General features: G+C 65.7%; 111 protein-coding genes and 3 tRNA genes (2 of these 114 running past the window's edge). 58 read left to right on the plus strand and 56 right to left on the minus strand.

Annotation, left to right across the window (positions count from 1 at the left end):
• Both SH584_RS06215 and SH584_RS06220 read left to right on the plus strand, forming a co-directional pair.
• On the plus strand, positions 1–289 hold the 3' end of the coding sequence (locus SH584_RS06215) for a M1 family metallopeptidase (RefSeq protein WP_324805599.1). 1,643 nt of this gene lie to the left of the window's left edge; 289 of the gene's 1,932 nt are visible here — the last part of the coding sequence; its start codon lies beyond the left edge, outside the window; its stop codon occupies positions 287–289.
• Between the two features lie 126 nt (positions 290–415).
• Positions 416–2,683: a putative bifunctional diguanylate cyclase/phosphodiesterase gene (locus SH584_RS06220; RefSeq protein WP_324805601.1), complete on the plus strand. Its 2,268-nt coding sequence runs from the start codon at positions 416–418 to the stop codon at positions 2,681–2,683.
• Here SH584_RS06220 and SH584_RS06225 read toward each other — a convergent pair.
• The 8 genes from SH584_RS06225 to SH584_RS06260 all read right to left on the minus strand — a co-directional run bounded on the left by SH584_RS06225 (position 2,680) and on the right by SH584_RS06260 (position 10,426).
• Positions 2,680–5,058, minus strand: a complete 2,379-nt coding sequence (locus SH584_RS06225) for a PAS domain-containing protein (protein WP_324805603.1) — start codon at positions 5,056–5,058, stop codon at positions 2,680–2,682. The genes SH584_RS06220 and SH584_RS06225 overlap by 4 nt on opposite strands.
• A gap of 66 nt (positions 5,059–5,124) precedes the next feature.
• A complete protein-coding gene (locus SH584_RS06230; RefSeq protein WP_324805604.1) occupies positions 5,125–5,640 on the minus strand; it encodes a flavin reductase family protein in 516 nt (171 codons plus the stop codon).
• A 98-nt stretch (positions 5,641–5,738) separates the two neighbouring features.
• A complete protein-coding gene (locus SH584_RS06235) occupies positions 5,739–6,140 on the minus strand; it encodes a UrcA family protein (RefSeq protein ID WP_324805605.1) in 402 nt (133 codons plus the stop codon).
• Between the two features lie 55 nt (positions 6,141–6,195).
• Positions 6,196–6,909, minus strand: a complete 714-nt coding sequence (locus tag SH584_RS06240) for a LytR/AlgR family response regulator transcription factor (protein WP_322842043.1) — start codon at positions 6,907–6,909, stop codon at positions 6,196–6,198.
• Positions 6,910–6,997: 88 nt separating this feature from the next.
• Positions 6,998–7,384 (minus strand): UrcA family protein, encoded by a 387-nt coding sequence (locus SH584_RS06245; RefSeq protein WP_324805607.1) that lies wholly within the window; start codon positions 7,382–7,384, stop codon positions 6,998–7,000.
• Between the two features lie 163 nt (positions 7,385–7,547).
• Complete coding sequence (fahA, locus tag SH584_RS06250; protein WP_324805609.1) at positions 7,548–8,846, minus strand: fumarylacetoacetase; 1,299 nt, start codon at positions 8,844–8,846, stop codon at positions 7,548–7,550.
• Positions 8,843–10,129, minus strand: coding sequence for a homogentisate 1,2-dioxygenase (gene hmgA / locus SH584_RS06255; protein ID WP_324805611.1), 1,287 nt, complete (start codon positions 10,127–10,129; stop codon positions 8,843–8,845). Before hmgA ends, fahA begins: the two co-directional genes overlap by 4 nt.
• Before the next feature lie 78 nt (positions 10,130–10,207).
• Positions 10,208–10,426: a hypothetical protein gene (locus SH584_RS06260; protein WP_322842039.1), complete on the minus strand. Its 219-nt coding sequence runs from the start codon at positions 10,424–10,426 to the stop codon at positions 10,208–10,210.
• Between the two features lie 150 nt (positions 10,427–10,576).
• On the opposite strand from SH584_RS06260, the gene SH584_RS06265 reads away from it, so the two are divergent.
• The 3 genes from SH584_RS06265 to ppk2 are packed head-to-tail and all read left to right on the plus strand — an operon-like array spanning position 10,577 to position 12,183.
• The gene (locus SH584_RS06265) at positions 10,577–10,828 is read left to right on the plus strand and encodes a DUF2171 domain-containing protein (RefSeq protein ID WP_324805614.1); all 252 of its coding nucleotides are present in this window, start codon (positions 10,577–10,579) and stop codon (positions 10,826–10,828) included.
• A gap of 60 nt (positions 10,829–10,888) precedes the next feature.
• A complete protein-coding gene (locus SH584_RS06270) occupies positions 10,889–11,416 on the plus strand; it encodes a thermonuclease family protein (RefSeq protein WP_324805616.1) in 528 nt (175 codons plus the stop codon).
• Positions 11,413–12,183 carry a polyphosphate kinase 2 gene (gene ppk2, locus SH584_RS06275; protein WP_324805618.1) on the plus strand — a complete coding sequence of 257 codons (771 nt, stop codon included), beginning with the start codon at positions 11,413–11,415 and terminating at the stop codon, positions 12,181–12,183. Before SH584_RS06270 ends, ppk2 begins: the two co-directional genes overlap by 4 nt.
• Before the next feature lie 201 nt (positions 12,184–12,384).
• Here the strand turns inward: ppk2 and SH584_RS06280 are convergent, their stop codons facing one another.
• The 3 genes from SH584_RS06280 to SH584_RS06290 form a co-directional block, all read right to left on the minus strand.
• Positions 12,385–13,329 (minus strand): DMT family transporter, encoded by a 945-nt coding sequence (locus SH584_RS06280; protein ID WP_324805620.1) that lies wholly within the window; start codon positions 13,327–13,329, stop codon positions 12,385–12,387.
• Positions 13,326–14,345 carry a threonine aldolase family protein gene (locus SH584_RS06285; protein WP_324805622.1) on the minus strand — a complete coding sequence of 340 codons (1,020 nt, stop codon included), beginning with the start codon at positions 14,343–14,345 and terminating at the stop codon, positions 13,326–13,328. Before SH584_RS06285 ends, SH584_RS06280 begins: the two co-directional genes overlap by 4 nt.
• 117 nt (positions 14,346–14,462) lie before the next feature.
• Positions 14,463–14,537 (minus strand) — tRNA-Thr (locus tag SH584_RS06290).
• A gap of 91 nt (positions 14,538–14,628) precedes the next feature.
• Here SH584_RS06290 and SH584_RS06295 point away from each other — a divergent pair.
• Complete coding sequence (locus SH584_RS06295; protein WP_324805624.1) at positions 14,629–14,760, plus strand: hypothetical protein; 132 nt, start codon at positions 14,629–14,631, stop codon at positions 14,758–14,760.
• On the opposite strand, the gene SH584_RS06300 is transcribed toward SH584_RS06295, so the two are convergent.
• Positions 14,724–14,876 carry a hypothetical protein gene (locus tag SH584_RS06300; protein ID WP_324805625.1) on the minus strand — a complete coding sequence of 51 codons (153 nt, stop codon included), beginning with the start codon at positions 14,874–14,876 and terminating at the stop codon, positions 14,724–14,726. The genes SH584_RS06295 and SH584_RS06300 overlap by 37 nt on opposite strands.
• The gene (locus SH584_RS06305; protein ID WP_324805627.1) at positions 14,855–16,654 is read right to left on the minus strand and encodes an aminopeptidase P family protein; all 1,800 of its coding nucleotides are present in this window, start codon (positions 16,652–16,654) and stop codon (positions 14,855–14,857) included. The genes SH584_RS06300 and SH584_RS06305 overlap by 22 nt, the downstream gene beginning before the upstream one ends.
• 171 nt (positions 16,655–16,825) lie before the next feature.
• On the opposite strand from SH584_RS06305, the gene SH584_RS06310 reads away from it, so the two are divergent.
• The 6 genes from SH584_RS06310 to SH584_RS06335 are packed head-to-tail and all read left to right on the plus strand — an operon-like array spanning position 16,826 to position 21,745.
• Positions 16,826–18,892 (plus strand): S9 family peptidase, encoded by a 2,067-nt coding sequence (locus SH584_RS06310; RefSeq protein ID WP_324809500.1) that lies wholly within the window; start codon positions 16,826–16,828, stop codon positions 18,890–18,892.
• A complete protein-coding gene (locus SH584_RS06315; protein WP_324805629.1) occupies positions 18,889–19,299 on the plus strand; it encodes an acyl-CoA thioesterase in 411 nt (136 codons plus the stop codon). Before SH584_RS06310 ends, SH584_RS06315 begins: the two co-directional genes overlap by 4 nt.
• A 10-nt stretch (positions 19,300–19,309) precedes the next feature.
• The gene (gene maiA, locus SH584_RS06320; RefSeq protein ID WP_324805631.1) at positions 19,310–19,960 is read left to right on the plus strand and encodes a maleylacetoacetate isomerase; all 651 of its coding nucleotides are present in this window, start codon (positions 19,310–19,312) and stop codon (positions 19,958–19,960) included.
• Positions 19,961–20,004: 44 nt separating this feature from the next.
• Positions 20,005–20,772 carry a class II aldolase/adducin family protein gene (locus tag SH584_RS06325; protein WP_324809501.1) on the plus strand — a complete coding sequence of 256 codons (768 nt, stop codon included), beginning with the start codon at positions 20,005–20,007 and terminating at the stop codon, positions 20,770–20,772.
• Positions 20,772–21,293 carry a hypothetical protein gene (locus SH584_RS06330; protein ID WP_324805633.1) on the plus strand — a complete coding sequence of 174 codons (522 nt, stop codon included), beginning with the start codon at positions 20,772–20,774 and terminating at the stop codon, positions 21,291–21,293. Before SH584_RS06325 ends, SH584_RS06330 begins: the two co-directional genes overlap by 1 nt.
• The gene (locus SH584_RS06335; RefSeq protein ID WP_324805635.1) at positions 21,293–21,745 is read left to right on the plus strand and encodes a DUF421 domain-containing protein; all 453 of its coding nucleotides are present in this window, start codon (positions 21,293–21,295) and stop codon (positions 21,743–21,745) included. The genes SH584_RS06330 and SH584_RS06335 overlap by 1 nt, the downstream gene beginning before the upstream one ends.
• Positions 21,746–21,777: 32 nt before the next feature.
• On the opposite strand, the gene SH584_RS06340 is transcribed toward SH584_RS06335, so the two are convergent.
• The 3 genes from SH584_RS06340 to SH584_RS06350 form a co-directional block, all read right to left on the minus strand.
• Positions 21,778–21,854, minus strand: a tRNA-Pro gene (locus tag SH584_RS06340).
• 115 nt (positions 21,855–21,969) lie between these two features.
• Positions 21,970–23,277, minus strand: a complete 1,308-nt coding sequence (locus tag SH584_RS06345) for an FAD-dependent oxidoreductase (protein ID WP_324809503.1) — start codon at positions 23,275–23,277, stop codon at positions 21,970–21,972.
• A 66-nt stretch (positions 23,278–23,343) separates the two neighbouring features.
• The gene (locus SH584_RS06350; RefSeq protein ID WP_322842027.1) at positions 23,344–23,667 is read right to left on the minus strand and encodes a polyhydroxyalkanoic acid system family protein; all 324 of its coding nucleotides are present in this window, start codon (positions 23,665–23,667) and stop codon (positions 23,344–23,346) included.
• A gap of 60 nt (positions 23,668–23,727) precedes the next feature.
• Here SH584_RS06350 and SH584_RS06355 point away from each other — a divergent pair, with 60 nt between their 5' ends.
• Positions 23,728–24,486 carry a hypothetical protein gene (locus tag SH584_RS06355; RefSeq protein WP_324805638.1) on the plus strand — a complete coding sequence of 253 codons (759 nt, stop codon included), beginning with the start codon at positions 23,728–23,730 and terminating at the stop codon, positions 24,484–24,486.
• Positions 24,487–24,543: 57 nt separating this feature from the next.
• Positions 24,544–27,123 (plus strand): ATP-dependent chaperone ClpB, encoded by a 2,580-nt coding sequence (gene clpB, locus SH584_RS06360; protein ID WP_324805640.1) that lies wholly within the window; start codon positions 24,544–24,546, stop codon positions 27,121–27,123.
• On the opposite strand, the gene SH584_RS06365 is transcribed toward clpB, so the two are convergent.
• The 8 genes from SH584_RS06365 to SH584_RS06400 form a co-directional block, all read right to left on the minus strand.
• The gene (locus tag SH584_RS06365; protein ID WP_324805642.1) at positions 27,120–27,782 is read right to left on the minus strand and encodes a Fe2+-dependent dioxygenase; all 663 of its coding nucleotides are present in this window, start codon (positions 27,780–27,782) and stop codon (positions 27,120–27,122) included. The two genes, clpB and SH584_RS06365, sit on opposite strands and share 4 nt — an antisense overlap.
• Entirely contained in the window at positions 27,782–28,792 is a 1,011-nt protein-coding gene (locus SH584_RS06370; RefSeq protein WP_324805644.1) for a hypothetical protein, read from the minus strand. The genes SH584_RS06365 and SH584_RS06370 overlap by 1 nt, the downstream gene beginning before the upstream one ends.
• 38 nt (positions 28,793–28,830) lie before the next feature.
• The gene (locus SH584_RS06375) at positions 28,831–29,091 is read right to left on the minus strand and encodes a hypothetical protein (protein ID WP_324805646.1); all 261 of its coding nucleotides are present in this window, start codon (positions 29,089–29,091) and stop codon (positions 28,831–28,833) included.
• 34 nt (positions 29,092–29,125) lie between these two features.
• Complete coding sequence (locus SH584_RS06380) at positions 29,126–29,386, minus strand: hypothetical protein (protein WP_324805648.1); 261 nt, start codon at positions 29,384–29,386, stop codon at positions 29,126–29,128.
• An 85-nt stretch (positions 29,387–29,471) separates the two neighbouring features.
• The gene (locus SH584_RS06385; RefSeq protein WP_324805650.1) at positions 29,472–31,097 is read right to left on the minus strand and encodes a tetratricopeptide repeat-containing sulfotransferase family protein; all 1,626 of its coding nucleotides are present in this window, start codon (positions 31,095–31,097) and stop codon (positions 29,472–29,474) included.
• Positions 31,094–32,578 (minus strand): 2OG-Fe(II) oxygenase family protein, encoded by a 1,485-nt coding sequence (locus tag SH584_RS06390; protein WP_324805652.1) that lies wholly within the window; start codon positions 32,576–32,578, stop codon positions 31,094–31,096. Before SH584_RS06390 ends, SH584_RS06385 begins: the two co-directional genes overlap by 4 nt.
• The gene (locus SH584_RS06395) at positions 32,575–33,726 is read right to left on the minus strand and encodes an aspartyl/asparaginyl beta-hydroxylase domain-containing protein (protein WP_324805654.1); all 1,152 of its coding nucleotides are present in this window, start codon (positions 33,724–33,726) and stop codon (positions 32,575–32,577) included. Before SH584_RS06395 ends, SH584_RS06390 begins: the two co-directional genes overlap by 4 nt.
• Positions 33,727–33,815: 89 nt before the next feature.
• A complete protein-coding gene (locus SH584_RS06400) occupies positions 33,816–36,980 on the minus strand; it encodes a TonB-dependent receptor plug domain-containing protein (protein ID WP_324805655.1) in 3,165 nt (1,054 codons plus the stop codon).
• Between the two features lie 225 nt (positions 36,981–37,205).
• On the opposite strand from SH584_RS06400, the gene SH584_RS06405 reads away from it, so the two are divergent.
• The gene (locus tag SH584_RS06405) at positions 37,206–37,724 is read left to right on the plus strand and encodes a hypothetical protein (protein ID WP_324805656.1); all 519 of its coding nucleotides are present in this window, start codon (positions 37,206–37,208) and stop codon (positions 37,722–37,724) included.
• Here the strand turns inward: SH584_RS06405 and SH584_RS06410 are convergent.
• Positions 37,721–37,933, minus strand: coding sequence for a DUF2093 domain-containing protein (locus SH584_RS06410; protein ID WP_322842351.1), 213 nt, complete (start codon positions 37,931–37,933; stop codon positions 37,721–37,723). The genes SH584_RS06405 and SH584_RS06410 overlap by 4 nt on opposite strands.
• 2 nt (positions 37,934–37,935) lie before the next feature.
• Complete coding sequence (gene xseA, locus SH584_RS06415; protein WP_324805657.1) at positions 37,936–39,342, minus strand: exodeoxyribonuclease VII large subunit; 1,407 nt, start codon at positions 39,340–39,342, stop codon at positions 37,936–37,938.
• On the opposite strand from xseA, the gene purD reads away from it, so the two are divergent.
• The 3 genes from purD (at position 39,341) to SH584_RS06430 (ending at position 41,535) form a co-directional block, all read left to right on the plus strand.
• A complete protein-coding gene (gene purD, locus SH584_RS06420) occupies positions 39,341–40,591 on the plus strand; it encodes a phosphoribosylamine--glycine ligase (RefSeq protein WP_324805659.1) in 1,251 nt (416 codons plus the stop codon). The genes xseA and purD overlap by 2 nt on opposite strands.
• A complete protein-coding gene (locus SH584_RS06425; RefSeq protein ID WP_322842013.1) occupies positions 40,588–40,908 on the plus strand; it encodes a hypothetical protein in 321 nt (106 codons plus the stop codon). The genes purD and SH584_RS06425 overlap by 4 nt, the downstream gene beginning before the upstream one ends.
• 120 nt (positions 40,909–41,028) lie before the next feature.
• Complete coding sequence (locus tag SH584_RS06430) at positions 41,029–41,535, plus strand: hypothetical protein (protein ID WP_322842012.1); 507 nt, start codon at positions 41,029–41,031, stop codon at positions 41,533–41,535.
• Here SH584_RS06430 and SH584_RS06435 read toward each other — a convergent pair.
• Positions 41,532–42,878, minus strand: coding sequence for a hemolysin family protein (locus SH584_RS06435; protein WP_322842011.1), 1,347 nt, complete (start codon positions 42,876–42,878; stop codon positions 41,532–41,534). The two genes, SH584_RS06430 and SH584_RS06435, sit on opposite strands and share 4 nt — an antisense overlap.
• Positions 42,879–43,011: 133 nt before the next feature.
• Here SH584_RS06435 and SH584_RS06440 point away from each other — a divergent pair, with 133 nt between their 5' ends.
• On the plus strand, positions 43,012–43,683 hold the full coding sequence (locus tag SH584_RS06440) for a YiaD family glycine zipper/OmpA-like lipoprotein (RefSeq protein WP_324805663.1): 672 nt from the start codon (positions 43,012–43,014) through the stop codon (positions 43,681–43,683).
• A gap of 45 nt (positions 43,684–43,728) precedes the next feature.
• On the opposite strand, the gene SH584_RS06445 is transcribed toward SH584_RS06440, so the two are convergent.
• Together SH584_RS06445 and SH584_RS06450 are read right to left on the minus strand one after the other, a co-directional pair.
• Entirely contained in the window at positions 43,729–44,223 is a 495-nt protein-coding gene (locus tag SH584_RS06445; RefSeq protein ID WP_324805665.1) for a nucleoside deaminase, read from the minus strand.
• Positions 44,224–44,235: 12 nt separating this feature from the next.
• Positions 44,236–44,550, minus strand: coding sequence for a hypothetical protein (locus SH584_RS06450; protein ID WP_324805667.1), 315 nt, complete (start codon positions 44,548–44,550; stop codon positions 44,236–44,238).
• Positions 44,551–44,731: 181 nt separating this feature from the next.
• Here SH584_RS06450 and rpmB point away from each other — a divergent pair, with 181 nt between their 5' ends.
• On the plus strand, positions 44,732–45,022 hold the full coding sequence (rpmB, locus tag SH584_RS06455; RefSeq protein ID WP_322842007.1) for a 50S ribosomal protein L28: 291 nt from the start codon (positions 44,732–44,734) through the stop codon (positions 45,020–45,022).
• 31 nt (positions 45,023–45,053) lie between these two features.
• Here rpmB and SH584_RS06460 read toward each other — a convergent pair whose 3' ends face one another.
• The 4 genes from SH584_RS06460 to SH584_RS06475 form a co-directional block, all read right to left on the minus strand.
• Positions 45,054–45,995, minus strand: coding sequence for an esterase-like activity of phytase family protein (locus SH584_RS06460; RefSeq protein ID WP_324805670.1), 942 nt, complete (start codon positions 45,993–45,995; stop codon positions 45,054–45,056).
• 155 nt (positions 45,996–46,150) lie between these two features.
• Positions 46,151–47,983: a cobaltochelatase subunit CobT gene (gene cobT, locus SH584_RS06465; RefSeq protein ID WP_324805672.1), complete on the minus strand. Its 1,833-nt coding sequence runs from the start codon at positions 47,981–47,983 to the stop codon at positions 46,151–46,153.
• 10 nt (positions 47,984–47,993) lie between these two features.
• Entirely contained in the window at positions 47,994–48,998 is a 1,005-nt protein-coding gene (gene cobS / locus SH584_RS06470) for a cobaltochelatase subunit CobS (protein WP_324805674.1), read from the minus strand.
• A 9-nt stretch (positions 48,999–49,007) separates the two neighbouring features.
• The gene (locus SH584_RS06475) at positions 49,008–49,715 is read right to left on the minus strand and encodes a winged helix-turn-helix transcriptional regulator (protein WP_324805676.1); all 708 of its coding nucleotides are present in this window, start codon (positions 49,713–49,715) and stop codon (positions 49,008–49,010) included.
• A gap of 69 nt (positions 49,716–49,784) precedes the next feature.
• On the opposite strand from SH584_RS06475, the gene SH584_RS06480 reads away from it, so the two are divergent.
• Genes SH584_RS06480 through SH584_RS06515 form a run of 7 tightly spaced genes read left to right on the plus strand, consistent with a single transcriptional unit; the run spans position 49,785 to position 54,363 of the window.
• Complete coding sequence (locus SH584_RS06480) at positions 49,785–50,222, plus strand: VOC family protein (protein ID WP_324805678.1); 438 nt, start codon at positions 49,785–49,787, stop codon at positions 50,220–50,222.
• A gap of 3 nt (positions 50,223–50,225) precedes the next feature.
• Positions 50,226–50,942, plus strand: coding sequence for a glutathione S-transferase family protein (locus SH584_RS06485; protein ID WP_324805680.1), 717 nt, complete (start codon positions 50,226–50,228; stop codon positions 50,940–50,942).
• Positions 50,939–51,658: a DUF1428 domain-containing protein gene (locus SH584_RS12705; RefSeq protein ID WP_473964671.1), complete on the plus strand. Its 720-nt coding sequence runs from the start codon at positions 50,939–50,941 to the stop codon at positions 51,656–51,658. Before SH584_RS06485 ends, SH584_RS12705 begins: the two co-directional genes overlap by 4 nt.
• A gap of 27 nt (positions 51,659–51,685) precedes the next feature.
• Complete coding sequence (locus SH584_RS06500) at positions 51,686–52,498, plus strand: VOC family protein (protein WP_324805682.1); 813 nt, start codon at positions 51,686–51,688, stop codon at positions 52,496–52,498.
• On the plus strand, positions 52,495–52,992 hold the full coding sequence (locus tag SH584_RS06505) for a VOC family protein (protein WP_324805684.1): 498 nt from the start codon (positions 52,495–52,497) through the stop codon (positions 52,990–52,992). The genes SH584_RS06500 and SH584_RS06505 overlap by 4 nt, the downstream gene beginning before the upstream one ends.
• Positions 52,985–53,707: a dihydrofolate reductase family protein gene (locus SH584_RS06510; RefSeq protein ID WP_324805686.1), complete on the plus strand. Its 723-nt coding sequence runs from the start codon at positions 52,985–52,987 to the stop codon at positions 53,705–53,707. Before SH584_RS06505 ends, SH584_RS06510 begins: the two co-directional genes overlap by 8 nt.
• Positions 53,704–54,363: a glutathione S-transferase family protein gene (locus tag SH584_RS06515; protein WP_324805688.1), complete on the plus strand. Its 660-nt coding sequence runs from the start codon at positions 53,704–53,706 to the stop codon at positions 54,361–54,363. Before SH584_RS06510 ends, SH584_RS06515 begins: the two co-directional genes overlap by 4 nt.
• Here the strand turns inward: SH584_RS06515 and SH584_RS06520 are convergent.
• Both SH584_RS06520 and SH584_RS06525 read right to left on the minus strand, forming a co-directional pair.
• Positions 54,360–54,926 (minus strand): J domain-containing protein, encoded by a 567-nt coding sequence (locus tag SH584_RS06520; RefSeq protein WP_324805690.1) that lies wholly within the window; start codon positions 54,924–54,926, stop codon positions 54,360–54,362. The two genes, SH584_RS06515 and SH584_RS06520, sit on opposite strands and share 4 nt — an antisense overlap.
• On the minus strand, positions 54,923–55,432 hold the full coding sequence (locus SH584_RS06525; RefSeq protein ID WP_324805691.1) for a hypothetical protein: 510 nt from the start codon (positions 55,430–55,432) through the stop codon (positions 54,923–54,925). The genes SH584_RS06520 and SH584_RS06525 overlap by 4 nt, the downstream gene beginning before the upstream one ends.
• A gap of 37 nt (positions 55,433–55,469) precedes the next feature.
• Between SH584_RS06525 and SH584_RS06530 the strand changes: the two genes are divergently transcribed.
• From SH584_RS06530 to nusB, 6 genes are all read left to right on the plus strand, one after another.
• Positions 55,470–55,754 (plus strand): BolA family protein, encoded by a 285-nt coding sequence (locus tag SH584_RS06530; RefSeq protein ID WP_324805692.1) that lies wholly within the window; start codon positions 55,470–55,472, stop codon positions 55,752–55,754.
• A 5-nt stretch (positions 55,755–55,759) separates the two neighbouring features.
• On the plus strand, positions 55,760–56,647 hold the full coding sequence (locus SH584_RS06535) for a hypothetical protein (RefSeq protein WP_324805694.1): 888 nt from the start codon (positions 55,760–55,762) through the stop codon (positions 56,645–56,647).
• Entirely contained in the window at positions 56,644–57,168 is a 525-nt protein-coding gene (locus SH584_RS06540; RefSeq protein WP_324805696.1) for a GNAT family N-acetyltransferase, read from the plus strand. Before SH584_RS06535 ends, SH584_RS06540 begins: the two co-directional genes overlap by 4 nt.
• A 72-nt stretch (positions 57,169–57,240) precedes the next feature.
• Positions 57,241–58,122, plus strand: coding sequence for a pirin family protein (locus SH584_RS06545; protein WP_324805698.1), 882 nt, complete (start codon positions 57,241–57,243; stop codon positions 58,120–58,122).
• Complete coding sequence (locus SH584_RS06550) at positions 58,119–59,009, plus strand: alpha/beta fold hydrolase (protein WP_324805700.1); 891 nt, start codon at positions 58,119–58,121, stop codon at positions 59,007–59,009. Before SH584_RS06545 ends, SH584_RS06550 begins: the two co-directional genes overlap by 4 nt.
• An 18-nt stretch (positions 59,010–59,027) precedes the next feature.
• Entirely contained in the window at positions 59,028–59,471 is a 444-nt protein-coding gene (gene nusB / locus SH584_RS06555) for a transcription antitermination factor NusB (RefSeq protein WP_322841989.1), read from the plus strand.
• Here nusB and SH584_RS06560 read toward each other — a convergent pair.
• The gene (locus SH584_RS06560; protein ID WP_324805702.1) at positions 59,468–60,427 is read right to left on the minus strand and encodes an alpha/beta hydrolase; all 960 of its coding nucleotides are present in this window, start codon (positions 60,425–60,427) and stop codon (positions 59,468–59,470) included. The two genes, nusB and SH584_RS06560, sit on opposite strands and share 4 nt — an antisense overlap.
• Positions 60,428–60,484: 57 nt before the next feature.
• Between SH584_RS06560 and thiL the strand changes: the two genes are divergently transcribed.
• From thiL to SH584_RS06595, 7 genes are all read left to right on the plus strand, one after another.
• On the plus strand, positions 60,485–61,423 hold the full coding sequence (gene thiL / locus SH584_RS06565; RefSeq protein WP_324805703.1) for a thiamine-phosphate kinase: 939 nt from the start codon (positions 60,485–60,487) through the stop codon (positions 61,421–61,423).
• Between the two features lie 199 nt (positions 61,424–61,622).
• Positions 61,623–63,728 carry a sodium-translocating pyrophosphatase gene (locus SH584_RS06570; RefSeq protein ID WP_324805705.1) on the plus strand — a complete coding sequence of 702 codons (2,106 nt, stop codon included), beginning with the start codon at positions 61,623–61,625 and terminating at the stop codon, positions 63,726–63,728.
• A 116-nt stretch (positions 63,729–63,844) separates the two neighbouring features.
• The gene (infA, locus tag SH584_RS06575) at positions 63,845–64,093 is read left to right on the plus strand and encodes a translation initiation factor IF-1 (protein WP_322841985.1); all 249 of its coding nucleotides are present in this window, start codon (positions 63,845–63,847) and stop codon (positions 64,091–64,093) included.
• Entirely contained in the window at positions 64,093–64,665 is a 573-nt protein-coding gene (locus SH584_RS06580) for a Maf family protein (RefSeq protein WP_324805707.1), read from the plus strand. The genes infA and SH584_RS06580 overlap by 1 nt, the downstream gene beginning before the upstream one ends.
• A complete protein-coding gene (locus SH584_RS06585; protein ID WP_324805709.1) occupies positions 64,658–65,593 on the plus strand; it encodes a ribonuclease in 936 nt (311 codons plus the stop codon). Before SH584_RS06580 ends, SH584_RS06585 begins: the two co-directional genes overlap by 8 nt.
• Positions 65,577–65,756, plus strand: a complete 180-nt coding sequence (locus SH584_RS06590; protein WP_324805710.1) for a DNA gyrase inhibitor YacG — start codon at positions 65,577–65,579, stop codon at positions 65,754–65,756. The genes SH584_RS06585 and SH584_RS06590 overlap by 17 nt, the downstream gene beginning before the upstream one ends.
• 41 nt (positions 65,757–65,797) lie before the next feature.
• Positions 65,798–65,873: transfer RNA gene (locus tag SH584_RS06595), tRNA-Phe, on the plus strand.
• Between the two features lie 5 nt (positions 65,874–65,878).
• On the opposite strand, the gene SH584_RS06600 is transcribed toward SH584_RS06595, so the two are convergent.
• From SH584_RS06600 to SH584_RS06615, 4 genes are all read right to left on the minus strand, one after another.
• On the minus strand, positions 65,879–66,430 hold the full coding sequence (locus SH584_RS06600) for a hypothetical protein (protein WP_324805712.1): 552 nt from the start codon (positions 66,428–66,430) through the stop codon (positions 65,879–65,881).
• Between the two features lie 87 nt (positions 66,431–66,517).
• The gene (locus tag SH584_RS06605; RefSeq protein WP_324805713.1) at positions 66,518–67,879 is read right to left on the minus strand and encodes an HlyD family type I secretion periplasmic adaptor subunit; all 1,362 of its coding nucleotides are present in this window, start codon (positions 67,877–67,879) and stop codon (positions 66,518–66,520) included.
• A complete protein-coding gene (locus tag SH584_RS06610) occupies positions 67,876–69,606 on the minus strand; it encodes a type I secretion system permease/ATPase (protein WP_324805715.1) in 1,731 nt (576 codons plus the stop codon). Before SH584_RS06610 ends, SH584_RS06605 begins: the two co-directional genes overlap by 4 nt.
• A 69-nt stretch (positions 69,607–69,675) precedes the next feature.
• Entirely contained in the window at positions 69,676–70,620 is a 945-nt protein-coding gene (locus SH584_RS06615; protein WP_324805717.1) for a calcium-binding protein, read from the minus strand.
• 205 nt (positions 70,621–70,825) lie between these two features.
• On the opposite strand from SH584_RS06615, the gene nhaA reads away from it, so the two are divergent.
• Entirely contained in the window at positions 70,826–72,034 is a 1,209-nt protein-coding gene (gene nhaA / locus SH584_RS06620) for a Na+/H+ antiporter NhaA (RefSeq protein WP_324805719.1), read from the plus strand.
• Between the two features lie 6 nt (positions 72,035–72,040).
• Positions 72,041–73,303: a diaminopimelate decarboxylase gene (gene lysA / locus SH584_RS06625; protein ID WP_324805721.1), complete on the plus strand. Its 1,263-nt coding sequence runs from the start codon at positions 72,041–72,043 to the stop codon at positions 73,301–73,303.
• Here lysA and SH584_RS06630 read toward each other — a convergent pair.
• Genes SH584_RS06630 through sucC form a run of 3 tightly spaced genes read right to left on the minus strand, consistent with a single transcriptional unit; the run spans position 73,300 to position 76,205 of the window.
• Positions 73,300–74,229: an electron transfer flavoprotein subunit alpha/FixB family protein gene (locus SH584_RS06630; protein WP_324805723.1), complete on the minus strand. Its 930-nt coding sequence runs from the start codon at positions 74,227–74,229 to the stop codon at positions 73,300–73,302. The genes lysA and SH584_RS06630 overlap by 4 nt on opposite strands.
• Positions 74,226–74,975, minus strand: coding sequence for an electron transfer flavoprotein subunit beta/FixA family protein (locus tag SH584_RS06635; RefSeq protein WP_324805725.1), 750 nt, complete (start codon positions 74,973–74,975; stop codon positions 74,226–74,228). The genes SH584_RS06630 and SH584_RS06635 overlap by 4 nt, the downstream gene beginning before the upstream one ends.
• A gap of 30 nt (positions 74,976–75,005) precedes the next feature.
• On the minus strand, positions 75,006–76,205 hold the full coding sequence (gene sucC, locus SH584_RS06640; protein WP_324805727.1) for an ADP-forming succinate--CoA ligase subunit beta: 1,200 nt from the start codon (positions 76,203–76,205) through the stop codon (positions 75,006–75,008).
• 112 nt (positions 76,206–76,317) lie between these two features.
• Here sucC and dinB point away from each other — a divergent pair, with 112 nt between their 5' ends.
• The 4 genes from dinB to SH584_RS06660 all read left to right on the plus strand — a co-directional run bounded on the left by dinB (position 76,318) and on the right by SH584_RS06660 (position 79,664).
• The gene (gene dinB, locus SH584_RS06645; protein WP_416385171.1) at positions 76,318–77,355 is read left to right on the plus strand and encodes a DNA polymerase IV; all 1,038 of its coding nucleotides are present in this window, start codon (positions 76,318–76,320) and stop codon (positions 77,353–77,355) included.
• A 170-nt stretch (positions 77,356–77,525) separates the two neighbouring features.
• Positions 77,526–78,059 (plus strand): CarD family transcriptional regulator, encoded by a 534-nt coding sequence (locus tag SH584_RS06650; RefSeq protein ID WP_324805731.1) that lies wholly within the window; start codon positions 77,526–77,528, stop codon positions 78,057–78,059.
• A 122-nt stretch (positions 78,060–78,181) separates the two neighbouring features.
• A complete protein-coding gene (locus SH584_RS06655) occupies positions 78,182–78,904 on the plus strand; it encodes a head GIN domain-containing protein (protein WP_324805733.1) in 723 nt (240 codons plus the stop codon).
• Positions 78,905–78,950: 46 nt separating this feature from the next.
• Positions 78,951–79,664: a GIN domain-containing protein gene (locus SH584_RS06660; RefSeq protein WP_322841969.1), complete on the plus strand. Its 714-nt coding sequence runs from the start codon at positions 78,951–78,953 to the stop codon at positions 79,662–79,664.
• On the opposite strand, the gene SH584_RS06665 is transcribed toward SH584_RS06660, so the two are convergent.
• Both SH584_RS06665 and mgtE read right to left on the minus strand, forming a co-directional pair.
• Positions 79,661–80,059, minus strand: a complete 399-nt coding sequence (locus tag SH584_RS06665) for a DUF1489 family protein (RefSeq protein WP_324805735.1) — start codon at positions 80,057–80,059, stop codon at positions 79,661–79,663. The genes SH584_RS06660 and SH584_RS06665 overlap by 4 nt on opposite strands.
• Positions 80,060–80,098: 39 nt before the next feature.
• Entirely contained in the window at positions 80,099–81,520 is a 1,422-nt protein-coding gene (gene mgtE / locus SH584_RS06670; RefSeq protein ID WP_324805737.1) for a magnesium transporter, read from the minus strand.
• Between the two features lie 147 nt (positions 81,521–81,667).
• On the opposite strand from mgtE, the gene SH584_RS06675 reads away from it, so the two are divergent.
• From SH584_RS06675 to SH584_RS06685, 3 genes are all read left to right on the plus strand, one after another.
• The gene (locus tag SH584_RS06675) at positions 81,668–82,123 is read left to right on the plus strand and encodes a peptidylprolyl isomerase (RefSeq protein ID WP_324805738.1); all 456 of its coding nucleotides are present in this window, start codon (positions 81,668–81,670) and stop codon (positions 82,121–82,123) included.
• Between the two features lies 1 nt (position 82,124).
• Positions 82,125–82,901 (plus strand): SDR family NAD(P)-dependent oxidoreductase, encoded by a 777-nt coding sequence (locus SH584_RS06680; protein ID WP_324805739.1) that lies wholly within the window; start codon positions 82,125–82,127, stop codon positions 82,899–82,901.
• A gap of 226 nt (positions 82,902–83,127) precedes the next feature.
• Positions 83,128–85,428: a CDC48 family AAA ATPase gene (locus SH584_RS06685; RefSeq protein ID WP_324805741.1), complete on the plus strand. Its 2,301-nt coding sequence runs from the start codon at positions 83,128–83,130 to the stop codon at positions 85,426–85,428.
• On the opposite strand, the gene SH584_RS06690 is transcribed toward SH584_RS06685, so the two are convergent.
• On the minus strand, positions 85,425–86,747 hold the full coding sequence (locus tag SH584_RS06690; protein WP_324805743.1) for an MFS transporter: 1,323 nt from the start codon (positions 86,745–86,747) through the stop codon (positions 85,425–85,427). The two genes, SH584_RS06685 and SH584_RS06690, sit on opposite strands and share 4 nt — an antisense overlap.
• Positions 86,748–86,855: 108 nt before the next feature.
• On the opposite strand from SH584_RS06690, the gene SH584_RS06695 reads away from it, so the two are divergent.
• A complete protein-coding gene (locus SH584_RS06695) occupies positions 86,856–87,491 on the plus strand; it encodes a class I SAM-dependent methyltransferase (protein ID WP_324805745.1) in 636 nt (211 codons plus the stop codon).
• Here SH584_RS06695 and SH584_RS06700 read toward each other — a convergent pair.
• Entirely contained in the window at positions 87,488–88,651 is a 1,164-nt protein-coding gene (locus tag SH584_RS06700; RefSeq protein ID WP_324805747.1) for a phospholipase D-like domain-containing protein, read from the minus strand. The two genes, SH584_RS06695 and SH584_RS06700, sit on opposite strands and share 4 nt — an antisense overlap.
• Positions 88,652–88,785: 134 nt before the next feature.
• Between SH584_RS06700 and rpoZ the strand changes: the two genes are divergently transcribed.
• Positions 88,786–89,127, plus strand: coding sequence for a DNA-directed RNA polymerase subunit omega (gene rpoZ, locus SH584_RS06705; protein WP_322841961.1), 342 nt, complete (start codon positions 88,786–88,788; stop codon positions 89,125–89,127).
• A gap of 79 nt (positions 89,128–89,206) precedes the next feature.
• On the opposite strand, the gene SH584_RS06710 is transcribed toward rpoZ, so the two are convergent.
• Positions 89,207–89,701: a winged helix-turn-helix transcriptional regulator gene (locus tag SH584_RS06710; protein ID WP_416385115.1), complete on the minus strand. Its 495-nt coding sequence runs from the start codon at positions 89,699–89,701 to the stop codon at positions 89,207–89,209.
• A 114-nt stretch (positions 89,702–89,815) separates the two neighbouring features.
• Here SH584_RS06710 and SH584_RS06715 point away from each other — a divergent pair, with 114 nt between their 5' ends.
• Positions 89,816–90,139 (plus strand): CC_3452 family protein, encoded by a 324-nt coding sequence (locus SH584_RS06715; RefSeq protein WP_416385116.1) that lies wholly within the window; start codon positions 89,816–89,818, stop codon positions 90,137–90,139.
• Positions 90,140–90,263: 124 nt separating this feature from the next.
• The gene (locus SH584_RS06720) at positions 90,264–92,354 is read left to right on the plus strand and encodes a RelA/SpoT family protein (RefSeq protein ID WP_324805750.1); all 2,091 of its coding nucleotides are present in this window, start codon (positions 90,264–90,266) and stop codon (positions 92,352–92,354) included.
• On the opposite strand, the gene SH584_RS06725 is transcribed toward SH584_RS06720, so the two are convergent.
• Positions 92,351–94,645 (minus strand): NADP-dependent malic enzyme, encoded by a 2,295-nt coding sequence (locus SH584_RS06725; RefSeq protein WP_324805751.1) that lies wholly within the window; start codon positions 94,643–94,645, stop codon positions 92,351–92,353. The two genes, SH584_RS06720 and SH584_RS06725, sit on opposite strands and share 4 nt — an antisense overlap.
• 101 nt (positions 94,646–94,746) lie before the next feature.
• On the opposite strand from SH584_RS06725, the gene mutS reads away from it, so the two are divergent.
• Both mutS and SH584_RS06735 read left to right on the plus strand, forming a co-directional pair.
• Positions 94,747–97,353 (plus strand): DNA mismatch repair protein MutS, encoded by a 2,607-nt coding sequence (gene mutS, locus SH584_RS06730; protein ID WP_324805752.1) that lies wholly within the window; start codon positions 94,747–94,749, stop codon positions 97,351–97,353.
• Entirely contained in the window at positions 97,350–100,085 is a 2,736-nt protein-coding gene (locus tag SH584_RS06735) for a [protein-PII] uridylyltransferase (RefSeq protein ID WP_324805754.1), read from the plus strand. Before mutS ends, SH584_RS06735 begins: the two co-directional genes overlap by 4 nt.
• A gap of 60 nt (positions 100,086–100,145) precedes the next feature.
• On the opposite strand, the gene SH584_RS06740 is transcribed toward SH584_RS06735, so the two are convergent.
• The 6 genes from SH584_RS06740 to thrS all read right to left on the minus strand — a co-directional run bounded on the left by SH584_RS06740 (position 100,146) and on the right by thrS (position 108,575).
• On the minus strand, positions 100,146–103,088 hold the full coding sequence (locus SH584_RS06740; protein WP_324805756.1) for a TonB-dependent receptor: 2,943 nt from the start codon (positions 103,086–103,088) through the stop codon (positions 100,146–100,148).
• A 199-nt stretch (positions 103,089–103,287) separates the two neighbouring features.
• Positions 103,288–103,806, minus strand: coding sequence for a translation initiation factor IF-3 (infC, locus tag SH584_RS06745; RefSeq protein ID WP_322841954.1), 519 nt, complete (start codon positions 103,804–103,806; stop codon positions 103,288–103,290).
• Positions 103,807–103,944: 138 nt separating this feature from the next.
• A complete protein-coding gene (locus SH584_RS06750; protein ID WP_416385172.1) occupies positions 103,945–104,115 on the minus strand; it encodes a DUF2474 domain-containing protein in 171 nt (56 codons plus the stop codon).
• A complete protein-coding gene (gene cydB, locus SH584_RS06755; protein ID WP_322841953.1) occupies positions 104,060–105,064 on the minus strand; it encodes a cytochrome d ubiquinol oxidase subunit II in 1,005 nt (334 codons plus the stop codon). The genes SH584_RS06750 and cydB overlap by 56 nt, the downstream gene beginning before the upstream one ends.
• Positions 105,061–106,524 (minus strand): cytochrome ubiquinol oxidase subunit I, encoded by a 1,464-nt coding sequence (locus tag SH584_RS06760; RefSeq protein ID WP_324805759.1) that lies wholly within the window; start codon positions 106,522–106,524, stop codon positions 105,061–105,063. The genes cydB and SH584_RS06760 overlap by 4 nt, the downstream gene beginning before the upstream one ends.
• A 17-nt stretch (positions 106,525–106,541) precedes the next feature.
• Entirely contained in the window at positions 106,542–108,575 is a 2,034-nt protein-coding gene (thrS, locus tag SH584_RS06765; RefSeq protein ID WP_324805761.1) for a threonine--tRNA ligase, read from the minus strand.
• 86 nt (positions 108,576–108,661) lie between these two features.
• On the opposite strand from thrS, the gene SH584_RS06770 reads away from it, so the two are divergent.
• A complete protein-coding gene (locus SH584_RS06770) occupies positions 108,662–109,567 on the plus strand; it encodes a glycosyltransferase family 2 protein (RefSeq protein WP_324805763.1) in 906 nt (301 codons plus the stop codon).
• Positions 109,568–109,569: 2 nt separating this feature from the next.
• Here SH584_RS06770 and SH584_RS06775 read toward each other — a convergent pair whose 3' ends face one another.
• Positions 109,570–110,589 carry a glycosyltransferase gene (locus tag SH584_RS06775; RefSeq protein ID WP_324805765.1) on the minus strand — a complete coding sequence of 340 codons (1,020 nt, stop codon included), beginning with the start codon at positions 110,587–110,589 and terminating at the stop codon, positions 109,570–109,572.
• 152 nt (positions 110,590–110,741) lie between these two features.
• Between SH584_RS06775 and SH584_RS06780 the strand changes: the two genes are divergently transcribed.
• Entirely contained in the window at positions 110,742–111,827 is a 1,086-nt protein-coding gene (locus tag SH584_RS06780; RefSeq protein WP_324805767.1) for a YjgN family protein, read from the plus strand.
• Between the two features lie 4 nt (positions 111,828–111,831).
• Positions 111,832–112,430 carry the 5' portion of a M48 family metallopeptidase gene (locus SH584_RS06785; RefSeq protein WP_324805770.1) on the plus strand. The gene runs 463 nt beyond the window's last position, so only the first 599 of its 1,062 coding nucleotides appear in the window; its start codon is at positions 111,832–111,834; its stop codon lies off the right edge, out of view.

The following is a 112,430-nucleotide window of genomic DNA, read 5'->3' on the forward strand; positions in this document are numbered from 1 at the left end:
GTTCGGCCTGTCGCGGTCGGGCAATATGGAGCTTCGCTTCGCCTTCCTCGATCTGGCGGTTCGCAATCGATTCGATCCGGCGGTGCCGGCGCTCGAGGAATTCCTGACGGTACAGGGACGGCGGAAATTTGTTCGTCCGCTGATCACCGCATTGGCCGAGGATGCGACGTGGGGCCGGCGGATCGCGGCGCGGATTTACGCCAAAACCCGGCCGCTTTATCACCCGGTGACGACCCGCGATCTCGACAAGCTGGGGCTTGGAAGCCCGGAGGCGTCGCCGAATATTTAACCGCGAAGTAACGGTCTTGAGCCTACATCCGCCGTTCTACAAGGAACGGATGACCGGATGTACGAGGCACCAGACCGTTATAAGCGTATGATTTCCGCCCGTCTTCCGGATGGCGCGTCCCTGGGCGTGTCGGCGCCGGAGGAAGGTGAAGGCAGCAACCCCCTGCGCGACGTTCAGTTGATCGCACGCGGTCAGTTCGCCCCCTTCTTCGCCGCCGCCAACGGCGTCGCTGCCGTCCTGATGGCGACGATCCTGCTGGGCCGGGTCGACGTTCCCTACCTCGCGGGCTGGGCGATCGGCGTCATCGTCCTCAACGTCCTGTCGATGCAGTTGGCGCGGACGCAGGCGGTCACGCATGTCGGTCGGTCGGGCCACAAGGTGCCGCAATGGCTGATGATCGGCGACGTGATCCTGCGCGCGGTGGTGTGGCTGTCGCTCCCCGTCCTCGCCTTCCCCTCGCTCCCGCCCGAAAGCCAGGTGATCGCCTCGACGCTGATGGCGGGCCTCGGCATCGCCTCGCTTGGCCTGGTCGTGATCCCGGTGTGCGTTACCGCATGGATGGCAATTTTCACGGCAGGGCTCAGCTACGCGCTCCTCGTCGGGCGCGACACCGTACCGGTGACCAACATGCTGGCGATCCTGTTCACGCTCGGCGTCGCGATCTTCGGCGTGCTGACCGTCGCGCGCTGGGCATTCGGACAACTCAAAACCAACGCAGACTTCGGGTCGCAGTCGGAGAGCGCGAGCCTGCTGCTTCAGGAATATGAACAGCGCGGCGTGGGCTGGCTGTGGCAGATCGATTCGGAGAATCGCGTCACGTATATCTCCAGCCGCATGACCTCGTTGCTCGGTCGTCCCGCCAGCCAGCTGCTTGGCCATTCAATGCCGTCGCTGCTCGGCGGCCATGCCGAGCTTGGCCGGATTCTGCTCCAGAAGCAGCCGTTCAACTCGCTCGAGATGGAATTGAAGACGGCGCGAGGCACGCGCTGGATTTCAATCGCGGGCGATCCGATCGTCGATACCGCTGGCCGCTTCGAAGGCTTCCGCGGCGTCGGCAGCGACATCACCGATGTCCGCCAGACGCAGGAGCGGCTGACCCACCTTGCCAACATGGACGTGCTGTCGGGCCTGCCCAACCGCGGCCGTGTCCGCCAGCTGCTCGGTGAAGCGCTGCGCGGCGCGACCAGCGGCAATGTGCCCTGCGCGATCATGTTCCTCGACCTCGACGGGTTCAAACCGGTCAACGACACCTTCGGTCATCCCAAGGGCGACGCGGTCCTTCAGGCCGTCGCCAAGCGACTTTGCGACAATGTCGGCAGCGACGGACACGTCGGGCGCATGGGTGGCGACGAGTTCGCGATCGTCATCACAGACGCGCAATCGCGCCACCGGGTCGAACAGCTTGCCGATGCGATCATCGCGTCGATCGCCGAGCCGTACATGATCGACCAGACCGAAATCCGCATCGGCGTGTCGATCGGTTGCGCATTCGGCCCGATCGACGGCGCGACCGTCGACGACCTGATCCTGAAAGCCGACCTTGCCTTGTACGAGGCGAAGGGCGCGGGTCGCGGCGTCGCCAAATATTTCTCGTCGGAGCTTCAGACCGAGCAGGACGACCGGATCCGCCTGGAAACCGACCTGCGCGGGGCCATCGCCGCACGGCAGTTTCACCTCGTCTACCAGCCGCTCGTTAACGCCAAGACGCAGAAGCTGATCGGGTTCGAAGCGCTGCTTCGCTGGAACCACCCGCAGCGCGGCTTCATTCCGCCCAACGTCTTCATCCCGGTCGCTGAGGAAAGCGGCCTGATGCCCGCGATCGGCGAGTGGGTCATCGAGGAAGCGTGCCGGGCGGCGGGCACCTGGCCCGAACCGATCACGGTGGCGCTGAACATCAGCCCGAAGCAGATCGTCCTGCCGTCACTGCCCAACACGGTCAGCCAGGCGATCGGCCGTCACAAGATCCAGGCCAACCGCCTCGAACTCGAAGTCACGGAAGGCGTCTTCCTAGGCGACAATGGCACGACCCTCGACGTGCTTCGCCGCCTGCGCACCCTTGGCGTCGGCATCGCACTCGACGACTTCGGCACCGGCTATTCGTCGATCGGCTATTTGAACAAGGCCGTCTTCCACAAGCTGAAGATCGACGGCAGCTTCGTTCGCGAGGCCGGATCGCGTCCCGAGAATGTCGCGATCATCAAGTCGATCGTGCAGCTCGCCAAGTCGTTCCGCATGTCGATCACCGCCGAGGGTGTCGAGACCGCCGAGGATTTCGAGCGGATGCGCGACCTCGGATGCGATACCATCCAAGGCTATTTGTTCGGGCGGCCGCTGTCGTACGAGCGCGCCAACCAGATGGTGCTGGGCCTCGGCGCGAAGCGGATGGCGGGCTAGGCCGACGCCAGCACGTCGTTCATCGCCGCTTCCAACGCGGCGGGACGAAACGGCTTGGCAAGAATGAGCGCGGACGGCGCAGCCGCGCGGATCGCGTCAGTCTCGCTGAAGCCCGAGACGAACAGGATCGGCTGACCGGGCCGGCGCGACAGCAGTTCGCTCGCCACCTCCGCGCCAGACATTCCCGGCATGACGAAGTCCAGGACGACCAAGTCGGGCTTGAAGCGGTCGAACAGCTCGAGCCCCGCCGCGCCATCCGCCGCCGACGCAACGGTGTGGCCGAGTTCCTCCAAGGCCTCGACCACGAAGCCGCGCACGTCGTCGTCGTCGTCGATGACCAGCACCGACTTGGCGGCCTGCTCGCGTCGCAGCGCGTCGCCGGTGCGCCCGCCGCTCGCGGGGACGACGCCGTCCTGCTCCGCACGGCGGAACAGCAGGCGCACGGTGGTCCCAAGCCCAGGTTCACTGTCGATCCGCGCTGTCCCGCCCGACTGACGCGCCATGCCATAGACCATCGCCAGGCCGAGCCCGGTACCCTTGCCGACGTCCTTGGTGGTGAAGAAGGGCTCGAACGCACGCGCGACGACCTCGGGCGGCATTCCTTCGCCCGTGTCCGAAATCGACAGTTGGACATATTCGCCGTCCGCCAGTTCGGGATCGTCGGCGATATTCACCTTTTCGGTCGCGAAGGTCAGCGTGCCGCCGGCGGGCATCGCGTCGCGGGCGTTGATCGCGACGTTGAGCACCGCGACCTCCAACTGAGTGGGGTCGGCCATGACCGGCAGATAGTTTTTTTCGAGCTTGAATTTCTTGGCGATGCCCGGCCCAAGCACGTTGCGAAGCAGCGGCCGCATTTCCTCGATCAAGGGGCCGACATAGGTCGGCCTCACCTCCAGCCGCTGGACCCGGCTGAAGGTCAGCAGCTGCGCGGTCAGGCGCGCCCCGCGCTCGGCCGCCGCCAGCGCGTTGTTCGCGTACCGTTGCAGGCGCTCGCCCTCGACCTGCTTGGCGATCATGTCGAGCCCGCCGACGACGACGGTCAGCAGATTGTTGAAATCGTGCGCGATGCCGCCGGTCAGCTGGCCGAGCGCCTCCATTTTCTGGCTCTGGCGAAGCTGGTCCTGCGCGGCCTTTAGCTCGGTGATGTCGCGCGCCTCGAACAACAGATACTCGATCGTGCCCGCGGAATTGCGAACCGGACGAAGTGACACGTCGAGATAGGCGGTGGTCATCCCCTCCTTCTCAAGCTTCACCTCGCGCTCGAAGTCCTCTCCCGCCGCGGCGGCGGCCACGGCGTCCCGCATCAGTTGCTGGTGATGCGGAAACGCCTTCAGCGTCGGAGCGTCCCAGATCTTGTCGCCGATCGCCTTGGTCGGTTCGGGATCGCGCCACTCGGCATTGGTGCGGTTCATCTGCAGCACCGTCCCGTCCGGCGCCGTCAGCACCACGACCTCGCGCACCGTGTCGAAAATCGAACGCAGCCGACCTTCGCTTGCCGTCAGTTCGACAGTGCGCGCGTCGACCAGGCGGCGCAGCTCCAGTTCGGCTTCCTTGGTGACGGTGATGTCAGTCGCGACGCCGATGTAGCCGATCAGCTTGCCTTCTCCGTCGCGGCGCGGCTGCGACGTCGCCTGCATCCAGCGATATTCGCCCGACGGCACCCGGAAGCGAGCCTCCAGCGTGTAGGTCTTGCCCGTCGCTTCGCCGGCGAGCGTTTCGCGAATCATGCGCGCATGATCGTCGGGATGGATTCGCTCCGACCACTCGATCGTGCGCGCTTCCTTGGGCGTCGTCCCCATCAGTTCGACGTAGGCCGCGTTGACGAAATCCCGAGTGCGGTCGAGCCGGGTCACCCACATCGGCACCGGCGCCGAATCGGCGATGCGGCGGAAGCGCGCTTCGCTTTCCTTGAGCGCGGTCACTGCCTCGCGTTGCTCGGTGACATCCTCGACCAGCATCACCACGCCGCCGACGATGCCGTCAGGCGACAGTTGCGGAATGTAGCTGGTTTGCGCCGTCAGTCGGCCGCGGCTCGGATGCTCAAACTCGCGGCTGAATTTCTGCGGCTCGCCCGCAAAGGCCGCATCGATCATCGGCTTGCGGGCGCGATAGGCGTCGCTGCCGAGCACGTCTTCCACCGACTTGCCTAGGATGACGCTGCGCGGCTGCTCGAGCCAGTCGGCGAGCGCGCGATTGACGAAGCGGTAGCGTTCTTGCCGGTCGATATAGGCGATCATCACCGGGATCGCGTCGGCGATGCTCAGGATCGCGGAAAAATCGAAGGCCGCATCGGGAAGGGTGCGCACGCCGCCGGCCCCGACCGAAGGCGGGTTACGCTTGCGCGATCGCGACTCGTGATCCCCCCGATCCGCCATGCGGGAAACGCTGCCTCTTCCGGCGTGAAGAGTCACGCACTGTTGTGGATAAGTCCGGCGCTCGACTCAGTCGAAGTGGAGTCGGCGGTAGCGCCCGCGGAAATACAGCAGGGGGTCTAGCCCGGGCTCGAACGTGGCCTTCACCACTTCGCCGATCAGGATGAAATGGTCCCCGCCGTCATGCACTGCGTGGCGCCGGCATTCAAAGACGGAAAGCGAGTCGAGCAGCACCGGCGCGCCATGCTCGCCGAGCGTCCAGTCGGTCTGGCCAAAGCGATCTTCGACCCGCGTCGAAAAGGTGATTGAGGCCGGCTGCTGGCCGGTCTGAAGAACATTGACGGCAAAATCTTCGGCAGCTTCGAGCGGACCCGCGCTTGCCGCGCCCTTGGCCACGCAGACCAGGAGCAATGGCGGGTCGAGGCTGAGCGAGGTGAAGCTGTTGGCGGTCAGGCCGATCGGCTGCGATCGTGAATCGAAGCATGTGACGACGGTGACCCCGGTCGCAAAGCAGCCGAGTGCGTCGCGCAGCGTGCGCGGATCCGATCCGCTTCGGTATTCGTGGCTGCTGCGTTCGCCCGTCATGCGCCCGCCTATAAAGGCTCGGCGCGCGAAGGCCATGCTTGGATGACAGGAGGGCGACGGACGCGTGCCCCCGGGAGCACGCGTCCGTTGGACCGGGATCAGCGGAAGCTGATCGTGATCGCCGCGGCCGCGATCGTCGAGTTGCCGGTGAGCGCAATTTCCTGCGCGCGGCGCACGGCGGTGCGGATCTGCGGACGGGCCCCCGCCCATGCGTCGGACGAGCAGGACATATGCTCTTCGCTGGCGTTGCTGACGCCGTCGTTGAGGCGATAGCAGATGCGGTGCACCGCGCTGCCGACGCGGCGGAAGAGCTTCTTTTCGTCGGCCTTGATGGCAAGATTGAGGTCGCGATAGCTGACCCGCTCGGTCATTTGGTCGCCCGACGGTGCGGTGACGGTGGCCGAACGATTCTGGGCAGCCGCTCCAGCGGCCAGGGTGACACAGACAAGGGCCAGCGTGGCCGTTCCGGCAAGCGTGCGGAGGGACGAATTTGCAGGCATTTCCAGTCTCCTATGAAGCCCCTCCCGACGGGAAGGCAGGGCCAGAAATGCGCGATCAGTCTACAATCTGCATTTCGTTTTCGGTCGACGGCGCCGCGCCGTCGCCGACCGCGTATCTCGTCGCCGAAACAGGCATTTCCGTCGCCGGTTCGTCCCGCAACATGCGCACGACTTCGGCGACGTGGCTCTTGGCGATTCGCACCTTTTCGCCGCTCGTTAGAATGGCGTTCCACACCCGCCCGCGGTGGAGCAGTCGGTTGACCGCGCGGCGGTTGACGACGGTCGAGCGATGTACGCGCAGAAATTCACCCGGATCGAGTTGTCCGGACAGGCTGCAGAGGCTTGTCCCCAGCAGCCACGACCGATCGCCGCACTGCACGCGGACATAGTCCCCTTCCGCGCGGATCAGATCGATCGTGTCGCACTCTATCCGCTGCAAGCCATCGGCGGTCGGCGCCCACAGATGGTCGCGATATTGCTGGTCCCGCCGGACGTATCGGCAGCACACGAAGCTGGTTTCGAGGTGAGTGACGACCTTGTCGAAATGCTCGGCATGATCGGCGGTCCAGCGATGATAGGTCGGCACGTCGGGCGTCGCCACTTCGATCATGAAGTCGAAGCTGCCGGCGACCTCGACCGAATGTCGAGTGCGGTGGTCGTCCACAAGCAACTGTTTCAGGCGCTCAACCTCGGCCGGTAGACGCGGATCGAAACGGAAGCAGACAATGACCCGTAATCCGTCCGAGGGTGCGCCGCCATCAAGCGACATGGATGCACCCCCTACGAACAGGCGATTCGTTTACCACGAATTTAATAGGATGTCGCGCGACCCCTTCCCGACGCGAAACCGAATGCCTCTAATTTCTGACGATCGTAATAGTCGACGCCGCCGCCAGCGTGGCGGAGCCGGTTGCCGCCATTTGCTGGGCACGAGCCACTGCACTGGCGATCTGCGGACGTGCCTGCGCCCGCGCGTTGGCTGCGCAGGTCGTAAAGTGACGCTCCGGCGACGCGGAATAGGTGTTGTTGGCGGCGCAGACCTTACGAATGGCCTTTCCAACCCTTTTCTCCAAAGTTGCCGCGCCTTCCGTGGAGGCGAGATTTAGGTCGGTGTATGACACCTTTGCAGTCGGCACCTCGCTTGGCTTGGCTTGGACGACCACAGGTCGCTGGGCGACGGCTGCTGCCGATGACAGGATCAACGACGCAGCGATTGCGCCACTGCACGAAAATCGAGCAAGCATTTCATCATCTCCTGTTCGGTTCGCCGGGTGGCGAACTAAATCGGAGATGCGCTTCGCGGGGGCGCCACACACCTGTGTTTCGACCTGCAATGTCGAGCCGTCGGCGAAACGTTCCGCGGAGCGCCAAACGGGCGCTGAGGGTCGCCCAATCGACAAACGACAATCAGTTCGCGGGGCGAACCCGGCCGGTGCAGGTGCCGAAGCCGATTGTCGCCGCGCCCTCGCCGACACATCGCGCCGCGAGCGTGAGCTCGTCGCCATCTTCGAGGAAGCTTCGTTGCTCCCCGCCCGGCAAGGTGAGTGGCGCCTTGCCGCCCTGGCTAATCTCCAGCAGCGAGCCGAGCCCCGAGGAATCCTCCACCGACAGGGTGCCGGTGCCGATCAGGTCGCCCGGCTGAAGGTTGCAGCCGTTCGACGCGTGGTGGGTGACGATCTGCGCCGCCGACCAGTACATCGCGGCCGCGGCCTCGCCCCTGCTCAAGACGTGCGGCTTGGTCCCGGCCTCGCGCATCGCGGCCGTCAGGAGCGTAACTTCCAGCTCGATGCCCAGCGCGCCGCCCTGTCGGTCGTCGGCATGGTCGAGGTACGGCAGCGGCGAGGGGTCGCCTTCGGGGCGCGCGCCCATTGCCCGACGGAAGGGAGCCAGCGCCTGCGGCGTGACCACCCAAGGCGAGATGCTGGTCTGGAAATTCTTGGCGAGGAACGGCCCGAGCGGCTGATATTCCCACGCCTGCAAGTCACGCGCCGACCAGTCATTGAGCAGGCAATAGCCGGCGATATGCTCGCCCGCCTCACCTATCGAAATGGTCTCGCCCAGCTCGTTGCCACGCCCGATGAAGATGCCAAGCTCCAGCTCATAGTCTAGCCGCCGCGACGGGCCGTAATCGGGCACGTCGGCAGTCGGCGGCTTGCGCTGTCCCTTGGGCCGAACCACCGGCGTTCCCGAAAGCCGCACCGACGACGCCCGGCCGTGATAGCCGATCGGCACATATTTGTAGTTGGGCAGCAGCGGCTGATCGGGGCGGAACTGCTTGCCGACGTTGGTCGCGTGATGAATGCCGACGTAGAAGTCGGTGTAGTCGCCAATGGTGCACGGCAGGTGCATCTCGGCCGCCGATTGCGACACCAGCATCGGCTCCAGCGCGGCGCGATGCTTATCGTCCGACAGCAGGTCCGACAGGCGATGGCGGAGCGCCTGCCCATCGCGATGTCCATGTGCGAACCAGGCATTGAGGTGCGGCAACGTGAGCGCCAGCCGCATGTGGTCGTCGAGCAGGTCGCCTGTTGCCAGCATGCGGCAATCGAGGATGCGGTCGCCGATCGCAACTCCGATGCGCGGCTCTTCCCCGCGGCGTGAGAAGACGCCGAGCGGCAAGTTCTGGATCGGGAAATCGGGATGGCCGTTGGCGCTGTCGACCCAGCTGGTCAGCGCGGGATCGTGGGTGTGGTCAACTTGAATCATCGGGGCAAAATCGCTTTTGGAAAATCGGCCCAGGCCGCGTCGTAATCGGGTTGCGCACGATCGAGCGCGAAGCGGGTCGGTCGATAGGCCCAACAGCTTTCGACCATGAACGCCATCGTTCCGTCGATCTTGACCGGGCCGAGCGTAGCTTCGCTGGCCTTCTGCCAGCTGTCGAGGTCGGGACCGTGGCCGCTCATCAGATTGTGGAGTGACAGTCCGCCCGGGCGAAAGCCCTCGGCCTTGGCGTCATAATCGCCGTGGATCAGGCCCATTGCCTCGCTCATCACGTTGCGATGGAACCATGGCGGCCGGAACGTGTCCTCGGCGACCGCCCAGCGCGGCGGAAAGATGACGAAGTCGGCATTGGCGCGGCCGGGAACGTCGCTCGGCGAGGTCAGCAGGGTAAAGATCGAGGGATCGGGATGGTCGAAGCTGACCGTTCCGATCGCATTGAACCGCGCCAGTTCGTAGCGGCACGGGACGAGATTGCCGTGCCACGCGACCACGTCGAGCGGGCTGTGGTCGAGCGTCGTGGCCCACAGGCTGCCCAGATATTTCTGGACGACCTCATGCTCGCCGTCGACATCCTCGAACGCCGCGACCGGGGTTTCAAAGTCGCGCGACGCGGCGAGACCGTTGGCGCCGATCGGGCCGAGGTCTGGAAGGCGGAACATCGCGCCATGATTTTCGGCGACATAGCCGCGCGCTTCGCCATCGATGTCGACCCGGAAGCGAATGCCGCGCGGGATCAGCGCGATCCAGCCGGGCGCGACCTCCATCCGCCCAAGCTCGGTAAAGATTCTCAGCGTCCCCGACTGCGGGATGATCAGCAGTTCGCCGTCGGCGTTGACGAAAATGCGCCGCTCCATCGACTTCGTCGCGCGATAGAGATGGAGCGCGACTCCCTCGAGGTCGGCCGGATCGCGGTTGGCGAGCATCGTCGCCAGCCCGTCGATGAAGTCGCCATCGCCCGGAAGGTCGGCAAGTGGATCCCAGCGCAGGCGATTGGGGGCGAGCGGCTCGCTGACCGTTCCAGGCGCGAAGAGGCTGGCGCCGTCATATTTCACGAACGGGCGGTGATCGGCGGTCGGCCGCATCCGGTAAAGCCAACTGCGGCGGTTCTCGTGACGCGCGGCGGTAAAGGCGCTTCCCGACAATTGTTCGGCGTAAAGGCCGAAGGCGGGACGCTGCGGGCTGTTGCGCCCCTTCGGCAGGGCGCCGTCGACCGCTTCGCTTTCGAAATGGCCGCCGAAGCCCGTCTGATAATGTACTGTCTCGGTCACGCGCGCAAAAACCCCCTCGTTTCCGGTCTGGGAAGCGAGGGGGTGGTTACGCGCGCGGGGCGCGACAATCAAATGGGGTTAGTTGACGTTGACGTCGATCGAATCGGGAATCGTGATTTCCGTCTTGTCGCCGCCGAAGCCGAGCTCGTCGCGGAACAGGAACAGAAGGACCACGACGACGATCACCAGCAGCACCACTGCCAGCACGCCGCCACCGCCGCCACGATCACCGGTTTCGATGATCGTCGTGCGTTCGACCGTATCGCGGCCATCGACCGTTTCGCGTTCTTCAACCATGTTTTTCACTCCCTGTTGTTCTGCTTTCGTTGGCGAAACAAACGAGCGCTATGTCCGGCGGTTCCCTTTCGTCCTCGATTGGAACGGGCCGACGCATCCTAGCGGCCCATCGTTCGTTGCACGCGCACAAGATCAACCAGGAGAAAGTCCATGAGCGGTTTCGAAGACATCAAGGAACATATGGAAGTGATCGGCGCCGACGGCGTCCATGTCGGCACCGTCGATCGCGTCGTCGACGACCGCATCAAGCTGACCAAGGCCGACAGCGGCGAAGGCAGCCATGAAGGCCATCATCACTTCATCTCGCGCGGCCTCGTCGCGTCGGTCGAAGACGACCAGGTTCGCCTGTCGGCCAACGGCGACGTCGCCGTGACGTTCGAGGAAGAAGAAGGCGACCGCTAGGTTGGTCTTCGACTTTCCGCCGGTCGGTGCGCATGCGCCGACCGGCGAAAGTGCGTCCCGATGAGCCGATTTCGCCGGCGCCGCCGCGAGAGCGGACCGCGCAATAGAACGCGGCAGCGGATCATCCGCGCGCTCATTTTCGTGCCCTTGCTCATTCTCGCCGGCGCCTTGCTTGACCCGGCACTCATTCCGCCGATGGGTCCGACGGCCAGCGGTCCCGAACGGATCGACACCAATTTTACCATCTGCGGCCGCGGGCGAAGCCATGCCTGTGTCGTCGACGGAGACACGTTTCGTCTTGGGCCGCGCCGCGTGCGTATCGTTGGGATCGACGCGCCTGAGCTTCGCGACTTCAAATGCGCGCGCGAACAGCAACTCGCCGAGCGCGCGACGGTCCGTCTGCAGCAGCTCCTCAATCAAGGTCCGTTCGACATGATTGCGCACCGAATGATGAGGCAAGATCGCAATGGACGCGACCTGATGGCGATTGAACGCGGCGGCAAGTCGATCGGCGACCAACTAATCGCCGAGGGCCTCGCCCATCGCTACGTCAACGCCAAGCTCGATTGGTGTGGGGGAACGACATGAAACGCAAGAAATACGAGAAGTTGATCGAGCCGATGCAGGCCGAGCTGGTGACGATGGCGCGCTGGGTCGCGGCGACGGGGCAACGGCTGTGCATCCTGTTCGAAGGCCGCGATACCGCCGGCAAGGGCGGTGCGATCCAGGCGATCGCCGACAAGCTCAACCCGCGCCAATGCCGCGTCGTCGCACTGCCCAAGCCGACCGAGACCGAGCAGAAGCAATGGTATTTCCAGCGTTTCGTCTCGCACCTGCCTGCACGAGGAGAAATCGTGCTGTTCGACCGTAGTTGGTACAATCGCGCCGGCGTCGAACGCGTCATGGGCTTCGCGACCGAGGAGCAGGTCGACGACTTCCTGCGCGCCGCTCCCGCGTTCGAGCGGTTGCTGGTCGACGATGGGATGCTGCTGTTCAAATATTGGCTCGGCTGCGACCAGGAGATGCAGGAGGAGCGGTTTGCAGAACGGCTCGCCGATCCGCTCAAGCGATGGAAATTGTCACCGATCGACCAGCAGGCGAGGGCCAAATATGCCGACTATACCCGGGCGCGCGAGGCGATGCTGAAGGCGACCCATTCCGCCGCGACGCCATGGACGCTGGTCGACTTCAATGACCAGAAGCGCGGGCGACTGACGCTTGTACGCGATCTGCTCGATCGATTGCCCGACATGACCTGCCCGGAGCCGGCGATCGACTGGCCGCCGCTCGGCCATCCGCCGATCAAGGAGAAGTATGGCGTGCTGAAGCCGATCGCCGACTTCAGGGCCGACTAGCGCGCGGCGGCCGAGTGCCGGACTTGGCGGCTCACGGCGCGTGCCAAGGGGCAGCGACGGAGCGCAATCACAATGCCGCCCCCCAACAGTGCCACGATTGCCAATCCCGTCATCATCTTGCCCCTGCCGGTCGATTGCGACGGGATAGAGATTGCAAGCGGCGGGACGGTTGCATCGCGATGACGATGCGATGAAATCTCGTCAGGGCGCCGCGGTCGGGGACTTCGACGTCGGAGTGGAACGCCGCCGACCGGCCAGCGCAAGCAGCATCCCGCCCAGGGCGAGGACCCCGCCGACGACTGCGTAAACGCTCCACTGGTATCCTTCGAACACGGTCGACAGGCTCATTGCGATGACCGGGACGAGCACGCTCGAATAGGCCGCGCGGCCGGGTCCTATCTTGCGGACGACCGGGATATAGAGGCTGAACGCGAGCACCGTCGCGGCGAGCGCGAGGTAGATCAGCCCGAACCAGTAACCGGGGCGCGGGTCGGTCGTCGGCGGACCCGCGACGATCAGCGCGATGACTGCATCGAGCACGGCCCCGATCGCCATCGACCAGGCGAGCAGCGAAAGCAGCGGATAATCCTTTGCAGTTGGGCCTGCCTGGTAGACGTTCGATGCGGACGCGCCGAGCAGCCCGACGATGGTCAGGCCAAGTCCGATCGCGATTTCCGTCCCACCGGCGGGATTGCGGGCGAATTCGTTCCAGAACAGGATGCCGATGCCGGTGACCGCGACCAGTCCCGCCGCGAAGAAGCGTGCCGTCGGCTTCTGTCCCAGGAAGCCCCACGCGAGGAGGCTGTTCGGGATCAGCAGCAGGGCGAACACCGTCGCGACGAGGCCCGAGGCAATATAATGTTCGGCAAGGTAGACGCCGTTGAAGTTGATGCAGAACTGGCACGCACCGATGATCGTCGCCGCAACCAGTCCGCGCCGATCGATCGCAAGGCTCTGCCCCTTCCAGTGCGCCACCGCCGCCATCGCCACCGCCGCGATCGCGAAGCGGTAGGTCACCGACCATTGCGGCGCGACCGTGCCGAGCTGGTCGCGAATGACGATCCACGTCGATCCCCACACCAGCGTGAAGATGATGAAGGGAATGATGATCGACGCGTCGATGCGCGCCTGGCCGTCCTGGCTCATCCGGTCGGCGAATCGAGCGCGGCAATTGCCCTGGCTAGCCGATCGACTGCGGCCATGTCCTGATCCCAGCTCGTGACCAGCCGCACTTCGCCCGGCGCCCAGTCGTAAAAGTCGAAACCCTGCGCGCGGATCGCGGCTGCTTCATCGCCGGTCATGCGCAAGAACAATTCATTGGCCTCGACCGGATAGACCAGCCGCGCGCTGCCCGCCGCTTCGGCAAGTCGCGCCGCGGCCTCGTTCGCCGCGCGTGCATTCGTCAGCCACACGTCACCGTCGAGCATCGCCAGCAATTGCGCGGCGAGGAAGCGCCCCTTCGAGAGTAGGTGACCCGAGCGCTTGCGCTGGCGCGGGACCGCGTCGGCCTTGCTCGGGTCGAAGAAGACCAGCGCTTCCGCACTCATCCCGCCATTCTTGACGAAGCCGAAGCTGAGGACGTCGACCCCCGCGCGCCACGTCACGTCGGCGGGATCGGCACTGGTGAAGGCGACGGCATTGGCGAAGCGCGCCCCGTCCATATGAAAGCCGAGTCCGCGCCGCCTGGCGACGTCGCCCAGTGCGGCGACTTCGTCGGCACGGTAGCTCAAGCCATATTCGGTTGCGTTGGTGATCGACAGCGCCGCCGGCTGAACCTGATGCACGTCATAGCGAACCCGCGAACAGGCCTCCTCGACCGCGTCGGGCGACAGCTTCGCGCCTTCACCCTGGAGCAGAGTCAGCTTCGCGCCATGAGTGAAAAATCCCGGCGCGCCCGCCTCGTCCTGCTCGATATGAGCGAATTCGTGGCACAGGATCGATCCCGTCGGCGGGCACAACGCGGCGAGGCCGAGGCAGTTCGCCGCCGTGCCGGTGGTGACCCACAGCGCGCGCACCGGCGTCCCGAACACATCGGAGAAGGCGCCATCGAGCTTCGCCGACCATTGGTCGCCGTCGTAGGCGGTATCGAGCCGGTTGGCGTCGCCGAGCGCGGCGAGCACTGGCGGGCAAACCGCGGCGGCATTGTCGGAGAAGAAGCGCATTGCCGGGCTGTGGCGATGCGAGGCCAAGAGGTCAATTGTCGTGGAAGGCGCTGTGCCGATCGTCCCGAGGGGATCATTCGAACAGGCTCGTCCGCGTGGACGGGCCTGTTCGAATGATGGTGCTGCCGGAGAGGATCGAACTCTCGACCTCAGCCTTACCAAGGATGCGCTCTACCACTGAGCTACGGCAGCATGTCTGGAGGACGGGCGGGCCTATGGCCGAGCCTGCCCACCCCGTCAAGGCGCTTGCCGATGCGCGCGCGCAACATTAGCGATCGAGGCGATGGCAAAGGACGATCCCGCCAAGGCCGAACGGTTGGCCGCTGCGCTTCGCGCCAACCTGCGCCGCCGCAAGGAGCAGGCGCGCGCGGCGGGCGATCAGCCGAAGCTGCCGACCCACGACGCGAGCGAATAGCCCGCGTCGAGCCCGCGATTGAGCGCAACGCGCGGTCCCAATATGTACATCGCCGCCAGCACCCAGCCGAGCGCGATGAATGCCAGCGGCTGCGCTACCGAGCGAGCGGAGCGCATTCCTTTTCGAGCCATGTCCTGTCTTCCCCCTCCAGTTGCGGGCCGAGCTTTGCGAGCACCGCGGTATGATAATCGTCGACCCACTGCCGCTCGCCATCGCTGAGCATGGCAACGTCGATCAGGCGTCGGTCGATCGGCACGAAGGTCAGCGTCTCGAACCCCAGCATGTCCTTGTCGGCGCCGGGAATCTCGCGTGGCACGACCAGCACCAGATTCTCGATCCGGATGCCATAGTCGCCGACCTTGTAATAGCCGGGTTCGTTCGACAGCATCATGCCCGCGACCAGCGGCTCGTCGCCACCCGACTGCGAACTTCCGACCGGCGAGATCCGCTGCGGTCCTTCATGCACCGACAGGAAGGCGCCGACCCCGTGGCCGGTGCCGTGGGCATAATCGAGCCCGGCCCGCCACAACGGCGCGCGCGCGAAACTGTCGAGCTGCGAGCCGCGCGTGCCCTTGGGGAAGACGGCGGTGGCGATACCGATATGACCCTGCAGCACGCGGGTAAAGCGGTCGCGCATCTCCGCGGTCGGCTCGCCAATCGGAACGGTGCGGGTGATGTCGGTGGTCCCGTCGCGATACTGCGCGCCCGAATCGACGAGGTAGAGCGAGCCCGGCGTCAGCGGCACGTTCGATTCCTCGGTGCCCTTGTAATGCGGCAGGGCGCCGTTGGCGCCGAATGCGCTGATCGTGTCGAACGACAAGTCGACGACCTCGCCATGCTCGCGGCGAAGGTCGAGCAGCTTGTCGGCGGCGATCATCTCGTCGACCCCGCCGGCGGGCGCGGTCTCGTCGATCCAGCGAAGGAAGCGCGCCACCGCCGCCCCATCGCGCGCCTGCGCGGCGTGGTGACCGGCGATCTCGGCGTCATTCTTGATCGCCTTGGGCAGCACCGCGGGATCGCGCGCGCTCAAAATCGTCGCGCCGCCTTCTTCCAACGCACGGGCGATCGCCGACACCGAGCGTTCGGGATCGACCGCGACCGTCTTGCCCGCCAGCCCGCGCAGATAAGGCTCAAAGTCGGCGCGGTCTTGCAGCCGGACGCCATTGCCGAGGTGCTGCGCGATCTCGTCGCCGACCTTTTCACGGGCCGTGAACAAATCGGCGGTGCCGTCGGCATGGACGACGGCAAACGCCAGCGCGACCGGCGTATGGCTGACGTCCTGCCCGCGAATGTTGAACGTCCAGGCGATCGAATCGAGCGCGGCGAGCACCGCCGCGTCGGCGCCCTTGTCGCCAAGCCAGTCGGCAATGGCGTGGCGCTTGTCGGCGGAATTGCGGCCCGCGAGGTCGTCAGGCTGAACGACAAGCTTTGCGACCGACGGCTGGGGCCGGTCGGCCCACACCGCGTCGATCGGATTGCGCTCGACGGCGACCAGTTGGGCGCCGACCGACTTCAGCCCGTCGCTCGCCCCACGAACCCAGTCGCGGCTGTGGAGCCACGGGTCGTAGCCGATGCGGGCGCCCTTGGCCGCGTGCGCCTTCAGCCATCCGGCCGGGCTGGTTTCGGGCACCGATTCATAACTGAAGTCGTTGCCGTCGACTTGGCTGCGGACCTGCACGGTGTAGCGCCCATCGGTGAAGATCGCGGCCTTGTCGGCCAGCACCACCGCCGCACCCGCCGATCCCTTGAAGCCGGTCAGCCACTCCAGCCGTCCGGCGTAGCTACCGACATATTCGCTCATATGCTCGTCGGTCAGCGGCACGACGAATCCGTCGAGGCCGTCGGCGGAAAGCTGGGCACGAAGGGCGGCGAGACGGTCGGCGGAAAGGGTCATCAGACAAGCACCATGTCGTTGATCGAAGGGTCGTGCGGGCCTTAGCGCCGTTTTGCGCTGGACGCGACGCCCGCCGCTTGCTTCACTCTTGCCATGACCCAGCGCATCCTTGCCATGGCGCTTGCCGCCACCATCTTGGCCCCTTCCCCCGCCCTTGCCCAGAAAGCGACCATGACCGCGACGACCAGCCTGCCTGCGCCCCCGCGTGCCGAAGCCCGCCCCTATAGTTACGAGCGGCACGGCATCCGCGTTGAGGACTCCTACGCATGGCTGCGCGACAAGGGATATCCCAAGGTCGATGACAAGGACGTGCTCGATTATCTGAAGGCCGAGAACGCCTATTTCGAAACCGCGATGAAGCCGCACGCCGCGCTGACCGAAACGATGTTCCAGGAAATGAAGGGCCGCGTGAAGGAGGACGACAGCTCGGTCCCCTTGAAGGATGGCGACTGGCTCTACTGGTCCGCGTTCAAGCCCGGCACGCAGTATCGCGACTGGTATCGCAAGCCCGTCGCGGGCGGCGCCGAGACGCTGATCTACAGCGAAAACAAGGAAGCCGAGGGCAAGGAATATTACCGCCTCGGCGCCTTCTCGGTCAGCCCCGACGGCAAGCGGCTCGCGACCCTGGTCGACGATGACGGGTCGGAGCGGTTCAAGCTGGTCGTTCGCGACCTCGTCAGTGGCAAGGTGCTGGAAACCGTGACCGAAGTCGGCATTGGCGAGCCGGTGTGGACCAGCGATTCCAAGGGCCTCGTCTTCACCGAGGTCAACGACCAGTGGCGCAGCTATCGCGCGCGTTATCATGTCGTCGGTCGCCCGGTCGCCGAGACCAAGACGCTGTTCGAAGAAAAGGACGACATCGCCTTTTCGGTCGGGGTCGGCCGCACCACCGACAACAGCCTGATCGTGATATCGACCGGCAACAATTCGTCGAACGAAATCCGGCTGGTCCCCGCCAACAGGCCCGACGCGCCGCAGAAGCTGGTCCGCCCACGCAAGGCCGACGTCCAGTATGAGATCGATGCCGCCCACGGGAAGCTGTGGATCCTCAGCAACGACGAGCACGTCAATTTCCGCGTTGCCTCCGCCGATCCCGCCAAGCCCGAGGCGTGGACGACGGTCATTCCCGGCAGCGACCGCACCTATCTTCGCGGCGTCACCTCGCACCGCGATCACCTGCTGGTCAGCAGTCGCGTCGACGGCCTCGATCAGCTCGTGCTGCGCGATTACGCCAGCGGCAAGGAAGAGCGCGTGCCGTTCGCCGAGGCCAGCTACACCGCGAGTTTCGCGGGAAACCCCGACTATGCGCCCGCCGCCTACCGGCTGAGCTACTCGTCGATGGTAACCCCCGGGACGGTCTACGACTATGACCCGAAGACGAAGAAACTCGCCACGCTGAAGGTTCAGGAAATCCCGTCGGGATACGACGCGTCGGCCTATGTCACCGAACGGCTGATGATCCCGTCGCGCGACGGCAAGCAGATCCCGGTTTCGGTGGTTCGCCGCAAGGACATGAAGAAGGACGGATCGGGCAAGCTGTTTGTCTACGGCTACGGCGCCTACGGCTATGCCATCCCGCCCAGCTTCTCGACCAGCCGCCTCAGCCTCGTCGATCGCGGCTTCGCCTTTGCTATCGCGCACATCCGCGGCGGCGACGACTTGGGCTACCAGTGGTTCCTCGACGGGAAGCTAAAGGCGCGCACCAACACTTTCAACGATTTCGTCGACGTCACTCGTGGCCTGATTGCGCAAGGCTACGCCAAGCCCGGCCGCGTCGCCGCGCAGGGCGGATCGGCCGGCGGCGAGTTGATGGGCGCGGTCGTCAACCAGGCCCCCGAACTGTTTGGCGCGGTCGTCGCCGACGTACCGTTCGTAGACGTGCTCAACACGATGCTCGACGACACGCTGCCGCTCACCCCGGGCGAGTGGACCGAATGGGGCAACCCGATCAAGGACAAGGCGGCGTTTGAGCTTCTGCGCAGCTACAGCCCCTACGACAACGTCACCGCCAAAGCCTATCCGCCGATGCTGATCACGGGCGGCCTCAACGATCCGCGCGTGACCTATTGGGAACCGGCCAAGTGGGCTGCGAAACTGCGCGCCACCAAGACCGACAACAATCTGCTGCTGCTCAAGATCAACATGGGCGCGGGCCACGGCGGCAAGTCGGGCCGCTGGAACGCGCTCCACGAGGTGGCGGAAGCCTACACCTTCGTCGCCACGCAGATCGGCGAGTGAGCGAGCAGCGCCCGGTCTTCACCCATGCCGTGACGGCGCGGCCCGAGCACATCGATGAGCTTGGGCACGTCAACAATGCGGTGTGGGTGCAGTGGATCCAGGAAGTGGCGTTGGCGCACTGGTATTCGGTCGCCGACCCCGCGCACCAGGACGGTTACATCTGGGTCGTGGTGCGGCACGAGATCGACTATCTGCGCGCCGCCTTCGACGGGGAGACGCTAACCGGACGAACGTGGGTTGGCGAGGCGCCGAAGGGTGCGCGGTTCGAACGGCACATGGAGTTCGTCGGCGAGGACGGAAAGGTCCGCGTTCGCGCGACCACGGTATGGGCGATCATCGACAAGGCCGCGGGTCGCCCGATTCGCGTCCCGCCTGAGGTGGTGGCGCCGTTCATGGCCCAAGGCTAAAAGGCCTTCCATGACCCTGCCGATCCTCCACGATTACTGGCGCTCGTCCGCCGCCTACCGAGTCCGTGTCGCGCTCGCGCTCAAGGGCATCGACTATGAACGGCGCACGGTCGACCTTGCCAAGGACGAGCAGAAAAGTGACGCCTATCGCGCGATTAATCCGCAGGGCTTTGTGCCGATGCTGGAGATCGACGGGCACCGCCTGATCCAGAGCTTGGCGATCATCGTCTACCTCGACCAGACCCGCCCCCAGACGCCGCTGATGCCCGCCGACCCGGTCGATGGCGCGCACGTGCGCGGGATGGCGATGGTGATTGCCTGCGACACGCACCCGCTCAACAACCTTCGTGTGCTTCGCTACCTCGACAATGAACTGCGCGTCGGCGAGCCGCGCAAGAACGCCTGGTACGCCCACTGGATTACGGAGGGCTTCCGCGCGCTGGAGGATCTGGCGCGGCCGCGTGCCGGCGACTTCCTGTTCGGCGACCAGCCAAGCATCGCGGACGTCTGCCTCGTCCCACAAATGTACAACGCCCGCCGCTTCGGCGTCCCGGTCGAGGAATTCGATCTGCTCCGCGCGATCGACGAGCGGGCCAATGCCCTGCCCGCCTTTGCCAACGCTCATCCCGAAGCCATCGCCCGCCAGGAGGCCCAGTCATGAACCGCGTCGATTCGATGAACAAGGGGTTCGACCGCGCCTCGCCAATGGCCAGCGTCGACATCCCCAGCCTCGAGGGAAAGGTCAGCGACGAGGAATGGGCGATCCGCGTCGACCTTGCCGCCGCCTATCGGCTTGTCGCGCATTACGGCTGGGACGACCTCATTTTCACCCACCTGTCGGCGCGCATTCCGGGGCCGGAGCATCATTTCCTGCTCAACCCTTATCAATTGATGTTCGAGGAAGTGACCGCGTCCTCGCTGGTCAAGGTCGACGTGCACGGCAATCCGGTCGATCCCACCCCCTTCATCACCAACCCCGCCGGGTTCACCATCCATTCGGCGATCCACATGGCGCGCGACGATGCACAGGCGGTGATGCACCTCCATACGCCCGCCGGGCAGGCGGTGACTGCGCATGAGGACGGGCTGCTGCCGCTGACGCAGACCGCGATGCTGATCCGCGCCGACCTTGCCTTCCACGATTACGAGGGCGTCGCGGTCGACCTCGACGAGCGCGGACGGATCGTCGCTGACCTCGGCAACAAGGGCGGGATGCTGCTTCGCAACCACGGCACGCTCGCGGTCGGCGGCAACGTCGGCGAATGCTTCGTGAAGCTCTATTTCATCGAGCGTGCGTGCGAGGCGCAGATCATGGCGCTGTCCGCGGGCGACAAGGTCAGCATGCCGCCGCAAGGCGCCGCCGAACTCGCCGCCGGACAGGGCGGAACGGGCCTCAAGATGGCAGCCAATTTGCTCGCCTGGCCCGCGCTGAAGCGCAAGGCGTATCGCCTCGATCCGTCGTTCGCGACCTAATGACCGCCCCGGCGCATCCCGACGGGATTGACGAGGTCTCGCGCGAAAGGGGCGGCGTTGCCTGGGTCAGTTGGTTCCGCCTAGCCGCGATCGGCGCGCTCCCGGTCATCGGCTTGCTCGGCTATCTCGGCGGCGCGCCTTCTCCGACGGCAAAGGGCGCCAGCGCTGCGGCGACGATCGAGGTTCATAGTCCCCGCCGCCTCCGCAACGGCATCTTCTTCGAATATCGAATCGCCGTCACGGCGCGACAGCCCGTTGCCGACGCGGTCGTCGCGATCCCGTCGGCACTGTGGCGCGATTTCACCATCAACACGATGATCCCTGCCGCGACCGAGGAGGAATATGTCGATGGCGAATATCGCTTCCACTTCGGTCCGCTCGGCGCCGGAAAGTCGCTCCGTTTCAAGATCGACGGCCAGATCAACCCGCCCCACGTCGGCACCACGCACGCCAGGATCCGATTGCTCGACGGCGAGCGCGAAGTGACCGGCGTCGGGATCAGCCAGACGGTCTTGCCCTGATGGACATCGTCCTTCGTGCCACGGTCATCTTCTTCATCCTGTTCGTGCTGCTTCGCGTGCTCGGCAAGCGGCAGCTTGGGCAGATGACCCCGTTCGAGTTCGTCGCGCTGGTGGTGCTTGGCGATTTCGTGCAGCAGGCGGTGACCCACAACGACTTTTCGATCACCGCCGCGACGCTGGCGGTCGCGACCTTTTCCTTCTGGTCATTGGTGCTGGGCTGGATCAGCTATCGATCGAAAAAGATGCGCCGGGTGCTTGAAGGCGAGCCGCGAGTCCTGATCCGCCAGGGCGAGTTCATCGAAAAAGTGCTCGAACGCGACAAGATCACCCGCGACGAGGTGCTGAGCGAAATGCGCCTCGCCGGAATCGCCCACCTCGCCGAGGTCGAGTGGGGCATCCTGGAGCCCAGCGGCAAGATCAGCTTCCTCAAGCGCGACGGCGATCAGGACTGACCGGCGCCGCGGGAAAGCAGTAAAAATGAAAATGGTCGGGGAGAGAGGATTCGAACCTCCGGCCCCTGCCTCCCGAAGACAGTGCTCTACCAGGCTGAGCTACTCCCCGACCGGGACCGGATGGCGGACCATCCGGTGCAGGAGCGAGGGCCTGTTAGCGGGGGCGTTCCCAAACCGCAAGCATGTCCTGAACTTGTCGAAGGACGACGCGGCCGCCCTCCGCTTCAATGACCTAAAAGACCGAGCCATTCGTCATGCCGCACGATCTTTTCGCGCGGGCTGCCTTCTCGCGCGGCGGCGGCTTCGGCGGCTTCGATCGCACGCCACTCGTCGTAGCTGGTCGACCGATGCCCGCGATCGGCCAGCAATCGGTCGAGCCCCCCGCCACCGGCTTTGCCATCGGCACCCTCGGCAGGGAATAGCGCCGCGATCTGCTCGGCGACTTCATAGCCGTCAGGACGATTGGTGCCGATCGTCCCCGACGGTCCGCGCCGCGCCCAGCCCACAGCATAGAGGCCGTCTGAGATCCGGCCACCTTCGTTGGCAAACTTCCCGCCGCGATCGTCATAGGCCACGCCGTCGATTGGCGGGGTGCGATAGCCGATGCAGCTGACCACCAGCGAGGCCGGGATCGCATAGGTCTCACCGGTGCCGACGCTCTGCCCGGTCTCGTCGAGCGCGGTTCGTTCGACGATGAGTCGCTCCGCCCGCGTGGCACCTTCGATCGCCACGGGACGCGCGAAGAAGTCGAAGTGGATATGCTTGGGCTTGCCCTCGTCGTCATGCGCCGCGAACTCGCGGAGGTGCGCGACCGACTTTCGAGCGCCGGGGTCGAGCGACCCGTCGGCGTCGGGCGGCGGCAGGTCGGCGGCCTCGACCTCGGCCTCGGCGGCGGCGAGATGGCCGAGTTCGCCCAGTTCCTTTGGGGTCATTGCGATCTGGTGCGGGCCGCGCCGGCCGACGATGGTGATGGTGCGGATCGCCGAACCTTCGAGCGCGTCGAGCGCATGCGCCACGATGTCCGAGCCGGCGAACTCCTCGCGAGTCTTCGACAGGATCCGCGCCACGTCGAGCGCGACATTGCCGTTGCCGATCACCGCCGCGGCGTCGCCGTCGAGCGGCGGGTCGAGGTCTGCGAAGTCGGGATGGCCGTTGTACCATCCGACGAACGCCGCCGACCCGATGACGCCAGGCAGTTCTTCACCGGGAATGCCAAGCGATCGGTCGAGCGGCGCACCGGTGGCAAGGATCACCGCGTCGTAGAGTTCGCGAAGTTCGGGGATGGAAACGGTGTCGCCGATCGCGACATTGCCGACGAACCGCACCTGCCCTTCGTCGACGACCTTGTCATAGCGCTTGGCCACCGCCTTGATCGACTGGTGGTCGGGCGCGACGCCGAAGCGGATCAGGCCGTAGGGGACAGGCAGCTTGTCGATGATGTCGATGCGCGCGGAGTCGCCATAGGCCTTGCCCAGCGCCTCGGCGGTGTAGAAGCCCGCCGGTCCCGATCCCACCACCGCGAAATGCCGCATGCCGTGCTCCCGTTCGTGTCCGGCGGCGATGCTAGGCTTGGCGGCCACGGGCGCAAGCCCATCGGTTCAGTCTTTTCGCTTGTCCTCGAGCAGGATGGTGCTGCCTTTCGACTTCAGCATCGCCTCGATCGGCCCCGCGAAAAAGCCGAGCATGCCCGGAAGCACGATGTGGCAGCGGACCTTCGTCTCTTCGACTTCGATGCGCGCATCGACCGACTGGCCCATCGCCTCGACCTTCAGGTTGAGCGTGTCCCCGGTCCATGACGAAGCGACATGGCTTGCCCCGCCGGGGATGTGATCCTTCAGCTTGTGGATGTTGTCGCCCAGCCGGCGCTTGGCTTCGGCCTGGCCGAGATTGTGAGGAAGGTCGACGTCGATGGGGCGCTGCATGGACCCACAGATGCGACCGGCGGCGTTGCTTTTCAATGCCGGGAGGCGTTTGATGGCGTGATGATCCGCCGTTTCTTCTCGTTGTTGACCCTGCTGACGGTCGCCGTCCCGGCGGCCGCTCAGCAGCAGCAATGGTTCAACCCGGCGGCCGAATATATCACGCCGGGACAGGACGAGCCCGGCTATCGTCGCTGGGCCGCGTCGGCGGCGTGGCGACCGGTCTACGTCAAGGCGTTCAACGACTATCTCGTCGCCAACGGCGTCGGCGGAGTCGCACCGACGTGGCAATTGCTGCGCACCGCGACCGACTGGCAGAAATGCGGCGCAGAGCCGTTCGAGGTGCCGCCGAGCTATGCGTGGCCGAACATCGTCGCGGCGCTGCGCTACATCGGCGCCTACATCGTTCCGGCGATGGGACCGGTCGAGCCCGTTTCCGTTTACCGCAATCCTGCGCTCAACGTCTGCGCCGGGGGTGCCGCGACCAGCACGCACAAGGACATGGGCGCGGTCGACATGGTGCCGCTCCGCCCGGTGCATCGCGAGACGCTGATGAGCGGTCTTTGCGCCATCTATTCGACAACGGCGGAACCGAACCACATCGGCCTCGGCTTTTACAAGGGGCTGCGGTTTCACATCGATGCCCGCAAATATCGCGAGTGGGGCACGCAGGGCCGACGCGGAGGGTACGGCTGCACCGCAGTGCTGGCCGAAGGGGCGGCGAGCTTCAATCCATTACCGACGGCCGCTGCGGCGCCGAGCCCCGCCGGGTCGCCGCGAGTGGTGCGGATGCCGGTCGATCCGCTCGCGCCGCAGCGCTAGACCCCTTGTGTTGCCGGGGTAACACACCACATCGCCACCATCGACGAGGGGTAAACGATGGATCTTGAGAAACTGACCGACCGCGCGCGCGGGTTCCTCCAGGCGGCACAAACGATCGCCGGACGCGAGCATCACCAGCGGATCACGCCGGGCCATTACGTCAAGGCGCTGCTCGACGACGAGCAGGGGATGGCGGTCGGCCTGATCAATGCGGCGGGGGCCGACGGACAGGCCGCGCGGCGCGAAGTCGATGCGCTGGTCGCGCGCCAGCCGGCGGTGACCGGCACCGGCGCCACGTCCGCGCCAGCAATCGACGGCGACCTCATCCGCCTGCTCGACCAGGCGCAGGCGATCGCGACCAAGGCAGGCGACACCTACGTCACCGTCGAGCGAATCCTGCTTGCCGCCGCGCTGTCGAAGGGCAGCGAGGTCGCGGAGGCGCTTGGCCGATCGGGCCTGACTCCGCAAAATCTCAACGCCGCGATCGAAAAGCTTCGCCAGGGCCGCTCGGCCGACACGCAGGGCGCCGAGGACCGCTACGATGCGCTCAAGAAATATGCCCGCGACCTGACGCAGGCGGCGGAGGACGGCAAGCTCGACCCGGTCATCGGCCGCGACGAGGAAATACGCCGCACCATCCAGGTGCTCGCGCGCCGGACGAAGAACAATCCGGTGCTGATCGGGGAGCCCGGCGTCGGCAAGACCGCGATCGCCGAGGGTCTCGCGCTGCGCATCGCCAATGGCGACGTTCCCGACGGCCTCAAGGACCGCAAGCTGCTGTCGCTCGACATGGGCGCTCTTATCGCCGGCGCGAAATATCGCGGCGAGTTCGAGGAACGGCTGAAAGGCGTGATCGACGAGGTTCGCCAATCGGCGGGACAAATCATCCTGTTCATCGACGAGATGCACATGATCGTCGGCGCCGGAAAGACCGAAGGGTCGATGGATGCCGGCAATTTGCTCAAGCCGGCATTGTCGCGCGGCGAGTTGCACGTCATCGGCGCGACCACGCTCGACGAATATCGCAAGCATGTTGAAAAGGATGCCGCGCTCGAACGTCGATTCCAGCCGGTGTTTGTCGGTGAGCCGACCGTTCCGGACACCATCTCGATCCTTCGCGGGCTGAAGGAAAAGTATGAGCTTCACCACGGCGTGCGCATCACCGACGCGGCGCTGGTCGCAGCGGCGACGCTGAGCAATCGCTACATTTCCGATCGCTTCCTGCCCGACAAGGCGATCGACCTCATGGACGAGGCCGCGTCGCGCCTGCGGATGGAAGTCGAATCGAAGCCCGAGGAGATCGAGAATCTCGATCGCCGCATCATCCAGCTGAAGATCGAGCGCGAAGCGCTCAAGAAGGAGAGCGACGCCGCCTCGAAGGATCGACTCGGCACGCTCGAAGGCGAACTTGCCAACCTCGAACAACAGTCAACTGAACTGACCACGCGCTGGCAGGCCGAAAAGGAAAAGATCGGCGCCGAGGCCGAGCTGAAAGGCCAGTTGGACGCCGCCCGGATCGAACTGGAGCAGGCGCAGCGCGCCGGGGATCTCGCCAAGGCCGGCGAGCTTCAATATGGGCGCATTCCCGAGCTTGAGAAAAAGCTGGCCGACGCCGCAGCCGCGTCCAAGGGCGCCATGCTTCGCGAGGAAGTCACTGACCAGGACATCGCCTCCGTCGTCAGCCGTTGGACCGGCGTTCCCGTCGAACGGATGATGGAAGGCGAGCGCGAGAAGCTGCTGAGCATGGAGCAGGCGATCGGCGCGCGCGTCATCGGGCAGGATCAGGCGGTCAAGGCCGTCAGCGCCGCGGTCCGCCGCGCCCGCGCCGGTCTTCAGGATTCCAACCGCCCGCTCGGCTCCTTCTTGTTCCTCGGACCGACAGGCGTCGGCAAGACCGAGCTGACCAAGGCGCTCGCCCAATTCCTGTTCGACGATTCGACCGCGATGGTCCGCATCGACATGTCCGAATTCATGGAAAAGCATGCCGTGTCTCGGCTGATCGGCGCGCCGCCGGGCTATGTTGGTTATGAGGAAGGCGGCGTGCTGACCGAGGCGGTCCGGCGGCGCCCCTATCAGGTCGTGCTGTTCGACGAGGTCGAAAAGGCGCACGGCGATGTCTTTAACATCCTGTTGCAGGTGCTCGACGACGGCCGCCTGACCGACGGCCAAGGCCGCACGGTCGACTTCACCAACACCATCATCATCCTGACCTCAAACCTCGGCAGCCAGTATCTCGCTTCACTCGGCGAGGACGAGAATGCATCGAACGTCGAAGCGCAAGTGATGGAGGTCGTGCGCGGTCATTTCCGCCCCGAATTCCTCAATCGCCTCGACGAGATCATCCTGTTCCACCGGCTGTCGGCAAGCCACATGGGCCCGATCGTCGACATCCAGATTCAGCGGCTGCAGTCGCTGCTGCAGGATCGCAAGATTGGGTTGGAATTGACCGACGCGGCGCGCGCGTGGCTCGGACGGGTGGGCTACGATCCCGTTTATGGAGCACGGCCGCTCAAGCGTGCGGTGCAGAAGTATCTCCAAGACCCGCTCGCCGACGAGATTCTCGCCGGCCGCGTGCACGATGGATCGACGGTGAAGGTGGACGAGGGCGACGGCGGACTGGTGCTGACCGCCGCCTAGGGCCGCTCCGCCCAGTGGCGCAGCAGCCGCTGCTGGACCAGTTGCAGCCGCGAGTAATTCTCCGGCTGCATCGACAGGCCCTCAAGCGCGGCGACCTCGTTCAGGTCGAATAGCAGGTTGCGGCGGAACGGATCGGCGATCTGGCTTTCGATGAAGCTGATCGCCACCAACCGCTCGCCGCGCGTGACAGGCTCAACCTCGTGGAAGGTGTCCGACGGGTAGATGATCGCTTCGCCCGGCTGCAGCCGAAAGCGCAGGCTGGCATCGCCGAGCATCACGTGCAGCGCGCCACCGTCGTAGTCGGACGGGTCGCTCAGAAAGACCGTGCAGCTGAGGTCGCTCCGCACCACCGTCTGCCCGACATTGAGGAAGGCAGCATCCGCATGCAGGCCGTAATGCATGCCCGGCTGGTACCGCGTCAGCATTGGCGGCGCGATCCGCAGCGGAAAGGCGAACTCGCGAAACTCCTCGCTTCGCGCAAACGCACGCAGCAGCAGTTGCGAACTCGCCTGCCCCGCCTCCGCATCATGAAGCTGCTGGTTGTTCTTGGCCTTGTTGTGCGGGTTGGACGCGCGACCGTCGATGAATTGGGTGCGCGCGGCAATCCGGCGGCATTTGGCGATTTCGCCGGCGTCGAGGAGGGAAAGGATCCGGTACATCAGGCGCCTTGTGTGCGGCCAAGTGCGCGCTTCAGCAAGGGTGCGTTGAGGGCAGTCTCCTCAAGCATCGCCAGCGCCGCATCGATGTCCCTCGCATGGGCGCGCCCGGCTTCGGCAAGAAGGTCGGCGCGGAGCGCAGGAGTGTAATCATACTCCATCGCCTTGGAGTAGCGGCGCATCACCGGTCCAGCGAGCGCGTCATCGATTTCCACGTCGGTCAAAGCCAGCTTCAAATGCTTGACCGCGTTCGCCAGCTCTTCCTTTGGCGCCTCCAGAAAGCGGTCGAAGTCGAGCCACTGCACGCGCTCGCGCCCGATCGCGTCCTCGGAAGCCTCCAGCCCGGTCATCTCGCACGCCCAGGCGATCGCCGCGAGCTGTGCATCCGATGTCCGGTCAGGCGCACAATGGATGCCGCGTGTCGACAGTCGCCGCCGCCGATCGGCATCGAGCGTTCGCAATTCCTGCACCGAGTTCGGCCCGGCGAGGATCGTGCATATGTAGGATCGCGCCGACGCCAGCATGAAGAGCGCGGGCATGTCCGGGCCGACCAGGAGAGGCGCCGCCTCGCTGACGAAGCTGGTCGCCTTGACGACCGTCGCCTGCTCTGGCGCGAAACTACGTCCGGCCAACCTTGAAAGGCTGTCGGCAAGAGCTCGCCGCTCACTCTCCGGCGAGGCCAGCAGGTCGCGCAAGGCGCGCGGCTCTCGGACCGATAGGACTTCTCCCCCTTCGCCAAGCAGGCGAGCGACCAAGGTCGAGCCGACATGTCCAATGTGGAAAATCCAGCGCGCATTCGATGGGAACAGCGCCCCCGCGTCGACGACCTCTCCTAACGCGACGAGACGCGCCTCGGTCGTGGGCGACAGCATCCGGTCGTCGAGAAAGCTCGCCTGCCGATATCCCTCGACATCGAGCCGAACCAGCCGAGCCAAGCCTGCCGAAGGATCGATTGCCTGAACCAGCCACGAGGCATCGGCGGCGAAATTTTCAGGCAGGGGAAGCGGAGTCATGCCGCCGTCCTACCGGGCCGCGACACGACTGCAACCGCCTATTGCTGGTTGATGATCCCGACGTTCTTCTGAGCCCGCTCGACATCGTTCCGATGATCGGTTTTCTGCGCGGCCCATTCCGCCGACGTCATGCAAACGCGCTTCGACGCGAGGCGCGATCCGGTCTCCGTGATCCGCTCGCAAATCTTTTCGTTCGGATCCTTGGACACGCGCGGCCGCGACGTTTCAATCGAACTCACCTGCGCCAACGCCGGAACGGTAATCGCCACGGCGGCGACAAATGTAACTGCCTTGAACATGCGTAAGTCCCTTCGATGCGCGGAGAGCCTTGGCTCAGCCGCCGTTCTTGATACCGACGTTCTGCTGCGCACGCTCGATGTCGGTGCGGTGGCTGTTGCGCTGCGCTTCCCACTGGGCCGCGGTCATGCAGACCTTCTTGGACGACAGGCGCGAACCGGTCTCGGCGATGCGCTCGCAAATCTGTGCGTTGGGATCCTTGGCGGGCTTGGCAGGCTTCGCGTCGGCCGGCGCGACCTGCGCCAGTGCCGGGACAGCAAACGCCGCACCGGCGAGGAGAGTAAGCGATTTCAACATGTTCTTGAATCCCGCAGAAACAAAACAGGCTTCCGGTTAACAGATTGAAGCCAGCAACTCGACTCTGTTTTCGATGAATGGCGGACTAAAGGGTATAGCCGAAGTGCCGCACCCACGGTTCGAGCGTCGGGAGCACCGACCTCATTTCTTCGCGATAGTGGCGCCAGCGGCCGTTCGACCGCGAATAGAGCGGTTCGACGACCTGCGCATGGCTTGCGGTTGCGATCATTCCCCGCTTCGCGGCGATCGTGCGATGGTCGAGCATGGCCGGATCGAACGCGGTCCCGGCAAATTCGGCGATCGATCGCAATACTGGCTCAGGATGATCGATGAGGTCTTCGTACCGCACGTCGAGGACGTTGAGGCCCAGGACCGTGCGGGCCTCGGTCCACAAGGTCATGACGGCATCGTAGCAGGCGGCCGCGTCGTTCAGGGTCAGGAACGTTGCCATCGCCCAGTTCAGCTTGAACCGGGTTGCGAAGCAGCTCCACACCACGTCGCACGGATGTCGCAAGGCGAAGAGATATTTCGCGTCCGGAAACATGGCTTGGATCAAGGGCGCCCGAGATCCGCCAAGCGGCTGCTTGTCGACCTGAAGTCGGCCGGGATATCGCGCCTCTGCGCCCAGCGCCCGCCAGTAGGCGGCCCGGCGATCCTCAATATTCCCGCCCGCCTGTTCGGCAGCATCGAGAAAACCGCGCTCCTCGTGAACCTCAAGCTCGGACGATCCCATCAAGAAGGTGTCGAGCAGCGTTGTCCCGGAGCGCGGGAAGCCCAGCAGGAAAAGCGGCGAAGCGCGGCTATCGTCGGGCGCCACCTCGGGACGGTCCGACGATAATTTCCGTCGGCGGTCGGCAAGGTCGGTGAGGTAACGATGAGCTCCCGCCTCGGCATCGGGCTCATTGCGCCGGTCGGCGTCGTTCATCGCAGCAAAGGCATCCGCGGCGCGTCGATAGTCGCCAACCCGCTCGGCCAACTCGCCGATCAATTGATGATAGGTTCCCTCCGGCAACGCGGACCGCGCCCGCTCCGCCGCTTCGAGCGCGGCCGCGAAGTCTTTCTTCTCACGCATCGCAAGAGCGTCGCCAAGCGCAATAAGGTCGTCCGAAGCGCCTGCGGAACGCGCATCGGCCATGACCTGGTCAAGCATACTCTCGCGATTGAGCGCCATCGCGAGCCCGGCAATCCCCAGCAGCGCGTCGCGGTCGGCGGGGTGAGTGGTCAGGACCTCGCAATAGCGCTGCTCCGCCGCCTCAAGGCGCTCGGCCTCCGCCAATGCGCGAGCGGCCGCGACGCCTGTGCGTGCGTCGCCCGGATGACGATCGGCCAGCTGGTCGAGCCGGTCGGCGGCACCGGCCAAATCCCCGATGGCGTGCCGGGCGGCCGCGCCAAGATGGAGCCATTCGTCGCCCATCGGCCCGTCCACCGCCCGTCGGTCGATCGCCGCGAGCACATTCGCCTCGCCGCGCTGCATCAGGATCCGCGCGAGGCTGATCCAGGCGGGCTCATAATCGGGCGCGGCCCGCGTGGCCCGTTCGAAGCAACGCGTGGCCTCGTCGACCTGCCCCGCCTTCGCTTCGATCATTCCGAGCATGTGCAGCATCGTCGCGTCATCAGTTTGCGCGGCAATCGCGTCGCGGAGGATCGCCCGGGCCTTGGCAACATCCCCGGCGCGATGCGCCTCCATGGCGCGATCGAGTGCCGCGCTCATTCCAGAACGGCGACGTCGAATGCGACCGTCAGTCGCTCACCATCCGCAAACGGGCGCGTTCCGTGCCACATGGTGGACGGGAAGAGGGCAAGCCGACCCGGCTTCGGCTCGATCATTGCATAAGGTTCGCCCGTGAACCCGAGCTTCGGCTGCGGTCCGCCCAGCGTCAGATATCCCGCGCGGTCCTCGCCGAGATCGTCGGGAAGCGCGATGTAGAGCGCGGAACTGATCCACCCCATCGGGTGGACATGGTCGCTATGCCGACCGCCCGAGGTCAGCCGAACCGACCAGGCGCCCGAAAATTCGATCGGCGACCGCTTCGGTCCCAGCAACGGATGGCGCTCGTCGTGCTTGGGCAAGCCCGCGACATGCTCGGCGACCACGCTGCGGATCGCCTCGCGCATCGCGACGATGTCGGGATCGATGTGATGAAACAGGTTGCCGTCGGTCTGGGTCCCGCCGCGCACCGATTGTTCGAGCGGCTGCCCCAGCGTCGTATGAAGCGCGCGCAGTTTCTGCGCGAGACGGTCGAGCGAGGGCAGCCGATCGGCGATATCGTACACCCCCGTGAACCGCGCATCTCCTTCGAGCCACTTCCATCGCTCGTCGCCGAGCGTTCGCCATGCCAGCGACGCATAGGGCCAGAAGTGCCGCGCATCGGCGTGGGTCAGCCACGGCTCGATCCGACGAGCCGCCGCGTCGGTCTTCCCCGTCCGAAGTAGGTGACGAATGTAGCGGATCGCGACGCTGCTGTCCTCGATCTCGCCCAGCGCTTCGAACATCGCCCCGGCCCGACCGTCCTCCCCCATTTCGTCGAGCGCGATCGCCTCGTTCACATCAAACAGACGGTGCTTTCCGATCGCGCGACGACCCTCCGCGATCACTGCGATCAGGCGCGGCCAGTGCTCGGCGTGGAGGAGGGATAGGATCTGGTCCCGGCGCAGGGCGAAGTCGGTCGGATGCGCCGCCAGCGCGGCATCGAAATTGTCGGTGAAGCCTTCGCGCTCACCATTGGCCCATCGCAGGTCGCTCAGCAGTTTCTGCCCAATCACCCATTGCGGGGATCGGGCGACAATCTGGCGAAGGCCGGCGATCGCCGATTCGCCTTGTCCCGCCGCCAGAAAGGCGGCCGCCATGCCGATGATGATCTCCCCGTCCCCGGGCGCGATCTGCAGCGCGCGGGCATAGGCATCGACGCTGGGCAGACCGGCTTCGAACAGCGTGCGCGCAAGACCGTGGGCGATTCGGGCATTGGTCGGCGCCAGTTGCAGCGCGCGTTCCAGCGAAGGGATGGCAAGCTCGCGCCGGTCATACTGGCGCTGTATCAACCCGTGGAGATGCCAGGGCCTGAAATCGGCCGGCGACGCCCGCATCGCGCGTTGGAGCGGTTCGATCATCGACGCAGCGCGCGGAGTGTCGAGCGCGGCGAGCGCTTCGCGAACGATCGTGTCGCTATCACTGCCCATCATCACTGCCGTCACAGACCGGCAAACCCGACGCCTGCGCGCGCGATGATCCGCGCCACCGCGGCCCGTTCCGCGGAACCAAGCGCCGGCGGCCACAGGTCCAGGATCATCACCACGCGCAACTCGTCGCTGTCATTCCACGCCTCGTGCTCGATCGTGTCGTCGAACACGAACGCCTCGCCCGGGCGCCATTCGCGCGTCGTCGCACCGACGCGAAAACCGCAGTGCGGCGGAACGATCAGCGGCAGATGGCACACCAGTCGCGTGTTCGCGACGCCGGTGTGCGCGGGAATGCGCGTGCGCGGCGCGAGCATCGAGAACATGGCGTTGGGCGAGGCGCCAAGAACATCGGGCTGCGGAAGCGCCGCCAGCAAAGCCATCGTCGCTGGGCAATGACGCGCATTGCGATCGATCGTCCGGCCGTTCTGGATAAGGTGCAGCGCACTCCAGTCGCGGTTGTGGTTGAGCGCCTCCCATTGGCGAAGCGGCACCCGGTCGGGATATTGGATGTAGGGCACCATCGCCGCCGCCTCGGCCTCCAGCAGCGTCTGGAATTCGTCGCGAATGGTCGCGGTGGCAGCCTCGAGCTTGTCCAGGAACGGAAAGTCCGCGCGGTCGTGAAATTCCCGCTCCGGCAGGCCCGGAAAGTGGAAGTGGCTCGGCTCCTGGTGGAAGACCTGCGTGGTGCGAGCATGGTTGGTGACGAAGCGCGTCAAGCGTTCTCGCTGCTCGGGCGATGCGGCCTCGCCGATCTCGGCCATCAAACCGACGGTCAACGCGTCGGCGTGGCTCGCGGCCCGATCCTTCGCGCGCTGGAAAACCGGACGCATCGCCGGCGGCATTTCCGACTCTTCAGGCGCCTGTGCGACGGCATGACCGAACGCCTCGCCAGCGCGCGCATCGCCCAGCCGGTCGAGCAGCATCGCCCTTGCCAGCAAAAGAGAAAAGTCGAGCGGCTGAAGCGCAAGCCCGCGATCCGTCGCGGCCAGTGCGCCGGGGAGGTCGCCGGACGCCCGACGCATCGCCGATAATTTGGTCCACAGCATGAACTGGCCGGGATCGCTCTCCGTCGCCTGCTCCAACAGGCGTGCCGCCCCGGCGACGTCGCCCATGGAAGCTGCCCGGTCGGCGTCCTGCTCGATGCTGGAAACGGCGTTGCTCATCGCGGCTCACCATGCCGCGCCTTTGCACAAAAGAAAACGGCGGACCTCCGAGGAGGCCCGCCGCAATCTTTTGGTCGAGTGCCGAAGACTTAGAAGTCGACGGTGAACCCGGCGAACAAGTACCGGCCCAGCGAGTCATAGACCTGCGGGAAGGTGTTGCCGTTGCCGAAGCCGGCCGGGATGACCTGGCCACCACCGAGCGGCGGACGGCGATCAAGGATGTTGTTCGCACCGACGCGCAGGTTGAGCTGGTCGCGGATACGAGCCGAGAGCGCGAGATCGAAGTAGTTCTGCGCCTTCAGTTCCTTGTTGCCCTCGAGCACGGTGCCCGACAGATCTTCGTCGTTGCTGGCCGCATCGTTCTTCACGCGGCTGAAGTGACGCCACTGACCCGAAATCCCAATCCCCGACGGGAAGGTGAAGCCGAGACGGAACTTGTGGCGCCACTTCGGGTTCGGGGTGCCGCACTGGTTACCGAAGTAGCCGGCGCAGTCGTAGGTGATGTCGCCAAGCGGGTTGACTTCGAGCTTGTCGAGGTAGGTGCCGACGAGGCTGGCGTTGAAGTTGCCCCACGTTCCGATTTCACGGGCGTAGGACGCGTTCAGATCGACGCCGCGGGTCTTGATGCCACCCACGTTGGTGTTGATATCGGTCACGAAGCCGTTCGGTGTCAGATAGAGCGAGCCGAACTGGTCGCGGTTGATCCGATCGCAGAAGAAGGGATCAGCCGTATCCACGCACTGCGACACGATCGTGTCGAAACCGATCGTTCCGATGGCGTCCTTTACGCGGATGTCAAACCCGTCGACCGTGATCGCCAGACCCGGAATGAACCGCGGCTGGAGTACGAGACCAAGCGTATACGAGTCAGCCGTCTCCGGAGTCAGATCAGGGTTGCCACCAATGAAGCCGTTGTACTGATCGGCCACGTTGGCGCGGATCGAGCCATACTGAGCAGCGGTGACACCGGTCAGCTGGCACTGTGCCAGCGTCGCGTCCGGCTCTGCACCGGCGCACGGATCGGCAGAACCAGTCAAGCCGACCGACTGTGCCGAGAAGAGCTCGACGACGTTCGGCGCGCGGACTGCACGGTTGTAGCTGCCGCGGAGGCGAATGTCGCGAACCGGGGCAATTTCAGCTTCGATCTTGTAGGTGTCGGTCGAGAAGCTGTTGCCGGCAACCGAGTAGTCCGAATAGCGGTAACCGCCGCGCAGCGTGAATTCGTGGATGAACGAATTGCTGACGATCGGCACTTCGATTTCGCCGAACAGTTCCTTGACGTCGAACTTGCCGCTGACGCCGATGGTCGGGCCGCCCTGGCCGGCGAGGTCGCCGGTCGAGAAGGCCTGGTCGGTCTTCAGCGTCAGTGCTTCCTTACGATACTCGCCACCGATGTTGAGGCCGATGCCGCGATCCGCCCACGGGCTCTGGATGCCATATTCGCCCAGTTCCGCGGTGATGTTGAGGTTGGCAACGGTTTCCTGCGTGTCGCCGCGCTGGAAGCCCGGGGTCTGCAGGTAGTTCAACGCGGCCGGCGTGACGCCACCCGGTGCGAAGATGTCGTAGGGGACGCAGTTCGGGTCGGTACCGTCGAGGACCGAGATACAAACCGGCGCGCCGGAGACCGGATCCGCAACGACCTGCTGAGCACGGCCGAGACGCGTGACCGAGAAGTCGTTGAGATAGGTTTCAGCGAGGATCGTCTTCCCGAATTGGTAGGACGCATCGTACGACAGGCCACGACCCAGATCGCCGCGCATGCCGGCAACAATACGGTAGGCGGTGTGCTGGAGGTCGTCCTGGCGGCCACCACCTTCAACGTTACGACGAAGGGGGATCAGGATCGCCGAGTTGAACGGACCCGTTGGGCCGTTGAACGTGGTCGGAGCGTTGAAACCAAGCAGCGGGGCCTGAAGCGGACCATCGCCGTCGGGATCGACACCGAAGATCGGGGTCTGACCCACGAGGTTGCCGAAGTTGCTGTTGAACTCGCCGTCGAACACGGCTGCGTCCGTAGGATCGTACGCCGCCGTAACGCAGATTGCGTCACGCTGTTGCGTCGAGAGCAGCGGGTTGTTGCAGTTCAGCGAGGTCGTGTTGCCGAAGTTACCCGACGGAGCGATCTGCGCGATAGACTGATCGTCCATGAACATCGCTTCGAGGTAGGGCTTGGCATAATCGCTGATCTCGAACTCGGCGAAGGCACCGGCCGTGTAACGCTCGTTCGGGCGCTGGTAGTAGTTGTACGGCGCGAAGTTGAACGGCGTCGAACCCGGAATGAAGTTCCGGCCGGTACCAACCTGGAACGTTCCGACGTTCGTGAAGAAGGTGCCGTTGGCCGACGTGCCCGAACCACCGCAGCTGTAGCGGCGACCGGTCGTTGCGATCTGAGCGGCGTTGAGGCCGGTCAGCGAACAGGCCGAATAGTCGCGGCGATCCTGGGTGATCGCGTCCTGCTTGCGGTACGTGGCATAGGCCATGATGTGACCGCGGTTATCGGCGAAGCCGGTTCCGAAGGCGACCGAGATGTCCTGCGCGCCACCGTCGGTGACCATGCCGCCGGGCCGCGGGAAGCCACGCGCGTCGATCGCGTCGGCAACGTCGTTGCTCAGACGGTTGTTGTGGTTGAACACGCTCGCCTGGCCGTCAATGCGAAGGCCGGTGAAGGTGGTGTCCATGATGAAGTTGACAACGCCCGCGACGGCGTCGGCGCCGTACACCGACGAAGCACCGCCGGTCAGGACGTCGACGCGCTTGATCAGCGACGACGGGACGAAGTTGATGTCGGCGACCGGCGAGCGCGGGTCACCCGGCATCAGGCGGCGGCCGTTGATCAGGACGAGCGTGCGTGCCGAGCCGAGACCACGAAGGTTGACGGTGGCGGTGCCGGTCGAACCGTTCGAGACGTTCGAACCCTGCGCCGCGAACGACTGCGGCAGCGAGTTGATGAGATCTTCGGTGCGGGTCGTGCCCTGAAGCTTGACTTCCTGAGCGCTGATGACGGTGACCGGGCTGGCCGAGGTCAGGTTCGGCTGCGGAATGCGCGAGCCGGTGACGACGACGTCCTGGGCTTCCTGGATTTCCTCACCAGTGGCCGAGGTCGACGGCGGCGTCGTACCTTCCAAGGGAGCAGTGGTTTCCGGCGGATTCTGGTCGGCCGGCGGAACTTCCTGCGCGAAGGCAGGATTGGCGACCATGCTAGCACCGACCAGGAGGGTCGTGGCGAGCAGGCGCTGGCGGAAATCGAGCTTCATAAAATATCTTCCCCTTGCTTGCCGCGGTCGTAGCGCGACAGACGGTTCCGCAATGTTTCCATCGCTTCACAGAGTGTCTGTTACGTGACACGGCGAGGTGCTGGCAACGACCTGACCCTGTTCCGCCACTCTTCTGCGGACCCGTGTCGTAAAATTGCAACAGCGGCGCCTTGTGCCTGAAGGGTGCGACGCCATAGGCTGCTGGTAGCAAGGGGAGACCGAATCATGTCCCGCATTTTGATTGTCGCGAGTGTCGCGCTGCTGGCCCAGCCGGCGATCGCCCAGAAGCGCGCCCGCGCAGATTCGGCGCAAGTGCATCGCCTGCTGGGCTGCCGGGCCGAGGCCGATCCGGCCAAGCGGCTCGCCTGCTTCGACCGCGAAACCTCGTCGATCGAAACGGCCATCGCCCGCAAGGACCTGGTCTTCGTCGATCGCGAGCGAGCCACTGCGGCGCGCAAGGATCTGTTCGGATTCTCGGTACCCAGCTTCGGCGGCCTGTTCGGCGGCGGCGACGAGGATGACATCAAGCAGATCGAGAGCACCGTCGTCGCGACGAGCCGCAATGCCGACGGGGGCTGGGTCATCACGCTGGCCGACAAGTCAGTGTGGAGCCAGACCGACGACACGCCGCTCGGGCTGTCGCCGAAGCGCGGCAACAAGGTCGTCGTCCGCCGGGCCACGCTCGGCGCCTTCCGCCTCAGCGTGAACGGGCAGCCGGGACTGAAAGTGAAGCGGGTAGGTTAGAGGGCGCCGGCCTTCTGCTCGGCCTTCAGGCTGGTCGCGGCGTCGATGTAGGCTTCCTGCCGCGCCACCGACCAGTAGCGCAGTTCCTCCAGCGGGATCGCGGTGCCGGTGACCGCACAGCGGACATGATCGCCCGTCGCCAGCATCCGGAACGTGCCCTCTAGATAATGGATCTTCGCCTCGCGCGATCCGCCGCCACTCATCAACATCGTCAGCCCTCGTCGAACAGTCCGGGCTGCGGATAGGGGCTGGCGCGCTTTCGCTCAACCCGCTTGGCCTTTTGGAAGCTGACCGGCCCCGACCCGTCGCCGACCTGCGCTGCCACTACGCCATCGGCGAAATGAAGGTCGATCGCGCCGACATCGCGCGCCGCGGCGGCATGGACCAGCGTCTTGCCGCCTCGATCGGTCACCCGCACGAAGCCGCGCGATAGCGGTCGCTCGGGATGTGCCAGTTCCGCAAGGCGCCACAGCCCGGCGAGTCGTTCCCCCGCCCGCTCGACCCGATCGGTCAGCAACCGGGCCTGCAGCCTCGGCGCGATTTCCGCCAGGTCGGCGCGCGCGTGCGCGGTCCGCTGGGTCAGCCCGCGCGGCAGGCGATCGGCCACCTCGTCGAGCCGTTGCGCGAACGGCGAGAAGATCGCTTCGGGCGCGGGCCATCGCACGACGCTCTGGTCGAGCCGCTCCGCGGCACGGCCGGCGGCACGAGTCGCACAAGCGCTCTGGCGGTGACTTAATTCCCCTAACAGGCCGAGCAGTTCCGCGCGCACCGGAACTGCCATCTCCGCCGCGGCGGTTGGGGTCGGCGCCCGGCGATCGGAAGCGAAGTCGATCAGCGTCGTGTCGGTCTCGTGTCCGACGGCAGAAATCAGCGGGATCGGCGATTCGGCCGCGGCGCGTACCACCTCCTCCTCGTTGAAGGCCCACAGATCCTCGATCGAGCCGCCGCCGCGCGCCACGATCAGCAGGTCGGGGCGAGGCACCGGCCCGCCCTCGGCCAGCGCGCCGAACCCACGGATCGCCTCGGCGATTTTCGCCGCCGATCCCTCGCCCTGCACTGGCACCGGCCAGACGATCACCCGTGTCGGGCATCGATCTTCAAGGCGGTGAAGGATGTCGCGGATGACCGCGCCGGTCGGCGACGTGACCACGCCGATCACCTTGGGAAGGAAGGGCAGAGCCCGCTTGCGCTCTTCGCCGAACAGCCCTTCGGCGGCCAGTGCGCGGCGGCGGCGGTCGAGCAGCGCCATCAGCGCACCCTCGCCCGCCAGTTCCATCCGGTTGACCACGATCTGATATTTCGACCGTCCGGCGTAGGTCGTCAGCTTGCCGGTCGCGATGACTTCGGCGCCATCTTCGGGTCGGAAGGCGAGGCTTCCCGCCTGACCCTTCCAGATCACCGCGTCGATGCACGCCCCCTCGTCCTTCAGCGTGAAGTAGCAGTGGCCCGACGCGTGCCGCTTCCAGCCACTGATCTCGCCGCGCACACGGACATGGCCGAACGCCGATTCGACCGTGCGCTTGAGTGCGCCCGACAGTTCGCTGACGCTTTGTGCGGGCGAATTGTCGCCGTCCTTCGCCTCGGCTAGGAGACCGGACGTTTCGTCGGGGAATGCCATGAAAATCCTGTTGCTTGGTTCGGGTGGGCGCGAAGATGCGCTGGCGTGGCGCCTGACGCAATCGCCAAGCTGCACGTCGCTGGTTGCCGCGCCCGGCAATCCGGGCATCGCGCGCTGGGCCCAATGCGTGTCGATCGACCCGGCCGATCCACAAGCCGTCGTCGCGCTGGCGAAAGAACGGGCCATCGACCTCGTCGTCGTCGGTCCCGAAGCTCCGCTCGTCGCGGGGGTGGCCGACGCCTGCCGCGCCGCCGGAATTGCCGCCTTCGGGCCCAGCGCCGCCGCGGCGCAGCTCGAAGGCTCGAAGGGGTTCACCAAGGACCTTTGCGCCAACGCCTCGATTCCCACCGCCGCCTATGTCCGCGTCGAGACCGAGGCGGCCGCCCTCGCCGCGCTCGATCGCTTCTCGATCCCGGTCGTCGTTAAGGCCGACGGCCTCGCCGCGGGCAAGGGCGTTACCGTGGCGATGACCCGCGCGGAGGCCGAGGCCGCGATCCGCGCGGCAGGCGACGGCGCGATGGTGATCGAGGAATTCCTGACCGGCGAGGAAGCCAGCCTGTTCGCACTGGTCGACGGGACACGCTGCGTCGTGCTGGCCTCGGCGCAGGACCACAAGCGCGTCGGCGAAGGCGATACCGGCCCGAACACCGGCGGCATGGGCGCCTATTCGCCCGCCCCGGTGCTCACCCCCGCACTCGAAACACGCGCCATGCGCGAGATCGTCGAACCGACCGCCCGCGCGATGGTCGAGGCCGGGACGCCTTTCTCTGGCGTACTCTACGCCGGCCTGATGCTCACCGCCGACGGGCCGAGCCTGATCGAATATAATGTCCGTTTCGGCGATCCCGAGTGCGAGGCGATCATGCCGCGGATCGAGGGCGACTTTGCCCAATTGCTCCACGATGTCGCCACCGGCGCCCCGTTCGACGCACCCAAGTTGTCGTCGGACACGACGATGACGGTCATCCTTGCCGCGAGGGGTTACCCGGGTACGCCCGCGAAGGGCGGCTCAATTGGCGGGATCGAATCCGCCGAGGAGGTCGACGGCGTGACGGTCTTCCACGCCGGCACTTCGCGCCACGACGGTAGGCTCGTCGCCAGCGGTGGCCGCGTGCTCGCGGTCACGGCGCGCGGTGCCAATCTTGGCGAAGCCGCCACGCGGGCTTATCGAGCAGTGGATGCAATCGCCTTCGACGACGGTTTCCACCGGCGCGATATCGGCTGGCGAGAGCTGGAAAGGACCGCATGACCCGGTTTCGAATTTTGATGCTCGGCATCGCCGCCAGCCTCGCCTTCACCGCGCTGTGGCACGGGCCGCTTGGTGCTGGCGACCGAATGGCGACGCGCGCCGAAGTCATCGCGCGGCGCACGCTCGACTATTACGAACTGCCGATGATTCAGGCGCGGATGGAGCGGCAGCCCATGTCGCGCCGCATCGTCCTGTCCGGTCCGGCCGACAATTTTCAACGTGGCGAGCTGGTCCGGATCATGGACCAGATCCCGGGCATTCTCGAAGCCACCTGGGACCCCGCCTCGCTCCCGCAGGAACGGAGGGTCGTCCCATGATTCCGCTAGCCATCGAAGCGCAGATGCTCGGCCTGCTCGGCTTCGCGATCGGAATGATCGGCGCCTATGTCGGCGAGCTTCGGCGTCGCGCAAACTATTGGAAAAAGAGGATCTGACCGAATGGAATTCATGACCATCTACTGGCCCGTCCTGCTAATCGGCATCGTCATCGGTGCGATCGTCGGCTATTTCTACTTCCGCCCGCGCCAGAGCGTCCGCCTCAGTGACGACACGCCGGTTCGGCCTCACATGGCGGTCGCCGCGCAGCCGGTCGAGGCGCCGCACGAAGGCCGTGGCATTTCCGACGAAGCCGCCGCGGCGACCAGCGACGTCGCCGGCCAGTTCCTCGGCACCGATGTCCATGACGAACTTCCCGGAGCGGACGGCGCGCCGGACAATCTGCAGCAGTTGAAGGGCGTCGGCCCCAAGCTTGCTGGGATCCTCAACGAGCGCGGGATCACTCGCTTCGACCAGATCGCGAGCCTGTCGGCAGGTCAGGTCGAAACGCTCGACGCCCAGCTCGGCGCCTTCCGCGGCCGCTTCGAGCGTGACCGGATCGTCGAGCAGGCATCCTATCTCGCGCGCGGGGACACCGACGGCTACCGCGCCCGCTTCGGCAACCTCTAACTGGTCTTGGCCGCCGCCTCGTCCTCGGACCGGCGGCGGCGAGGACGGCTGACGAGCAGCTTGTCGATCTTGCGGCCGTCCATGTCGATCACCTCGAACCGGAAGCCGTCGAACTTGAACGTTTCGCCGGTCACCGGGATCTTCTTCAGCACCGACAGCGCGAAGCCCGCCGCGGTCGAATAGTCGCGCTCGCTCGGCATCGACACGCCCAGCCGGTCGCCGAGCAGGTCGGCGCTCGCCGAACCGGACACCAGCCAGCTGCCGTCCTCGCGCTCGACGCACGGCGGGTCCTCGCCCTCGTCCAGGTCATTGGCGAACGCCCCGGCCAGCGCCGCCAGGATCGACCCCGGCGTGACGATACCGTCGAGGTGGCCATATTCGTCATGGACCAGCGCCAACGGAACGTCGGCCGATCGAAGCACCGCCAGCGCGTCCATCGCATCCATCAGATCGGGAATGACCGGCGCCGCCTTGGTCAGCGAGCGGACGTCGAGCGTCTCACCCGCCAGTAGCGCGGTCAGCATGTCGCGCGTCGACACCACGCCGACGATATTGTCGACCGACCCGTCCGCGACCGGGATGCGGCTGTGCGGTGTTTCGGCCAGCGCCTTGCGGACATCTTCCTGACTGCAGGCGATGTCGATCCAGTCGATGTCCATGCGCGGGGTCATCACTTCGCGCACCGGACGGTCGGCCAGCCGAACGATGCCCGAGATGATCGCTCGCTCATTCTCCTCGAGCACGCCTGCGGTCTGCGCCTCGGCGACGACCAGGTGCAATTCCTCGGCGGTCACGACATTCTTGTTTTCGCGCGTGAGTCCTAGCGCCTTGAAGATCATCGCGCTGGTGCGATCGAGCAGCCACACGAACGGCGCGGTGACCTTGCTCAGCCAGAACATCGGGCGCGACATGATGACCGCGATCGCCTCCGGATTGCGAAGTGCGAATTGCTTGGGGACCAGTTCGCCGATGACCAGGCTGGCAAACGTCGTCACCGCGATGACGAGCGTGAAGCCGATCGTTTGCGCCATTTCCGGCTCGACACCCAGCATCGCGACCCGCTGACTGACCGGCATGCCCAGACTCGCGCCCGAATAGGCACCGCTGACGATTCCGATCAGGGTAATGCCGATCTGCACGGTCGACAGGAACCGGCCCGGCTCCGCCGCCAGCTTGAGCGCGGCCTTGGCACCCGCCGACCCGGTCTTTGCCAGCGCCTTTAGACGTGCCTCGCGCGCCGACACGATCGCCAGCTCGCTCATCGACAGAAGTCCGTTCACCGCGACGAGCGCGAGGATCAGGATGAGGTCGAACCAAGGAAAGGGAAGAAGCGCGTCGCCCATAGCGTCTGAGAGGTCCAATGCAGTTTTCCGGAAGGTCCGGCAAGAGCCGCCCGATCGATATGGCTACGGAACCATCGCGTCGGCGCCCCGTTCCCCGTGACGTCCCATTCCTTAGACACTCCGGAGAGATTTCATGCGTCGCATCACCATGCTGACGGGCTTCGCCATGACGGGCGCCATGCTCGTCACCGCCTGCACCACCAATCCCTACACCGGCCGCCGCGAGATTTCGCGGACCGCGATCGGCGCCATTGGTGGCGCGCTCGGTGGCTATCTCGTTGGCGATCTCGTCGGCGGACGCGGCGACCGGACCGAGAAGATCTTGGGCGCGGGCATCGGCGCCATCGCGGGCGGCGCGGTCGGCGCCTACATGGACCGACAGGAAGCCGACCTTCGCCGCCAGACCGCCGGCACCGGCGTTGACGTCATCCGCCAGGGCGACGACCTGATCCTGCGCATGCCGTCGGGAATCACCTTCGCGGTCGACCGCTACGACGTCCAGCCGGGGGCGCGCAGCACTCTCGACGAGGTGGCGCGCACGCTGTCGAGCTACAATCAGACCTATGTTGACGTGCTCGGCCACACCGATTCGGACGGGTCGGACGCCTATAATCAGGGTCTGTCGGAACGCCGCGCCAACGCGGTGGCCGACTATCTTTCGTCGCGCGGCGTCGCGCGTGCCCGCATGGGCGTCCGCGGCTTTGGCGAGACGGCCCCGATCGCCAGCAACGCGACGGTTGAAGGCAAGGCGCAGAATCGCCGCGTCGAGATCAAAATCGTCCCGGTGACCCAGCCGGGTTACTGATCGACCGACAATAATGAGGAAGGGCGCCCGTCGCGGCGCCCTTTTTCATGTCCGCCGTGCGGCGAAGAAGTCCTTGAGCTGCCGTCCCGCCTCGCCCTCGCCGATTCCGCCGAGCACGTCGGGCCGGTGATGGCAGGTCGGCTGCGCGAACACGCGCGCGCCATGGACGACGCCGCCGCCCTTGGGATCGTCGGCGGCAAAGCGCAACGCGTCGAGCCGTGCCAGCGCGATCGCCCCCGCGCACATCGCGCACGGCTCCAGCGTTACCCACAGAATGCACCCATCGAGCCGCGCCCGGCCCAGCCGGGTGGCGGCGTGGCGAATCGCGACGATTTCGGCGTGAGCGGTGGGGTCGAGCGTCCCGCGCATCGCATTGCGCCCCTCGCCGACGATCTCGTCGCCGAGCGTCACCACCGCGCCGACCGGCACCTCGCCCGACTCGGCAGCGGCAGCGGCGAGGTCGAGCGCCCGGCGCATCGGCGCGGGCAACGGAAAGCCACTCACCGCGCCGGCTTCATCAGGGACGAGCGTCGCGGTCATGCAGCATGAGCCCTAGGGAGCGGTCGAATTGGCCGGCACATCGGCCGGACGGCGAACCTCGACATTGGGAACCTGAACCTGAGTCTCGCCGCGGCGGATCTGTACTTCCGGCACGGCAACGTTGGCGGGCTTGGTGCCGATCGCGACCGACCCGGTCTCGACTTCGAACGCGGGCGCCTGACCGGCGCGGGCGCGGATCGTCCCGTCCTCGGCCTGCACCGTCGGCGGCGTCGCCGGGCGGGTCTGCGTGAAATTGACGAGGCCAAGAGCCACCGCACCGATCAGGGCGACGATGGCAAGGATGAGGATCAGGAGAATGGCGCGCATGGGCTTGGCTTTCGCTGAATTGATTCGGTTCTGCAACGTGCGATGCCGGTCGCGGTTGCGACACTGGCGAAAGAAGACGTTTCGGCCCGCTGCGGTTGACGAAGCGCGGAGTCGCTAGTATCGGGCAGCGCTTTCCGGGCGCACTCGTGTGCCCACCCTTCGATAATTAGGATATGAGCTGATGTCGCGCGTTTGCGAGCTGACCGGCAAGGGTCGTCAGGTGGGCAACAATGTTTCCCACGCCAATAACAAGACCAAGCGGACCTTCCTGCCCAACCTGCAGAACGTCACGCTGATGTCCGAATCGCTTGAAAAGAGCGTGAAGCTACGGGTTTCGACCCACGGCCTTCGCTCGGTCGAGCATGTCGGCGGCCTCGACAATTGGCTGACCAAGACGAAGGCCGAGAAGCTCAGCACCCGCGCGGTCAAGCTGAAGCGCGAGCTGGCCAAGAAGGCGAAGGCTTCGGCCTAAGCCGTTCGGGCTTACCGGCCCGGCAACGAGATCACGACGCCCGGCCTTCGCGCCGGGCGTTTGTCGTTGCGGGAGGCCGGGTCCAATCGAGCGCCACGAGGAGCGTCCGCGCTAGCACGCGATGCCCGTCGTCGCTCACCAGCCAGATCCGCCAGCCCCCGCCGCGCCGAGGCACGATCTGCATTCCTTCGAAATTGTCCGATGGTCCGCCCGGAAGCGCCGTCAAGGGGCCAACCGCATAGCCCGTCTCGCTTGCCCGCAATTCGGCGACTGCCTGGTGGACGCCTTTCAGCCCCTTGCCGCGCAGCAGCAGCCACATCGACCCATCCGGCGCCGTGGCGGCGTCCGCGATCTCCATCCGCCCGTCGAGTGACAGCGATCGAGTCCTTCCTCCCCTGACCTCGACGAGGCCGCGGCCATTCTCCGCCAAGGCGACGATCCTGTCGCCACGATCGATCAGGCCTTCCGCCCCACGATTGCGCCGCCAGCCATTGCCGCCAAGGTCGGCGACTTCCGATCCGCGCGTGAAAGCCTCGTCGAATCGCCACAGCGAATGAAACTGCTCGAAGCCGACGATCCATCCGCCCGGAATAGGCAGCAGCGATTCGGCATCGCGCGAGACTTTGTAGGTGGGATCACCCGGCCCATCGGCCAGGTCGCGCACCGCCGCCTTCGGCTCCGTCACCGAAGGCGGATCGATCACCGCCACCCCGCCCAGATCGCTGATCACGACGAACTGCTTATTCTTGATCGCCAGCGCCGACAGCCCGCCCAGGCGAACGTCGGGTCCAGTCATGCGCCATGCCCCCGCCACCCGAAGCGGGCCTTCGCGATCGGCGAGGCGAACCGCCTCGTACGCCACGGGGACCACACGCGGCGGCCGGGAATGGCGATCGGGCATGTCGCGGATTGGTAGCGACACCAGCCACACCAGCGCGCCCAGAAACAAGCCATTGAAAAGAGGTGATTTCATGAACGGACGCTGCACGCGGTGTTCAGCCTCGGCCAAGCGCGAATCGGCCATATGATTCGCATAGGCGGGGTTTCCCCCTTTTCCCCCGCCGCACCTATCCCTCGCGTCGCGTAACGAGGGGGGCCCGGATCGAGCAATCGGTCCGGGCCCACTTTTTATCCGCGCTGGTCGAACAGCGACGCCAGCTGCTCGATGAGTGCGCCGCCGAGTTGCTCGGCATCCATGATCGTCACCGCGCGCTGATAATATCGTGTCACGTCGTGACCGATGCCGATCGCGGCCAGTTCGACGCTGGACCGCCCTTCGATCCAGCCAATCACCTGCCGCAGGTGCCGCTCCAGATAGGTCCCGCCATTGGCCGACGCGGTCGAATCGTCGACCGGGGCGCCGTCGCTGATCACCAGCAGGATTCGCCGCTCCTCACGCCGTGCCAGCAGGCGCTGGTGCGCCCACAGCAGCGCCTCGCCGTCGATATTTTCCTTCAGCAGCCCTTCGCGCATCATTAGGCCAAGGCTTCGCCGCGCATGGCGGTACGGCTCGTCGGCGCGCTTGTAGACGATGTGGCGAAGGTCGTTGAGGCGGCCCGGATGCGGCGGTCGCCCTTCGGCCAGCCACTGCTCGCGGCTTTGCCCGCCCTTCCAGCCACGCGTCGTGAAGCCGAGCACCTCAGTCGCGACCCCGCACCGCTCGAGCGTGCGCGCGAGGATGTCTGCCGACGTCGCCGCAATAGAAATTGGGCGGCCGCGCATCGACCCGCTATTGTCGATCAGCAGGCTGACCACCGTGTCCTTGAACTCGGTCTCGCGCTCGATCTTGTAGCTCAGGCTGTGCGCGGGGGAGACGATGACGCGCGCCAGCCGCGCCGCGTCGAGCATTCCTTCCTCCTGGTCAAAGTCCCAGCTGCGCGCCTGCTGCGCCATCAATCGCCGCTGCAGCCGGTTGGCGAGCCGCGTCACCACCCCGCCAAGGCTCGCCATCTGCTGGTCGAGATAGGCGCGGAGCCGCGTCAGCTCTTCCTCGTCGCACAGTTCGTCGGCAGTGACGACCTCGTCATATTTCGCGGTGTACGGACGATAGTCGGTCGGCGGCTCGTCGGCCCAATTTCGCCGCTGCGGCGCGGCGCGCGCCTGCTCGCCGCCATCGTCGCCGCTCGACGCGTCGCTGTCGTCGCTTTCGGCATCCTGTTCGGACTCGCGCTCGTCGCCGTCGTCGCTGTCGCGCTGCTCGCTGCGCATCTCCATCTCGCCGCCGTCGGCATCGCCGTCGCTGTCGGCATCCTCGGCGTCGTCGGGACCTTCATCCTCGCCCTGCTCGTCCTCTCCCCCTTCGTCAGGCGCTTCGTCGGCGGGGTCTTCGGCGTCGGCGAGGTCGAGATCCTCAAGCAGCCGCCGCGACAGCGTCGCAAACGCCGCCTGATCGTCGAGTGTCAGCGCAAGCGCATCGAGCTCCCCCCCTGCTTTTTCCTCAATCCAGTCGGCAACGAGGTCCAGTCCCGGCCTGGCCGCGGCGGGGGGCGCTTCGCCGGTCAGGCGTTGCCGGGCCAGCAGCCCGATTGCAGTCGCCAGCGGCACTTCCTCTGCGACGCGGGCGCGCGTGATCGGGTCGATCCGGGTCCGCGATTCCAGGTGGCGGCCAAGGTTGGCGCGAACCCCATCCATCCCCTTCGACCCCAGCGCCTCGACCCGCGCATCCTCCAGCGCATCGAACACCGCGCGCGCCTCGCCCTCGGCATGGGGCGCCCGCGCGGCGTGAAGCTTCGCATCATGATGCCGCAGCCGAAGCGCCAGCGCGTCGGCCGCGCCGCGCGCCTCGGCGACCAAGCCAGGTTCAAGCGAGGGACCGGGCGAGGGAACGCGGGCGACCTTGCCGACCGAGGCAGCGCTGCTTTCGCTCGCGAACACCACCTCGGCCTCGGCATCGTGGCCGAGGGCGCGCGCCGTCCCGCTCAGGATCGCGCGGAATTGGTCGAGGGGGGAAGCGACGGCCACGGCGATCGCGCTACCCGCGACCGACGATGCTTTCGGGCAGGTCCTTGCCGAACACGCGCTGATAATATTCGGCGATCAGCGGCCGCTCGGCCTCGTCGCATTTGTTGAGGAAGCTTAACCGGAAGGCGAAGCCGACGTCGCCGAAGATCAGCGCGTTCTGCGCCCAACTGATCACCGTGCGCGGGCTCATCACCGTCGACACGTCACCGTTGATGAAGCCTTGGCGGCTGAGGTCGGCGACCTTGACCATCTTGGTCACGGTGTCCTTGCCGCCTTCGCTGTCATACTCGCCCGACTTGGCGAGCACGATCTGCGCCTCGGTCTCCGCCGGCAGATAGTTGAGCGTGGCGACGATGTTCCAGCGATCCATCTGCCCCTGATTGAGCGCCTGCGTGCCGTGATAGAGGCCGCTGGTGTCGCCGAGGCCGATCGTGTTGGTCGTCGCGAACAGGCGGAACCACGGATGCGGGCGGATGACGCGATTCTGGTCGAGCAGGGTAAGCTTGCCGTCGGTTTCCAGCACGCGCTGGATGACGAACATCACGTCCGGGCGGCCCGCGTCATATTCGTCGAACACCAGCGCGACCGGGTGCTGGAGCGCCCACGGCAGCAAGCCTTCACGGAACTCGGTCACCTGCTGCCCGTCGCGAAGCACGATCGCATCGCGGCCGACCAGGTCGATGCGGCTGATGTGCGCGTCGAGGTTGATGCGAATGCAGGGCCAGTTCAGCCGCGCCGCGACCTGTTCGATATGAGTCGACTTGCCGGTGCCGTGATAGCCCTGGACCATTACGCGGCGATTGTTGGCAAACCCCGCGCAGATCGCCAGCGTCGTGTCCGGATCGAACACGTAAGCGGGGTCGAGGTCAGGGACACGCTCGTCGGCCTCGCTGAAGGCGGGCACCTCGAGGTCGCTGTCGACGCCGAATGCCTCTCGAACCTTGACCATCTTGTCGGGGGTCGAGAGGATGGTGTCGGAACGCCTGTCGAGCGTGACGTTGGGGATTTCGGTCATGCCCCGGCCTTAAGCCGAAGCTTTCCCCGCCTCAACACCCTTGGCGTCGACCTTCGACGGCAAGGGGAACAGCGTCACGAACCGCTCGACGACCGCGCGGTCGCCCTCGATCACCAGCAGGTCGAGCGGCTGGCCGCCATAGACCACCGCCGCGAGCAGCGTCGGCGCGGCGGTAATGATCGCGTCCGCACCTTCGACCGGACCCTTGATGACTTTGATCCCGCCCTTGCGGATCCGCGCCACGTAGCGGTCGGCACCGAAGCGAAAGCCGATCTTGGCATCAAACCCCTTGGCGCGCTTCTCGCTGATCATCGTCCGGAACGACAGCAGCACCGACACCCCGCTGATCGGCAACGTCGGGTCGTGCGCGGGCGACCTCGCCGCCCATCGCCCGATTGACTGGACGATCGGCTCGACCTCCAGTCCCCACGGCGTCGCTTCGTAGACTTGGACGCTCGCGGGCGGGGGAAGTTTGATTCGACGGACCAGCCCACGCTCCTCCAGTTCGGCGAGGCGCTGGGTCAGCACATTGGCGCTGATCCCCGGCAGGTCGCCACGAAGCTCGGAAAACCGCCGTGGCCCGAACAAAAGCTCCCGCAGGACCAGCAACGCCCAGCGCTCGCCAATCAGTTCGAGGGCGTGAGCAGTGCCGCAAGCGTCGTCATATCGCCGCTTCGGCTCCGCTCGCCGCTCATTGGTTACTTTTTCTAACTCCACGGTTGTCAGTTAGGACCGAGCGGTTTAGAAATCAAGCCGAATCGAGTCGTTACGAGAGGATTTGCAACGATGAGCCCAACGATCTTCCTCAATTTACCGGTCTCCGACTTCGCCGCCTCCCAGCGGTTCCTCGAAGCGCTTGGCGCGGCCAAAAATGCGAATTTCTCTGACGACACGGGCGCGTGCATGGTCTTGTCCGACAGCATTTATTTCATGCTGCTTTCGCACGAGAAATATCGGCAGTTCACTCCGCTTCCGATCGGCGATGCAAAGTCGTCGAGCACCGCGCTGATCGCCTTGTCGCGCACCGACCGCGAGCATGTCGACCGCAGCATCGAAGCCGGGGTCGCCGCCGGCGGCACCGCCGACCCTGCGCCGAAACAGGATCACGGCTTCATGTACGGGCGGAGCATCGCCGACCCCGACGGACATCATTTCGAACTATTCTGGATGGACCCCGCCGTCGCCGAGCAGGGCGCATCGGCGGTCGCGAGCGTCGAGGGCTAATCGATGACCAATCCCACCATCACGGCCTATGACTGGGTTCCCGATTTCGCCCGAGGGTACGTCCGCGACCTTCGCGTCCGCTGGGCGCTCGAAGAAGTCGGCCAGCCCTACGAGGTCCGCTACCTGTCGCAGGGCAGCCAGAAGCAACCGTCGCACCGCGCGATCCAGCCGTTCGGCCAGGTCCCGACTTACGAGGAGGACGACCTGACCTTGTTCGAGTCGGGCGCGATCGTCCTGCACATCGCGGCGCGGCACCCTCGATTGATGCCGACCGCGCCGCAAGCCCGCGCCCGTGTCTACGAATGGGCCTTCGCCGCGCTCAACACGGTCGAGCCGCCGATCGCCGACCTTGCCATCGCGACTTTGTTCGAGGCCGACCAGCCCTGGTCGAAGCCCCGGCTTCCCGCGGTGAAGGAGCGCATCGACGAGCGGATCGGCGACTTGTCGCTTCGGCTTGGCGAGCGCGAATGGCTCGACGGCGATTTCAGCGCGGGCGACCTGCTGATGGTCAGTGTCCTTCGCGATCTCACCGACAGCGGGATGCTTGCCACCTATCCCAACCTCGCCGCCTACGTCGCGCGCGGCGAGGCCCGCCCCGCCTTCCAGAAGGCGCTGGCGGACCAACTGGCGGGCTTCACCGGAGAGGCGCCCCCGCAATTCGCCGAATGGCTCGAGAAAATGAAGACGGCGCAAGCCGCACTGCAAGGAGAGAAAGCATGACCTACGTCGAAGGATTCGTCGCGGCCGTCCCCACCGCGAACAAGGATGCCTATCTGGAGCACGCCCGGCAGGCGTCGGACTTCATCATGGGCAATGGCGCCAGCCGGATGGTCGAAAGCTGGGGCGACGACGTCCCCGTCGGCAAGGTCACCGATTTTCCCGGCGCGGTGCAGGCGAAGGAGGACGAGACGGTCGTCTTCAGCTGGTTCGAATATCCCGACAAGGCCACCCGCGACGCCGCCAACGAGCGCATGATGACCGACCCGCGCATGGAGGAAATGAGCAAGGACATGCCCTTTGACGGCAGCCGCATGATCTATGGCGGTTTCGACGCCTTCGTCGACGAGCGGGCGGAAGGGACGACCGGCTATACCGACGGCTATGTGCTCCCCGTCCCCACCGACAAGAAGCAGGCCTATGCCGACATGGCACAGACGATGGCGGTCAAGTTCAAGGACATGGGCGCGCTGCGCGTGGTCGAGGCGTGGGGCGACGACCTGCCCGACGGCAAGGTCACCGATTACAAGCGCGCGGTGAAGGCCGAGGACGGCGAGAACGTCGTCTATTCCTACGTCGAATGGCCCGACAAGGCGACGCGCGATTCCGCCTGGGCGACGATGATGGCGGACACGTCGATGCAGGGCCAAGAAATGCCCTTCGACGGTAAGCGCATGTTCTGGGGCGGCTTCCAGCCGATCCTGGACACCAAGGCCTGAACCCGAACCGCAGCCGGAGAGCCGATCATGCCCAATCCCGAAGGCGACTTCATCTGGTATGAATTGATGACGACCGACCATGCCGCCGCAAAGTCATTCTACGACGCCGTCGTCGGCTGGGATATCGCCGCCGACTCCGTGGCGCCGGGCATGGAATATCGAATGATCGGCATCGCCGGCGGCGGCATGGCCGGCGGGGTCATGACCCTCGACGAGAAGATGATCGCGGGCGGCGCGCGACCGCTATGGATCGGCTACATCCACACCCCCGACGTCGATGCCAAGGTCGCTTCGATCACTGCCGACGGCGGCGGGGTGATGATGCCGCCATGGGACCAGCCCGGCGTCGGCCGGCTGGCGATGGTCACCGATCCGTCGGGCGCCGCCTTCTACCTCATGGACCCGCTTCCGCCCGAGGGGCAGGAAGACGCCAACAGCACCGTCTTCTCGGTCGATCAACCGCAGCACGTGCGCTGGAACGAACTGTGGACCGGCAACCCGGCTCAGGCGGTCGAATTCTACGCAAAGCACTTCGGATGGACGCAGGAAGGCGGGATGCCGATGGGAGAGATGGGCGACTATCAGTTCGTCCAGAATGCCGGCGTCCGGATCGGCGCGATCATGCCACTGATGCCCGACGTTCCCCATCCGATGTGGAACTTTTACATCGGCGTCGACGACATCGACCGCGCGAATGAAGCCATCAAGGCCAATGGCGGGACGGTCTTCCAGGAACCGATGCAGATCCCTGGCGGCGAATATTCGCTCAATGCCGCCGACCCGCAGGGCGCGACGTTCGGCCTCGTCGGCCCGCGCAAGAACACAGGAGAAAACGCATGACCGACAAGCTGACCACCGTCCTGTGGTTCGACCATGGCGAGGCGCGCAAGGCCGCCGAATTCTATGCCGCCACCTTTCCCGACAGCTTGGTCGGCGGGGGGATGATCGCGCCCGGCGATTATCCCGACGGCAAGCAGGGCAATGAGCTGACGGTCGACTTCACCGTCCTTGGGCGCGCCTTTTCCGGACTCAACGGCGGACCGAACTTCAAGCCGAACGAGGCGGTCAGCTTCATGGTCATGACCGAGGACCAGTCCGAGACCGACCGCTACTGGAACGCCATCGTCGACAATGGCGGGGCGGAAAGCGACTGCGGATGGTGCAAGGATCGCTGGGGTTTTTCCTGGCAGATCACCCCCCGTGTGCTGCTGGAAGCGACCACCAGCGCCGACACTGCCGCGGCTAGGCGCGCCTTCGAAGCAATGATGACGATGAAGAAGATCGACGTCGCCACGATTGAAGCCGCCCTTCGCGGAGAACGCGCCGATGCGTAAGGTCCGTGGCAGCGCATTCGTTTCGCTCGACGGCGTCCTGCAGGCCCCCGGTGGCCCGAGCGAGGATCCGACGGGCGGCTTCCAGCACGGCGGCTGGCTCCCGAAATTCTTCGACGCACAGGTCGGCGAGGCGATCGACGACTTTTTCGGCGCCGACTACGACCTGCTTCTCGGGCGTCGGACATACGACATCTTCGCGGCCTACTGGCCTTATGTCGGCGGCGAAGCGACCGGCATCGGCGAGGTATTCGAGACCGCTGGCAAGGAAGAAGGCGACGTAGCCGCGATCGAGATGGGCCGCGCCTTCACCGAAGCCAACAAGTACGTCCTCACCCGCGGGACGCCCGATCTTGATTGGTCGAACAGCCACCGCGTCGGCGGTATCGACGAACTCCGCGCAATCCGCGACGGCGACGGCCCCGACCTGCTCATTCAGGGCAGCGGCACGCTCTATCCTCAGCTTCTGGCTGCGGGCCTGCTCGACCGGCTCACGGTGATGACCTTCCCGGTGGTACTCGGCCAGGGCAAGCGCCTGTTCGGCGACGGCACCCCGGCCGAGGCGCTCAAGATGGTCGATCACAAGGTGACCGGTTCGGGCGCGGTCATCGCCACCTATGAGCCTGCGGGCTCGGTCGAGCAGGGCTGGGCGGGACCGCAATCGACCAGCGAGCGCGAGCAGGTGCGGCAGGCGGCGATCGCGAACGATCGCTGGTGAGCGACCTCACCCTCTTCGCGCATCCGTTCAGCAGCTATTGCTGGAAGGTGCTGATCGCCCTGTGGGCAGACGGCACGCCCTTCACCTACCGCAACGTCGACCCGTCCAATCCCGGCGCGATGGAGGACTTGCGCGCTCTCTGGCCGCTCGGAAAATTCCCCGTCCTGGTCGACGATGGCGAGGTGATTGCCGAAACCAGCTGCATTATCGAGCACCTCCAGGCCCGCCATCCCGGCCCCAACCACTGGATCCCCGACGGCAAAGACGGCCGCCGAACACGCTTTCTCGACCGCTTCTTCGACCAGCATGTGATGAACGCCGCGCAGCCCGCGGTAAATAATGCGCTCCGTCCCGCCGATGCCAAGGATGATTATGGCGAGGCGCAGGGGCGCACGGCGCTCAACACCGCCTACGATTGGCTCGAAGCCAATCTTGGCCACGGTCCGTGGGCGATTGGCGCTGCCTTCACGCTCGCCGACTGCGCCGCCGCGCCTGCGCTATTCTACGCCGACTGGATCGAGCCGTTTGGTCCTGAGCGACCGCGCCTCGCTGCCTATCGCGAGCGCCTGCTTGCCCATCCGGCGGTGTCACGCGCGGTCGAGGAAGCGCGGCCCTACCGCCATTACTTTCCGCTAGGCGCCCCCGACCGAGATTAGGCGAAGGCGCGGCTGCCCTTGAGCAGATTATAGGCTTCGATCACCTGACCCAGCTTCGTCTCGAAGCTGCGGTCGCCGCCGTTGCGGTCGGGGTGATAGCGCCGCACCAAGTCCGAATAACGCTGGCGAAGCGCGGTGCGGTCGATGTCGTCCTTCAGGCCGAGCGTATTGAGCGCGTTGCGCTCTGCACCGCTGAACCGCTCGACCGGCCGCCGTCGCGCACCGGCGCGAAAGCGCGCCGCGATGGCGTCGAGCGGATCGGAAAAGTCGCTCCACGCCGGGCCCGGGTCCGCGCCGCCGGTCGCGAACGGTCGGCTGACACGCTCCCACCCCGCGATCGGTGACTGCGCCGCCTCAATCTCGTCGGGGCTCATGCCGGCAAAGAAATTGTACGACGAATTGTGCGCGCGGACATGCTCCAGGCACAGGAAGGCATAGACGCCTGGCCCGTCGAAATCCCCGGGGATCACCGGCGCCCGAAACTCGCCCGGCTCGCCGCACCCGGGCACCGCGCAGCAGGTCGCGGCGCCTTCGATGCGGCCGTGGAACTTGGCCGACTTCACGCGTATTCCCCCCACTCCAGGTCGATCAGGTCGTTGGTCTTCAGTTCGGCCCAACGCAGCGCGAAGGCGGCAATGTCGGCACGGATCGCATCGATCGCGGCATCATCGAGCGACATGTCCGGAACCTGCGACTGAATCCAGCCTGACGCCGCCATGTCGCGAAGCGCGCGATTGTCGCCGCCACCCATCCAGAAGTCGGCCTCGAAACATTCGACCAGCCGCTCCGCCTGCACCATCTCGACGATCGCGGGGTCGGGCTTCGTCGCGCGCGATGCGCTGGCATGTCCGCCGACCTTCGCCATCAGACCGATCGCATCGGGGTCGGCGCCGCCGGCGATCTTCCCCCAAAACGCATCACGCAGTCCCAATCGGCGTTCCACCGCCAAATGCACATAGTCGTGCGGGATCGGCCCCTTCTTCGGGAAGTGGGTGACCGCCTTCGTCCCGTCGTCGCGGTCGATGTCGATCCGGTCGTCGACATGGCCTTTGGTAATCGAAATCCGCACTGCTTCCTCATCTTTGGGATGGCCCTATATAGGATCGATGACCGCAACCTCCACCGGCCCTGTCGCCTCCGAAATGATCGCGCGCCTGACCACGGCGCTATCGCCGATCCACCTCGACCTCGAGGATCAGAGCGACCATCACATCGGCCACGCCGGCCACGACGGCCGCGGCGAAAGTCACTTCTCTCTGACCATCGCCAGCCCCTCCTTTGAAGGCCAATCGCGTGTCGCCCGCCAGCGAATGGTCTACGCCGCGCTCGGCGACCTGATGAAAGAACGCGTCCATGCACTGACGATCAAGGCAATGGCTCCGGGGGAGTAAATCGGATGAACAGGGGAATGATGCTGCTTGGCGCGCTGGCGCTGGCAAGCTGTGCTCAGCAGCCTGAAGACAGTTCTGGCGACGTGACCACCTCAGAATCAATGTCGCCCGACGTTTCCCCTTCGGCGGCGCCGACCGTCGCTTGGACTTACGACTATAGTTACCGCCTCGATGACGTGGCGATCGCAGGAGCGCAGGAAGCGAGCGCGGCAAAGTGCGAGGCGCTTGGACCCGCACGCTGCCGTATCGTGGGCCTCACCTACACTGTCGACGGCGACCGCAACATCGAAGGGGACCTGAGCGTCAAGCTGGCACCCGAAATCGCGCGTGAGTTCGGAAAGCAGGCCAGCGAGATCGTGACCAAAGCCGGGGGCGATCTCGCCCGCATGGAGTTCAGCGGTGACGACACAGAGGCCCAGTCACGTTCCGCGACCACCGCACAGAGCGACGCTCGCGCGCGGATCGCTGCGATCCGACAGGATTTGCGTGACCCGCGCCTGGGCGACCGTGAGCGGACCGCGCTTCAGTCGTCGTTGCAACAACTCAACGATTCGCTGTCGAGCGCTCAGACCACTGCCGATAATGTTTCGGCCCGGCTGGCCTCGACGCCGATGACGTTGCACTATGTCGGTCGTGGGCGCCTGACCGGCTTTGTGGCAAACCCGCTGGTGGAAGCGGGTCGGTCCTTCGTCGCCAGCATGGTAACGATGGTCAGCGCGGTCCTTCAGTTCCTTGCAATCCTGCTGCCGTGGGTACTCCTGCTCGGCCTGTCGTTCGCCATCGCTCGGTCACGGCCAGCGCTCACCTTGTGGCGTTGGCTGACCCATTGGCCAAGCGTCCGCAGCCTACAGCCGGTGGCACAGGACGACGATGTAGCCCCGCCACGCGCATGAACCTTCGCCTCGCCACCAGTGCCGACCTACCCGCGATGATAGCGGTAATGGCGGCGGCGATCGGGCGGTTGCAGGACGACTATCTCACTGCCGAGCAGGTCGCGGCCAGCCATGCCGTCATGGGGCTCGATACCCAGCTGGTTGAAGACGGTACCTACTTCGTCGCGCTGGAGGGCGATCGCATCGTGGGTTGCGGTGGGTGGAGCCGGCGCGCGACGGTCTATGGCGGCGACCACAGCATCGACCTGCGGGAACCGCGGCTGCTTGATCCCGCCACCGAGCCCGCACGCATCCGCGCCATGTACACCCACCCCGACGCCGCGCGCCAAGGCGTCGGCCGGCTCATTCTCGCCGCCGCCGAGCGGGCCGCGCAGGCCGAAGGGTTTACGGCCGCGCAGCTGATGGCAACCCTGTCCGGCGAGCCGCTCTACCGCGCCAGCGGCTACACCGCCGTCGAACGGACCACGGCACGCTCGGGCGGCGTCGATGTCCCGCTCATCTTGATGACGAAGCAGATCTGACCCGACTTTGCGGACCTTTCGCATTCCTTCCGGCTGCTGATTGCGGTGAAATCCTGTGATAGAAGCGCGGTCATGATCGAAATCATCCCCGTCACGCACGACCTGGGCGACTTTAAGGTTCGCCGCACCCTCCCCGCCAAGACCCGCACGATGGTCGGCCCCTTCATCTTCGTCGACCAGTTCGGCCCCGCGCGGCTTTCCGCCGGGCACGGGATGGACGTGCGCCCGCATCCGCACATCAACCTCGCCACCGTCACCTATCTGTTCGAAGGCGCGATCGAGCATCGCGACAGCCTGGGGACGCGCCAGGTGATCGAGCCGGGTGCGATCAACCTCATGACCGCAGGCACTGGCATCGTCCATTCGGAACGATCGCCCGCCGAAACGCGTCCGGACGGACCCGTTTTCTACGGCATGCAGACCTGGCTCGCGCTGCCCGACGGCAAGGAGGAAATCGACCCGGCGTTCGAGCATGCCCACGGCGACGCGCTTCCGACCGTCGAAGGCGACGGCGTGTCCGCCCGAGTGTTGATGGGCAGCCTTTGGGGCCAGACCGCGGGCGTCACCCAGCATAGCGGGACGATTTACGCCGACCTCGTGCTGTCGCCGGGCGGCAGCGTTCCGATCGATGCCGAGGCCGACGAGCGCGCGATCATGCTGACAGAGGGCGCGGCCAGCCTCGACGGGCAGCGTCTGGAACTGTTCACGCTCTACATCCTCGCCCCCGGCGAGGCGATGACGCTGAAGGCCGACGGGCCCGCCCGCGCCATGCTGCTCGGCGGCGAAGCGTTCCGCACGCCGCGCCACGTGTGGTGGAACTTCGTCTCGTCGGATCGCGAGCGAATCCGCCACGCGCGCGACGAATGGACCGCGCGCCGCTTTCCGCTCGTCCCGGGCGACGAGGAAGAATGGATACCGATCCCCAAAGTCCCCAAAACGGTCAGCTATCCGTGATCAAAACGCGACGCGTTCGCCTTGCCAGCGGGATCACCCTCAACGTCGCGCTGGCCGGACGTGAAGACGCGCCGCCCGCCATCCTGCTCCACGGTTTCCCCGAATCGCACCGCACCTGGGGTTCGGTCGCGCCGCTGCTTGGCGACGACGTCCGGCTCGTCATGCCCGACCTTCGCGGGTTCGGGGAAAGTGACCGGCCGCAGGATGTCGCGGACTACGCGACCGACACGCTGATCGCCGACCTGTTCGAATTGGCCGGCGCGCTTGGCATCGACCGCTTCGCGCTTGTCGGGCATGATTGGGGCGGCGCGGTCGCCTGGGCCGCGGCGATCCGGGGCGATCCGCGCATCACCCGCCTCGCGATCGTCAACTCACCGCATCCGGCGATCTTCCAGCGAAGCATCATCGACGATCCGCAGCAGCGCGCCGCCTCGCAATACATCCGCGCCTTCCGCGATCCGGGGATGGAAGCGGCGGTCGCGCGGATGGGAGTCGATACATTCTTCGACAAAAGCTTCACCGGCCATGTCGATCTCTCGATCATCCCGGCCGACGAGCGCCAGCACTACATCGACGACTGGAGCCGCGACGGAGCGCTGACCGGCATGTTCAACTGGTACCGCGCCAGCCAGATCGTCGTTCCCGCCAATGGCGAGGCCGCCGACATGCCCGCATGGGTTACCCGCGGTGTTCCGCGCCTGCGCATCCCGGTGCGGATCGTCTGGGGCCTCGACGACAAGGCGCTGCTCCCCATCCAGCTCGACGGGATCGGCGAGGTCGGCGACGAGGTCGAGGTGGTCCCCCTCCCCGGCGTCGGCCATTTCGCCCCGTGGCAGGCGCCGGCCCAAGTCGCCGATGCGCTGCGGCCCTTCCTCCGCGTGGCGTGAACGGCTAGGCGCTCGCCCATGACTCGCTCGATCTCGCGCTCCGCCGCCCGGCTTGCCGCCGTTCAGGCCCTTTACCAGCAGGACATGGAAGGCACGCCGACCAACCGTCTGATCCACGAATTCCACGACCATCGGCTTGGCGCGACGATCGAGGATGCGACTTATGCGGAGGCCGAGCACGGCTTCTTCGACGACCTCGTCATGGGCACCGTCGCGCGCAAGGACGATGTCGACGAGTTGATCTCCGCCAAGCTCGCCGAAGGCTGGACTCTGGCGCGGCTCGACAAGCCGATGAAGGCGATCCTGCGGGTTGGTGCCTATGAACTCATCGCCCGCGCCGATGTGCCGACCGCGACCGTCATCAGCGAATATCTCGACGTCGCCGACGCTTTCTACGACAAGCGCGAAAAGGGCTTCGTCAACGGCCTGCTCGACGCCATCGCCAAGTCGGCGCGCGCCTAGGGATCGGCGCGGTCAAGGAACGCCAGCGGGATATCGACCCGCTGCGCCCAGGCGGTCTCGTTATGCTCGGTCCCCGCATAAGTGCGGAACATGAACGACGGGCCGCGCCAGCCAGCAGCCGCAAGCACCGGCAGCAACGCCGACGAATAGGGGCCATAGCTGCCGTCCAGCGTCCCGGTGCCGTGGTCGATGTAGAGCCGGTTCACCCCGGGCCGCATCCGCGACGTGGCGAGATAGCGCCGGAATGCCTCCGCAACCTCGCCTGCCAGCGCCTGGTGATCGGCCCCCTTCTCGGTCGGGCTGCCCAAGGCGACGTGCATCGACACCGCCGCTGCCTGCCCGAATATCTGCGGATATTCGGCCATTGCGTAGAAGGCCATTAGCCCGCCCATCGAGCTTCCCATTACCGCCGTGTCCTGCGAACCGCGAAGCGTCCGATATTGGCGGTCGACCCGCGGCTTCACGATCCCGGTCAGGAATTTGAGGTAGGCTTCCCCGGAAAGCGCGCTCGGCGGGTCGCCGCTGTCGATTGTCATCGCCCGTTTCTGGAAGGCCGGTGTGAGCAGCGGAAAGATCTTCTGCGGGAACAGCGCATGATAGCGCGACCGTGGGCTCTGCACCCCGACAACGATCCAGTCGCGAAGGTCACCTTGCGCTGCCATCCGCGGGATGGTTTCGTCCATTCCCCATTCCTGGTTGAATTTGGTCAGGCTCTTGTCGAACAGATTCTGCCCGTCGTGCATGTACAGCACCGGATAACGCTTGCCCGGCGTCTTGCCGTAGCCGGGCGGAGTCCAGATCCACACCGTCATCGGTCCCGCTGCGCCGCCGTCCATCGCCGGCCACGACTGAACCTGCCCAGCGCTCACCGTCGGGATCATCCGCGTCGGATCGTCGACCGCTTGGGCGGGCGTCGCGGCCAGCAACGCGAACAGGGACAGCAACACTTTCATCATGGCCTCATTGTCGGTCTATAAGGCGGCGATGTTCACCAGCGACGCGGCCAAAAGGCAATGAGCCACGGCGAATTCGCCCTGATCGAGAAGCTCCGCACGATCGCGACCCATCCGGCGGCGCGCGGCCTCGACGACGATGCCGCGGTGCTGGGAGACCTGGTGCTGACCCACGACAACATCGCCGAGGGCGTGCATTTCCTGCCAGACGATCCGCCCGCGTCGGTTGGGTGGAAGCTTGTCGCGGTCAACCTGTCCGACCTGGCCGCCAAGGGCGCCGAGCCAATGGGCGCATTGATGGGGATGACCATCGGCGGCGACGACGATTGGGACGAGAAGTTCCTGTCCGGAGTGGCTGCGGCCTGCGAGGCGTACGGCCTGCCACTGCTCGGCGGCGACACGATCGCGCTCCCGCCCGGCGCGCCGCGAGTGCTGGGCCTGACCGCGATCGGTCGCGGCGGGACGCATGTGCCCTCTCGGAGCGGCGGACGTCCCGGGGACCGCCTGTGGCTGGTCGGGCCGCTCGGCGACGCGATGCTCGGACTGTCGGTGTTGCAGGCCGACCGTCACGCCGAGGGCGCGCTGGTCGAAGCCTATCGCCGCCCGGTGCCGTTGCTCGCCGCGGGGCGGGCGATGGCGCCGCATGCCCATGCGATGATGGACGTGTCGGATGGACTGTTGCTCGACTTGGGCCGGATGATCACGGCAAGCCGGTGCGCGGCGCGCGTCGACCTCGACGCCGTTCCGCTGTCGCGCGCCTTCATCGCCGAGCGCGGCGCCAGTCGGCGGGCGAGGATGTCCGCGGCGACCGGCGGCGACGATTACTGCCTGCTCGCGGCACTGCCCGCCGACATCGACGCCTTAAGCCTTTCTTTACCTTCCGGCACGATCATGGCCGCGATCGGGACGCTGGAGGCGGGAAGCGGCATGACGCTGTTCGACGCCGAAGGCGAGGTGCCGTTGCCGGAGCAGCTTGGATATGAACATCGCCGCCCTTAGCACTCGCCAGTGGGTGATCGCGCTGCTCGGACTCTCGTCGGGAATGGCGACCGCACTGCTCGTCCGCTAGCCCCAAATCCCTGCCGCAACGGGCGGCTTGCGGTCCGCGCAAACCCCGTTACACCTTTCCCCATTCCTGGGCGCGAAGATCGGAAAACCGACATCGCCCACGACGTGCAATTGGGGGAAGATCACCGACATGAACCTGGTTATCATCGCGATTGTGTGCGGCTTTATCGCACTCGCATACGGCATTTTCACCAGCATGGCGGTGCTTCGCGCACCCGCCGGCAACGCCCGAATGATGGAGGTCGCCGCGGCGATCCAGGAGGGCGCCTCCGCCTACCTCAAGCGCCAATATATGACGATCACCATCGTCGGCGTCGTCGTGGCGGCGATCGTCTTCCTGTTCCTCGGCGGGCTGTCGGCAAGCGGCTTCGTGCTCGGCGCGCTGCTGTCGGGCGCCACGGGCTTCGTCGGCATGAACATCTCGGTCCGCGCCAACGTGCGCACTGCCGAAGCCGCATCGAAGAGCCTGCAGCAGGGCCTGACCATGGCGTTCCAGGCGGGCGCCATCACCGGCATGCTCGTCGCCGGCCTCGCGCTGCTCGCGATCGCGGTCTTCTTCTATTATCTGGTCGCCGTTGCCGGGAACCAGCCCAACAGCCGCGTCGTCATCGACGCGCTCGTGGCCCTTGCGTTCGGCGCCTCGCTCATCTCGATCTTTGCGCGCCTTGGCGGCGGCATCTTCACCAAGGCCGCCGACGTCGGGGCCGATCTTGTCGGCAAGGTCGAAGCTGGAATTCCGGAAGACGACCCCCGCAATCCGGCCGTCATCGCCGACAACGTCGGTGACAATGTCGGCGACTGCGCCGGCATGGCTGCCGACTTGTTCGAAACCTATGTCGTCACCGTCGGCGCCACCATGGTGCTGACCGCCCTGCTCGTCCGCGACGCGGGCGATGGCCTGCTCGCCCTGATGAGCCTTCCGCTCCTGATCGGCGGCGTGTGCGTCCTCACCTCGATCCTTGGCACCTATTTCGTCCGGCTGGGCAAGGGCACCAGCATCATGGGCGCGATGTACAAGGGCTTCGGCGTCACCGCGGTCACCTCCGCCATCCTGATCTTCTTCGCGACCCAGTTCGCGCTCGGCGATCTCGGCGCGACGATTACCGCTGGCGGAACCAGCTTCACCGGCATGGACCTCTACTGGTGCATGCTGCTCGGCCTGGTCATCACCGGGCTGATCATTTGGATCACCGAATATTACACCGGCACCAACTACCGCCCGGTCCGCTCGATCGCCAAGGCGTCCGAAACGGGTCACGGCACCAACGTCATCCAGGGCTTGGCGATCAGCCTTGAATCGACCGCGATGCCGACCCTCGTTATCTGCGCCGGCATCATCATCGCGTACCTGCTTGCCGGCCTGATGGGGATCGCCTTCGCGGCTACCGCTATGCTGGCGCTGGCGGGGATGGTCGTCGCGCTCGACGCCTACGGCCCTGTCACCGACAACGCCGGCGGCATCGCCGAAATGTCGGGGCTGGACGAAAGCGTCCGCGAAAAGACCGATGCCCTCGACGCGGTCGGCAACACCACCAAGGCCGTGACGAAGGGCTATGCGATCGGATCGGCCGGCCTTGCCGCGCTCGTGCTGTTCGCCGCCTACACCACCGACCTGCGCGAGTTCTTCCCCGGCCTCGAAGTCAACTTCAGCCTGGAGAACCCGTACGTCATTGTCGGTCTGCTGCTGGGTGCGTTGCTGCCCTATCTGTTCGGGGCGATGGGCATGACCGCCGTCGGCCGCGCGGCGGGCGACGTGGTCAAGGACGTGCGTGAGCAGTTCCGCTCGAACCCGGGCATCATGGATGGGACCTCACGCCCCAATTACGCGCGCACAGTCGACCTGGTCACGCGGGCGGCGATCAAGGAAATGATCATTCCGTCTCTGTTGCCGGTGCTCGCGCCGATCGCGGTCTACTTCGTCATCACCGCGGTGGCGGGTCAGGCGGAAGGCTTCGCGGCGCTCGGCGCCCTCCTCCTCGGCGTGATCGTGGGCGGCCTGTTCGTCGCCATCTCGATGACCTCGGGCGGCGGCGCGTGGGACAATGCCAAAAAGTATATCGAAGACGGCAACCACGGCGGCAAAGGCAGCGAGGCTCACAAGGCCGCGGTGACCGGCGACACCGTCGGCGACCCGTACAAGGATACGGCTGGCCCGGCGGTCAACCCGATGATCAAGATCACTAACATCGTCGCGTTGCTACTGCTCGCGGCCTTGGCGGGCCACGGCGCGGTCTGATTGAACGGATGCGAGTGAGGGCGGACGGAGGGGCGACTCTCCGTCCGCTTCCCTTATGGCGACATCGCCGCTAAAGGGACGCGACTTTTCCCAAGCGAACACCACGAAGGATTTGAATGGCCAAGGAAGAACTTCTCGAGATGCGCGGACGGGTGGTCGAACTGCTGCCCAATGCGATGTTCCGCGTCGAGCTGGAGAACGGTCACGAAATCCTGGGGCACACCGCGGGCAAGATGCGCAAGAACCGCATCCGCGTCCTGACCGGCGACGAAGTGCTCGTCGAACTGACCCCTTACGACCTGACCAAAGGTCGAATCACCTATCGCTTCATGCCCGGCCGCGGGGGCCCCGGCGTTCCTGCCTGATGAAGCTGGTCCTCGCCTCGGCGAGCCCGCGGCGTCTCGACCTGCTGGCCCGCATCGGCGTTACCCCTGACCTAATCGATCCTGCCGATATCGACGAGAGCGTGCCCAAGGGCGAGCTTCCGCGAATCCATGCCGAGCGCCTGGCGTCGGAGAAAGCCGCCGCCGTCGCCGCCCGCCATCCCGATGATCTGGTGCTGGCCGCCGACACCGTCGTCGCGGTGGGCCGGCGCATCCTGCCCAAGGTCGAGGACGAAGCGACGCTGCGCCAGTGCATGGCGTTGCTGTCGGGACGTCGCCACCGCGTCCTGACCGGAGTCGCACTCGCCGCGCCCGGCAAGCCGATCCGCACGCGCCTGGTCGAAACGATGGTGGCGATGAAGCGGCTGTCGGAGGCGGAGATCGACTTTTACGCGGGCCACGGCGAATGGCGCGGGAAGGCCGGCGGCTACGCGCTGCAGGGCTATGGCGAAGTCTATGTCCGCCATCTCGCCGGCAGCTATTCCAACGTGGTGGGGCTGCCGCTCGCGGAAACGCGGACCCTCCTCAAGTCGTCAGGCTATCCGCTTGCCTGAATGGCTGATCGAGCGCGGGATCGGCGAAGTCCGGGCCGCGCTTGTCGAACGAGGGGAGATTCTTGAAGCGCGGATTCTTCCCGATGGACGGATGCGGGCAGGCACCGTCCTCCAGGCGAAGCTGTTGCGGATCGGTCCGCCCTGTATCGCGATGGCCGACGGCATCGAATATCTGATGCCGAAGCGACCGCCGGCAACCAGCGAGGGGTCGTCCCTCACGATCGAAGTCAGCCGTGAGAAGATCGATGGCCCCGAGGCCTGGAAGCGCCCGCTGGCGATGCCAAGCGACCGGTCCCCGTCGCCGGCTCCCGCACTCGAAGGGCGCGACCTCGCCTTCCCATCTCCTCGCGACGAGCTGGGCGAGGCTGGGTGGGGCGAGCTGATCGACGAGGCGCGCAGCGGATCGGTCGGCTTTTCCGGAGGAGAACTCCGCATATCGGTAACGCCCGCAATGACCTTGATTGACGTGGATGGCACCTTGCCGATCGCGGACCTGGCCATGGCCGGCGCCAAGGCCGCCGCACGCGCGATCCGGCGTCATGACGTCGGAGGATCCATCGGGATCGACCTTCCGACGATCGGCGGGAAAGAGGCCAGGCAGGCGATCGGGTCCGCCGTCGACGCCATCCTGCCGCCCCCGTTCGAGCGGACCGCAGTCAATGGCTTCGGCTTCATCCAGATCGTCAGGCCCCGCCGCCGCGCTTCGCTGTTCGAACTGGCGGCCAATCGCCCGTCATTCGAGGCGCGAGCGCTACTGCGCCTCGCGGCACGAAGCAGCGGTGCGATCCGCCTCGTCGCCCACCCCGCCGTGATTGCCGCCATTCAGCCGGACTGGATTTCGCAGTTGGCGGGGCAGGTCGGCGGCGCGGTCGACTTGCGCAGCGACCCGGCGATGGCCATGTCCGCCAGCTATGTCGAAACAGCCTAAGCCCTGCCCGTTATGTGGGAAGCCGCCGATGCCGGACCACACCCCTTTCTGCAGCCGCGGCTGCAAGGACCGCGATCTGCTGAACTGGCTTGGCGAGGGCTATCGCGTGCCCGGCCCGCCCGCCGATGCGGACGGGCTGGACAGTGAGGAACGTGGCGGCTAGAGCGCGCTTCGCTTGAGGTGCCAACTGGCACCAAAGGGCATGCCCGGGTAGCTCAGTTGGTAGAGCATGCGACTGAAAATCGCAGTGTCGGCGGTTCGACCCCGTCCCCGGGCACCACTTCCTTAAATCGCCTCGCGCTGTTGCCTTGCCGAGACGTGGAAGAGCGCCGCCGAGGCGAGCCAGATCCCGATGAACATGATGTCGGGTCCCTTGAAGCCAAGCTGCCAGACGATCGCGATGAAGCCGACGATGGCCTGGGCAATCGTCGTCGCGACCAGCGCCTGGACCATGGCGGCCGCGCGAAGCCGCGAGAGGATCGTGCCCACGATCAGCACCCCGATGACGCCGGCATACATCGCATTGGCGTCGCTATTCTCGCTGCCGATCAGCCCGACCGCGGCGTTGAGCCAGACCAGCAGGAACAGGCCTAGCACCGCGACGACCGCCCCACCCCGATAGGCCGCGTTGGGGCTTCGGCGGACCATAAATTCGATCAGCGAGCCGGTGATCCCGAAGACGATTGCGGCGAAGATGAAGTCGGACGCGGTCCAGTTCACCTCGTCGGTGAATTGCATTGCCACCGCAGGGAGCAGCAGTAGCAGCAGCGCCAGCGTCCAGCCTGCCATCCGCCATGGATTGGGGCCGTGTGGGCGGGTCGGAAGGGTCTCGGTCATGTCGTGCCTTTCTCTGGTGAGCAGGCAGACATGATTCCCGCTCCGCCCATGAGCGTCATGAGCGAAGCGTGATTTCATCGTGAGGAATCACTCCTCGCGCATCGCGCCCCAGAATTGGCTGGTCAGCGGCTCGAGGAAATAATCGAGCGCGGTACGCTTGCGAAGCCGTACCAGTACTTCGACCGGCATGCCCGCCGTCAGCTTGAACGGGCGGCCGTCGGCGTCCTTCAGCAGCGCCAGCTGGTCGCGCGGAACGACGACTTCGCCGGTGAAATACTTCATCCCGCTTGCCTCGTCGGTGAAGCTGTCGGCCGACACGCGCGTGACCTCTCCCTTCAACGGCGGGATCGAACGGTCCTTGATGCCGGGGAAGCGGACCTCCGCCTCCTGCCCCGGACGAAGATCGTCGGCATTGTCGGGGGAGATTTGCGCCTGGACGACGAGCGGCGTGTCGTCGGGGACGATGTCCATCAGCTTCTGCCCGGCCGAGACCACGCCGCCGGGCGTGAAGACTGTCAGGCCGACGACGGTCCCGGTGACCGGCGCGCGGATCGACGTGCGCGCCAACTGGTCGCGCGCTGCGGCGAGCTTGGGCATCACGTCGCCGATCAGTTGCTCGACCTCGCGCAGGTCCGACGAGATGCGCTCGCGGAACGATTGCGATGCTTCGAGCCGCATCAGCTCGCTTTCGCGCGAAGCGCCGGCGGACGAGGCGATCGACGCACTGAACTGGCCGCGCTGGCCCTCGAGCGCCGCCTTGGCGCGCTCGAGTTCGCGAAGGCGGGTCTGCGACACGAAGCCCTTGTCCGCGACTGGGCGGAGCGCCGCGATCTGATCGTCGATCAGCTTGATCTGCTGCTCGGTCGAAGCGGTCTGCGTGCCATAGCCGCGTCCCGCTGCACCCGACTGCGACGCACGCGCCGATAAGGCGCCGCGTTGCGCGGCGAGCGTTGCCGCGCGAGCATTCAGTTCGACCTGCTGGAAGCGCAAGACGCGCTGCGCCTCGGGACGATCGGCCTCCGCGAAAAGCGCGAATTCGGGCGGCGTGGCAATCGATCCGCGACCGGCCTGCTCCGCCTCCAGTCGTGCACGGGTTGCAAGCAAACGGATCGCCTGGCTGGTCAGCGCGCGCTCCTGCGCCTGCACTTCGGCAGCGGCGAGCGTGAACAGCAATTGCCCGCGCTCGACCTGCTGACCTTCGCGCACGTTGATCTGGCCGACCACGCCGCCGTCGCGGTGCTGGACGCTCTGGCGCTGGCCCGAAACAATCAGCGTCCCGCCGGCATGGGCCGCGGCATCGAGCCGCGCGAATGCCGCCCAGCCGAGGAAGAGGATGAAGAACAGCCCGGCGATGATCAGGCCGGTGCGGATGTCGCCCTTGGGGTTAGCGACATCGTCGAGCGGGGTGACGGCGCGCACGCTGCCATCGATCGCGACCAGTTCATTCATGCATTCTCTCCCGCCGCGACGCGTCGCGGTTGCACCGCCTGCGGCATGACCTTTTTCAGGACCTCGTCGCGGGGCCCGAACATCTCCGCCCGGCCGTCCCGCATCAGCAGGATCTTGTCGACCACGGGAAGAACGCCAAGCTTGTGGCTGACGATCAGCACGGTGCGGCCCTTTTCCTTGGCGGCCGCAAGCGCCCGGATCAGCGCCGTGTCGCCTTCGCCGTCGAGGTGACTGTTCGGTTCGTCGAGGATCAGCAGCACCGGATCGCCAAACATCGCTCGGGCCAGCGCGATCCGCTGCGCCTGTCCCGCCGACAATCCGCGCCCGCCAATGCCCAGCCGGTGGTCGAAGCCGCCGTCGAGACGCTTGATCAGGTCCGCGGCACCGACCGCATCGGCGGCGGCCACCACGTCCGCGTCGACATCACCGCGCTCGCCCCCAAGTTCGGCCGAGAAACGCGCGATATTCTCCGAAACGGTACCGGGGAACAGGACCGAGTCCTGCGGAAGATAGCCGATGTGGCGCGCCAGCCGCTCAGGCTCCCAATCGGCGATGCTCGCGCCGTCGATACGGACGGTCCCGCGATCGATCGGGATCGCGCCCGCAATCGCGCGCACCAGCGTCGATTTACCAGCGCCCGACGGCCCGATGATGGCGACGACTTCGCCCGGTTCGACCGCAAAGCTGACTGCGTTGACGATCGCGCCGTCACGGCGCTCGTTGGCGATGGTGAGGCCTTCGACCGCAAGCTTACCCTTCGGATTGGGAAGCGCGGTCGGACTCGCGTGCAAGTCGCCGGCGGCAAGCAGTTCGTCGATGGTGTGAAACGCGGTCCGCGCCGCCTGAAGCGGGCGAGACGCACCGATCAATTGCTCGATCGGCTGCAATGCGCGCGCGATCAAGAAGGACGCCGCGAAGATGGCGCCGGCGGAAATCGACCCTTCGATCGCCAGCACTGCGCCAAGGCCGAGCGCGAGAGACTGAAGCGCCAGGCGCACGAATTTGGTCGCGACATAATATCCGCCGCCCGCGAAGTTCGACGAAGTCTGCTCGGCCAGCATCGACTCGCGCTGTCGCATCTGACGCGACACCAGCGCCCGGCGCATGCCGAGCGCGCGCACGCTTTCAGCCGAGCCCAGCAACTGGTCCTGAAGCTGATAGCTTTGCGCCGCCGCGCCTTCGGCGCGCTGAACCGGCGCACGAACCGCGCGCTCGTTGCGCCACGCGATGAAGGGAAGGATCAGCCCGCCCGCCAGCGCCAGCAGGCCGATCAGCGGGTGAACCATGAAGCAGACGAGGATGTAGATCGGCGTCCACGGCGCGTCGAACAACGCGAGCGCGCCCGGCCCGCTCATCGTCGATCGCAGCGTGTCGAAGTCGCGCAGCGCACTTCGCGCCTCGGGCATGTCGGGACGGCCCAGCGTGGCATCGAGCAGGCGCGGCGCGACCACCGCGTCGAGCTCGACCGAGGCGCGCACAAGCAGTCGCGTGCGGATACGATCAAGCAGGCTGAGCGTCGCCAGCGCGAACAGCAGGACGAGCGTGATGAACAGCAAGGTCTGCAGCCCGCGCGTCGGGACGACGCGGTCGTAGATCTGCAGCATGTAGATCGTCGGGACGACGAACAGCAGGTTGACGAGCGCGCTGAAACCGGCAGCGGCAATCAGGTGCGGGCGCGTTCGCGCCATCGCTTCCTTCATGGTCTGGGAGACGGGATTTACGATCATGACGCCGTCATAGGCGAGACATCGCGCAATCCCAACAGGTTGCGCGATGTCTCATCAATTCCAGATCGGTCAAGCGAGGTGCAGTCCGCCATCCAGCGTCAGCATCGATGCCGGGGGCGAATAGGGATCGGCCAGACCGACCGCCCAGCCCTGCGCTGCCTGACCCGATTCCTGATGGATCGCCGGCACCGGACCGACCTTTACTCCAGGCAGCGACGACACGCCGAGAAGCGTCACCGACCCACCGCCCGTCAGCGAAATCGACAGGTCGGCGATGCCGTCGCCATTGGCGTCGACCGTCCGCGACGAGCGGATGCCGATGCCGTCGGCGAAGCTCAATTGGTCGGCCGACGTGTCGAAGTCGCGGATGACGTCCTCGCCCGACGATTTCCCGAACAGGAAGGTGTCGAGACCCGCGCCACCGATGAGCGTATCGCTGCCCTGCCCGCCGATCAGCAGGTCGTTGCCGATCCCGCCGTCGAGGCGATCGTCGCCCCGGCCGCCATCGAGACGGTCATGCCCATCGAGCCCGATCAACTGGTCGTTGCCATTCTCTCCGAAAAGTCGGTCTTCACCCGTCGTTCCATTGATCCGGTCGGCACCATTGCCGCCGCTGCGCGTGACGCCGTCGGCAACGCCGGTGACGGTCACGTTGACGGTGGCGGTGCGGCTGAGACCGCCCGCATCGGTCACGGTGTAGGTGAAGCTGTCGATCGCGGTGGCGCCCGGGGCCAGCGCGTCGAAACTGTCGCCGTCGGCGACATAGCGAAGCGTCTGCGTCGCCGGGTCGAACAGCAGGCTGCCGAGCGTTCCGCCGACATTCACCGCGCTGATCGTGAGCGTGTCGCCCGCGTCGACGTCGATGTCATTTGCCAATAGCGTCGACCAGAGGTTGGCACTCGTCGCGTCCTCATTGACCGCGATCGCGTCGTTTGCCGGGGTCGGCGCTTCGTTGACGTTCCCGACGTTGATGACGAGCGAGCGGGTCGAAGTGAGCCCAGCCGAGTCGGTCACGCGCGCGACGATCGTGTAGCTTGCCTGCGTTTCGCGATCGAAGACCGCACGGGTTTCTTCGATGATTCGCTGGCGGAGTTGAGTGACAAATTAGAGTCATTTCAACTGCTTTTCCCAATTTCGGACAGGTTATTCACAAATTTTTAGCCATGCCGGGAAGCGTGCCTCGCTTGGTTGCGGGCGCTGATGCCGCTAGGTCGCCCGAATGGCTGAGGATATCGATCACGCGCAGCGCCTCGAACGGCGTGCGGGACTATTGCTGATGGCGGCTGCTGCGGCGGCACTGCTGGTGGCGAACAGCCCGTTGCGGGAGATTTACGAGGCCTTCCTCCATCTCAAGTTCGGCCCCTCGCTGCCGCGGCTTGGCGTGCTCGACGTGCATTACTGGGTCGCCGACGGCTTGATGGCGATCTTCTTCCTGCTCGTCGGGCTGGAAGTGAAGCGCGAATGGTATGAGGGACGCCTGTCGACCCCCGCCGAGCGACGCCTGCCGATTATCGCGGCGGTGGCCGGTATGGCAGTGCCAGCGCTCGTGTATCTCGCAATCACCGGCGGAGACCCCGCCCTGACCAACGGCTGGGCGATACCGGCCGCGACCGACATCGCATTCGCGGTGGGCATCCTTGCGCTGCTCGGCAAACGCGCGCCGCCCTCGGTCAAGCTGCTGCTCGTGACGCTGGCGATCGTCGACGACATCGGCGCGGTCGCGATCATCGCGCTGTTTTACACCGCCGATCTCAACGTCCCGGCGCTCGCCGGCGCCATTGCGGTCACCATCGGCATGGCCGCGCTGGGCCAGTTCGGCGTCCGGCGCCTGTGGCCGTTCATGCTCGGGTTCGCGATCCTTTGGCTGCTGACGCTGGCGAGCGGGGTGCATGCCACCATCGCGGGCGTGCTGGCCGCGCTGACCATCCCGCTCGGTCGCGGCGAAGGCCACTCGCCGCTCACCAAATTGGAGCATGCCATCCACCCATGGGTAATGCTCGGCATCGTTCCGCTGTTCGGCTTCGTCTCCGCGGGGGTTGCACTGACCGGCGGAATCGGGACGCTGACGGAGCCGTTGCCACTCGCGGTGATGGCGGGACTATTTATCGGCAAGCAGGTCGGCGTGCTGGGCGCGGTCTGGCTGGCGGTGAAGGTCAGGCTCGCGCCAATGCCGGCGTGCACCACCTGGCGGCACATTCACGGCGCAGCCCTGCTTTGCGGAATCGGCTTCACGATGAGCCTGTTCATCGGCGCGCTTGCCTTCCCGGGCGATGCCGAACGGATCGACGCGGCCAAGATCGGCATCCTCGCTGGATCGCTGCTGTCCGCGATCGGGGGGTGGGCGATGCTCCGTTTCGCCCCGATCATGGAAGGCAATGCCGAGGACGATGAAGAGGTGGGCGAACTGTTCGGCGCCGACGAGCGTTAGCGTTCCATGGACCATTTCGATCTTCGCGACGGCGAACTCCATTGCGAGGATGTGCCGCTGAGCCTGATCGCGCGCGAGGTCGGCACCCCGGTCTACGTCTATTCCAGCGCCACGCTTGTCCGGCATGCGCGGATCATGAAGGAGGCGCTGGCCGGTCTCGGCGATCCGCTGATCGCTTACGCCGTCAAGGCCAATCCCAATCCGGCGGTGCTGGCGACGCTGGCGCGCGAGGGTCTTGGCGGCGACATCGTGTCGATCGGTGAGTATCGGCGCGCGCGCGCTGCTGGGATGCCGCCCGAGAAAATCCTCTTTTCCGGTGTGGGCAAGACCGCCGGCGAAATGGCCGAGGCGCTCGAGGGCGGCGTGCTTCAGTTCAACCTGGAATCGGTCGAGGAAGCGCAGACGCTTTCGGCCGTGGCCGAGGCCGCGGGCCGGCGCGCGCCGATCGCCTTCCGAATCAATCCCGATGTCGAGGCTGGCACCCACGCCAAGATCACTACGGGGACGGCGGACAACAAGTTCGGCATTCCCGCCGCCGACGCGCCCGACGCGTTTCGCGCCGCGCGCGACCTGCCAGGGCTCGATGTCACAGGGATCACCGTCCACATCGGCAGCCAGCTGACCAGCCTGTCACCGCTCCGCTCGGCGTTCGAGCGGCTGGGGTCGCTGCTGGCGACGCTCCGGGACGACGGCTTCACGTTGTCGATCGCCGACCTAGGCGGCGGCCTCGGCGTCCCGTACGACCGCGATCAGCCCGACCCGCCAACGCCCGAAGCGTACGGTGCGATGGTCGCCGAGGTCACCCGCGACTGGGGCGTTCGGCTGGCGTTTGAGCCGGGGCGGCTGATCAGCGGCAATGCCGGTGTCTTGCTGACGCGGGTCGTTCGGGTGAAGCCTGGCGAAGCGCATCCGTGGCTGATCGTCGATGCGGCAATGAACGACCTGATGCGGCCTGCGCTTTACGACGCCTATCACCACATCGACGCGGTGCGCCCGACCGGGGAGCGAATGACCGCGCACGTCGTCGGCCCGGTGTGCGAAAGCGGCGACACCTTTGCCATGGCGCGCGAGATGGACTCGGCGAAGGAAGGCGATCTGATCGTCTTCCGGACCGCGGGCGCCTATGGAGCCGCAATGTCGAGCGGGTATAATAGCCGTCCGATCACTGCCGAAGTACTGGTCGAGGGTGACCGCTGGGCGCTGGTGCGGCGCGCGATCGACCTCGACCGCGCTGCCGCCACCCCGCTTCCCGGTTGGCTGACCGCCTAAAGCTTCTCGGTCAGTTCCGGGACGATCTTGAACAGGTCGCCGACCAGCCCAACGTCCGCCACCTGGAAGATCGGCGCGTCCTCGTCCTTGTTGATCGCGATGATCGTTTTCGCGTCCTTCATGCCGGCGAGATGCTGGATCGCGCCGGAGATGCCGATCGCGATGTAGATTTCAGGGGCGACGATCTTGCCAGTCTGGCCGACCTGATAGTCATTGGGGGCATAGCCCGCGTCCACCGCCGCGCGGCTGGCGCCGACGCCGGCGCCCAGCTTGTCGGCCAGCGGATCGATCAGCGCATGGAACTGCTCCGACGATCCCAGCGCGCGGCCGCCCGAGACGATGATCTTGGCGCTGGTCAACTCGGGACGTTCCGACTTGGACAGTTCGGCACCGACGAACGACGACTTGCCCGACGCCGCACCGGCATCGACCGCCTCGACCGTGCCGCTGCCACCGTCGGCCGCAGCCTTTTCGAACGCGGTGCCGCGAACGGTGATGACCTTCTTGGCATCCTTCGACTTGACCGTGGCGATCGCGTTGCCGGCGTAAATCGGGCGGGTGAAAGTGGACTCGTCCTCGACGGAGAGGATGTCCGAAATCTGCATCACGTCGAGCAATGCGGCGATCCGCGGCGCAACGTTCTTGCCCGTCGTGGTCGACGAGGCAAGGAAGGCGTCGTGGTCGGCCATCAGCGCGACCGCGACCGGGGCGACATCCTCGGCGAGTTGGTGTTCAAGGTGCGCTCCGTCGGCGACATGGACCTTGCTCACGCCCGCGATTTTCGTGGCGGCTTCAGCCACCGCGCCCACGCCCGATCCCGCGACGAGCAGGTGGACTTCGCCGAGCTTCGCGGCGGCGGTGACGGTGGCGAGGGTGGCGTCCTTGATCGCGCCGCCTTCATGATCGACCAGTACGAGCGTCTTCACTTGGCAACTCCCAGCACCTTGAGTTTCTCGACCAGCTCATCGACCGAGCCGACTTTGACGCCGGCCTGGCGCTTGGAGGGTTCGGTGACCTTGAGCGTTTCCAGCCGCGGCGCGACATCGACGCCGAAATCGCCGGGCGACTTGGTCGCGAGCGGCTTCGACTTGGCCTTCATGATGTTGGGCAGCGAGGCATAGCGCGGCTCGTTGAGGCGAAGGTCGGTCGTGACGATCGCCGGCGTCGCCAGCTTGACCGTCTCGAGCCCGCCGTCGACTTCGCGCGTCACGCTGACGTCGCTGCCGGCAACCTCGACCTTCGATGCAAAGGTACCCTGCGGCCAGCCGAGTAAGGCGGCCAGCATCTGACCGACCTGGTTGCTGTCGTCGTCGATCGCCTGCTTGCCCAGGATCACGAGGCCGGGCTGCTCTTCCTCGGCAACGCCCTTTAGGATCTTGGCGACGGCAAGCGGTTCGACCTCTTCATCGGTCTGCACCAGGATCGCGCGGTCGGCGCCCATCGCTAGCGCGGTGCGTAACGTCTCGGTCGCCTTGGCCGGGCCGATCGAGCAGACCACGATCTCGGTCGCGGCGCCCTTTTCCTTGAGCCGGATCGCTTCCTCGACCGCGATCTCGTCGAACGGGTTCATCGACATCTTGACGTTGGCGAGGTCGACCCCGCTGCCGTCCATCTTCACGCGCGGCTTCACGTTGTAATCGATCACCCGCTTGACGGCGACGAGGAGTTTCATTCGGCTCTCCTGGAAATAACTGCGGTTGGGTTAGGCGGCCTGCTTCACTTCGGCGACGATCTTGCGTGCGGCGTCTCCTAGGTCGTCGGCGCTGACGATCGGCAAGCCAGAGTGAGCGAGGATGTCCTTGCCCTGCTGGACGTTGGTGCCTTCGAGGCGAACGACGAGCGGCACGTTGAGGTTCACTTCCTTCGCCGCCGCGACGATGCCGTCGGCGATGATGTCGCACTTCATGATGCCACCGAAGATGTTGACCAGGATGCCCTTCACCGCGGGATCGCTGAGGATGATCTTGAACGCCGCGGTGACCTTTTCCTTGTTGGCGCCGCCCCCGACGTCGAGGAAGTTGGCCGGGAACGCGCCGTTCAGCTTGATGATGTCCATCGTCGCCATGGCAAGGCCCGCGCCGTTGACCATGCAGCCGATGTCACCGTCGAGCTTGATGTAGGCGAGGTCGTACTTCGACGCCTCGATCTCCATCGGGTCTTCTTCGCTGAGATCGCGCAGTTCGGCGAGGTCCTTGTGGCGGAACATCGCGTTTGAATCGAAGCCGACCTTGGCGTCGAGGACGAGCAGCCTGCCGTCGTCGGTCACCGCGAGCGGATTGATCTCGATCTGGCTGGCGTCGGTCGCGACGAACGCGTCGTAGAGCTTCGAGGCGACGTTGGCCGCCTGCTTCGCAAGGTCGCCCTTCAGGCCCAGCGCGCCCGCGACCGCGCGGCCATGGTGCGGCATGAAGCCGGTCGCCGGGTCGATCGTCAGCGTCTCGATCTTCTCGGGCGTGTCATGAGCGACCGCCTCGATATCCATCCCGCCTTCGGTCGACACGACCATGGCGATGCGGCCGGTCGAACGGTCGACCAGCAGCGCGAGATAATATTCCTGCGCGATGTCCACGCCGTCGGTGATGTAGAGGCGCTGCACCTGCTTGCCTGCGTCGCCGGTCTGGATGGTGACCAGCGTCTTGCCGAGCATTTCCTCGGCATGCGCGCGGACTTCGTCGATCGACTTGGCGAGGCGAACGCCGCCCTTCGCGTCGGGGCCAAGCTCGGTAAACTTGCCCTTGCCGCGTCCACCGGCGTGGATCTGCGCCTTCACCACCCACAACGGCCCGGGAAGGCGCTCGGCGGCAGCGACGGCTTCGTCGACGCTCATCGCTGCATGACCCGCGGGCACCGGCACGCCATATTTCGCAAGCAGTTCCTTGGCCTGATATTCGTGGATGTTCATGGTGATTCCCGTGTGATTGGCTTGCCGCGCCCTAAAGCATGACTCGTGCGCGAAGCCAAGGTAGGAACGGGACGTGAACGACGCACCGGCCCGCAAGATCATCCATGTCGACATGGACGCCTTCTATGCGTCGGTCGAGCAACGCGACGCGCCCGAATTGAAGGGAAAGCCGGTCGCGGTCGGGGGCGGCCATCGCGGCGTGGTCGCGGCCGCCAGCTACGAAGCGCGCACCTTCGGCGTCCGCTCGGCGATGCCGTCGGTGACCGCACGGCGCCGCTGCCCCGACCTGATCTTCGTCAAGCCGCGTTTCGATGTCTACAAGGCGGTCAGCCAGCAGATCCGCGAAATCTTTGCCGACTACACCGACAAGATCGAGCCGTTGTCGCTCGACGAAGCCTATCTCGACGTGACCGAGGATCGCCGCGGACTGGGCAGCGCCCGCGCCATCGGCGAGGAAATCCGCGCGCGCATCAAGGCCGACACCGGCCTGACCGCGTCCGCCGGCGTGAGTTACTGCAAGTTCATTGCCAAGCTGGCGAGCGACCAGAACAAGCCCGACGGCATTTGCGTCATCCCGCCGCATCGTGGAGCCGAGTTCGTCGCGACGCTGCCGGTCAAGCGCTTCCACGGGGTCGGCCCCGTGACCGCGGCGAAGATGGAGCGGCTGGGCATTCACACCGGCGCCGACCTCGCCGCTTGGCCGATCGAGCAGTTGGAGGCGCATTTCGGATCGTCAGGGCAATGGTATTGGCGGATCGCGCGAGGAATCGACGAGCGTGAGGTCCGCTCCAATCGCGCGCACAAGTCGGTCAGTGCCGAGCGGACCTTCGACGTCGATTATTCGGCCGAGGACGATTTGCGACGAGAAGTGACTCGTGTCGCCGGCCTGGCGTGGCAGCGGATCGATCGCGCCGGGGTGCGCGGACGGACCGTCACGCTGAAGATCAAGTTTCAGGACTTCACGCTGATCACCCGCTCGCGAAGCTTTGCAGCGCCGGTCGCCGATTTGGCGGCGTTCGAGGCTGCCGGACAGGCATTGCTGACCGCCGAACTGCCCGTGCCGAAGGGAATTCGGCTGCTCGGTCTCGGCCTTCATTCGATCGTCGAGGACGACGTCGAGGGCCCGCGGCAACTGGGACTCGCGATCTAGAGATTTTTCTGTTATATAATCGTCATCGGCCGTCGCCTTCCGCGGCGGTCATCTCATACAGGATCACATTCCGCATTGGGGCACGATTGGGACCGGGGGGTCGCCATTGGGGGGCGATACGGTGCGTATCGGCTGTGCTTGTTTCGCGGATGCTTGAGAAAGGTGATGGAATGGCGGCTAAGGCCCTTAGTTTCGATGTTGGCGATTTCGTGGTGTACCCCAAGCATGGTGTCGGCCGGGTGGTCGAGCTCCAGAGCACCGAGATCGCTGGTACCAGTCTCGAGCTGTACGTCCTTCGTTTCGAGAAGGAGCGCATGACGCTCCGCGTTCCCGTCGGCAAGGCGGACTCAGTCGGCATGCGCAAGCTGTCGAGCGACAAGACCATGAAGGACGCGCTGGAAACCCTGAAGGGCAAGCCCAAGGTCAAGCGCACCATGTGGTCGCGCCGTGCGCAGGAGTATGAAGCGAAGATCAATTCGGGCGACCTGACCTCGATCGCCGAAGTGACCCGCGACCTTTTCCGTGCCGACGATCAGCCCGAACAGAGCTATTCGGAGCGGCAGATCTTCGAAGCCGCCTCGTCGCGCCTGGCGCGCGAACTGGGCGCCATGGAAGAAACCGACGAAAAGTCTGCGCTGGTGAAGATCCTCGAGATCCTCAACAAGGCGGCGGCGATCCACAACAAGGCCAAGGAAGAAGCGTAACGCTTCTGCCTTTTTGGCTCAGACAAGGGCGTCCCTTCGCGGGGGCGCCCTTTTCTTTTGCCGTTGCACCTCCCACCTGTCTTGGTGTATTATACATGCAATACGCCAAAGAGGAGGGCACCATGCTTCGTTTCATCGCCGTCGCCGCGGTCGCTTTGACCACCGCAGCCTGTCATTACTCGGCCGATGCCGAGGATCGCGATCCCGGACCCAAGGTCGATCGCACGTACCAGGTCGGCAGCTTCGACAAGATCCAGGTCGCAGGCCCCTATGACATCAAGGTCGTGTCCGGCGGCGCACCCGGGATCACGGCGAGCGGTGGGTCGGCACTGCTCGACGAGACCGATGTCATCGTCGAGAACGGCACGCTCAAGATCATACCCAAGAAGCGCAAGGGCGTCCGGTTCAACTGGACCCGCGACGGGGGCGCGACCTTTACGGTGAATGCGGCCGCGCTTCGCGGCGCGAGCATCGCCGGATCTGGCGATATAGTGATCGACCGGGTTGCCGGGGACTTCGAGGGCGAAGTCGCCGGCTCGGGCAACCTGGCGATTGCGGCGGCCACCGGCGGCAAGATGAAGCTGGCCATCGCCGGGTCGGGCGACGTTCGTGCGGCCGGTAACGTTGACAGCGTCGACATCTCGATCGCCGGATCGGGCGGCGTCGATGCCGCGGGCCTCGCTACCAAGGTCGCCGATGTATCGATCGCCGGGTCGGGCAACGTCCGCGCCCGCGCCAGCGACACCGCCGACGTGTCGATCATGGGGTCTGGCGATGTCGAACTGACGGGCGGCGCCAAGTGCAACGTATCGAAGCACGGATCGGGCGACGTCCGCTGCAGCTAAGGCGTAAAGTAAGAATTCCTTAACCACATGTCGCGAGGATGGGTGGATGCTGAAGCGTCTGCCCATCCTCATCGTCCTGGCCCTTGCCAGCCTTCCCGCCGACGTCCTCGGCGCGCCGCCGGCGGCGCAGCGCAATTATTCGGTGACGAGCTTCGACCGGATTCGCGTCGACGGTCCCTACCAAGTTCGCCTCAAGACCAACGTCGCCCCCTTCGCCCGCGCCGTCGGGTCGCAAGCCGCGCTCGACAGCGTCTCGCTCAAGGTCGAGGGCCGCACGCTGATCGTGCGCCAGTCGACCTCCAACTGGGGCGGCTATCCGGGAACGTCGAACGGCCCGGTGACGATTGAGCTTGGCACCCACGATCTGGCCAACGCCTGGCTTAATGGCGCCGGAAGCCTCGCGATCGACCGCGTTCGCGGACTTGCCTTCGACCTGGCCATCCAGGGCGCCGGCACCGCCAGTATCGACGCCGTCGACATCGACCAGCTTCGGCTCGGGCTCAACGGCTCGGGCAGCGCACGCCTCGCCGGGCGCGCCGACAAGGTCACTGCGGTCGTCCGCGGCGCGTCGAGCCTAGATGCGTCCGACCTTCGTTCCAAGAATGCCGACATCGGCGCGGAAGGCCCGGCGATCGTCAAGCTGTCCACCAGCGAGGCTGCCAAGGTCAACGCGATGGGCCTCGCCGCGGTTACCCTGACCGGCAACCCTGCCTGCACCGTCAAGGCGCAAGGGTCGGCCAGCGTCAGCGGCTGCCGCTAAACCAGGCCCAGCGCCGCCAGTTTCGCATACATCGACGGCGGCAATTCGCTGACCCCGGCTTCATCGACGTCGCCGGGAGCGGCATCCTCTTCGAGATAGCGCCAACCCTGATGGGCGCGTTTCGGGCGCGGTGGGACCGCTTCCACCGCTCCTGAGCAGACGATGTCGATCCGACCGTCGCTGCGGTCGTCGAACCGCAGGATCTGCTGCCGCGCGACGATGCGATGCTTGACGATCCAGTGAAGGTATCCGCCGATCAGTTCGGGCATTCGCCGCGGTCGCATCCGCGTCGGCACGCGCACCTCGCCCGACTGCGTCCGGCGCCGGATCAGGCGGTTCTCGAGCGCCTCGACGCTCGCACAACCGACGGCGACCTTGGTAAGATGGAGCGGCACGCGCCGCAGGTGGCGACAAAGCGCCCCCGGTTCAAGCGCTTATCCGGCCAGTCCCGACGCGGTCGCAAGGCCGAGGAAGACGAGGAAGCCCATAGAATCGGTGACCATCGTCACAAACACGCTCGACGCCACCGCCGGATCGGCGCCGGCGCGTTCAAGGCCGAGCGGGACCAGTACGCCGGCCAGACCCGCGATGACGATGTTGGTCAGCATTGCCGCGGCAATCACCATCCCCAGTTGCGACGATCCGAGTACGACGGTCACCCCGATCCCAATCAACACGGCGATCGTCAGCCCGTTCATCAACGCCACGCGGATCTCTCGCCACACCGCGCGCCAGTGGTTCGACCCGGTCAGCTGGTTGGTGGCGATAGCGCGGACGGTGACGGCGAGCGTCTGCGTCCCGGCATTGCCACCCACGCCCGCGACGATCGGCATCAGCGCGGCCAGCACCGCCATCCGAGCGATCGAGTCCGAAAAGGCGCTGATGACCGTCGCGGCAACGAGCGCGGTCAGCAAATTGGCGGCCAGCCAACGGACGCGCGATCGATAGGTCTCCAGAATCGGTTCGTTGATGTCGCCGTCGCCCGCGCCGGACAGCAGCAGGGCATCCTCGCCGGCCTCTTCCTGGATGATGTGGACGATATCGTCGACCGTGATCATGCCGACCAGCCGCCCCGATGGGTCGACCACCGCGGCGGAGATCAACGCGTATTTCTGGAACTTGAGCGCCACCTCTTCCTGGTCGAGCCCGACCGGGATCAGCGTCTGCTTGGCGATCATGATGTCGGCGACCGGGATCGAGCGCGCCGAGCGAAGAATCGTCGACAGCTTGCAGGTGCCGATCGGGTGGTGGTTGGGCGACACCACGAATACTTCCCAGAAATCGTCGGCCAGCTCGTCGGAAGAGCGCAGATAGTCGATTACCTGCCCGACCTTCCAATGCTCGGGCACCGCGATCAGGTCGCGCTGCATCAGGCGGCCGGCGGTTTCCTCGGGATAGGTGAGCGCTTCCTCGACCGCAGCGCGGTCGTCGGGCTCCATCGCGCGGAGCACGGCAAGCTGCTCATGCTCCTCCATGTCCTCGATGATCGCGACCGCGTCGTCGGTATCGAGCTGCGCGGCGAGGTCGGCGACCTGCTGCGGCTCCATCTCGTCGATCATGTCCTCGCGGACGTGCTCGTTCATCTCCGCATAGACGTCAGCGTCGACGATGCCCGCCAGCGCCTGGATCAGGTCGGCGCGCTCGTCGCCGGGCGTGAGCTCGATCAGGTCGGCGATGTCGGCGGGATGAAGCTCGGCGACCAGTGTGCGCGCCGTCTCGTCATCGCCGTCGGCGACCGCGTCGAGCACCTCGCGGACGAAGCGGGGCCGAAGGCGGTCCTCGCTGTCCATCGCGGTTTCGGGCGCAGGCATGTCGGTGTCGAATGGAAGGGGCGCGACGGTGTCGGTCTCGCTCATGCCATATTCCCTTGCCCGTCGGTTCGCGTGCGTCCTCCTATGCCCCGCGCCCGACCGGCGCAACCCGCGCGCCGGTCCCGGACTGGCGCATTCAGGCGGGCGTCCCTACATGGCGCGCTTTCCCATTCCCCTGCGAGGACGTTTCCCATGGCCGACGCCAACACCCTGACCCTGACCCTTTCCACCGGCGGCGACGTCGTCATCAAGCTTCGCCCCGACGTGGCGCCCGGCCATGTCGAGCGCATTGCCGGCCTTGTCCGCGAAGGTTTCTACGACGGCGTCGTGTTCCATCGCGTAATCCCGGGCTTCATGGCGCAGGGCGGCGATCCGACCGGCACCGGCATGGGCGGATCGAAGCAGCCTGACCTGAAGGCCGAATTCTCGAACGAGCCGCACGTTCGCGGCACCTGCTCGATGGCACGCGCGCAAAGCCCGAACAGCGCCAACAGCCAGTTCTTCATCTGCTTCGACGACGCGCGCTTCCTCGACAACCAGTACACCGTCTGGGGCCAGGTCGAGAGCGGCATGGAATATGTCGACGCGCTCCCGGTCGGCGAGCCCGTGAAGAACCCCGGCAAGATCGAAAAGGCGACGGTGGCCTGATTTGGCCCGATCGGTCACCCTGATCACCGGCGCCTCGGCCGGTCTTGGCGTCGACTTCGCGCGCCAGCTGTCGGCCAAGGGCCGGCGGCTGGTGCTCGTGGCCCGGCGGAAAGATCGTCTCGACGCGCTGGCGACCGAACTTGGGAACGCCCGCGCGCTTGAGTGCGATTTGAGCGAGGTTGGCGCGGTCGATCGGCTGATGGCCGATATTGCCGCACACGACGAGCAGGTCGACGAGCTGGTCAACAACGCCGGTTTCGGGCTGACCGGCCGCTTTGCCGAGCTCGACGGCCCGCGCATGCGGCAGATGATCGATCTTAACTGCGGCGCGCTGACCGAACTTGCGCATGCGGTTCTTCCGGGAATGCTTGACCGAAAGTCGGGCTCGATCCTCAACGTCGCTTCAACCGCGGCCTTCCAGCCCGGACCCGGCATGGCGGTCTATTTCGCGACCAAGGCGTTCGTCCTCTCGTTCACCGAGGCACTGCACGAGGAGCTTCGCGGCGCCGGGATCCGCGTGACCGCACTTTGCCCCGGCCCGACCGCCACCGAGTTCGGCGCCGTCGCGGGCTTCGGCGGCAATCCGATGATCGACAATTTGTCGTCCGAGTCGGCGGCGGTGGTGACGGCCGGGCTCGAGGCGCTCGATCGCGGCAAGGCGGTCGTCATCCCCGGACTGGTCAACAAATTCGGGGCGCAGGGGCATCGCCTTTTGCCGCGCAGTCTCCTCCGCCGGATTGCGGGCACGATCAAATTGGGCGCCGACGACAAGGCATGAATAGGTATTCGCACATGCGATTTCGCACTTGCGAAGTAAATTGTGCACTGCGATAACACTCTTGCCTTTCGAGGCATCCTCTCCTGAATACCTTTTCGGCCGGGCGGCGACGCCCGGCCTTTTTTTTCGTCTCGTCCTACCCAGATTGAACCCGAAGCAGCCCGTTTCCGTTCGTGAAGGGCGCTACGGGGGCGCGAACAGCGCACAACGTGTGAGAGGATGAAGAATGGCGGATGCCGAGACCATGGTTCGACGCGTGCAGGTATCGAACCTGCCCCCGGCCGACAGCGGACGCGGAGTGGCGCGCCTTCCGGTCAAGTTGATGACCGAGTTGGGCTTGGCCGAGGGCGACGTGATCGAGATCATCGGCAAGCGGTCGACCGCGGCCCGCGCGATCGGGCCCTATGGCGACGACGCCGGGCTAGATATCGTTCGCCTGGACGGTCTCCAGCGGGCAAACGCCGGCGTCGGATCGGGCGACTATGTTGAGATCCACAAGGCGGTTTCCAAGCCCGCGACGCGAGTGGCCTTCGCCCCGACTCAGCCCAATGTCCGGCTTCAGGGTTCGACCGCGGCGCTTCAGCGCAGCTTCCAGGGGCGCCCGTTCACGCAAGGCGATACGGTCGCGACCGCGGGTCACCAGCGCGTTAATGCCGACATGCCCGAGCATATCCGCCAATTGCTCAATGCCCCCGCCTTCGCCCTTCAGGAGGTTCGCCTGACGGTCGTATCGACCACTCCGCGCGGGATCGTCCACATCGACGCCAATACGGTGGTCGAGCTACTCCCCGAAGCCCGCGGCGACGAGGGCGAGCGTCGTGCCGATGTGACCTACGACGACCTCGGCGGGCTCGGCCAGACGATCGATTCTTTGCGCGAAATGGTCGAATTGCCGCTTCGCCACCCCGAGCTGTTCCAGCGCCTCGGTGTCGATCCGCCCAAGGGCGTGCTGCTTCATGGCCCGCCCGGGACCGGCAAGACCCGCCTTGCCCGTGCGGTCGCGAATGAAAGCCAGGCGCGCTTCTTCCACATCGCCGGCCCCGAGATCATGGGTTCGGCCTATGGCGAGAGCGAGAAGAAGCTTCGCGAACTATTCGAAGAGGCCGCCAAGAGCGCGCCGTCGATCATCTTCATCGATGAAATCGACTCGATCGCGCCCAAGCGCGGCCAAGTCAGCGGAGAGGCCGAAAAGCGGCTGGTCGCGCAGTTGTTGACGCTGATGGATGGGATCGAACCGCGCCAGAACCTCGTCGTCATCGCCGCCACCAACCGGCCCGAGGCGATCGACGAAGCACTCCGCCGTCCCGGCCGCTTCGATCGCGAAATTATTGTCGGCGTGCCCGACGAGGCAGGACGTCGCGAGATTCTCGGCATTCATACTCGTGGCATGCCACTCGCCGATGGAGTCGACCTCGACGATCTGGCGCGGCGGACCTACGGCTTTGTCGGTGCCGACCTCGCCGCGCTGACGCGTGAAGCCGCGCTCGAAACGGTCCGCCGGATCCTGCCCAAGCTCAATCTCGAAGAGCAGACGATCCCGACCGAAGTGCTCGATTCGCTGTCGGTGCTCGACGCCGACTTCGACAATGCGTTGAAGCGCGTTCAGCCGTCGGCGATGCGCGAAGTGATGGTGCAGGTGCCGAACGTCAGCTGGGACGACATCGGCGGCCTCGACGCCGCGCGCGATCGGCTTCGCGAAGGTGTCGAGCTACCGCTCAAGCACCCCGACGCCTTCAAGCGGCTTGGCATCCGCCCGGCCAAGGGCTTCCTGCTCTATGGCCCGCCGGGCACCGGCAAGACGCTGCTCGCCAAGGCCACCGCCAAGGAGAGCCAGGCCAATTTCATCGCGATCAAGTCGTCCGACCTGCTGAGCAAATGGTATGGCGAGAGCGAGCAGCAGATCGCCCGCCTCTTCGCCCGCGCCCGCCAAGTTGCGCCGACGGTGATTTTCATCGACGAGCTCGACAGTCTCGTGCCCGCACGCGGCGGCGGCATGGGCGAGCCGCAGGTGACCGAGCGTGTCGTCAACACGATCCTCGCCGAAATGGACGGGCTGGAGGAGCTCAACAGCGTCGTCCTGATCGGCGCGACCAACCGCCCGAATCTGATCGATCCGGCGCTGCTTCGTCCGGGACGGCTCGATGAGCTGATCTATGTCGGCACTCCCGACGTCGCGGGTCGGCGGAGGATTCTCGCGATTCACGCCGAGGAGATGCCGCTTGCCGACGATGTCGATCTGGAGGCACTGGCGCGGCGGACCGACCGCTTCACCGGTGCCGACCTCGAGGACCTCACGCGCCGGGCGGGCCTGACCGCGCTTCGTCGTGCGCTCGACAGTCCGAAGGTGACGATGGCCGACTTTGAAGCCGCACTGCTCGAAACCCGCGCCTCGGTGACCGAGGAGATGGAGAACGACTATGCCAAAATCCAGGACACGCTGAAGTCCGACGCGGTGCGTCCGGTGGGCGGGATCGGCTTCGTGACCCCCGGCATGCTCCAGCCGCGCAATCCGGAAAAGGAGCGCTAGTCCGCGATCGGGGTGGGGACCGCCAGGCGGCTGCGTCCCCACACGATCAGCACCAGCAACAGCGCCGCGCTGACCGCGAACGGGAAATGCGGATCGAGCGCGTAGAGGGCCATGCCGATTCCGGGCGCCGCGACATAGGCGATGCCGTTGGCGGCGGTGACCACTCCCGCGACGCCGCCCTGCTGGTGAAGCGGGACGGCGAGGCTTGCGCCACCGGTGAAGCCCGGGCGGGTGAAGCCGAAGCCTAGGCTGGCGATGCCGAAGCCAAGCACGATCGCGTAGAGGCCCGTCGCCATCATCGTGATCAACGATCCCGCCGCCGCCACCGCCGCGCCCCACAGGATCATCGATCGGGGCGGGAGCCCGAGCTTGGGGATGAGGCCCCATTGCGCCGCCAAGGTTGCGGCGGCGCCCGCCATCATCACGATCGCGATCGACTGTTCCGCGCCGCGCGGTGCCAGGGCGAGCCGGTCGATGACGAAGAAGCCGATGCAGCTGGGCGTCGCCGCCTGCGCATGCCCTGCCATCACGCCGGCGACGATCCAGTTGCGAATGCGCGAATCGTGCCACTTCAGCAGCGGCACCTTGGGCGCGGTCGCGGCGATGACGCTGGCGCCCGTCGGCGAACTGGCGAGGGAGGGATAGCTCATCGCCGCGCCCTGCCCCGCCCGACGGCCATGGCGCGGCTTCTTGTCGTCCGGCAGCCCGACGGCGATCGCGGCAAAGACGATCAGGCCCACCGCCGCGAAGGCGAACAGCGGTCCCGACAGCCCGAGGAAGGGCAGGACGAACAGAGGCGCCAAGGCGGGGCCGACGATGGTGCCGAGGCCGAAGCTGCTGCTGAGTGACGACAGCGCAGTGACTCGTGCCGAACGGCGTGTGCGCGAAGCGAGGTACGCCTGGGTCGCGCTGGGCGTTGCGCAACCAAGCGAGCCGTACAAGGAGCGGCATAGCGCGAACAAGGCGAAGGTAATCCCGCCCGCCATCAATCCGCGAAGTCCGGCAAGCAGAACCAGTCCGCACAGCAGCATCGAGGCGATGAAGCCGCCGACGCCGAGCAAGGTGAGCGCCTTGCGGCCATGCGTGTCGCTCTTTCGCGCCCAATAGGGTGCAAGTGCGACCCACAGCACCGCCGACCAGGTGTAGGACAAGGTCACCCACAAATCGGACAGTCCGATCTCTCGGCCAATGGCGGGCATGACCGATTGCAAAGCGGTGTTCCCCGCCGCCGCGACGAGCATCGCGGCATAGAGAAGCATGAAGTGCCGGGAGGCCAGCGCGCTGCCCGCCACCCGCACGCGTGGGGAACCAAGCGCCATGGCGATCCTTTAAGCCGGTCGGGCCGAGTGCGAAAGCGCGCGGCACGCCTTGCCAAGCGTTCGCCGATTTGCGAACGCCTGCCGTCACTTTTTCGACCGGAGCCCGACTTGAACGCCTCTCGTGCCAGCCATCTGAAGAGCCAGCGTCGCCGTTCGTCAGGAACCGGTCGCGGCCGCCCCAATCCCCGGTGGCAGTTTCTCCGCGGCTTCATGAAGAACCCGGTGATGGTCGGATCGATCATCCCGTCGAGCCGCGCGCTGATCGACAAGATGCTGAAGCCCGTCGACTGGAAAGCGACGCGGCTGTTCGTCGAATATGGCCCGGGCGTTGGGACCTTCACCCGCCCGATCCTCGATCATTTGCCCGCCGATGCGAAGCTGATCGCGATCGACACCAACCCCGAATTCATCGACTATCTGAACGGAGACATCGACGACGATCGCTTCGTCGCGGTCCTCGGATCGGCGGCGGACGTCGAAAAAATCATCGCCGCGCATGGCTTCGACCACGCCGACTACATCCTGTCGGGCCTGCCCTTTTCGACGCTTCCCCCCGGCGTTGGCGACGCCATCGGCGCCGCGACCGGCCGCGCGATCCGCAATGGCGGCGCCTTCCTCGTCTATCAGTTCAGCCCCAAGGTTCGCGACTTCATCGCGCCGCATTTCGAGCGGATCGATCGCGGGTTCGAGTGGATCAACGTTCCGCCGGCGACCCTCTTCTGGGCTTACCGCGACCGCGCTTAAGTTCGGCGGAAGTTGAGGCGACGGGTCAGCGTATAATCGGCGCTGGTCACCAGGAAGAAGCTGATCGCTCGGACGATCCGGGTCAGGAACCCCGACCGCTGGCGGTGCAGCGCCGGCGTGATGCGCTCACTGTTCGCCTTCTCGCCCTCGAAATAGCCGCGCATCATCTTGGCGAAAGCGGCGTCGTCGACCCGAAGCATCATTTCAAGGTTGAGGTAGAGGCTGCGGATGTCGAAGTTCGACGAACCGATGTGGACGATGTTGTCGAGCACGACGAGCTTCGAGTGGAGCTTGGTGGGGCTATACTCGTAGACCTCCACGCCGCGCCGAAGCAGCCGCTTGTAGGTGTAGCGCGCCGCCGCGATCGTCGCATGGTTGTCGGACTTCGATGCCGTGATGATCCGAGCCTTGCCGCGCTGCCCGGCGAGCGAGATGCGGCGAAGCATCGCCCAAGTGGGCGCGAAGTAGGCGGCGATCATCGCCACGTCGCGCGCCGCGAGGAGATCGCGGCACGTGGCCAGCGCCCAAGGCGACATCCCGCGCGTCGGCCCTCCGTAGGTCCATTGCAGCTTTCCCTGCGTCTCGCTGAACCGATGGATGATCCGATTGAGCGCGCGGATCTTGCCGCCCTTGGCCGTCGCCCAAGCGAGCAACTCGTCATAATAGGGGCCAAGGCGACCCGCCGCCGGCCCCTCGACCAATAGCCCGAGGTCCCGCCACGCGCCGTCAGCGTCGGTCCCGAAATAGCTGTCCTCGATATTGAAGCCGCCGATGATCACGCGTTGGTCATCGGCCAGCGCCAATTTCTGGTGATTGCGGATCAGATATTTGCGCCCGAAGGTCGGGTGGAATTTGCAGAACAGCATGCCCTTTGCGGTAAGCGGCGTGAAATAGCCGTCGGGCGTGTTGCAGCCGAACCCATCGACCAGCAGCGCCACTTTGACCCCGCGATCGAGCGCCCGGCCCAAGGCGCGATGAACCGCTGCCCCGGATTCGTCGTCGGTGTAGATATAGTAGAGGAGCCGCAGCGCCTGCGTCGCGCCGTCGATCAGCGCGAGCAACTCGATCAACCGCTGCGGCCCGTCGGGAAGGAGCGTCAGTCGGTTGCCGTCGACGTCGAGCGAATGTTCGGAAGGAACGGGGGAAGCGTCTGCGGGCATTGCCCCCGTCTCTGAAGGTCCGCGCCAGCGCTGGCAAGACGGCGCGCGGGCCCGATTTCATTGACTTTGGCGACCCTGCCGCCTATCTCGCGCCTTTCCATCCTGCATGGGTATTTTTTCAAGCGGAGCGACCTATGGCGCGCGTCACAGTCGAAGATTGCGTCGACAAGATTCCCAACCGGTTCGACCTCGTCCTGATGGCCGCGCAGCGTGCGCGCCAGATTTCGGGCGGTGCCGACCTGACCATCGATCGCGATCGCGACAAGAATCCGGTCGTCGCGCTTCGTGAGATCGCCGAGACGACGGTTCGTCCCAAGCATCTTGAGGAAGCGATCGTTTCGAACCTGCAGAAGGTCCGCATCGACGAGGACGACGAGACCGACGAACTGGCATCGCTGAGCGAATCGGCCGAGGCGCTTCGTCTCACCGCCGCCGCTCCGCCGCGTCCGAGCCCGTCGGGCGGTGATTACGAGTGAAGCGTCGCGCCGTCATGCCCTAGGCATGACGCACGTACTCAAGAAAACAGGGCGGTCCGCGAGGGCCGCCCTTTTTCTTTCAGTCGGCGTGCTTGGCGGAGACCGTGTCGCGGTCGACCCATTTGAGGTCATGCAGGCCAAGCTCCCGCCCGTCGGCGGCTTGGACGCAAATCCGGCGGATCGGTTGACCGTCGCGCTGATCGGCCAGCGTGATAATCTGGCTGCTTTGACCCCATTGCTCGCCCCACTGGCGGAGCGCGAGCACGACGGGTAACAGCGCCTCGCCCTTAGGCGTCAGCGAATAAACGACTTTGCGGCGATCGACCGGGTCAGGTTGTCGCTCCAGAATGCCGCCCTCGACCATCTTCGCCAGCCGGTTCGACAAAATGTTGCGCGCAATCCCCAGGCCTGCCTGGAACTGTTCGAAATGCTGGAGGCCGTTAAGCGCCCCCCGAAGAATGAGGAAGGCCCATTTTTCGCCGATCAGTTCGATCGCGTGGGGAAGTGGGCAGCGGAGCGCCTCGGCGCGAAACCGCTCGATGTCAGGCTCAGCCGTCCCATTGGTTACGCTCAACGCAATACCTCTCCGATGCGAAGCGTGACACATTCCGAAACGAAATAACAGTTGCGAAGTGCAACGAGATTTGCGTAGTAAGTTTCATTGGAAAACTTTATCGGGTGACCCTTCATGAAGAGTTTCGCTCCCTTGCTCGTCATTGCCGCCTTGATGGCCTCGCCTGCTGTGGCCGGCAGCTACTCCGCGCGTCTCACGACGGCGCAGACGCAAGAAAAGATCATCGGCAAGAACATCAGCTGGAGCTGCGCCGCCGACCTGTGTCGCGGTGCCTCCGAAGCCAGCCGGCCGGTGGTCCTTTGTCAGGATCTGGCGAAGCGCGCAGGCGCGGTGGTCAGCTTCCAGAGCGACGGTCGTCCGCTCAGCACCGAAGAGTTGGCCAAGTGCAACACTGCGGCCAAACCCGTCGCGGCGCCCGCCCTGGCGACCGCACAGTAACTCCCCCGGCTGCGACCCCGCACGACCGCAGCCGACTTAAGGCCGGGCAAGACCTTCACGGTTTCGTCCGGCCTTTTTTCATGTGCACTTGCGAAGAAGCCCCCGCATCCCGCACTATGCCCCCGTGCTGAGACAATATGAATTGATCGAACGGGTTCGCGCGTACGACCCCGATGCCGACGAGGCACTGATCAACCGCGCCTATGTCTTCTCGATGAAAGCGCATGGCGCGCAGGTCCGCGCGTCCGGCGATCCGTACTTCAGTCACCCGATCGAGGTCGCCGGGATCCTGACCGATCTCAAGCTCGACGACGAGACGATCGTCACCGCGATCCTGCACGACACGATCGAAGATACGGTCGCGACGCCCGAGCAGATCGAAAAACTGTTCGGTGCCAACGTCGCTCGGCTGGTCGACGGCGTGACCAAGCTCAGCAAGATCGAGGCGCAATCGGAGAACGAACGCGCCGCCGAGAATCTCCGCAAGTTCCTCCTGGCACTGTCCGACGACATTCGCGTCCTGTTGGTGAAGCTGGCCGACCGGCTGCACAACATGCGCACGCTTCATCACATCAAGTCAGAGGACAAACGGCGGCGCATCGCCAAAGAGACGATGGATATCTATGCGCCGCTCGCCGAGCGGATCGGCATGTACGAGATCATGAACGAGATGCAGGGGCTCGCTTTCCGCCAGCTGGAGCCCGACGCGTTCGCCTCGATCACGCGGCGGCTCGAACAGCTGCACGAGGCCGGCGGCGATCTCGTCAGCCGTATCGGCCTGGGCCTTCAGCTTCACCTAGCGGACAATGGCCTCGACGCCGAAGTGACCGGGCGCGAAAAGCATCCCTATTCGATCTGGAAGAAGATGGCCGAGCGGCACATCAGCTTCGAGCAATTGTCCGACGTGATGGCGTTTCGGGTAATCGTCGACAGCACCGACGACTGCTATCGCGCGCTCGGCTTGATTCATCAGCGCTGGCCGATGGTTCCGGGCCGCTACAAGGATTATATCTCGACGCCGAAGCGCAACGGCTACCGCTCGCTTCACACCTCGGTGATCCACGACAGCAAGACCCGCATCGAAATCCAGATTCGCGACAAGGAAATGCACGCGCAGGCCGAGCGCGGTCTTGCGGCACACTGGGCGTACAAGGAGCGCCGCTCCGCCGACGAAGTGAAGGTGCCCTGGATCTCGGACCTGGTCGAGATCCTCGATCATGCCGCCAGCCCCGAAGAGCTGCTCGAGCATACGCGGATGGCGATGTACCAGGATCGCATCTTCGCCTTCACGCCGAAGGGCGAGCTGATCCAGTTGCCCAAGGGTGCGACGCCGATCGATTTCGCCTATGCGGTCCATACCGACCTTGGTGACCAGAGCGTCGGGGCCAAGGTCAACGGCCGCGTTGTCCCCCTTCGCACTATCTTGGACAATGGCGACCAGGTCGAAATCCTCGCCAGCCAGGCACAGCATCCGCAACCGTCGTGGTTGCGCTTTGTCGTCACCGGCAAGGCACGCGCAGGCATCCGCCGCTTCGTCCGCCACAAGGAACGCGACGAGACGATCGAGCTTGGCAGCAAGATCTACGAGGAGATCGTCGAGCGCCTCCCCGCGCCGCTGTCGGCCGACGCGCTGAAGCGCGCGCTCAAGACCCTGAAGGTCGAGGATCGCGATTCGCTCATGATCCGCATTGCGCGGCGCTCGGTCAGTGACGTCGAGTTGATGGAAGCGCTGATGCCCGGCTCGGCCGGGGGCGACGTCGCACCGCGGCCGCTGGGGCAACGCACCGCCATTTCAATCAAGGGGCTGACGCCGGGCGTCGCCTACGACCTAGCCACCTGTTGCCACCCGATCCCGGGCGATCGGATCGTCGGCCTCCGCCGCGAGGACGAGGGCATCGAGGTCCACGTCATTGGTTGCGACAAGCTTGCCTCAGGGGTGGATGCAGACTGGCTCGACCTCGCCTGGGGCGACGGCTCGGACGGCGGCACCGCCAAGTTGTCGATCATCCTTCGCGACGTCGCGGGCGCGCTTGGCGAGATGGCGGGAATCATGGGCGCCAAGGGGGCGAACATCGTCAACCTCGGCCTCGCCCACCGCGACGGCAGTTTCCACACCTTCCACGTCGACGCCGAGGTTCACGACCTCGCCCACCTGCACAGCCTCATCGCCGCCTTGCGAGCAGCGGGCGGCGTCAGCCAGGTCGAGCGAATCTAGGCCTTCGAGCCGCGCTTTGGCGGCTTGCGGATCGAATCCGCGCCGCCCGCCGCCAGCACCGCCAGCGTGACGAGGTCCGACGAGCTTGCCGTCATCGGCGCGATCTGGACCGGCAGCGCCATGCCCATGAGGTACGGCCCAAGCACATATTCGCCGCCGAGCGCCCGAAGCAGCTTGGCGGAGATATTGGCCGACTGCAGCCCAGGCATGATCAGGATATTCGCTGGCCCCGTCAGGCGGCTGAACGAATAATATTTGCGCTGCATCTCGTAACTGAGCGCGACGTCCGGACCCATTTCGCCTTCATATTCGAAATCGGTCTGGAGCGAATCGAGCAGCTTCACCGCGTCGCGAAGCTCGGCGATGTGGCGTCCGGGTGGATTGCCGAAGGTCGTGTAGCTGATGAACGCCACGCGCGGCTCGCTGCCCATGCGGCGCGCGAATGCCGCCGACCGGATCGCGATCGCCGCCAGTTGCTCGGCGGTCGGGCGTTCGGTCACGGCGGTGTCGGCGATCAGCACCGTCTGCCCGCGCGAAGCGACAATGTTGATCCCGAACGGGGTTGCGCCAACCTCGTCGTCGATGACGGTGCGAACCTGGCGCAGCGACTGGCTGAACGGCCGCGTCGTGCCGGTGATCATCGCGTCACCCTCACCCATCGCCAGCATTGCGGCGGCAAAGGTGTTGCGGTCCTGGTTGATCATCCGCTCGACCTCGCGGCGGAGCATCCCGCTACGCTGGAGCTTGGCATAGAGATAATCGACCGCGCGCCCGACCAGCGGCGAATTGCGGCTGTTGAGGACCTCATAGCTTTCCGGATTGTCGGCGCCATGCTCGGCCAGCAGCTCAGGGACGTTGTCGCGGCCGATCAGCACCGGCGTGCCGTACCCGCCCTGCTTGAACGCGATCGCGGCGCGCAGCACGTTGGGCTCTTCGCCTTCCGCGAAGATGACCCGCTTCGGGTTCGACCGGGCGCCTTCATAGGCAAGGCTGAGCACCGACGCGGTCGGGTTGAGCCGCGCACGAAGCTGGTGGCGATAGGCGCGCATGTCGCGAATCGGCTTTTGCGCGACTCCGCTGTCCATTGCTGCCTGCGCGACGGCGGCCGGAATTTCCTCGATCAGGCGCGGATCGAACGGGGCGGGGATAATGTAGTCCGGCCCGAAATGGTGGTGCGTTCCGCCATAGGCCGCTGCCACTTCCTCGGGCACCGCTTCCCTCGCCAGCTGCGCCAAGGCATTGGCGGCGGCGATCTTCATTTCCTCATTGATTCCGGTCGCGCGAACGTCGAGCGCGCCGCGGAAGATGAACGGGAAGCCGAGAACGTTGTTGACCTGGTTGGGATAGTCCGAACGGCCGGTCGCGACGATCGCGTCGGGCCGTGCGGCCTTGGCTTCGGGCGGCGTGATTTCGGGGTCGGGATTCGCCATCGCGAAGATGATCGGGCTGGGCGCCATGCCCACGACCATCTCCGCCTTGAGCGCGCCCGCCGCCGACAGGCCGAGGAACACGTCCGCGCCGACCAGCGCTTCGCCAAGCGTGCGCGCGTTGGTGTCGACGGCATGCGCCGACTTGAACTGGTCAAGGTCGGTTCGACCCTTGTAGATCGGACCCTTGCGGTCGCACATGATGACGTGATCGGACTTCACGCCCATCGCCTTGATCAACTCGGTGCAGGCGATCGCCGCCGCGCCCGCGCCATTGACGACCACGCGGATGGTTTCGAACTTGCGGTCGGTAAGGTGGCAGGCATTGATCAGGCCGGCCGCGGTGATGATCGCGGTTCCATGCTGGTCGTCGTGGAAGACCGGAATGTTCATCCGCTCTTTCAGCGCCGCTTCGATCACGAAGCAGTCGGGCGCGGCAATATCTTCCAGATTGATCCCGCCGAAGCTGGGTCCCATCAGCGCGACCGCGTCGATGAACTTCTGGGGATCTTCGGTATCGAGCTCGAGATCGATCGAATCGACGTCGGCGAAGCGTTTGAACAGCACCGCCTTGCCTTCCATCACCGGCTTCGACGCCAGCGCGCCGAGGTTGCCGAGGCCGAGGATGGCGGTTCCGTTGGAAATCACCGCGACGAGGTTGCCCTTGGCGGTGAGGTCATAAGCGAGGCTGGGATCGCGCGCGATCTCTTCAACCGGGACGGCAACGCCGGGCGAGTAGGCAAGGCTGAGGTCACGCTGCGTCGCCATCGGCTTGGACGCGATAATTTCGATCTTCCCGGGCCGGCCGCGGCTGTGGAAGTCGAGCGCTTCGGCGCGCGTGAACTTGACGTTGCTCTCGCTCATTCGTCTCTCCTGGTGCGCGGCAGGCTTTAGACAAGTATGTCCGCGCAAGTCACCCCTTGAGGCTCTCCCCATCGCGCAGGCGGGCTGTTACACCCCCGCCGATGGCCCGCGACGAAGCTCCTCCCTCCAAGACCACTCCGATGATGGAGCAGTATCACCGCCTCAAGGCCGAGGCGGGCGATGCAATGCTCTTCTATCGGATGGGCGACTTTTTCGAGCTGTTCTTCGACGATGCGAAAGCGGCGGCGGCGACGCTCGACATCGCGCTGACCGCGCGCGGCGCCGACGGCGGGTCGCCGATCCCGATGTGCGGCGTGCCGGTCCATTCCGCCGAAAGCTATCTTGCTCGCTTGATCCGCGCCGGGCATCGCGTCGCGATTGCCGAACAGATCGAGAGCCCCGCCGAGGCGCGCCGCGCGCGCGGGTCGAAGGCGTTGGTCGAGCGCGCGATCGTTCGCCTGGTCACGCCGGGAACGCTGACCGAGGAAACGCTACTCGAATCGGGTGCCGCCAACTGGCTTGCCGCGGTGGCGCGCGTCGGCGACGACTGGGCGATCGCCGCCGCGGACATTTCGACCGGCCGGTTCGAACTCGTCGCCTGCGGTCCGGGCGAGATGAAGTCCGAACTCGCGCGGCTTTCGCCGGCGGAAACGATCGCCGACGCCAAGGTGCCGGGAATTGCGACCGTCGCCGGAAAGGGCGGCTTTGACAGCGCGGGCGGCGAGCGATCACTGAGGTCGCGTTTCGCTGTCTCGACTCTCGACGGGTTTGGAAACCCGAGCCGCGCCGAACTCGCCGCGGCGGGCGGGCTGTTGACCTACCTCGACGCGACCCAGAAAGGCGCAACCGCCTTCCTCGCCGCGCCGCGCCGGATCGCGCGGTCGGGTCATGTCGCGATCGACCCGGCCACCCGCGACAGCCTTGAAATCTGCCGGACTCAGACCGGGACCCATGCGGGAAGCCTGCTTGCCTGCATCGATCGCTGCGTCACCGCGCCGGGCCGGCGGCTGCTTGCAGCGGACCTGTCGGCTCCGCTGACCGACATCGGCGCGATCCAGCAGCGGCTGGCGCTGGTTCACTGGTTCCATGGCGAACCGCTTCGGCGCGCGCGCGTCCGGGCGTCGTTGAAGGCGATGTCGGACATCGGCCGAGCGCTCGGGCGATTGGTGGCGGGACGCGGCAGCCCGCGCGATCTCGCCCAGCTACGCGACGGCCTGATCGCCGCAGCGTCCCTTCGCGACGACCTGTCGGGGGAATCCGAGACCCCTGACCTGCTCGCCCACCTGCTACCCTCGCTTGGCGGCCATGCTGCGCTCACGGACAAGCTTTCCGCCGCCCTGATCGCGTCGCCGCCGCTCGACGCGGCGAAGGGCGGATATATTGCCGAAGGTTATGACGCCGCGCTCGATGCGCTGCGGTCGGCGTCGAGCGACGGGCGCCGCGCTATCGCCGCCCTTGAGGCGCGCTATCGCGAGGCGACGGGGGTCGCGGCGCTCAAGATCCGGCATAACTCTGTGCTTGGCTATCATATCGAGGTATCGGCGAAGTACGCAGACGGGCTGATGGCGCCGGAGTCGGGCTTCACGCATCGTCAGACGCTGGCTGGCGTCGTGCGCTTCAATTCGCCCGATCTCCATGCAGAGGCCAGCCGCGTCGTTGAAGCCGGCGCTCACGCGCTCGCCGCCGAGGCGGCGCATTTCCAAGATTTGTCCGCGATCGCCGTGGCCGCCTCGGCCAAGATCGCCGCCACCGCCGACGCCATCGCGCGGATCGATGTCGCGGCCGCCAACGCCGAGCGCGCGGCGGAAAGCCAATGGTGCCTGCCGACCCTGACCGAGCAGCCCTGTCTCGAGCTAGACTCGGCGCGACATCCGGTCGTCGAGGAAGCACTGGCGAAAGCCGGCGAGCCGTTCGTCGCCAACGATGTCGCGCTGGGCGCCACCGATCGCCTTTGGCTGCTGACCGGCCCCAATATGGGCGGCAAGTCGACCTTCCTTCGCCAAGTCGCGATTGCCGCGCTGTTGGCGCAGGCGGGATGCTTCGTTCCCGCCGCCCGCGCCCGCATTGGCATCGTCGACCGCCTATTCAGCCGCGTCGGCGCCGCCGACAATCTGGCGCGGGGACGATCGACCTTCATGGTCGAAATGGTCGAAACCGCCGCGATCCTGGCGCAAGCGACCCCGCGCAGCCTCGTCATTCTCGACGAGATCGGGCGCGGCACCTCGACCTACGATGGCCTCGCGATCGCCTGGGCAGTCGTCGAAGCGATGCATGACGATGTTCGTGCCCGAACGCTGTTCGCGACGCACTATCACGAACTCACACGCCTCGCCGACCGGCTCGACTGTATGTCGCTGCACCATGTCCGCGCCTGCGAATGGAAGGGCGATCTCGTTCTCCTGCACGAAGTCGCCGCCGGCCCCGCCGATCGAAGCTATGGCATTGCCGTCGCCAAACTCGCGGGCGTCCCGCCTGCGGTCCTGTCGCGGGCCAAGGCCGTGCTCGCGAAGCTGGAGGCGGGGCGTGATGCAACCGGGGGCATCGCCGCCGGACTCGACGATCTGCCACTGTTTGCGGCGATGGCTGCCGAGCCCGAATCACCCACCGATCCGCTCGCGGACGCGCTCGCGGCGATCGAGCCGGACCGCCTGTCGCCGCGCGAGGCACTCGAAGCGCTTTACGCGCTGAAGGCGATCGCGACCCCATGATCCACCAGCCGCCCCGGTTCGAACTGATCGTCGACCGGCGCGCGATCATCGACCGGCGAGCCGTGGCCGACCGCCTCGCAGGACTTCCCGATGAGGCTCTGCGCGAGGCGGCGGGAGCCATCTTGCTCGACGTCCTCGATCAGGGTCGCGCCGAGATCGCGAAGCGCCTGACTGCCGAACCGGGACGTGGCCGCGTCATCGCCGCCAGCTATGCCTTCCTGTCCGACCAGCTGGTGCGCTTGGTCTACGACCTCGTGACGCAGCGTATCTATCCCAATCACAATCCATCAACGGCCGAACGGATCGCCGTCGTCGGGCTCGGCGGGACCGGGCGCGGCGAAATGGCGCCATTCAGCGACCTCGACCTGATGTTCGTCATTCCCGATCGCAAGGTCGCCTGGTGCGAGCAGGTCGTAGAGGCGATCCTCTACCTGCTGTGGGACCTGAAGCTGAAGGTCGGCCATTCGGTCCGCACCCCTGCCGAAGTGGTCGCCGCGACCCGTGCCGATGTAACGGTGCGAACGGCGATGCTCGAGGCGCGCTGGCTGTGGGGCGACGAAGCCCTTCACGACGAAGCGGTGCGCCGCTTTCGTGCGGAGGTCGTCGCGGGCTCCGGCCGTGAATTCGTGGCCGCGAAGCTTGCCGAGCGTGACGAGCGGCACCGGCGAATGGGTGACAGCCGCTACGTCGTCGAACCCAACGTCAAGGACGGCAAGGGCGGGCTTCGCGACCTCCACACGCTCTACTGGATCGGACAATATATCTTCGGTGTGACGCGCCCGTCGGAACTGGTCGACAAGGGATTGTTCACCGCCACCGAGTTCCGCCGCTTCGAGCGCGCCGAGCGGTTCCTTTGGTCGGTGCGCGATCATTTGCACCTTGCTGCCGGACGAGCCGAAGAGCGACTCGGCTTCGACATGCAGCGCCAGATCGCGGCCGCGATGCGCTATTCCGACCGGCCCGGAAAATCGGCGGTAGAGCGGTTCATGCAATTCTACTTCCTCAACGCGAAGACCGTGGGAGATCTTACCGGCCTGTTCCTGTCGGGCCTCGACGAGCAGATGGCCGAGCGTGGCCGGCGCTTCGCTCTCCCGACCATCCGCCGCCGACCGCGCAGGCTCGACGGGTTCAGCCTCGATCGCGGTCGCCTCTCGATTCCAAACGAGAAGTTCCTCACCGAGCGTCCGGTGCGTTTGCTGGAAATGTTTGCGCTCGCCGCACGCGAAGGCTTGGAGATTCATCCGACCGCGATGCGCGCCGCAGCCCGCGATGCGCGGCAGGTCGACCAGGTCCGCGACGACCGACAAGCCAACGACTATTTCATCGAAGTGCTCACAGCGCGGAAGGATCCCGATCTCGTCCTTCGCTGGATGAACGAGGCGGGCATTCTTGGCCGTTTCGTGCCCGACTTCGGCAAGGTCGTCGCGCAGATGCAGTTCGACATGTATCACCACTACACCGTCGACGAGCACAGCATTCGCGCGATCGGGCTGCTGTCGCGGATCGAGCGGGGCGAGTTGGCCGACGATCACCCGCTGTCGACGGCGCTGTTCGGGCAGATATCCTCGCGCCGCCTGCTCTACGTCGCCGTCCTGCTCCACGACATCGCTAAGGGCCGTGGCGGCGACCATAGCGAACTGGGGGCCGAGGTCGCGGCGGAGTTGGGCCCGCGGTTCGGGCTCGACGAGGCGGAGACCGAGACCGTCGTCTGGCTGGTGCGCCATCACCTCCTGCTGTCCAATACCGCCTTCCGACGCGATCTGGCCGACCCGAAAACGGTCGAGGACTTCGTCGCCAAGGTGCAAAGCCCCGAGCGCCTGCGGCTGCTCCTGATCCTGACCGTGGTCGACATTCGGGCGGTGGGACCGGGAACGTGGACCGACTGGAAGCGCCTGCTACTCCGCACCTTGTTCGACGCGGCCGAGGAACGGCTCCGACTTGGTCACAAGCAGCGCGGCCGCGCCGATCAGGTCAGCGTCCGGCAGGAAGCGCTCGCCGAGACGCTCGGCTGGTCGCCGGCCGCGCTGCGCGCCCACGCCCGCCGCCTGCCCGACAGCTATTGGCTCGCCGAACCGATCGAGTGGCAGGCGGATAATGCTCGGCAGGTCGCCTTGGCCGAGTCGCGAATCGGTCCCCTCGCGCCCTCGGTCGTCGCCGAGCCCGACGCCGGATCGGGCGCCACGCGGATTTCCGTGTTCGCGCCCGATCGGCCGGGTCTTTTCTACCGCCTCGCCGCCGCGCTGAGCGGGGCTGGCGCCAGCATCGTCGATGCGCGGATCCACACCACCCGCGACGGCCTGGCGCTCGACAATCTGCTGGTTAACGACGCCCGCGGGCGTGCCTATGAGGAAGCGAAACCGCGACGACGGCTGGTGAAGGCCGTCGTCGCCGCGCTTGCCGCACCCGACGAGCCACCGCTTCCCGACATCGAGACCCTGCCGAGCCGCGAGGAAGCCTTTCGCGTCGCGCCGCGCGTGCTGGTCCAGGACAAGGCGTCGAGCCGGACCACGGTGGTAGAAGTCAACGCACGCGACCGGCCCGGCATTCTCGCCCGGCTGGCGCACGTGATCCACACATCGGGTCATTACCTGCACAGCGCGCACATCGCGACCTATGGCGAGCGCGCGGTCGACGTCTTCTACCTGACGTCCGCGTCAGGAAAGAAGCTGACGGCGACGGAAGCCGCCGCTCTTCGCGATGCGCTTCTCGCCACGCTGAAAAGCCAGCACTGATCCCAAAAGAGAAGGGCCCCGCCGTTCCCGGCGAGGCCCCCCTTCATTCACGTTCGGCCGTCAGCCGCGCTCGGGTGCCGGCGGCGGCGGCGGCGGCGGCGGCGGGGCCGGCGGCGGCGGGCACACGTCGGTCGCCAGGATCACCGACCCGTCCGGGCAGGTCTGCGTGGCCGGCGGCGGCGGGGGAGGCGGCGGGGCCGGCTCCAGCGCCGGCATGGGCGGCGGTGCGGCGAACTTCGCGCGGAAGGTCAGGCCGTAGGTGCGCGGTTCGCCAAGGAAGGCGCCGAACAGCTGGGTCGAGCGCGGGTAGAAGCCCTGCTGGACGCCGCGGATCGTGCCCGAGCCCTGCAGCGGCGCGTCGAAGGCGACCTGCAGGAAGTCCTTGTTGAACACGTTGTTGGCCCACAGTTCGACCGCCCACATGTTGTCCGGACCGCGGACGCCGACGCGGGCGTTGACGACGGTGAACGCCTTCTGGACCTTTTCGATGTCCAAATCCGAACCGGTGTTGAAGCGGCTCATGTAGCGACCATCGACGTAGAACAGGCCCTTGAGGCCGCTCGACCCGATCGGCGGTGTCCACGACAGCGATGCCGTGCCCGAATATTTGGTCGAGTTGGACATGCGACGACCCGACAGCTGGAACAGCTGCGGCGACAGCGCTTCGCCATCCGCGCCGACCAGATCGGTGCGATACTTGGTGTTGGCGAAAACGCCGCCCAGGTTGAGGTTCACGTTGGGCAGCGGACGGCTGAAGATTTCGACTTCGACGCCGGTCGAACGGACGCCGTTGCGAACCTTGCCCGTACAGGCGCCGGTCAGCGCGCTGTTGTCGGTGTCGGCGCCGTTAAGGTCGTCCGAGCAGCTGTTCACATTCTCGACTTCGAAGGCGATGCCGTTGAAGGTGTTGAGCTGGAAATCGCCGAACGATTGGCGGAAGGCCGCGACGTTCACGTCGATCGCGCGACCGTTATACTTCGCGCCCAGTTCGAACGCGTCGTTGATTTCCGGATCGAACTTCAGCGCGTCGAGGTCGGCCGTCGGAAGGATCAGGCCGTTCTGCGTCGCACCCGAGCGCGGCAACGGTGCGCGATCGAGGTTGAAGCCGCCTGCCTTGTAGCCACGCGAATAGCTGGCGTAGGTCAGGATCTGATCGGTCGGCTTGTAGCTGAGCACCACGGTGCCCGACAGCTTGCCTTCCTTCTTCTTCGACGAGTCGCTCCACACGCCGCCCGGGACGCTGGGAACGACGCACGGGATCTGCTGCAGCGCGGTCAGCGCCGGAACGCCCGCGAACAACTGACATAGCGTATTGTTGTCGGTCAGCGTCGCGTCGAGCTTCTTGGTTTCACGCGTGTAGCGCGCACCAAGCGTCAGCTTGAGGCCGTCGGTGATCTCGAAGATGTTGTGCGTGAACAGCGCGAAATTCTTGCTGCGCTGGTCGAAGAGATCGTCGGTGACGACGTTGAAGCCGCGTGCCCCTGCGCCCGAGGCGATCGAGAGGTTGGTGAAGCCCGAGTTGGTAAAGGTCGGAGCGGCAAACACGCCGAGGCGCGCGAACGCCGACAAGGCAGTCGCATTCGCACCGACGAACGGCAGCAAGGCGCCGGCCACCGCTGGGTTGAAGCAGGTCGGGTTGGCCGGATTGACCAGCGCCGCCTGACCGGTCAGCCCGGCGAAGTTGTTGGCGACGAGGCAGTTGGCGAACCGGCTGTAGTCGTTTCCGAACGTCAGATTGTCGCGAACCGTCAGCTTCTCGTTGGCGTAGTAGCCACCGACGAGCCAGTCGAGACGACCCCCGAATGCTTCGCCCTGAAGGCGAAGTTCCTGGGTGAACGTCTTGAAGCGGTTGAACGCCCCGCCATTGTCGTCGCGGACGAGGATGTCGAGGTTGTTGAAGTCGGCGTCCTGGCCGCGGATATACTTGTTGTAGCGATAGGCGGTGATCGAGGTCAGCTCCGCGCCACCGAAGTCATAGACCAGCTCGCCCGACAGGCCATAATCCTTGACGTCCGAACGGAAGCTGCGGCCCGGCGTGATCGACACGTCGCGTTCGAAGGTATCGTCGTTGATGATCGCACCGAGCCCACGCTCGATCGCCGCGATCGACGACGGCTGCTCACCGGCGGCCGTAAAGTCGCTGGCGGGGAGATAGGGGGCGGCGCAGCATTCCTCGTCACGCTTCGAGAAGTCGCCGATCAGGCGGAACGACAGGTCGCTGTTCGGTTCGAACAGCAGCTGGCCGCGAAGCAGGTAGCGGTCGCGGTTGTTGACGTCGCGGCCCGAGATGACGTCTTCGAGGAAGCCGTCGCGCTTCATGTAAATGCCGTCGACCCGCGCGGCGATCGTGTCGGTGATCGGTCCGGTCAGCGACAGTTCGGCGCGGCGCATGTTGTAGTTGCCGATGGTCAACTCGCCCGACACTTCGGTGCGGAACTTCGGCTTGGCGGTGATGATCGAGATCAGACCCGCCGAGGCGTTGCGGCCGAACAGTGTGCCCTGCGGCCCGCGAAGGACTTCGACGCGGTCGATCTGGCCAAGCTCGGTCAGGCCGACGCCGATGCGGCTGCGATAGACGCCGTCGATGAACACCGCGACCGAGCTTTCGAGGCCGGGGTTGTCACCGACCGTGCCCACGCCGCGAATACGTGCGCCGCCCGCTCCGGCTTCCGACGAGGTCGAGGACACCAGCAGCGACGGCGAAACCTGCGTCAGCTGGCGGATGTCGCTTGCGCCCGAATTCTGAAGCGTTTCGGCAGTGACCGCGCTGACGGCCAGCGGAACGTCCGACAGCGCTTCGTTACGGCGCGTCGCCGTCACGACGATGTCGTTCGAGTCAGTGGCTGGCTGCGTGGCGGCCGGCTGATTGTCGACAGCCGCGGCCTCGGCCGTGGCGCCGTCGGTCGGCTGGGCGGTGGTGCCGTCAGTGTCGGTCTGTTGCGCGTAGGCGGGCGTCGCCAGGGCGAACAGGCCGGCGGACAACAGCCAAGTGGACTTGCGCATGAAATCTCTCCCCCGTTTTTACGTTCTTATTTGGGAAGAGAATTAATCGACCCCGCGCCCTTAGGAAAGCGAGGTGAGCGTTGCACCCGCGAAATAGCGCCCTCTGCGGCCCGAAAGACACATGACGCATTGCAGCAACAAAAAGGCGCGGCTGCCGTAACGGCAATCCGCGCCTTCATGAACCCGATTGGTTCGGAGCCTATTTGGGCGAAATCACCATCAGCATCTGCCGGCCTTCCATGCGCGGATGCTGTTCGACCTTCGCCTTTTCGGCCGTGTCTTCGGCCACGCGCTGGAGCACGGCCATGCCGAGCTGATTATGCGCCATTTCGCGACCGCGGAAGCGCAGGGTGAGTTTCACCTTGTCGCCTTCTTCCAGGAACTCGAAGACCTTTTTCATCTTGGTCTGATAATCATGGTCATCGATATTCGGACGCATCTTGATCTCTTTGATCTCCTGCGTCTTCTGGCGCTTGCGCTGCTCGTTGGCCTTTTTCTGCGCTTCATATTTAAAGCGGCCGATGTCGAGGAACTTGGCGACGGGCGGATCGGCGCCCGGGCTGATCTCGACCAGGTCGAGGCCCACGCCGGCGGCTTGCTCGATCGCTTCGCGCGTATACATCACGCCCAGATTCTCGCCATTTTCGTCGATCACGCGCACCTTCGGCACGTTGATGAACTGATTATAGCGGGGGCCGGACAGGACCGGCGGCGCCATGGAACGGCGCGGATGGGGCGGTGGTATAACTTCGTCTCCTAATGTTTGCGTGAGCGCGACTTAGGTGTTTTGGGTGCTTTTGAAAAGGCGGGAGCCTAGTTCGGCCGCGTTTTCGTCATGCGATGTGGCGCGGCGGCGTCATGACAGCCACCATCGGATCGCCATCGCGACCGCGCCAAGCACCGCGACCGAGGCCGCCCAGATCGCGGCCATCCACGCCAGCCGCCGCCACAGCGGCGCCGGGGCGGGGTCGTCAATGATAGCCTTCCTCCACCTTCCCGCGGAATACCCAATAGGCCCAGGCGGTATAGCCGAGGATGATCGGCATGATGATGACCGTTCCGATGAGCATGAAAACCTGGCTACGTTCGGGCGCGGCGGCCTGCCAGATCGTCACGCTGTCGGGGATGACATAGGGCCACATGCTGATCCCAAGCCCGATCATGCCGAGCGCGAACAGCCCGAGCGCTAGGAGAAAGGGGCGGTAACGCCGCTTCTTCGACAGCGAGCGGAGCAGCGCGAAGAAGATCACCCCGGTCAGCAGCGGCACCTGCGCCGCAAACAGGATGTTGGGCATTTCGAACCAGCGGTCCCAATATTGGCGAAACAGGAACGGCGTCGCCAAGCTGACCGCCGCCATCAGCGCCAGCGTGGCGATCGCCGCCTTCCACGCCAGCGAATAGGCATGATCTTCCGCGCGGCCGGTGACCTTCATCGCCAGGAAGGTCGACCCGAGCAGCGCGTAGCCCGCGACCGTGCCAAGCCCGGTCAGCAACGAGTAGGGGGACAACCAGTCGAGCCAGCCGCCGCCATAAGCGCGGCCGTCGACGTCGATCCCCTGCAGCAACGCGCCAAGGATCATTCCCTGCGACATTGCCGCGACCAGCGATCCGGCAAAAAAGGAGAAGTCCCAGAACCGCTCGTGCCGCGGATCGCGCCAGCGGAATTCGAACGCGACCCCTCGAAATACCAGCCCGAGCAGCATCGCGATGATCAGCGGATAGGTCGCAGGCAGGATGATTGCGTAGGCCAGCGGAAAGGCCGCGAGCAATCCGCCCCCGCCGAGCACCAGCCACGTTTCGTTACCGTCCCACACCGGCGCGATGGCGTTCATCGCCTGGCTGCGCTCTTCGCCCGCCTTGAACGTCGGGAAGAGGATGCCGATGCCGAGGTCGAAGCCGTCCATCACGACGTACATGAAGACCGCGAAGGCAATGATGAACGCCCAGACGGCGGCGAGATCGAGGTCGGGCATCATGAGTGCGACTCCCCCGCCCCGTCGTCATCCGGCAGTCGCTCCCCGCCCTGCTCGCGCGTCGGGTTCTGGGTCGGTCCCGGGGTGATCCCGGCGGTGCGCAGCGGTCCGCCTTCGATCCCTTCGATCCCGCTTTCGCCCGGATGCGGCGGGTGCGACATCAGCTTCAAGATGTACCAGGTGCCGATCCCGAACACCGCGAAATAGACGACGACGAACGCCGCAAGCGAGGCGGCCACCGCGGGCGCGGCTAGAGGACTGACGCTGTCGGCAGTGCGGAGCAGGCCGTAAACGGTGAACGGCTGACGTCCGACCTCGGTCGTGATCCACCCCGCGATCACCGCGACGAAGCCCGACGGCCCCATCAACAGCGCGGCGCGATGAAGAAGCGGCCAGTCGTAGAGCCGCCGCCGGGTCCGCGCGAGCAGGCTCCACGCGCCCAGCCCGAGCATCAGGAAGCCGATCCCGACCATGATGCGGAATGACCAGAAGACGATCGACACCGGCGGCTGGTCTTCGTCCGGGATGGTATCTAGTCCGGCCAGCGGCGCGTCTGGATCATGCTTCAGGATCAGGCTCGACGCCTTGGGGATCCCGATCGCATAGTCGAGTCGCTGCTCCTTTTCGTTGGGAATGCCGAACAGGTAGAGCGGCGCGCCGTTGGGGTGGCTTTCGTAATGCCCCTCCATCGCCATCACCTTGGCGGGCTGATGCTCGAGCGTGTTGAGGCCGTGCATGTCGCCGGCAAAGATCTGGATCGGGGCGACCAGCGCCGCCATCCACATCGCCATCGAGAACATCGTCTTCACCGCGTCGGTGGCGTGGCCCCTCAGCAGGTGCCACGCCCCGACCGCGCCGACGACGAAGGCGGTCGTCAGGTAGGCCGCGATGACGGTGTGGACGAGCCGGTAAGGGAAGCTGGGATTGAAGATGATCGCCGACCAGCTCGGCCCGGGCAGAAAGCGGCCGTCGGGCGACATGATGTGTCCGGTCGGCGTCTGCATCCAGCTGTTGACGCTCAAGATCCAGAAGGCCGAGATGAAGGTACCGATCGCGACCATCAGCGTCGCCGCGAAGTGCAGCCGCTTGCCGACCTTTTTCATCCCGAACAGCATCACGCCGAGGAACCCGGCTTCAAGGAAGAAGGCGGTCAGCACCTCGTACGCCATCAGCGGCCCGATCACCCCGCCGGCCTTGTCGGAAAAGACCGACCAGTTGGTCCCGAACTGGTAGGACATGACGATCCCGCTGACGACGCCCATCGCGAACGCCACCGCGAAAATTTTCAGCCAATATTTGAACAGGTCGAGGTAGTAGGCCTTCCCGGTCTTGAGCCACAGCGCCTCAAGCACCGCGAGGTAGCTCGCCAGCCCGATCGAAAAGGCTGGGAAGATGAAGTGGAAGCTGACCGTGAACGCGAACTGGATCCGCGCAAGCGTGAGGGCGGATGGCAGAAAGTCCATGGTTCCGCCCTCCCCGATCAGCCGCGCTTCAGGTCGGGCGGGACCGCCTCGGCCGTCATCATTGCCACCGCCTCGTCGAAGCTCATGACCTTCTGGTGCTCGTCGCTGCCGAGACGGCGGATGGCGACGGTGCCTTCCTCGGCCTCGCGCTTGCCGACCACGAGAAGAAGCGGAACCTTGGCCAGGCTATGCTCGCGCACCTTGTAGTTGATCTTCTCGTTGCGAAGATCGGCCTCGGCGCGGAGACCCGCCGCCTTGAGCTTCTCGACCACTTCGTTGGCGTAGCCGTCGGCATCGCTGACGATCGTCGCTACCACCGCCTGCACCGGCGACAGCCACAGCGGGAAGCGGCCCGCATGATGCTCGATCAGGATGCCGATGAAGCGCTCGAACGTGCCCAGGATCGCTCGGTGGAGCATGACCGGGCGGTGCCGCTCGCCATCCTCGCCAACGTAGGAGGCGTCGAGCCGCTCGGGCAGCACGGTGTCGGTCTGGATCGTGCCCACCTGCCACGTCCGCCCGATCGCGTCGGTCAGGTGAAATTCCAGCTTCGGCGCGTAGAAGGCACCCTCGCCCGGCAACTCTTCCCAGCCATAGGCGTCGGTGTCGCGCCCTGCCGCCTTGACCGCATCGCGAAGACTCTGCTCGGACCAGTCCCACATCTCGTCGGAGCCGAAGCGCTTGTCGGGACGAAGCGCGAGCTTGATCGCGTAGGAATCGAAGCCGAGATCGCGGTACACACTGTCGAGCAGGTCGCAGAACTGCTTTACCTCCTCGATCAACTGGTCTTCGCGGCAGAAGATGTGCGCGTCGTCCTGCGTGAACTGGCGAACGCGCATAATGCCGTGCAGCGCGCCATGCGGCTCGTTGCGGTGGCAGCAGCCGAATTCGGCCATGCGCAGCGGCAGGTCGCGATAGCTGGTGATGCCCTGCTTGAAGATCAGGACGTGCGCCGGGCAGTTCATCGGCTTCAGCGCCATCAGGTCGGCATCGCCCGACAGCACCGGACCGTCATCCTCGCCTTCTTCGTCTGAAACTTGGGGAATCTCGTCTGGGACGACGAACATATTCTCGCGATACTTGCCCCAGTGGCCGCTCTTCTCCCACTGCCGCGCGTCCATCAGCTGCGGGGTCTTCACTTCCTGGTAGCCCGCGGCGTCGAGCCGCCGGCGCATGTAGCTTTCCAGTTGGCGCCACAGCAGGAAGCCTTTCGGATGCCAGAACACGCTGCCGTGCGCCTCGGCCTGCAGGTGGAACAGGTCCATTTCCTGCCCGATCTTGCGGTGGTCGCGCTTGGCGGCCTCCTCCAACCGGACGAGATGCTCGGCCAACTGCTTCTTGTTGAGCCACGCGGTGCCGTAGATGCGGCTCAGCATCGGCTTCGACTGGTCGCCGCGCCAATAAGCCCCCGACACGCGCGTCAACTTGAACGCCTGCGGGTCGAGCTTCCCGGTCGAGGCGAGGTGCGGCCCGCGGCACAGGTCCATCCACGCCTCGTCGCCCTTGCCCGAGCGATACATGGTGATCGCTTCGCCTTGCGGCAGCTCCATCACCCACTCGGCCTTGAAGCTTTCGCCCGTGCGCTCGAAGAAGGCGCGGACGTCCTCGCGGGTCCATTCCTCGCGGATGAGCGGCTCGTCGGCGGCAATGACGTCGCGCATCGCCTGCTCGATCGCAGGCAAATCCTCGTCGGTGAAGGGACCACGCTCGGCGGTCGGCGCGAAGTCGTAATAGAAACCGTCGTCGGTGGCCGGGCCGAAGGTGATCTGCGTGCCCGGATAAAGCTTCTGCACCGCCTCGGCGAGGACGTGGGCGAAATCGTGGCGAACCAGTTCGAGCGCGTCCTTTTCGTCGCGCGAGGTGACCAGCGCGAGCTGGCTATCGCCCTCGAACGGCCGGTTGAGGTCGCGAAGCTCGCCATCGACTCGCGCCGCCAGCGCCGCCTTGGCGAGGCCGGGTCCGATCGCCGCGGCGACATCGGCCGGAGTCGACCCTTCGGGCATTTCGCGAACCGAGCCGTCGGGAAGGGCGATCTTGAACATCTGGGACATGGGCTCGCCTCTAGCGGGACGCGGGGCGCCGCTCAACCTCGGCTTGCGAGGCCAAGGGTGGAATGCCAGAATGGCGTCGCTTTTCGATGCCCGCACCCGCCGCCCCCGCCATTTCCGTGGTCATGCCCGCCTTCAACCGCGCCGGCGTGATCGAACGCGCGGTGCAAAGCGTGCTCGACCAGGAGTTTGGCGACTTCGAACTGGTGGTCGTGGACGACGGATCCAGTGACGGCACGGTCGCCGCGGTCGAGGCATTCACCGACCCGCGCATCCGCTTGATCCGTCTTGAAACTAACGCCGGTGGCAATGCCGCGCGCAATCGCGGCATCCGCGAGGCCCGTGCGCCACTGATCGCCTTTCTCGACAGCGATGATTATTATTTGCCCGAAAAGCTGCGGTTCGTGATCGACTTCTTCGCCGCCCGGCCGGCAGTCGACGTGCTGATCGACAGCTTCCTGAAGGTCTATCCGGACGGAAGTGGCCGACCCGACAAGCCCCGCCCCAATCCGGTCACCGACAACAATGAAGCGCTGCTGGCGGCGTTGTTCACCCGGAAAATCTATAAGGCGACGCCGGGAATCAATTGCCGCCGCGACGCCGCGATCCGCGCCGGCCTGTTCGACGAGACGCTCAAGCGCCGCCAGGATTTCGACTTCATCGTTCGGTTGGCCGAGGTCGCGCGCTGCGCCAGCAGCGATCGGATCCTGTGGGTGAAGACCAATTCCCCCGACGCCATCTCGGCGAATATCGACGGCTTTCCGGCAGCGATCCTCGCCTTCCACGATCGGCATCCCGCCTATCTCGACCATCCGCAGTATCGCGCGGGATTCGCGCTCGACCTAGCGCGACACTTCAACCGCCTGCTGGCAAGGGCTCGGTTCCGCGACATGGTGCGCGATGCGCGGCCCTTCGCCGCTCGCCTCGGTGGAGCCCGCTTCGCAACGATGCTTGCAAGCGGCTTCGGCCAGCTGATCCGCCGACGTTTCGCCTGAACTCAGGTTGCCGCGGCCAAGATGGCCGGAGCGGGTAGGGGTTCGTAGCGGCGGACGACGATGCTTCCCGCCTGCGCGACGAACTTGGTCGTGAAATAAGCGAGCGCGACCACCATCGCCGCTGGCCGCTGCCACACCGGCAGGCCAACGCGGCCACCCTTCTTCACGATGTTGCGCCACGCCCGAACGACCTTGCTCGCATAGTGGCGAAGCGCGATCTCGAAACGGCGAAGCTTGCTCTTCGAATCAAGGTGGTAGGCCTGGAAATCGCCGTCCATCCCACTCGTCCACGCGCGCCAGGCAAGGAACTTGTAGCCCGGATGCGGCGCATGGATCGCGGTGGCATCGGAGGTGCGAACATAGACGTGCCCGTCAGCGAGCAAACCCTTGATCCAGAACACGCACTGCTTCTTGAACGCCCCGGTGAGTTCGGGGAACGGGTGTGCGCAGAAGAAATCGGTGCGGACCGCGCAATTGTTGACGTGGATCGTCCGGCGCTTGGCACTCTTCTCCGTCTCGTCGATCAGGTCGAAGATCCAGCTGAGCGCCATCGTCCGCGACAGGAAATCCTCATACCCAAGCACCGTCACGCCGCCGACGACTTTGACCTCGGAATCGGCGAAGGGCGCGAGCAGCGCGGCGAGCCAGCCCGGCTGCGGCGCCGCGTCGCTGTCGATCATCACGCACAGGTCGGTCGTGGCTTTCGACACGCCGTAATTCTTGAGGCGGTAATAGGTCAGGCCCTCGGTCGCCTCGACCTCGATGTCCGCGACCTCACGCAGTTGCGGCGCGATGTCGTCGATCGTGCGATCGATCGCGTCCGCGGCGACTGCGCCCTTGTCATACAGATAAAGCACCCGCGGCCGCGCCGCGATGCGCCCCTCGACGCTCGCCAGTTCACGCGCGAGCGCGGACATGGCCTTGCCGGTCCACTCGTCCTCGACATCGATGGCATTCTCCCACTCGATGATCAGGGTCACGGCAGGAAGCATCGCTGGCGCGTTTGAAAGTGAAGCGTTCATGTCCGTCATCTAATGCGATCCCCGCGACTTCTCAACTTGCACGGGCGTAGCCCGGGCATCTTGCGAACCGATAGATTTGCCCCTGAATCGAAGGGCTTTTAAATTGCCGCCTTCCCGCTAGTCTCCGTCGCCGGGGAGTAGGGGGCGTAATCATGGATGCGGTGACGAGTGGCAGCGGCGGCGCGCGGGCGATCGCCTTTACGGGCACGTGGCGGGAGTATTTGCCCATCGCCGCGACCAACGTCCTGCTGACGATCGTCACGCTTGGTATCTATCGGTTCTGGGCGACCGCACGGCAGCGTCGCTATCTGTGGAGCCGGACCGAAGTCATCGGTGACCGCCTGGAGTGGAGCGGCACGGGCAAGGAGATGTTCGTCGGCTTCCTGATCGTGATGGCGATCCTGCTGCCGTTCTTCCTGTTCGTCCAGTTCCTGTTTCCGGCGCTGATCGCGCGCGGCAAGGAAACCGCGGCGGTCGGCATCTTCTCTCTCTTCTACATGGGGCTGATCTACCTTGGCGGCTTCGCCCGCTTCCGTGCGCTTCGCTATCGCCTGTCGCGCACCTGGTGGCGCGGCATCCGCGGCGGCAGCGATGAGCCGGGCTGGAATTATGGCGGCGAGTATCTCGGCCGGATGGCCCTCACGCTCATGACCTTGTTCATCGTCTGGCCGTGGGCGGCGACGCGTTTGTGGAACGGCCGCTGGAACCACATGAGCTTCGGCCCCCTCGCCTTTCGCACCAATCTCGACGCCGACGGGCTTAAGCGTCGCTGGGCGGCGGTCTATCTGGTTCCCATCGCGGCAATGGTCGTCATGATGTTGCTGGCCATTCCGGTGGGCGCATCGATCGTGGGCGGAAGCGAAGAAGCCAGCCCAGGATTGATGGTCCTTCTTGGCGCGGTCTTCCTGCTGTTCTACCTCATCATCCCGCTGATGACGCTGCACTGGTACGCCAAATTCTACCGGAAAGCGGCGGACAGCCTATCGCTCGGCGGGCTCGAATTCGGGTTCGACGCACGCACCCGCGACTGGTTGAAGCTATTCCTCGGCAACATCGCGCTGGCGGTGGTCACGCTCGGCTTCGGGCTTGCCTTCTGGGGCTATCGCAACTGGTCATTCATGGTGCGTCACATGCACTTGTACGGCGAGGTCAACGTCAGCGACCTGACCCAGTCGTCGACCCATGCACCGGGCGAGGCCGAGGGGCTGGCCGACGCGTTCGATATCGGCGCGATCTGACCCGATGAGCCGAGGCATTTACTATGACGGCGTCACAGCCGAGCGGCACGAGGTATCGGTCGCGGCAACCGACGGCACGCTGTCGCTGACGGGTTCCGGAATTTCACCAATCGACGTACCCGCCTCCGAATTGCAGACGATGGAGACGGAAAAGGACCGGACGCTACTCGGTCGCGCGGGTCATCCGGGGTGGCGGCTGACGCTGCAGCAGCCGATCGATCCGACCGTCGCGTCCCTACTACCCCGCCCCGGCCGGTATGGCGGGTTCATCGATCGAGTCGGTCTGCCCCGGGCAACTGCGGTGCTTGCAGGCGTGGCGGCCGTCGTGCTGTTCGTCGGTTATTCGGCGCCGGCATGGCTCGCGCCAATCGTTCCCGAAAGCTGGGAGCGCAACCTCGGCACCGCGATCGTCGGCGACTTCGGCGACAATGCCTGCCGCAGCCCCGCCGCCGCCCGCGCTCTCGAAGCAATGGCCGCACGCATCGAGCCCGACCGCGGGACCCGCGCACCCATTCCGATGACCCTGATCGACGTCGGTATCTTCAACGCCGCCGCGCTTCCCGGAGGCCAGGTCGTGATCTTCGATGGCGCGCTCAAGGAAAC

Origin of the sequence: Sphingomonas sp. LY29, from assembly GCF_035593985.1 — a bacterium.
Classification (GTDB): domain Bacteria; phylum Pseudomonadota; class Alphaproteobacteria; order Sphingomonadales; family Sphingomonadaceae; genus Sphingomicrobium.

Excerpts from the sequence above, each read along its gene's own strand:
- thrS (WP_324805761.1), bottom strand. The coding sequence starts at position 108,575 with ATGTCCCAGATGTTCAAGATCGCCCTTCCCGACGGCTCGGTTCGCGAA.
- SH584_RS06480 (WP_324805678.1), top strand. The coding sequence starts at position 49,785 with ATGAGCCCAACGATCTTCCTCAATTTACCGGTCTCCGACTTCGCCGCC.
- nusB (WP_322841989.1), top strand. The coding sequence starts at position 59,028 with ATGACTCGCTCGATCTCGCGCTCCGCCGCCCGGCTTGCCGCCGTTCAG.
- SH584_RS06570 (WP_324805705.1), top strand. The coding sequence starts at position 61,623 with ATGAACCTGGTTATCATCGCGATTGTGTGCGGCTTTATCGCACTCGCA.
- rpmB (WP_322842007.1), top strand. The coding sequence starts at position 44,732 with ATGTCGCGCGTTTGCGAGCTGACCGGCAAGGGTCGTCAGGTGGGCAAC.
- SH584_RS12705 (WP_473964671.1), top strand. The coding sequence starts at position 50,939 with ATGACCTACGTCGAAGGATTCGTCGCGGCCGTCCCCACCGCGAACAAG.
- xseA (WP_324805657.1), bottom strand. The coding sequence starts at position 39,342 with ATGGCATTCCCCGACGAAACGTCCGGTCTCCTAGCCGAGGCGAAGGAC.
- SH584_RS06580 (WP_324805707.1), top strand. The coding sequence starts at position 64,093 with ATGAAGCTGGTCCTCGCCTCGGCGAGCCCGCGGCGTCTCGACCTGCTG.
- SH584_RS06450 (WP_324805667.1), bottom strand. The coding sequence starts at position 44,550 with ATGCGCGCCATTCTCCTGATCCTCATCCTTGCCATCGTCGCCCTGATC.
- SH584_RS06725 (WP_324805751.1), bottom strand. The coding sequence starts at position 94,645 with ATGAGCGAGAGCAACGTCAAGTTCACGCGCGCCGAAGCGCTCGACTTC.
- SH584_RS06405 (WP_324805656.1), top strand. The coding sequence starts at position 37,206 with ATGTCCCGCATTTTGATTGTCGCGAGTGTCGCGCTGCTGGCCCAGCCG.
- infA (WP_322841985.1), top strand. The coding sequence starts at position 63,845 with ATGGCCAAGGAAGAACTTCTCGAGATGCGCGGACGGGTGGTCGAACTG.
- nhaA (WP_324805719.1), top strand. The coding sequence starts at position 70,826 with ATGGCTGAGGATATCGATCACGCGCAGCGCCTCGAACGGCGTGCGGGA.
- dinB (WP_416385171.1), top strand. The coding sequence starts at position 76,318 with ATGGACGCCTTCTATGCGTCGGTCGAGCAACGCGACGCGCCCGAATTG.
- thiL (WP_324805703.1), top strand. The coding sequence starts at position 60,485 with ATGAGCCACGGCGAATTCGCCCTGATCGAGAAGCTCCGCACGATCGCG.
- SH584_RS06400 (WP_324805655.1), bottom strand. The coding sequence starts at position 36,980 with ATGAAGCTCGATTTCCGCCAGCGCCTGCTCGCCACGACCCTCCTGGTC.
- lysA (WP_324805721.1), top strand. The coding sequence starts at position 72,041 with ATGGACCATTTCGATCTTCGCGACGGCGAACTCCATTGCGAGGATGTG.
- SH584_RS06385 (WP_324805650.1), bottom strand. The coding sequence starts at position 31,097 with ATGAGCGCGGCACTCGATCGCGCCATGGAGGCGCATCGCGCCGGGGAT.
- SH584_RS06605 (WP_324805713.1), bottom strand. The coding sequence starts at position 67,879 with ATGAATGAACTGGTCGCGATCGATGGCAGCGTGCGCGCCGTCACCCCG.
- cydB (WP_322841953.1), bottom strand. The coding sequence starts at position 105,064 with ATGATGCCCGACCTCGATCTCGCCGCCGTCTGGGCGTTCATCATTGCC.
- mutS (WP_324805752.1), top strand. The coding sequence starts at position 94,747 with ATGGCCCGCGACGAAGCTCCTCCCTCCAAGACCACTCCGATGATGGAG.
- SH584_RS06265 (WP_324805614.1), top strand. The coding sequence starts at position 10,577 with ATGAGCGGTTTCGAAGACATCAAGGAACATATGGAAGTGATCGGCGCC.
- SH584_RS06700 (WP_324805747.1), bottom strand. The coding sequence starts at position 88,651 with ATGCCCGCAGACGCTTCCCCCGTTCCTTCCGAACATTCGCTCGACGTC.
- SH584_RS06660 (WP_322841969.1), top strand. The coding sequence starts at position 78,951 with ATGCTGAAGCGTCTGCCCATCCTCATCGTCCTGGCCCTTGCCAGCCTT.
- SH584_RS06380 (WP_324805648.1), bottom strand. The coding sequence starts at position 29,386 with ATGTTGAAATCGCTTACTCTCCTCGCCGGTGCGGCGTTTGCTGTCCCG.
- infC (WP_322841954.1), bottom strand. The coding sequence starts at position 103,806 with ATGGCGCCGCCGGTCCTGTCCGGCCCCCGCTATAATCAGTTCATCAAC.
- SH584_RS06310 (WP_324809500.1), top strand. The coding sequence starts at position 16,826 with ATGACCGCGACGACCAGCCTGCCTGCGCCCCCGCGTGCCGAAGCCCGC.
- SH584_RS06270 (WP_324805616.1), top strand. The coding sequence starts at position 10,889 with ATGAGCCGATTTCGCCGGCGCCGCCGCGAGAGCGGACCGCGCAATAGA.
- SH584_RS06690 (WP_324805743.1), bottom strand. The coding sequence starts at position 86,747 with ATGGCGCTTGGTTCCCCACGCGTGCGGGTGGCGGGCAGCGCGCTGGCC.
- SH584_RS06590 (WP_324805710.1), top strand. The coding sequence starts at position 65,577 with ATGTCGAAACAGCCTAAGCCCTGCCCGTTATGTGGGAAGCCGCCGATG.
- SH584_RS06435 (WP_322842011.1), bottom strand. The coding sequence starts at position 42,878 with ATGGGCGACGCGCTTCTTCCCTTTCCTTGGTTCGACCTCATCCTGATC.
- SH584_RS06355 (WP_324805638.1), top strand. The coding sequence starts at position 23,728 with ATGATCCGCCGTTTCTTCTCGTTGTTGACCCTGCTGACGGTCGCCGTC.
- SH584_RS06545 (WP_324805698.1), top strand. The coding sequence starts at position 57,241 with ATGATCGAAATCATCCCCGTCACGCACGACCTGGGCGACTTTAAGGTT.
- SH584_RS06350 (WP_322842027.1), bottom strand. The coding sequence starts at position 23,667 with ATGCAGCGCCCCATCGACGTCGACCTTCCTCACAATCTCGGCCAGGCC.
- SH584_RS06285 (WP_324805622.1), bottom strand. The coding sequence starts at position 14,345 with ATGCGCTTCTTCTCCGACAATGCCGCCGCGGTTTGCCCGCCAGTGCTC.
- SH584_RS06740 (WP_324805756.1), bottom strand. The coding sequence starts at position 103,088 with ATGCGCAAGTCCACTTGGCTGTTGTCCGCCGGCCTGTTCGCCCTGGCG.
- SH584_RS06370 (WP_324805644.1), bottom strand. The coding sequence starts at position 28,792 with ATGACTCCGCTTCCCCTGCCTGAAAATTTCGCCGCCGATGCCTCGTGG.
- clpB (WP_324805640.1), top strand. The coding sequence starts at position 24,544 with ATGGATCTTGAGAAACTGACCGACCGCGCGCGCGGGTTCCTCCAGGCG.
- SH584_RS06300 (WP_324805625.1), bottom strand. The coding sequence starts at position 14,876 with ATGCGCTCCGCTCGCTCGGTAGCGCAGCCGCTGGCATTCATCGCGCTC.
- SH584_RS06780 (WP_324805767.1), top strand. The coding sequence starts at position 110,742 with ATGGATGCGGTGACGAGTGGCAGCGGCGGCGCGCGGGCGATCGCCTTT.
- SH584_RS06715 (WP_416385116.1), top strand. The coding sequence starts at position 89,816 with ATGAAGAGTTTCGCTCCCTTGCTCGTCATTGCCGCCTTGATGGCCTCG.
- rpoZ (WP_322841961.1), top strand. The coding sequence starts at position 88,786 with ATGGCGCGCGTCACAGTCGAAGATTGCGTCGACAAGATTCCCAACCGG.
- SH584_RS06345 (WP_324809503.1), bottom strand. The coding sequence starts at position 23,277 with ATGCGGCATTTCGCGGTGGTGGGATCGGGACCGGCGGGCTTCTACACC.
- SH584_RS06635 (WP_324805725.1), bottom strand. The coding sequence starts at position 74,975 with ATGAAACTCCTCGTCGCCGTCAAGCGGGTGATCGATTACAACGTGAAG.
- SH584_RS06335 (WP_324805635.1), top strand. The coding sequence starts at position 21,293 with ATGGACATCGTCCTTCGTGCCACGGTCATCTTCTTCATCCTGTTCGTG.
- fahA (WP_324805609.1), bottom strand. The coding sequence starts at position 8,846 with ATGATTCAAGTTGACCACACCCACGATCCCGCGCTGACCAGCTGGGTC.
- SH584_RS06280 (WP_324805620.1), bottom strand. The coding sequence starts at position 13,329 with ATGAGCCAGGACGGCCAGGCGCGCATCGACGCGTCGATCATCATTCCC.
- SH584_RS06775 (WP_324805765.1), bottom strand. The coding sequence starts at position 110,589 with ATGAACGCTTCACTTTCAAACGCGCCAGCGATGCTTCCTGCCGTGACC.
- purD (WP_324805659.1), top strand. The coding sequence starts at position 39,341 with ATGAAAATCCTGTTGCTTGGTTCGGGTGGGCGCGAAGATGCGCTGGCG.
- SH584_RS06440 (WP_324805663.1), top strand. The coding sequence starts at position 43,012 with ATGCGTCGCATCACCATGCTGACGGGCTTCGCCATGACGGGCGCCATG.
- SH584_RS06510 (WP_324805686.1), top strand. The coding sequence starts at position 52,985 with ATGCGTAAGGTCCGTGGCAGCGCATTCGTTTCGCTCGACGGCGTCCTG.
- SH584_RS06305 (WP_324805627.1), bottom strand. The coding sequence starts at position 16,654 with ATGACCCTTTCCGCCGACCGTCTCGCCGCCCTTCGTGCCCAGCTTTCC.
- SH584_RS06230 (WP_324805604.1), bottom strand. The coding sequence starts at position 5,640 with ATGACGGGCGAACGCAGCAGCCACGAATACCGAAGCGGATCGGATCCG.
- SH584_RS06655 (WP_324805733.1), top strand. The coding sequence starts at position 78,182 with ATGCTTCGTTTCATCGCCGTCGCCGCGGTCGCTTTGACCACCGCAGCC.
- SH584_RS06560 (WP_324805702.1), bottom strand. The coding sequence starts at position 60,427 with ATGATGAAAGTGTTGCTGTCCCTGTTCGCGTTGCTGGCCGCGACGCCC.
- SH584_RS06395 (WP_324805654.1), bottom strand. The coding sequence starts at position 33,726 with ATGAGCAACGCCGTTTCCAGCATCGAGCAGGACGCCGACCGGGCAGCT.
- SH584_RS06600 (WP_324805712.1), bottom strand. The coding sequence starts at position 66,430 with ATGACCGAGACCCTTCCGACCCGCCCACACGGCCCCAATCCATGGCGG.
- SH584_RS06325 (WP_324809501.1), top strand. The coding sequence starts at position 20,005 with ATGGCCAGCGTCGACATCCCCAGCCTCGAGGGAAAGGTCAGCGACGAG.
- SH584_RS06540 (WP_324805696.1), top strand. The coding sequence starts at position 56,644 with ATGAACCTTCGCCTCGCCACCAGTGCCGACCTACCCGCGATGATAGCG.
- SH584_RS06770 (WP_324805763.1), top strand. The coding sequence starts at position 108,662 with ATGCCCGCACCCGCCGCCCCCGCCATTTCCGTGGTCATGCCCGCCTTC.
- SH584_RS06500 (WP_324805682.1), top strand. The coding sequence starts at position 51,686 with ATGCCCAATCCCGAAGGCGACTTCATCTGGTATGAATTGATGACGACC.
- SH584_RS06430 (WP_322842012.1), top strand. The coding sequence starts at position 41,029 with ATGGAATTCATGACCATCTACTGGCCCGTCCTGCTAATCGGCATCGTC.
- SH584_RS06485 (WP_324805680.1), top strand. The coding sequence starts at position 50,226 with ATGACCAATCCCACCATCACGGCCTATGACTGGGTTCCCGATTTCGCC.
- mgtE (WP_324805737.1), bottom strand. The coding sequence starts at position 81,520 with ATGAGCGAGACCGACACCGTCGCGCCCCTTCCATTCGACACCGACATG.
- SH584_RS06535 (WP_324805694.1), top strand. The coding sequence starts at position 55,760 with ATGAACAGGGGAATGATGCTGCTTGGCGCGCTGGCGCTGGCAAGCTGT.
- SH584_RS06675 (WP_324805738.1), top strand. The coding sequence starts at position 81,668 with ATGGCCGACGCCAACACCCTGACCCTGACCCTTTCCACCGGCGGCGAC.
- SH584_RS06685 (WP_324805741.1), top strand. The coding sequence starts at position 83,128 with ATGGCGGATGCCGAGACCATGGTTCGACGCGTGCAGGTATCGAACCTG.
- SH584_RS06610 (WP_324805715.1), bottom strand. The coding sequence starts at position 69,606 with ATGATCGTAAATCCCGTCTCCCAGACCATGAAGGAAGCGATGGCGCGA.
- ppk2 (WP_324805618.1), top strand. The coding sequence starts at position 11,413 with ATGAAACGCAAGAAATACGAGAAGTTGATCGAGCCGATGCAGGCCGAG.
- SH584_RS06760 (WP_324805759.1), bottom strand. The coding sequence starts at position 106,524 with ATGGACTTTCTGCCATCCGCCCTCACGCTTGCGCGGATCCAGTTCGCG.
- SH584_RS06330 (WP_324805633.1), top strand. The coding sequence starts at position 20,772 with ATGACCGCCCCGGCGCATCCCGACGGGATTGACGAGGTCTCGCGCGAA.
- SH584_RS06295 (WP_324805624.1), top strand. The coding sequence starts at position 14,629 with ATGGCAAAGGACGATCCCGCCAAGGCCGAACGGTTGGCCGCTGCGCTT.
- sucC (WP_324805727.1), bottom strand. The coding sequence starts at position 76,205 with ATGAACATCCACGAATATCAGGCCAAGGAACTGCTTGCGAAATATGGC.
- SH584_RS06460 (WP_324805670.1), bottom strand. The coding sequence starts at position 45,995 with ATGAAATCACCTCTTTTCAATGGCTTGTTTCTGGGCGCGCTGGTGTGG.
- SH584_RS06650 (WP_324805731.1), top strand. The coding sequence starts at position 77,526 with ATGGCGGCTAAGGCCCTTAGTTTCGATGTTGGCGATTTCGTGGTGTAC.
- SH584_RS06425 (WP_322842013.1), top strand. The coding sequence starts at position 40,588 with ATGACCCGGTTTCGAATTTTGATGCTCGGCATCGCCGCCAGCCTCGCC.
- SH584_RS06735 (WP_324805754.1), top strand. The coding sequence starts at position 97,350 with ATGATCCACCAGCCGCCCCGGTTCGAACTGATCGTCGACCGGCGCGCG.
- SH584_RS06240 (WP_322842043.1), bottom strand. The coding sequence starts at position 6,909 with ATGTCGCTTGATGGCGGCGCACCCTCGGACGGATTACGGGTCATTGTC.
- SH584_RS06375 (WP_324805646.1), bottom strand. The coding sequence starts at position 29,091 with ATGTTCAAGGCAGTTACATTTGTCGCCGCCGTGGCGATTACCGTTCCG.
- SH584_RS06530 (WP_324805692.1), top strand. The coding sequence starts at position 55,470 with ATGACCGCAACCTCCACCGGCCCTGTCGCCTCCGAAATGATCGCGCGC.
- SH584_RS06445 (WP_324805665.1), bottom strand. The coding sequence starts at position 44,223 with ATGACCGCGACGCTCGTCCCTGATGAAGCCGGCGCGGTGAGTGGCTTT.
- SH584_RS06410 (WP_322842351.1), bottom strand. The coding sequence starts at position 37,933 with ATGTTGATGAGTGGCGGCGGATCGCGCGAGGCGAAGATCCATTATCTA.
- SH584_RS06225 (WP_324805603.1), bottom strand. The coding sequence starts at position 5,058 with ATGGCGGATCGGGGGGATCACGAGTCGCGATCGCGCAAGCGTAACCCG.
- SH584_RS06365 (WP_324805642.1), bottom strand. The coding sequence starts at position 27,782 with ATGTACCGGATCCTTTCCCTCCTCGACGCCGGCGAAATCGCCAAATGC.
- SH584_RS06235 (WP_324805605.1), bottom strand. The coding sequence starts at position 6,140 with ATGCCTGCAAATTCGTCCCTCCGCACGCTTGCCGGAACGGCCACGCTG.
- SH584_RS06245 (WP_324805607.1), bottom strand. The coding sequence starts at position 7,384 with ATGCTTGCTCGATTTTCGTGCAGTGGCGCAATCGCTGCGTCGTTGATC.
- maiA (WP_324805631.1), top strand. The coding sequence starts at position 19,310 with ATGACCCTGCCGATCCTCCACGATTACTGGCGCTCGTCCGCCGCCTAC.
- cobS (WP_324805674.1), bottom strand. The coding sequence starts at position 48,998 with ATGACCGAAATCCCCAACGTCACGCTCGACAGGCGTTCCGACACCATC.
- SH584_RS06505 (WP_324805684.1), top strand. The coding sequence starts at position 52,495 with ATGACCGACAAGCTGACCACCGTCCTGTGGTTCGACCATGGCGAGGCG.
- SH584_RS06260 (WP_322842039.1), bottom strand. The coding sequence starts at position 10,426 with ATGGTTGAAGAACGCGAAACGGTCGATGGCCGCGATACGGTCGAACGC.